Origin of the sequence: Flavobacterium sp. UW10123 (assembly GCF_040538975.1) — a bacterium.
In the GTDB taxonomy this organism is placed as follows: domain Bacteria; phylum Bacteroidota; class Bacteroidia; order Flavobacteriales; family Flavobacteriaceae; genus Flavobacterium.
The window spans coordinates 56,366-171,708 of sequence record NZ_JBEWQE010000010.1 but is presented as its reverse complement, the minus strand read 5'-3'; the positions used below and the strand labels follow the sequence as shown (position 1 = coordinate 171,708).

Here is a 115,343-nt window from a genome sequence, read left to right as displayed (position 1 = left end):
GAACATTTTTGGGGAGGTAAAAAGTTTTTGTTTTTTTATATCTCATGTGGTTTAGGTTCGGCTTTGCTTCATACAGCGGTAAACTATTACTTTTTTGAAGATACCATTAGCACTTTAACAGCAAATGGTTTTCATAAAGCTGATATCTTAAACATTTTGAGTCAGGGAAAAATAGATACCAGATGGCAGAGTTTAGTAAGTGTTGCTCAATTTGATGGTTTTACTAGTGCTTATATAGGAACTGTTGTGGGAGCTTCTGGCGCTATTTACGGTTTGCTTACTGCTTTTGCTTTTATGTTTCCTAATGCAGAATTGGCACTTTTATTTATCCCAGTTCCAATTAAAGCTAAATATTTTGTTCCCGGACTTTTGTTAATGGATTTGTTTTTAGGTGTTAAAGGTACTTCTCTGTTTGGAGGAGGTGGAACAGGAATTGCACATTTTGCCCATGTTGGTGGTGCAATAACTGGGTTTTTGATGATGTGGTATTGGAAAAAAAATCAATTCAATAACAACCGTTGGAATTAATTTTTAACTTTAAAGTACAAATTCTAAAACAAAAGAGTTTTTATGAATATTCTAGACGATTTAAAATTACAGTATAGATTGGGTGGTATTGCAATGCGTGTGATGTATTGGAATATAGGATGTTTTATTGTATCACTTATTTTCTTCTATCAATTTTCAGTTGGTCAGTTTGCTTTTCCTAGCTGGTTGGCTTTATCGTCAGATCCTCAGGTTTTTATGTTTAAACCGTGGACTTTTTTAACGTACGCTTTTTTTCATGATGGATTTTTGCATCTGTTGTTCAATATGATGGTGCTTAATTTTGCGAGTACTTTATTCTTGACTTATTTTACTCAAAAGCAATACTTAGGATTGTATCTTCTAAGCGCTCTTTTTGCAGGAGTGATTTTTGCGCTGAGTTTTTATTTTTCTAATATCAGCGGTTCTATTGTTGGAGCTTCTGCTGCTATTATGGCTATTTTAGTGGCGGCGACGACTTATTCTCCTTTAATGAACGTTCGTTTGTTTCTATTCGGAAACGTGAAGCTTTGGCATATAACAGCGGTTATTATAATTTTAGATTTAATGCAGTTCCGTCTAGGGAATATGGGCGGACATATTTCTCACCTTGCTGGTGCTTTCTTCGGGTTTATTTATATTAAACTGCTTCAGAACGGTACCGATTTAAGTGTTATTGTTTCTAAAACGCTTGATTTCTTCGTAAATCTTTTTAGAAAATCTCCTACGACCCCATTTACAAAAGTTCATAAAAATTACAAAAAACCTACAGAAAAAACGACATCAAGAATTGTTACGAAAGATAAAACGCAACAGCAGATTGATGAAATTTTGGATAAAATAAGCCAGTCAGGATATGATTGCCTGACTAAGGAAGAAAAAGAGTTTTTATTTAAAGCTGGAAAATAAACTTGTAGGAGAAAAATATGAAAAACCTTTCTTGGTTTAATAAAATAATGTTCTTTTTGAACATAGTGCTGACTGTGCTTACATTTAGCATCTATGTTTTACCCTTTTTAGCACCTAAAAGTTTTCCGCTTTTATCGGTGCTTACTTTGTTTATGCCTGCTTTTTTTGTGGCAAACGTATTGTTTTTTGTCTATTGGGGAATTCAGTTCAAAAAACGCCTTATTCTGTCTGGTTTGGTTCTGCTGACTGGAATTACATTCATCAGTAAATTTTATAAGTTTTCTGGCAAAGAGTATGTCAAAGATGAAAAGGATTTCTCTGTAATGAGTTATAATGTGCGTCTTTTTAATGTTTTCAAATGGCTGGATCGTGATGATATTCCGTCCAATATTAAAGCTTTTATAGACGAAAAAGATCCTGATATTCTATGTATTCAAGAATATTCAAATTCGGCACATTTGGATTTAAAAGTTTATCCCCACCGTTATATTTTTATTGATGGAAATAAAATTAAAACGGGACAAGCTATTTTTTCTAAGTTTCCTATTCTTGATCAAGGCAATATTGTTTTCCCTAAGTCAGACAATAATGTAGTCTATGCCGATATTAAAAGAGGAAAAGATATTATTCGTGTTTACAATATGCACTTGCAGTCAATTAAAATATCTCCAGATGTAAGTGAAATCTCTGATGATATTGATAATGTAAATCAGAAGAAATCGCAACGTATTTATGCGAGAATCAGTAAAGGATTCACTCAGCAGCAAGAGCAGGCTGAAATTTTTAAAGAGCATATAAAAAAATGCAATTATCCAATTATTATCTGTGGAGACATGAATAATAGTCCGTTTTCTTATGTGTACAGAAGCATAAAAGGAAAACTAAAGGATGCTTTTGAAGAAGCGGGAGAAGGTTTTGGAGCTACCTATAAATTCAAATACTATCCTGCAAGGATTGATTATATTTTTACGGACAGTAAAATGAAAGTAAAACAATTTGAAAGCTTCTCTGATTTTGAAAATTCAGATCATTACCCAATTATGGCAAGGCTTTCGGTGGAATAATTTATTAGTTCGAAAGTCAAAAGTGGAAAGTCAAAGGTTAAGGTTATATGAGAATTCATAACTCATAATTCCTAACTCACAACTTATATGATTTTCTGTGTTTTTAAATAATCCATTGCAAATTTCCCTTCGTTAAAAAGTAAATCCAAAACACTTAAATTGTTGATAAAACCATGTTTGTCATCAAATACCTGAGTGTATTTTTCAAAAGTATTAACGTCTTTTTTACCGTTTGCTAAATATCTGAAATCGGTAAAATCGGTTACTTCGTGAAAATACTCTGCAGTTTTTCCAAATTCCAATTTCATTCGTAGGCATTTTGTAACAACATCTAAGACTTCGAAGTTTAAATCCATTAAAAATTGGTGTTTTTTCTCGAAAATAGGAGCAATATCATCTTCAAAATACTCAAAGAAAGGAGAACTTCTATAAGCTGCTTCAAGCGATTTAAAGTGCTGTTTCTGCCAATCAAATTCATTTTCGATCAAAATGTCTTTTGTCTTCTGATGTGTAGCTTTAGAATGCTTAACAGGGATATTTAATAATTGAATTCCGTTTGGACTATAGATGTAAGTTCTATTTCTATTAGTCTGTTTCTGAAAATTATCTTCCATTTCAAAAGTAATGCTGTCTGATTGTGCTATTACGGCAAAATGACTGATAGAAGGGAAATAAGTTGGAAGTATTAAGGAATTCATTTTGTTTGGTTTCAAGTTTAAAAGTTTCAGGTTTCAAGTTGACGTAAAAACGTGAAACTTGAAACCTGACACAAAAATAACTTATTTTTTATTATGCTTTATTTTCTCTTCTTTTTTTCCAGATAAAATCTCCTACGAAATAAATAGCAAGAAGTATCAAGAAGTATTTAAAGTAAGAGTGAGGCTGGCCTTCGCCGTCTACAGTTGTAAATACTCTGTTCCAACGAATCTTATTGATGCCTTTTCCGTTAGTATCCCAGCTCATCCAGATGAATACTGGTTTTCCTACTATGTGATTTTCTGGTACGTAACCCCAATAACGGCTATCTTCTGAATTGTGACGGTTGTCTCCCATCATCCAATAATAGTTTTGTTTGAAGGTATATGTTGTTGTTGGTTTTCCGTTAATTAAGAATTTAGAACCTTGCAATTCTAGCTTGTTTCCTTCGTAATTTGTGATAATCTCTTTGTAGAAAGGAAGCGATTCGTTTGTCAACGCAACAGTTTTTCCAGCTTCAGGAATATAAATTGGTCCCATGTTGTCTTGGTTCCATTTATTGATATGAGGGAAAATATCGTTGTTGTCTCCTTTGTCAATTTTTCTAATTACTGCAGTAACTCCAGGAGTGTTTTTGAATCTTTCGGCTCCGGCTTCTGTTAAGGCACCTAGATAAAGTGTGTCTCTTTTTTCTGTTCTAAAGCCAGCAGGATCTGTAATATCTAATTCTTTGAAAATGGTTTCAAAATCGATAGGTGTTTTTCCATCCAATGCTACAGCGTATGAATACTGTGGTTTAGCTCTTTCAGGTAAAACTAATTTTGTTCCGTTGATAAAAACATAGCCATCTTTTATTGATAAACTATCTCCAGGAATACCAACGCATCTTTTTACGTAATTTGATTTTTTGTCAATTGGTTTAATAACACCCGGTCTTCCTTTTGGTTCGAAGAAATAATGAACCGTATCGACAGGCCAGTTAAAGACGACAATATCGCATCGATTTATTTTTTGGATAGCTGGTAATCTTAAATATGGTAATTGTGGCCAGCTTAAATACGATTTGCTTTTTGTCATCGGAATAGAGTCATGAACCATTGGCAATGCAACAGTTGTCATTGGGACTCTAGGTCCATAGTTTAATTTGCTTACAAATAAGAAATCACCAATTAATAAAGATTTTTCTAATGATGATGTCGGAATAGTGTAAGGCTGTACAACATAAGTGTGTACTAATGTCGCTACTATAATAGCAAATAATAAAGAGCTAACAGTATCTGCAGCTTTATTTTCTGGAGTTAATTTACGGTCTTTATGATACTCTAATTTTTGAGTATAATTGACAACATAGATGTAAAAACCTAAAGTAACAAGGCCTAAAATAGTATCTAAAGTTGATTTTTTACCAAATGTTCTTAATGTTTCTACCCATACAACAGGAAACATGATCAGGTTGATGATTGGGATGAAAAGTAATAATGTCCACCATGTTGGGCGTCCGATAATCTTCATTAAAACGATAGAATTGTATACCGGAATTGCAGCTTCCCAGCTTTTTCTTCCTGCCGCCTGATATAATTTCCATGTTCCAAGAAAGTGAATAATTTGAATACCTAGGAAAAATACGAACCAAGAGTAAAATGTCATAATATTGTATTTTAAGTTTCAAATTCAAGTTTTTAATGCCTTGAATTTTGGTCAATTTATTGTAAGTTTAGTACATCTTTCATAGAGAAAATTCCCTGTTTTCCTGCTAGCCATTCTGCTGCAATAACAGCACCAAGAGCAAATCCTTCACGGTTATGCGCAGTGTGTTTAATTTCGATGCTGTCAATTGGCGAATCGTACGTTACAGTATGAGTGCCAGGAACTTCTCCGATTCTTTTTGCTTCAATGCGAATTTCATTCTTTTGCGCTTCATCCATAGTCCAATTTGCGTAATTGCTGTTTTCAATAACGCCTTGTGCTAGAGAAATAGCTGTTCCGCTTGGTGCATCAAGTTTGTGGATATGGTGAATTTCTTCCATCGAAACTTTATAAGAATCAAATTGATTCATGATTTTAGCCAAATACTCGTTTAGTCCGAAGAAAATATTTACTCCCAAACTGAAATTTGAACTAGAAATGAAACCTCCTTTTTTCTCGTTGCAAAGAGCAATCATTTCGTCGTAATGCTCTAACCATCCGGTTGTTCCTGAAACTACAGGAACATTCGCATTGAAAGATGCAGAAATATTGCTAACCGCTGCTGAAGGAACGCTGAAGTCAATGGCAACATCGGCTGTTGAAAGTCCGTCGTAGGTGTTAAATTCGTCTTTCTTTAAAACTATTTCATGACCTCTTTCTAAAGCAATTCTTTCGATTACTTTACCCATTTTTCCGTATCCTAAAAGCGCAATTTTCATTATGTTTTGTTTTTGATTTTTTAAATAGAATGTGCTCTATTAAAACTTATAATTAAAGGTTAGTCCGACGTTTGGTCTAAATGTTACATCGTCGGGATAAATTTCTGGACGCATTGAAAGTCTTTCGTTTACGTTAAACTGTATCAAGGCGGCGTCAACATTGGCATCGATAATGTTTAAAACATAGAATCCGACAACAAACAAGGCAGAGAGATCTCTGTTTCTTTGATAGAATTTTTGTCCATCAACAAGACGGCTGTCATCCAAAAATTGGTATTTGTCATCGTTGTAGCCTTCTAATCTTCGTTTGTAGGCGTCACGATAATCGTGGTATTTTTTATTGTTGTCTATATAGAAATACAAACTGGTTCCGATTGCTCCGTAGACCAATGGAATTTTCCAATATTTTTTGTTGTATGCTTGGCCTAAACCGGGTAGAATAGCAGAATAAAAAGCTGCTTTTGCAGGTGTAAGCGGGTCTATTTCTTGTAATGCAGTAGTGTCTTTTACGACCAAAACCGTGTCTTTTTTTACCTGGGCAAAAAGAGAAACGGTTCCTGTTAGAAAGAACAATAGACCAATGGGGACAATTTTATTCACTATCCGTTTATTAATTTTATAATTCTGTTAAAGTCAGCTTCAGAATTAAATGGAATTGTAATTTTTCCTTTTCCGTTACCAGCGACTTTTATATCAACTTTTGAGCCAAAATAATCGTTGAAAGTGTTTTTCTGAGTTTCTCTAACTACAAACGCAGATTCGGCTTTAGGTTTTCCATCAGCTTTTGGCTGTTGGCCTTCGTGATAATTTTTAACTAAAGCTTCTGTCTCACGAACTGATAAATTTTGACTAACGATTTTTTGATAAATATCAGTTTGAACGTCTAAATCTTCAATGTTGATAATTGCTCTACCGTGTCCCATGCTGATAAAACCATCACGAATACCAGTCTGGATAATCGGATCTAATTTTAGAAGACGTAAGTAATTGGCAATTGTCGAGCGTTTTTTTCCCACTCTTTCACTCATTTGTTCTTGAGTTAATTGAATTTCGTCAATTAAACGCTGGTATGATAAAGCAATCTCGATTGGATCTAAGTCATGACGCTGGATGTTTTCAACCAATGCCATAACCAATGATTCGTTGTCATTTGCAATACGGATGTAAGCAGGGACATGAGTCAGACCTACTAATTTAGATGCGCGAAGACGACGTTCTCCAGAGATTAACTGGTATTTATTAAAATCTAATTTACGAACAGTAATAGGTTGAATTACACCAAGTTCTTTAATAGAAGTGGCTAATTCGCGTAATGATTCTTCATTAAAATTGCTTCTAGGCTGAAACGGATTTATTTCAATTGCACTTATTTCAAGTTCAATGATATTTCCAACAACTTTATCAGCATTTTTATCTTCTACTGATTTAATGTCGTTTTCCGGATCTTTTAATAAGGCAGATAATCCTCTTCCTAAGGCTTGTTTTTTAATTACTTTTGTCATAAAAACTATTTACTGTTTTTCTTTATAATTTCTTGTGCTAAATGAATATAGTTTACGGCACCTTTACTTGTAGCATCATAGTTGATGATACTTTCTCCAAAACTTGGAGCCTCACTTAATTTTACATTTCGCTGAATTACAGTGTCAAAAACCATATCGTTAAAGTGTTTTTGAACTTCTTCTACAACCTGATTAGATAAACGTAATCTTGAATCGTACATAGTTAGCAATAAACCTTCAATGTCAAGATCTGGGTTGTGTATTTTTTGAATACTCTTAATAGTGTTCAATAATTTTCCTAATCCTTCAAGTGCAAAATATTCACACTGAATAGGAATAACTACAGAATCTGCTGCTGTTAAGGCATTCAGGGTTAACAAACCTAAAGAAGGTGCGCAGTCGATAATGATGTAATCATATTCTTCTTTTGCTTCTTCCAATGCTTTTTTAAGCATGTATTCACGGTTTTCTTTGTCAACCAATTCAATTTCGATAGCAACAAGGTCAATGTGAGCAGGGATCACGTCAACGTTTGGAGCTGTACATTTTAAAACGGCTTCTTTTGGTGTTACAGTATGCTCAAGTATTTGGTAAGTTCCGGTTTCAACTGTTTCTACGTCAATTCCAAGACCAGATGTAGCATTGGCCTGTGGATCAGCGTCGATCAATAATACTTTTTTCTCTAAAACACCTAATGAGGCAGCAAGATTTACTGATGTAGTAGTCTTTCCAACGCCTCCTTTTTGATTAGCAATAGCAATGATTTTGCCCATTTATTTTCTGAATTTTGAACCGTAAAAATACAATTATTTATGGTTTCTGAAAATCTATTTTGTTAACATTTGTGAAAGTGTGCTTAATCGGGGTTTTATGGGAGTTTTACAGAAAATAATTTTAGTTATGAATAAAATTATCAGTAGATTTTTTGTGCGATTTAGAGAAGATTCTCATCGTAAAAGACAGAAATCTGATTTTTTTGGTTGAAGGAATAACTTATTTTAAAATTTCGATAGTGACATAAACCAAACCGCTTTTTTTGTTGGTAGCAATATCCATAAAAGCTCTTTTGCTAAGATCAATTTCTCGTCCTTTCACAAAAGGTCCGCGATCTGTAATTTCTACAATAGCAAATTTCTTATTTACTTCATTAGTTACTTTTAATACGGTGCCAAAAGGAAATTTTTTGTGTGCAGCAGTATAATCATTATTGTTAAATCTTCTGCCGCTTGCTGTTTTTCGTCCGTTAAATTTATCATGATAATAAGAAGCGTGGGCATTTTGTTTGTACAACTCGGTTTTTCTTACTGAAGCACACGAGTCAATAAGAGTGGAGTTTTTTTGTTGTGCAATTCCAACGGCAGAAAAAAATAAGGCAATAAATGGTATGATCTTTTTCATTTTGTTTTCTCTTTCTATTTACGGACAAAAAAAGACTATTAAAGAAAAATAGATAAGTTGAATAAGCTTTATTTATGTTAGAAAAAGACAAAATTTTGAGGTTTTGTAGTGTTTTTGATAAGAAAATTGAGCTCAGAAACGGACGTAAAGGTTCGAGATTATTGCTATTTTGGGCTTTCTTAAAATTACAATTATTACAATCTATCAAACCACAAAATGAACATTCTTATGAGTAAAAAAGTAATCTCATTATTGACAGTATTTACGTTTATGATGCTTTTATGCAGTTTTGTTTCACCTTATTCGGCTAACGAAAAAATAGAAGGAAATAAAAATATAGAACGTAAAATTGTTTACAACAAAAAGAAACATAACATCACATTATCATGGTCGGCTTTTGGGACTTCTGGAAATTATACCATTACAAGAGGAGGCAGTCGATTGGCATCTGATTTTGTGCCATTAGGATCAACTTCTGAATTGACATTTATCGATAATAAACCTAGCAGAAATAAATATGAGAACTATTATAAAGTAAGTCGAAATGATATTACGATTATCATTTCGCTCGAAAATCAGATTTTTGGAGACAATATGTATTTCTACGACAGAAAATATGAAAAGGCAGAGACGGCGCGAAATGAAATTAATTCGCAGTTTAGCAGTATTGGTTTAGGAGGTGCAAATGGTGAGTGGACAGCAAAACGTCAAGCGTATTATTTTAAGCCAAATGTTGACGGACAAACATACGATGTCGGCGGATCTGGTTCTGCGTCTTCAGCAGAGGCAAACGCTATAGAGTTGGGATTTTATTCTCATATTGGAGGTTTGGGTAAAGTGCCTTCAGATGTAAAATTAGGTGCAATTTTTACAAGACCTCATCTTTCAGGCGGAGCAAATGCAACTTGTACATTCTGGCGTTCTGTAGAAAATGTAGAGGTAATGCGTGACTTTTCGTGGACTGTTTCTCAGTCAACAAGTGCAAGAAGATTACTGATTGAAAGTACTTCAAAGTATATTTCTGATATAGGAGATACAAACTTTTGGGGCAGCGGAGGTTTTATCGCCGATGCTCATTATACAACTTCAAGACCAAATTGGGGAGGGCAACAGCAGTGGTATACTAGAAATACAGTTTTTCCTTCGGGCTCAGGGGCTATGGGAGGTTCATACAATATGGTTTGGCAGGGATGTGTAAACCCTCCACAAGCAAATGAATCTAATTCTCCAATTTCGACAACACCAATCATTAGAGAAAAACCGTTTCTTTTTATTGATAGTGATGGAGAGTACAAAGTATTTGTTCCAGCATGGCAAAAAGATAGAGTAGGAGTTTCTTGGTCTGCAACAGATATAGGGAAAGGTGAAATTCAAGATTTGGCTGTAAATTGGTATGTTGCAAAAGAAAACGATACAGATGCCGAAATTAATGCAGCATTAAAAGCAGGGAAAAATATATTTTTTACTCCTGGGCATTATTCTTTAAATGCTCCAATTCAAGTAAACCGAAAAGATGCTATACTTCTTGGTGCTGGCATTGCTTCTGTGACACTAGAGCCAACGGAAAAAAATGTGTGGGGATGTGTCTATGCCGATGATAAGGACGGAATTATTATTGCGGGACTTTTAATGGATTCATTAAATAGTACAACATATCAAGTTAGAATTGGTAATGAAGGAGCAAATGCAGATCATTCTAAAGATCCTATTTTATTGAGTGATATTACTTGCAGAGTTGGAGGAGTGCAGTCAAAAAACATTCAAATTCAGGCTTCGATGCAAATAAATAGTAGTAATGTAGTAGGAGATCATTTCTGGCTATGGCGTGCCGATCATGGTTCGCAGAAAGGTGGCGACGCACGCTGGAAAAGAGATAGATGCAAAAACGGACTTATAGTTACTGGTAATGATGTTGCACTTTATGCATTATTTGTTGAGCATTTTCAGGAATATGAAGTATTGTGGTTAGGAGAACGTGGTAGAACGTTTTTCTTTCAAAACGAACCACCATACGATGCCCCAAATCAAGCAAGCTGGAGCAGTCAAGGTGGGAAAGTTGATGGTTATGCAGCATTTAAAGTAGCAAATACTGTAAAAGAACATCATACTATAGGAATGGGATCTTATGCTGTTTTTACAGGAACTGACGGAAATGTAAATAAGAAAAACGGTTTTGAAATTCCGAATAGTCCAAATGTGAAATTGGAAAAAATGTGTATTACTCGTTTTGCAGGTCCAGGAAATATTCAAAATGTTATAAATGGTACAGGTGGAAGCACAGCAACTGGTGCAAAACGTGTTGCAGCATATAATAATGGGGAAGGCACACAGCCTTTTGATGAGGAATTTACTTTGCCTAATAAAGAATCTTATCCTGCTTATATAAGTATGGAGAAATAATAAGAACGGTTTTTTTGCCACGAATTCGCGAATTGTTTTTTCAAATCTTCGTGATTATTTATTCGAATTAATTCGAATAATATTAAGTAAAGTATTTAAAAAGAAAATTCGTGAATTCGTGGCTATTTATTTCGTTTCGGCTTTGTTTGAGGATATAGCCAATGGTTTCAACCATTGGAACACAATGTATGAAAAATAAAAAAGCCGAACATTTCTGTTCGGCTTTTGTCGGGGTGGCAGGATTCGAACCTGCGGCCTCCTGCTCCCAAAGCAGGCGCGATAACCGGGCTACGCTACACCCCGAAGATGTATTTTTTGTTGTAGTGCCCGAAAGCGGATGCAAAGATATAAATAAATTTGATTTGTAAAAGGAAAAAATGAAAATAAATAAAACTTATTTGCACATAGCTATTTCAGATTTATTTTCGTCGATATTTTTTATAATAAAGTTTACATTTGCAACTCAAAAAAACTATTACTATGTCAAATACAATCGAAAAAATTAAATGCCTTATTATAGGTTCTGGTCCTGCAGGTTATACTGCGGCAATTTATGCAGCCAGAGCTAACATGAATCCAGTGTTATATCAAGGAATGCAGCCTGGTGGTCAATTGACTACAACTAATGAGGTTGAAAACTTTCCAGGTTACGTTGATGGAGTTACAGGACCAGAAATGATGATTCAATTACAGGAACAAGCAAAACGTTTTGGGGCAGATATTCGCGATGGATGGGCTACAAAAGTTGATTTTTCTGGAGATATTCATAAAGTTTGGATTAATGATACAATCGAATTGCACTGTGAAACTGTAATTATTTCTACAGGTGCTTCGGCTAAATATTTAGGATTACCATCAGAACAGCACTATTTAAATATGGGTGGTGGAGTTTCTGCGTGTGCAGTTTGCGACGGATTCTTCTATAGAAACCAAGATGTTGTGATTGTTGGAGCAGGAGATTCTGCTTGTGAAGAAGCACATTACTTATCTAAACTTTGCAAAAAAGTAACGATGTTAGTTAGAAGTGATAAATTCAGAGCTTCTAAAATTATGGAAGAGCGTGTTCGTAAAACTGAAAACATTGAGATTCTAATGAATCATGATACTGTTGAAGTTTTAGGAGATAACAATGTAGTTCATGCCATTAAAGCTTTAAACAAAACAACTGGCGAAACAATCGAAATTCCTGCAACTGGTTTCTTCGTGGCAATTGGTCACAAGCCAAACACAGATATTTTTAAAGATTACATTACTCTTGACGAAACAGGATATATCGTAAATACTGCAGGTACATCTAAAACAAATGTTGATGGTGTATTCGTAGCAGGAGATGCTGCAGATCACGTATACCGTCAAGCAATTACTGCTGCAGGTACAGGATGTATGGCGGCATTGGATGCTGAAAGATATTTGGCTTCAAAAGAATAAGTTAAAAAGTTTCAAGTTTCAGGTTTCAAGTTGTTGGAAAGCTGAAATCTTTGTAATAAAAAATCCCAGCCTAAATTTTAGACTGGGATTTTTCTTTTTCGTTATATTGATTTTTAAACTTTAAAAAGCTTACAAAGTCGTTGCTTTTGGTTTTGCTGCGCCTGGTTTTTTTATCAGCTTTGCTTCTTCGCTAAAGCGTGTAAGTTCTATTTTCGGATCACCAAATAATGAAATTTCAGACTTGTCTCCAGCTGCTATTGCGATCGTGTTTTCTGCTAAAATAGTAGCAACAGCAGAACCTTCGGCTGTAACATTTGCATCTTTCAGAGTAAATTTTGTTCCGGTAAAAACAGAATTATTGTCTAATCTAATAGTTGCTTTTTCTGCAATACCTTCGATTGCTGCAGTGGCTTTCTGATAAAGATCGCATTTAAATTTTATTGCAGAAACCAATGTTTTAACTCCAGCATATTTACTCAATTGTAAACTTCCGTCTTCAGCTTTTAAATTTAGTTCTGTTCTAGATTTATCATCAGCGATTAGAGTGAATTTTTTTGAATTCACATTCAAGTACAATTTCGAAAAATCAAGACAATTCATTGTAATGTCATCCAATTGCAATTCTTGAATGGCATAAACTATTGCTTCATTTTTAGTAATTATTTTATTTAGCGATTTAGTATAAGTAACCTTAACAGATAGTTTCTTAAAAATAGTAGATTCCTTATTAGTGTATAAACGAAGTGTTTTTTCTCTTAAATCCATCCCTACAATATCGTGTAGGTTGTCATCGGCCTCAATTTTAATTTCGTTTTTTTCTCCCTGTTCTAGATAAACTTCCAGATTATCATCTACTTCAAGAGCATCAAAACTTCCAACTTCTTTTATTGAGGTAGTTACAACTTTAGAACCTTTAATTTTTTCTCTTTTTTGAGCGAAAGTCAGAGTCGTAACAAATAATAATAGGAGTAGGGCGGTACTTTTTTTCATTAATTCTAGATTTGATTTTGACAAATATAAAAAAATCATCCACTTTTGGTGAATGATTTCATTTATATTTAACAGTTGCTTTTTTAGCTTTTGCTTACACTTCCGCCAGATGTTGCAGATTTTTCAATTGTTTTAGGATTGCCGCTGTAGTTAATATTTCCACCGCTAGAAGCATCTGCTTTTAAACTTAAGATTGGACGTACAGAAACTGTTCCACCGCTAGAAGCATCTGCATGAATTTCATTTGCCATTAATTTTTCGGCATCAATACTTCCTCCACTAGAAACAGAAGTAGTAAGGCTTAAAGCTTTTCCCTCTATATCTATAGAACTTCCGCTTCCAGCATCTATTGCAATTCTGTCCGATTCGATTTTAACATCCATAGATGCTGCGCTCGAAGCTTCTAAAGTAATGTCTTCGCCCTGAACAAGTCCGTTGGTTTCAACAGTTGAGGCGCTAGAAGCTTCTATTTTATGAACAGCAGGCATCTTTACAGTTACTTTTTTTGATGTAATGTTGCGGAAAGAACTGTATTTGCATTCAATAATAAGCGTTCCGTTTTCAACTTTAGTAACAATTTCTTTTTGAAGATTGTCATCGGCTTCAACTGTAATTTCCGTAACATCAGCCTGTTCAATGACCACATCAATAGCGTTACTTACAGAGATATTTTTAAAATCTCCTTGAACCGTTCTTTTTTCTGTGGTTACATTGCCACTTCCTTCAATTGCGTTCATGTTAAAGTTGCATGAAGCAAACAATAAAGCTGTAACAGTTGCAATTATAAATTTCGTAATATGGATGATTATTTTTATCATGGTTTAATTAATTTTGATTATCACTCCGTTTTTATCAGTAGTTAGTTTTCCTTTAGTTTTTTTTCCGTTTAAAACTTCTTTTCCATTAATTTTAACCGAAACTTCTTTTATGGTGTCATTTGTGCTGCCAGTATTATTTTCATAGTCGTTTTCGTAGTCGTTTTCATAATCATTTTCGTAATTGTTCTCATCAGCAGGGCAGTTTAAACATTTTACCTTAGATCCGATAACTTTGTAATTATAATCTCCGTTGTAATTTAATTCGAAGAAATTATCATCTGAATTATAGTAATCTCTTACAGAAGAATCCGGTTTTACTAATTGCCCTTCTGGCAAATAAAGGTAAATGTCAACTTCTTGTCCTCTGAATTTATTTTTTACATCTGTCAGAAAATAGTTATCCAAAAGTAATTGATTTCCGCTAATTTGAAACTTATAGGTAATTTTTTCTGCTCTTTTTTTAGCATTTGTAAATGAGTTTCCTCTTGCACTTTTTTCGATCTGAATGAACGGAGCCGATTCATCTGTGTGTAATACGTGTAAACGGACATCATTAGAATAAATCAATTCGTTGTTTGCAGAATCTTGTACAAATTCAAACTCTCTATAGTGGTTCAAACTTTTTGTATAATAATCATTGTACTTAAACTTGATATATAAAGTATCAGTTGGTTTAATTGCCAGAACTTTTTTCTCTACTACTTTATTATCGTATGAAATTTCAGTTGCCTGTTTGATTCCGATACTAGTAAGAATTGCGATAGAAATAATCCAAAGTGCTAAAAGCGTATATTTTGTAATGTTTCCGATTGATTTTAAGTTTGGAGATAACAATTTAAATCCTAAAAGAGTTAAGAAGAAAAACGGAATCCCAACAGCAAAGAACATTAACAATCCAAATGACCAAAGTGGATATTCTGTAAAGTTTCCAGCTTCAACAAAATTCTGCCAAGGGAAATCGATGAAAATATTTGTTCCTAAAGTAAATACGCCAATCAATAACATGATTAAAGTCGAAATCCCTGATATAATTAGAATTACTCCTAAAAACTTAGCAAAGATTTTAAAAACCGTCATAACAAAGTCTCCAAATGAACTACTTATTCTCCCAGCTCCCGACTTTACTTGGTTTCCCATTTTGTCATAATCTGCATTTTTGAATTTTTCAGAAAGTGAATCAATTTCTTCGCGAACTTTTTTTTCGATGTTCGAAATTGTTACTGGTTCTCCTGTCATTTCCAATTTTTCAGAAGTTGTAACCGCTTCTGGAGTTACAATCCAAAGAACGAAGTAAGCTAAAATTCCAGTTCCAAAACCTGCGAAAACGAAGATTAAGAATAGGATTTTGATCCAAACAGCGTCAATTCCAAAGTAATGCCCTAAACCTGTAGCCACACCTCCAATCATACCTTTTTCTTTGTCGCGGTATAATTTTTTGTGTTTTCTTGCTCCGTAATTATTGAAAGATTGATTTGTGTTCTCTTCATCTTCAATTCTATAGTCTTCAGGTTGTCCCATTACTGTAATCACCTCGTCAACATCTTTCAGTCCAACAACATGTTTTTCGCTTTTTTGTTTTTCTGTCAATAATTCAGAAACACGCATTTCGATATCTTTAATGATTTCATCCTGACCAGATGAGTTGTTAAGTGATCGTTTTATAGCGTCAAAGTAGCGTGTCAATTTTAAGTATGCATCTTCATCGATGTGAAAAAACATCCCGCCTAAGTTAATATTTACTGTTTTGTTCATGACTTATTGATTTTGATTGGTGATTAGATTTACGGCGTCGGATAATTCTGTCCAAGTGCCGCTAAGTTCGTTTAAAAATGTTTGTCCTATTTCGGTTAATCCATAATATTTTCGTGGTGGCCCAGAGGTCGATTCTTCCCAACGATAATTTAGTAAACCGTCATTTTTCAATCTAGTTAACAACGGGTAAACGGTTCCTTCTACAACTAGTAATTTTGCGTTTTTTAAAGTGTCTAATATTTCAGATGTATATGCGTCTTTTTCTTTTAAAACTGATAAGATGCAAAACTCAAGAACACCTTTGCGCATCTGTGCTTTTGTGTTTTCAATGTTCATAATTTCATTTTGTTTTTTTTTGATTGAACAATTCGTTTTTTGATTGATGATGATTTGATTGATGATTGATTTCGAAACTTATTTGATTGATTGATGTTTCGACTATAACTTTTAATTTTTTAGTATTACTTTATAAAAGGAATCGTAATTGGATATTTATATAATTCTCCGTTTGAAGCTTTTATAGAAGCATAGATTACTAAAAAGAATTCAACAAATTTTAATAATCCGAAAAGTATAACAGCTGTTATGCCTACACTTAACATTCCAATGTTTGCCTGAAAGTTAAAGTTTCTGATTACAAAATCGTCGTCATTAAAAACGGCTTCTAATGGAAGATTCTGCAAGAAAACAGTAACGAAAATCGGGATCGCAATAAGCGCTAAGATCAAAGAATAAAGCAAAATGCTTAATTGAAAGTTCAAAGCCTGTTTTCCGTGATGATCTGCAAATTCAGACTTGTCTTTATAATTTGTCCAAATGATTAGCGGAAAAATATAGTTCCCAAACGGAATTATATATTGGCTTAAAGTACTCAAATGAGTAAATGCTGCTGTATTCTTTTCTGATGTTTTTTCCATGATGAGTGGTGTTGTTGTTTCCATGATTAAAAGTATATAGTAATTTCTTATGCAAATATATGTCTAAAAAACAGTATCTTGTTTTGCATAGTACTAATTATTAACAAAAATTTAACAATTTATAAAGTAAGAATATAGTTTTTAATTGTTGAAAATCATTGGGAAGTACTGATTTTATTGAGGTCTTTCTGATAATTTAATAATTTATTGTGCATGCATAGTTTTTTTGTATTTTTACATAAAAAATATTTCCTATGGCACTTTCGGTATCAAAACTTAATAAATTCGTCTTATTCAAATTACCTTCTGCATACTTTTGCGGGGTGCGTGTAAAAGATATAAACGATAGCAGTTGTACAGTTACAGTAAAACACAGATGGATCAATCAGAATCCTTTTAACTCAATGTATTTTGCTGTTCAGGCTATGGCTGCAGAGTTAACAACAGGAGCTTTGGTGATTTCTCAGATACAGCAAAGCGGAAAAAAGATTTCTATGTTAGTAGCCAACAATAAAGGAAACTTCACCAAAAAAGCTACGGGAAGAATTACATTTGTTTGCAAAGACGGACATTTAATTGCTGATGCCATCAAAAAGACAATTGAAACTGGAGAAGGGCAAACGTTCTGGATGAAATCTATAGGAACTAATGAAGAAGGAGTTCAAGTTTCTGAAATGGACTTTGAATGGAGTATTCGAGTGAAATAGTGGTTTATTGCCACAGATTACAGGATTAAAAAGGATTATCTTTTGAGGAACTTTTACAAAATTTAAAACTTTGTCAAAGTTGATTAAGAGCTAGATATAAAAAAAAGACCTCAAATAATTGAGGTCTTTTTTGTTGAAATCAAGTTTCAATTATTTTTTAACGCAACAAGACTTTTTATCTTTTTTATCAGTTGATGTCTTTTTGCAACAAGATTCTTTCTTTGCTTTTTCTTTTGTTGCAGGTTTCGTTTCTTGAGCCATTACGCCAATCGAAAATAAAGCTACTGTTACTACGGTGATTACTTTTGTCATTTTGTTTAAATGTTTTTTGTGTTAGAGATTATAATTGGTAAATCAAATATAATCCGAATTCTTATAGCTGATTCTTACAAATTGTTAATGTTTTTGTAAAATCTGTTAATGAGTTGTAAAGCCTTCCCCCATTGTATTTAATAGTTAAGATTAACCCCAAATCCAATTCCCATATCGCTATCATAATGCGTTGTGATTCCGAAGTTACGGGCAACAATATATTTTAAACCAGCCATATATTCTTTATCCGTATTCCACATTAAATTCATTCTAAGTCTCTGCGAAAGCGGAATATCTTTTCTTTCAAATTGTACTCTTACATTTCCGTCCGTATAAACCTCGACTTGTGCTTTTATGAGCATTGGCAAAGTATATTCAGCTCCCAAACTGAAAACCGAACGGTTGTCTTTGGTGTTTTTTTGTCCCCAGAGATTTTGTTCCTGTTCGTCCATTCCCATTTTTCGGTAACGCCAATCAAAACCGATAAAAGGCATGAACCATTGATTTTTTCCAATGTAACGGCCAATATGTGTTTCAGTTTCGTAACCATGTTTGTCGTTGTAACCCAATCTCCATTCCGTTCCAATACTCCATCTTGTATTGCTAAACATTGCTTCACCATCATTTCCATTCGTAGCAAAATCATTTTCTGCCATAAAATGAAACATACGATCATCCATTTTTAGCATTTTAAAAGCCATTTCAGGATGATGTATTAACGGATTTGGTGCTGAATTTTCGTAAGTAAAAATTCTTCCCATTCCAGCCATCATGTGATATAAAATATGACAGTGAAAAAACCAGTCGCCATCGGCATTTGCCTGAAATTCGATGGTATCGGTTTCCATTGGCATAATATCTATCACATTTTTCAGCGGAGAATAATCGCCGTGTTCATTCAAGATTCTAAAATCATGACCGTGTAAGTGCATTGGGTGGCGCATCATCGAACCGTTGTATAAAACGATACGAACGTTTTCTCCTTTTTTAATTAAAATTTTATCGGTTTCAGAAACTACTTTATTGTCCAAACTCCAAACGTAACGATTCATATTTCCAGAAAGCGTAAAACGCAATTCTTTTACAGGAGCATCTTTTGGAAGATTGGTTTTAAACGGAGATTTCAGCATTCCGTAATTCAAAGTCATAATTTCAGAAGTTTCAGTACTGTCACTTTCCATTTTCATTCCTTCCATATTATGATTGGAATGATCCATTGCAGGTTTTGTATTTTCATCTTCACCCGAAATTTCAGGATACATTACGGCATTCATATCCATTTTGTTGAGAGACATATTCATGCCCATGTCGTTCATGTCGCCGTTGATTTTCATCATGTCGTTCATCATTTTCATGCCTTCAAAATATTCTAATTTCGAAAGATGATGAACAGGCTGTTTTTCGCCATTTCCTAAAAACAAAGATGCAGATCCTGTTCTATCTTCAGCTGTAGCCAAAAAAGCAAAGGCTTTATTATCTTCAGGAATTGTAACCACAACATCATAAGTTTCAGAAACTGCAATAATCAAACGATCAACTTCTACAGGTTCTACGTCATTTCCATCGCTGGCCACAACGGTGATTTTTCCTCCGCCATAAGTCAGCCAGAAATAACTTGAAGCGCCGCCGTTGGCAATTCGCAACCTAACTTTTGAACCTGGTTTAAGATCTGAAAACTGCTGTTCGTTTTTTCCATTAAGCAGAAATTTTTCATAATAAACATCACTTACATCCATCGCGTTCATTCGTTTCCATTCGTTTGTAACTTTGGTCGAAAAATGTCCTTGTTTTATCGCTTCGGCATAACTTTGCGTAGTTCCTTTTTTGATAGCAAACCAGTCATTGGCATTGTGCAGCATTCGCTGAATATTTTCAGGTTTCAAATCTGACCATTCACTTAAAATGACTGGAATTGTCGGCAAATCGTCAATTCCTTTTCTGATAGTAGAATCGTCTTTTTTCTTATTGATGATAAACAGTCCATATAAACCAATTTGTTCCTGCAAGCCAGAATGACTATGATACCAATACGTTCCGTTCTGAATAATTGGAAATGTATATTTATGAGTAGTGCCAGGTTCAATAGGCATTTGTGTTAAATAGGGAACTCCGTCTTCTTTATTGGGTAGAAAAAGTCCGTGCCAGTGCATGGAAGTGGTTTCCTTTTTTAATTCGTTATGCACATAAATTTCTGCAATATCACCTTCGGTAAAAGTCAGCGTCGGCATCGGAATTTGTCCATTTACTGCAATCGCGCGTTTTTCTTTACCCGAAAAATTAACAATCGTATCACGAACATGCAAATCGTAACGTACTACTTTTTGAGCCTTTAGCTGAAAAGCAATTAAAGAAAGGATAAGGATATATTTGATTTTCGTCATAGATTATAATTTTAAATAAATTGAGTACAATTTAATTTTGTTAAGCTCCAGCGGAGCTAAATATTTATAGAAATTCAATTACGTTGATATAAAAGAGCTCCAGCGGAGCGAAATATATGGTCAATGAAAAAAAAAGATGTCGCTCCGCTGGAGCTTTACTATCGATACTAATACTATTATCTATAAATATTTCGCTTCTCCGAAGCGTATTTTTTTGTCTATTTTTTTTCGCACAGCGTCATTTAAATTAGTGAACGCCTTTTTTAATCGTCTACCAAAAATGTTTCTATGTGTTTAAAATAATTTCACTCCAACTTACAATTTTAAATTTCTCAATCGCAAAGCATTTACGATTACGGATACAGAACTCAAACTCATTGCCACCGCAGCTAGCATCGGCGAAAGCAATATTCCTAAAAACGGAAATAAAATTCCAGCTGCAATTGGCACGCCCAAAGTGTTATAGATAAAAGCAAAGAATAAATTCTGTTTGATATTTGACATTACAGCATGGCTGAGGTTTTTGGCTTTTACAATTCCGTTTAAATCGCCTTTTACCAAAGTGATTTTAGCACTTTCAATCGCAACATCAGTTCCGGTTCCCATTGCAATTCCAATATTAGATTGCGCTAAAGCAGGAGCGTCGTTGATTCCATCGCCCGCCATCGCCACAATTTTTCCTTGAGCTTGCAGACGTTCGATTTCTTTCAGTTTATCTTCTGGAAGACAATCTGCTTTAAAAGAACTCAAATGCAAATGTTCGGCAACTGCTTTTGCTGTATTAAGATTGTCACCAGTCATCATGATTACCTCAACACCTTGAGCGATTAATTCTTTAATAGCTTTTGCGCTGTTTTCTTTGATGGCATCAGTAATGGCTACGAAACCTAAAACGCTTTTTTCAATAGCGATGTACGAAATAGTTTTTCCTAAATTCTGTTCAAAAATTACTTTTTGTTCTAAATCGGTAGAAACCCAAGCACCAATTTCAGCCATTAATTTTTTGTTTCCTAAAGCGACACTTATGTTTTCTATAGTCCCTAAAACTCCTTTTCCTGCAATAGTTTCGAAGCCTTGAACTTCTTTTAATGAACTATTTTTTGCTTTAGCGAAATTTACAACAGCCTGCGCAAGTGGATGTTCGCTATGCTGATTTAATGAAGCAATGTTTTGAAGCAGAAAATCTTCGTCATTATTTATTGCATAAATTTTTTCTACAGATGGTTTTCCTTCGGTAATTGTTCCAGTTTTGTCGGTAATTAAAACATCAATTTTATTCATGTTTTCCAACGCTTCGGCATTTTTGATCAAGATTCCGTTTTGAGCGCCTTTTCCAACACCAACCATAACTGACATCGGAGTTGCTAATCCGAGCGCACAAGGACAAGCAATAATAAGAACAGCAATCGCATTGATTAATCCGTAGACATAAGCGGGTTCTGGGCCAAATTTTGCCCAGATAAAAAAGGTTACAATAGAAATGATAACTACAGTTGGAACAAAATATTTAGAAACGCGATCGGCTAATTTCTGAATAGGAGCGCGAGATCTGCTGGCATCATTTACCATTTGGATAATTTGTGAAAGCATAGTTTCTGAACCTACTTTTTCGGCAATCATAACAAATGATTTTGTACCATTTATAGTTCCTGAAATTACTGCATCGCCTGTTTTTTTGTCTACCGGAATTGGCTCTCCTGTAATCATAGATTCATCAATACTACTTTCTCCAGTAGTTATTTTTCCGTCAACCGGAATTTTTTCTCCGGGTTTTACACGAAGTAAATCACCTTTTTTGATATTGTGAATGGAGATTACTTTATCTACACCGTTTTCAACCAAAGTTGCCTCAGTTGGTGCTAATTTTAATAATTCTTTTATTGCCCCATTTGTTTGTCCATGAGCTTTGGCTTCCAGTAATTGTCCTAATAAAACCAAAGTGATAATTACAGTCGCAGCTTCAAAATACAAATGAATCGTTCCGTGATGTGATTTGAATTCCGAAGGAAAAATATCTGGAAAAAACATTCCGACAATACTAAATAGGAATGCAACACTTGTTCCGATTCCTATTAATGTAAACATGTTTAAATTCCAAGTCACAATTGATTTGTATGCGCGAACGAAAAACATCCATCCTGCATAAAACAAAACGGGAATAGAAAATAAAAGCTGAACCCAATTCCATTTTTCAATAGACATTATATTGTAAAGCGGATTATTCGGAATCATTTCTGACATTGAAATAATGAAAATAGGAAGCGTAAACAAAATCGCAACTTTCATTTTCTTCAATAAATCAGTGTAGGTTTTATTTTCTTCACTTTCTGAAGCCTGCATCGGAACTAAATCCATTCCGCAGATTGGACAATCGCCCGGCTCGTTTGAAACGATTTCTGGATGCATCGGGCAAGTAAATTGTGCTGCAGTTATAGCAACTTGCGGAACTAAATCCATTCCGCAAACTGGACAATCTCCGGGTTTATTGTATGTTTTGTCGCCTTCGCAATGCATTGGACAGTAATAAACGCCATTTGCACTGTGCTGGTGTACTTTTTTAGTTGTTGCTTTATGATGATCGTGATGCTCTTTTTTATGACTCGAACAGCAAGATTTGGTTTCTCCATGATTTTTAGGAGAATCCATTTCGATAGTATAATTCCCCGCAGCCGATAAAATTTCCTGAAATTTTTCTGTCGGCACATGCTTATCCATTGTTATGGTTGCTGTTGGCGGATTCAAACTAACTTCTGCATGAACGCCTTCGACTTCATTTAAAGTTTTTTCGACTTTAGTTCGGCATCCATTGCACGACATTCCTGAAATTATATATTGATGAGTCATTGTATTGGTTTTTAAGTATTACAATGCAAATTTCCGAACTATCTGTGAGTTCGGTTTGTAGAATTTTGGGAATGATTTGTAAGATTTACTAAATGCTGTTTTTTTATCGTAAAGAGCGCTAAGATTTACGCAAATAGCACTAAGTTTTGTTTGTTTAAAGATTAGAGAGTTCTCAAAGCTTTGCGCATAAAAAGTTAGCCACAGATTAAAAAGATTAACATAGATTTTAAAATCCTTTTAATCCTTGATAATCTGTGGCTAAAAAACTTTTCGTAAACCTTAGCGCACTTTGCGGTTAAGAAACCACTAAATATTCTCGATCTGAATACGCATTTTATCTTTTGACTGTTTGAAAGAAGTAGGGGTAAAGCCTGTTATTTTTTTGAATTGATTACTTAAATGTGCCACATTGCTGTAGTTAAGAATATCGGCGATTTCGCTTAGTGAAAGCTCGTTGTATATCAACAATTCTTTTACCTTTTCAATTTTCTGGCTAATGAAATACTTTTCGATAGTTGTATTCTCAATTTCCGAAAATAAGTTGCTCAGTGAATTATAATCCTGGTTGAGGTTTTCTGCCAGATATTCTGATAGGTTGATTTTTAAATCATTGTTTTTATGATGAACCAAATCGACGATCAGGTTTTTTATTCTTTCGACGGTCTTTGTTTTTTTATCATCAATTAAATCAAAACCTAAGGCTTGAAGATTTTCTAATAAAACTTCTTTTTGCTCGTCGCTGATTTCTTCTTGTAACTCAACTTCTCCTAATTCTACAGAAATAGGTTGAAGTCCGAGTTTTTCGAACTCAGACTTCACTACCATTTTGCATCGGCTGCACACCATATTTTTGATGTAAAGCTTCATATTTATTTGATTGTTTCTACCACATTTCCGCAAGTTAGCATAGAAGAACCGTAGTACGGATTCTTAACTGCTTTTTCTTTGCTTAACCAATCAGCATCTGCCATTGGGCAATATTGTTTGTAGATCGGTTCACTTGGGGTTGAAACTTTTATTAAATCGTAAGTACTTTTAGATAAAGATTTAAAAGTCTCTCGCTGTTTTTTAAGATCTGTAGTTGACGAGATACTTTTGGCATCGGCGGTTAATTTTTTTACCACTTTCATCCAAACGGTATGTTCGTTGCTTTTTAATTTGTCCATTTTAACCGCGGAAATGGCAGTCAACAAAGTTGCAGCTTTCGCTGAAGTTAGTTTGCTATCACTTTTAATAAGTGCATCTTTTACTGAAAAATAAGCATCGTAAACAGATTGTAATTGAGAATCTGCCATTTCAATTTCTGTTAAAGCAGAATTATTTGTTTTTGCTTGGATAGTATTTGCAGTAAATAATACTGTTACTGCTGTTGCTAAAGCTATAATTGATTTTTTCATTTGTATATAATATTTAAGTAAAGGATTTATTTCCTTTAAAATTAATTAAAAATTTCGTTTTAAAAAAGACCCAATATGGGCTATCGTAAATACAAATATTATATTTTCGGCTTCAGCCAAATAGAAGGAAATCCAGAAGAAATAGTAGAATTACTATAAGATGAAATAGTATTTTTTAGAGAAAAATTGAAAACATCGTTTTGGAAATCAAAATCATTAATAGTTAAAAGAAGGTTTAATACTGAGGTATTACAACCAGTATGACGGCATTTTCCTTCGCAATTGTGTTTTTCTTGTTTTGAAGTTTTCTTTTCACAGCATTTTTTTGAACAGCTGTTTTCTTCTTTGGCAGTAATTTCTTTAGAGTATCCAGTATGGCATGCGTAAGTATAACTTGGATTCAAAAAGAAACTAAGTGTTATAAAAAGCAGTATTATGTGGATTTTCTTGCTCAAGAAATTGTTTTTAATAGCACAAATTTAGTTAAAAATGTTCGAGGAAATTACTTTTTAAGATTTCGCTAACTAGAGTTTCTTGAAATCTGTTGGTTTCATGTTTTTACGTTTCTTGAAATAATTGGTCAAATGACTTTCGTCTGTAAAACCAAATTCGTATGCAATCTGTTTAATCGGCAATTGGTTGTTGTGAAATCTTTTTTCGATTAAAGTCAATCTTAAATTATGAATGTATTCGCGATAACTGATACTGAATGTTCGCTTAAAATAAGCACTAAAATAGGTCTGAGCGATATTAAAATGTTCTGCAATAACTTTTATCTGAACCAATTTAGGCTGATAAATATTCTGGTGTATATAATTTGCAATTTGTTCATTATCCAAATGAGTCGATTTCATCTGTAAATTCATACCTCGGATTGTTTCTTTAATTAAACCAAAAAGGGAAAGAATCTGATAGAAAACAATAGGAGAAGAGGTAACATCTATATAATGTCCATAAGTAACAATGTTTTCAACTGTGTTTTTTAGAATCGTTTTACAAGGTTCGTCAAATTTCAAAACAGTTTCTTTTAGGATTTTATCGCGCATGAAACTCTCTGGAGTATTCACTAAAAAATCGTCGCAAGTTAGATTCTGCTTAGAGTTGAAATAATTGTCAGTGAATTTGATAAAAATGAATCGTGTGCTTTTCTTTATATCAAAATAATGTTCATCATCTGGTGAAATTACAAAGAGATCTCCTGCTTTATAAGGCAAAAGGTTATTATTCAAATGATGAATGCCGGTTCCTTTCTTGATGTAAATGATTTCGTAATACGTATGTGTATGCGGAGGAAGATGGAATTTTTCTTCTTCAAACTCGTCAAGAACAAGTGTTTTAAACTGATTCAATTTAGGCATAACTTAAAATTACAATTTTATGTCACAAATATACAATTTCTGATTGAGCTAACAGTGTTAAATTTGCAACGTAGAAATCTATTCCTTTCTACATTAAATCAAAATGAAAAAAAGTCTTATTGCACTCTCTTTAGGAGGGTTAACTATTGGAATTACAGAATTTGTAATGATGGGATTACTCCCAGATATTGCTTCAGATATGAAGGTTTCAATTCCGGTTGCTGGATATTTAATTTCAGCTTATGCACTTGGAGTTGTTATTGGAGCACCTTTATTAGTAATCGCAGGAAGAAATTATGCGCCAAAAAAAATGCTTTTGATTTTAGCTTTGATGCTGGCGGTTTTTAATGCTTTGTCAATTATTGCTCCCGATTATAATGTTTTATTTGCATCTCGTTTTCTTTCAGGTCTGCCTCATGGAGCATTCTTTGGAGTGGGAGCGGTAGTCGCAAGCCGTTTGGCAGATAAAGGAAAAGAAGCCCAGGCAATCTCAATTATGTTTGCTGGTTTAACTATTGCAAATTTGATAGGTGTGCCAATCGGAACTTATATCGGGCATCACTTTATTTGGCGTTATACTTTTGTATTGATTGCTATTGTAGGATTGCTGACATTTTTGGCTATTTATTTATGGATGCCGAATTTGGAAAAAGGAGAAAGCGTAAATATGAAAACCCAACTTCAATTTTTTAAGAAAACCGAGGCTTGGCTAATTATTGGAATCACGGCAATTGGTTTTGGAGGTCTTTTTGCTTGGATCAGTTATATTGCTCCTTTATTAATTAATGTGTCAAAATTTTCACCAGAAGATGTTTCGTCAATCTTGGTTTTAGCTGGATTAGGAATGGTGGTTGGTAATTTTGTGGGAGGTAAACTGGCAGATCGTTTTTCGCCAGCTCCAACAACTTTGGCTTTATTGCTTGTTATGTCTACCGATTTAGTTTTGGTTTACTTCTTTTCATTCAATCAATATATGTCTTTATTTTTAACTTTCTTAACAGGTGCCATTTCGTTCTCGGTTATTGCACCAATTCAAATGCTGATGATTCGTACCGCAAAAGGAGCAGAGATGATTGCTTCAGCTTCGCTTCAAGGAAGTTTTAATATTGGTAATGCTTTAGGTGCATTTTTGGGAGGCTTGCCCTTGGCAGCAGGATTCAGTTATTCTTCTCCTAATTTAATCGGAGTTGTGATGTCGATTTTAGGAATGATTATAACAGTTATATTGATGAGGTTACACCAAAAACAATTGCAGTTGCAACGCATTTAAATACTTAGAATTTAATTCTGTAAAGCCCTTAACTTTTGTTTAAGGGCTTTTTTTGTGCTTTGAAAAAAGTAAACTTATGGTCAAAATTACTTTTTCTGTCACTTTGGTGATTTTATTTATAGGTAAAATCGTTGTAAATTTTAAAAAACGGACGATTTTTTTCAAATTTTTTTAAGAGTATTTTAACTTTTTAAGTGTAAAAATAACACCTGATGATTTCGTAATTAATATTCTTGTAATCGATTGTTTTTTTTGCAATAATCAAATCAAATGAACGATTAATAATAATATTTTTAATATTTTAAAGTGATGTAAATTATACATGTCACATAAAAAGGCGATAAAAATTTTATTATATAGTTTATTTTGGGATTTTTTTGGGAAATTTTATTTTTCGTTTAAAAAAAATATCTATGTTTGTGTAATCGATTACAACTTTTTTTTGCAATGTTCGAAATCGATTAAGTAATAAGAAGGAAAAATGAAGCTTGACTAAAGTTTTGTTGAAGAGATAAATAAATTACTGTTAAATAAAAACCAAAAATATAGCTAAAAATGAATTGAAAGTAACCACAAAAAACCACTAAAACCACCAAGAAAAAACTTTTAATAACTTAAACAATCAACCATGAACTTTAAAGAACTATTAAACAAAGGAGCAAATTTTTGCTTTAAACTTGTTTTCTTACTGTGCTTATTGATCGGTAGTCAAGTACACGCTCAGGGCACAACGATAGAGGGAACCGTGAAGGATGCCGCGGGACTTTCTCTTCCTGGGGTAAACGTCTTAGAAAAAGGAACTAAGAACGGAACTTCTACCGATTTTGACGGGCATTACAAAATAAAACTGACCAATCCGAAAGCAGTATTAAGCTTTTCTTTTATTGGGTTTAAAAGCATTGATATCTCTACAGATGGGAAAACGAAAGTAAATGCAACAATGTCTGAGGATTCTAATAATTTAAATGAAGTTGTGGTAATTGGATATGGAACTTCTAAGAAATCTGATTTAACTGGAGCTGTTGCAACTTTCTCGGGAAGTGAAGCTCGTAAAATTCCTGTTCCAAACGTAGCGGAGGCTTTAACAGGGCGTATTGCCGGAGTATCAGTAAGCAGTTCTGAAGGTTCGCCAGATTCAAATGTTCAGGTTAGAATTCGTGGAAACGGGTCTTTAAGCCAAGACGCTTCTCCATTGTATATTGTAGATGGATTTCCAGTAAATAATATCAATGATATTTCTTCTTCAGATATTGAAACGATGACCGTTTTAAAAGACGCGTCATCTACAGCAATTTATGGTTCTCGAGGAGCTTATGGTGTTATTATCGTTACAACTAAAAAAGGTAAAGATGGTAAAATAGCAGTAAACTTCAATATGTTTTATGGAATGAAAAAACTGGCTAATACTATCGATGTTACTTCTCCAGAGGATTACGTAAAATGGCAGTATGAATATGCTTTGCTTGATCAAAATGATAAAACTATTTTGAGTAATCCAGTTTCTTACACTAAGTATTTTGGTAATTGGCAAGATTATGATATGTACAAAGGCATGAAAGGAAATAACTGGCAGAAACAAGTTTTTGGACGTACAGGAGAAGTCCAAAGCCGTGACTTATCTATTCGTGGCGGAAGTGAAAAAATGAACTATAACTTCAACTATGCGCATTATGATGAAAAAGCAATTATGTTGGGGTCGGACTTTAAGAGAAATAACTTGTCTCTTGCTTTAAATAGTAAAGCTTCAGATAAAATTGATTTAAGTTTTACAGTACGTTACTCAGATACTGAAATTAATGGTGCAGGTATGAATGAACAGAATGAGGCTTCTTCTGCAGATTCTCGTTTGAAAAATATTGTTGGATATGCACCAATTCCTGTCCCAGGTCTAACTACAGATGATACAGATGAAGCAGTTTCTAATAATTTAACTCATCCTTTTGTAGCTATTACCGATAACAATCGCCAACAGTTTAGAAAGAACTTCAATACATTAGGAAGTTTTTCTTGGAAACTTACTTCTGATTTAATTTTTAAAACGGAATTAGGTTTAGATAATTATAATTTCCAAGATTATCGTTTCTATGGACGTACAACGTATTATGTGAAAAATAATCCAGCGGCAGAAAGACAAGGTATGCCTGCATTGATAATGTCAGATAGAAAAGATACTCGTTTTAGAAATGCAAATACTCTTAACTATGATTTGAAAAAAATAATGGGAGAAAACCATAGCTTAAAATTACTTTTAGGAGAAGAGTCTATTAATTATAATAGAAATGATTTGACAAATACAATTCACGGATTCCCATTATCTTTTGAGTTAGATGAGGCAAAGAAATTAACTACACAAGGAACACCAGTTTCAGTTGATAATTTCTATTTCCCAGATGATAAATTACTCTCTTTCTTCGGACGTGCAAATTATGATTACAAAGATCGTTATCTTTTAACAGCGACTTATCGTGCCGATGGTTCAAGTAAGTTCTTAGGAAGTAACAAATGGGGATTTTTTCCAGCAGCAGCAGCAGCTTGGAAAATTTCAGGAGAAGAATTTATGAAAAATGCTTCATGGGTTAATTTGCTTAAATTAAGAGTAAGTTATGGTGAAGCTGGAAACAATAATATTCCGACAGGACAAATGGTTCAAAGTTTTGCATCTACTACATCTACATGGATTAATGGAGTAGATAGCTATTGGGCAGCTTCAAAAACAATGGCTAATCCAGATTTGAAATGGGAAACTACTGTAACACAAAATATTGGTTTAGATTACGATCTTTTCAAAAATAAAGTAACTGGATCTGTTGAGTTTTATAAAAACAAAACAAAAGACTTGCTAATGAATTTCCCAATTTCTGGAGGTTATGATTATCAGTATAGAAATATGGGTGAAATTCAAAACAGTGGTGTAGAGGCAACTTTAAACCTTAACTTAATTGAAAGACCTAAATATGGAGTAAGCGTATCATTTAATGCCGCATTCAATACTAACAGAATTAACTCTCTTGGTGTAATGAAAGATTTTACATGGTCAAGTGGATGGGCTTCTTCTTCAATCACAGCAGATTATTTAGTAAACGTAGGACAACCTCTAGGAATTATGTATGGGTATAAAAGTGATGGACGTTATGAAGTTTCAGACTTTGATTATAATGCAGGAACTTATACTTTAAAAACAGGAGTTGCAGATGCTAAAACTGTCGTTGGTCCAATGAAGCCAGGTGTTATGAAATTAAAAGATATTAATGGTGACAATGTTGTAGATAGCAAAGATCTTACTGTTATAGGAAATGCGAACCCAAAAAGCACTGGAGGTATGGTGTTAAATGCTAATGCTTATGGATTTGATCTTTCTGCAGCTTTTAACTGGAGTATTGGAAACGATGTATACAACGGAAATAAAACAGAATTTTCTACTTCGGTTCCTAATGGACAATATAGAAATTTAGGCTCTGAAATGGCAGATGGAAAAAGATGGACAAATCTTGATCCTAATACAGGGCAGATAGTAACCGACCCTGCTCAGTTGACTGCTTTAAATGCAAATACTACAATGTGGTCTCCATACATGCCTCGTTATGTTTTTACTGATTGGTCTGTTGAAGACGGGTCTTTCTTAAGACTTAACAATTTAAGTTTAGGTTATACTACACCAGATGCTTTAACTTCTGCTTTAGGAGTTTCTAAGTTGAGATTTTACTTGACAGCTAGCAATGTTTTTGTTTGGACTAAGTACTCAGGTCAAGACCCAGAAGCTTCAACTAGAAGAGCGACACCGTATACTCCAGGGGTTGATTATTCAGCTTATCCAAGAAGTAGACAGATGATATTTGGTTTAAACCTTAATTTCTAATTCAGTTAAATTTTCACAAGATGAAACATAAAATATTAATAGCAGGAATGTTTGTTGCAAGTTTTTTTACTTCTTGCTCAGATGATTACTTAGATGCCCCAGCAAAATCAACATTAGATGAATCAGTTATTTTTTCTAATCCAGGATTGGCTGAAGGCGCAATTGATGGAATAAAAATTCCTTTTGCAGAAACGAATTCATATAGAGGCCGTTATCTTCCTTTTTATGGTATGAATACAGATACAGAATGGTATAACTCTTCTCAAACGGTAAGTGATGCGTCAGATTTGTGTACTTATGATGCGCAAACAGGTAACTCTCAAATGAATACAACTAATAATGCTTGGGCAATGATGTACTCAGGTATTGAACGTGCTAATATTGCTATTAGAGGTTTGCGTAATTACGGAAATCCAACACCTGGATCGGAGCTAGGATATTTATTAGGTGAGGCATTAACTTTAAGAGCTATTTATTATGCCGATTTAGTAAAAGCATGGGGAGATGTGCCGGCAAGATTTGAACCGTTAAATAATCAAACTTTATATGTGGCGAAATCAAGTCGCGATGTGATCTACAAGCAGATTATTGCCGATTTAGGAGAAGCTGCAACATTAGTACCTTGGCCAGGTGGAAGTGCTGCAACAAGTAGTGTAGAAAGAATTAATAAAGCGTTCGTAAAAGGATTTCGCGCCCGTTTGGCATTGGCTGCCAGTGGTTACCAACAATATCCTGACGGTATCAGAAGAAGTACAGATCCTGAATTGTCTGTTGCAAATATGTATGCTCTGGCATTGGCAGAATCTCGTTCTGTTATTACAAGTGGTTCAGCACATTTGGAGCCTTCGTTTGAAACATTCTGGAAAAAATACAATCAGGAATACCTAGTTGCAGGTGGAGAATCTTTATGGGAAATACCTTTTTCAGACGGTAGAGGACGCATGTTGTTTACTTTTGCTGTAAAACATACTACAAACGACCAGTTTCATGCAAATGGAGCGAATCGTGGAGGAACTGCGGGACCACTTCCTACTGTTTTTTATGATTATGACCAAGAAGATACTAGAAGAGATGTAACATGTGTTCCTTATAAATATGGCACAGCAGTAAATAATGTCGCTAAACAAGAATTAGGAGCATTAAATACTTGGTATTTTGGAAAATATCGTTACGAATGGATGACTCGTTTTGTAACATCAACAAATGATGATGGTGTAAATAAAATTTATATGAGATATGCCGAAGTCCTTTTAATAGCAGCAGAAGCCGCAAATGAATTAGAAGGCCCAGCCTCGGCAGCTCCATATCTAAAAGAAATTAGAAGAAGAGCATTTCCTGCAGCATCTCAGGCAGCTAAAGTTGAAAACTATGTAAACTCATTAACTAGCAAAGGAGCAATGTTTAATGCTCTTGTTAATGAAAACAAATATGAATTTACAGGAGAGATGGAACGTAAACAGGCTCTTATACGTTGGAATTTATTAAAAACAAAATTAGATGAGGCTAAAGTGAAAATGAAAAGCTTATCTGATCGTACAGGTGATTATGCTGATGTTCCGTCAACTTTATACTACAAATATAAATCGGATAATGTGACTTTAGATATTTATGGTCTTAATCGTGGAGAAATTGCAAATCCAGGAGCAGATTATTCGCAATTCACATGGACTTGGACAGGCTCTACAGCAGATACTAAAATCAATACTTTATACAAACCAGGAGTTGATCCAAACAACAGACAGTTTTGGCCAATTTGGAAGGTTTTTATTGAGGGTAGTAATGGGATGCTAACAAATGATTATGGATACGAATAACGAATGATTCTAGTTAGTGACTTGAAAATTAATAAAGTATATTATGAAAACAAAATATAAAGTAAAGGGATTTGTTGCTGTAATGTTGCTGGCTCTAGCGGTTTCAAGCTGTGAGAGTTACAATGAAGCGGTTATTGACAGTTTAGATGTAAATAGGACTTTTTCGCCAGTAGGCATCTCTGCTGTAGTTAGAAATAAAACTACAGTCGAATTAAATTGGATGGTTAAAGAAGATGCAGATCATTATATTGTAGAAATTAGTGCAGATGATCCTAATTTTAGTACAATTTATAAAACTTTGAATGTCGCCCCAACAGAACTTCCAGTGCAAATTGCATTAGAAGGAGAAACAGTTTATTCTTTCAGAGTAAAAGCAATTAGCGCTACAGGTTTAGAAGATTCTAAGTGGTCTCTTGCTACAGCTACAACTTTGGCGCCAGAGCTTTTCTTGCCTATTCAAGATGGAGATATAGAAGCTAAGCAAGCTACATTGAGATGGACTCCTAATAATAGTGTTGCACAAATTGTTTTAAATCCAGGAGCATTAACGCATACTCTTACAGCGACAGAAAAGACAGAAGGAATTGCCATTATTACAGGATTATCTCCAGAAACAGCTTATACAGCAGAGTTAGTGAATGGTACTAAAAAGAGTGGAAAAACAATATTTACAACAGGAATTGATATTGGAACAGGAATCTTAGTAAAAGCAGAAGATGATTTAAATGCTAAAATTAATGAAGCACCTTCAGGATCTATTCTAGTATTAATGCCAGGAGATTATACTGTATTTACAGGCGAAATACTTTTGAATAAATCAATTACCTTAAGAGGACTTCGTAGTTATGATAAACCAAAACTACATGTGAAGTTTACACTTAATGCAGGAACATCAAATCTTTCATTAATTGACTTAGATTTAGAAGGAACAGCTGTTGGCGATAGTAACTTTATTACTTTGTCTGGAGCAAGTACAAGTTATGGAGACATCTTAATTAGTGGCTGTAATGTTCATGATTATTTAAGAGCCTTGGTTTATGGAAATGCTTCTGCAGCAAAACTGAATTCGTTTACAGTTGATAATAGTATTGTTAAAAATGTAAATACAAATGCACAAGCTGATTTTATTGATTTCAGAAACACTTATGTTGCAAACGTTGTTGTGAAAAATAGCACATTTGATACTTGTTCTGTTGGACGTGACTTTGTTAGAGCCGATGCTGTTGCTCCTGCAAATGGTTTTTCGGGGACAGGATTAACAACAAATGTATTAATTGAAAGCTGTACACTGTATAAAGTATCAAATACTTCAGCTTCAAAGAGATTATTGTATTTACGTTTTGCATCAAATGCATCAACAGTGAGAAATACATTAATTACATCAACAAGTGCAATTTATACAAACCAGCCTGCAACAACAATGCCTACATTTAATAAAAATTATTATAATGAGGCTATAAGTTTTGTAGATGGTACAATTGTAAATAATAAAATTGATGCGTCTGCTACTAGTGCTAATCCGCAGTTTGTAGATCCTGCAAATGGAGATTTCACAGTTAAAAACCAAACAATAATTGATAATAACATTGGAGATCCTCGTTGGTTAAAATAAAAATCGTGGTTGATTAAATAGAAAAAGCGGGATGCAATTAAGTTTGTAATCCCGCTTTTTTAGTTTTCAGTGATGGGGGTTAACTGAAAATTGTAATTGCATTGAAAACTAAAATCATTCAATAGATAAATCGAATTTTTCTAATAAACCCGCAAGTGCCGTATGAGAAACCTTTGTTCCTTTAATTTTATTTTCTGACGGATCAAAAGCATAATTTCTAGAAGTTCTGAAATCGGTTTTTTCTAGAATGCTTTCCACGAAAGTGGCACCAGAAAGATCACAGTTTTTAAAAACTGCTAATGACAAATCGGTGTTGGAGAAATCTGTTTCTTTTAAAGAACAATCTGTAAAGTTGGTTTTTTTTAATTTTTTATAAATGAAGGTAGAATAGTCTAAAAGACAATCTTCAAAATTCATGGAGAATAAGAAACTATTGCAAGAACTAAAATCAAGTCCCATTAATTTACAGCCGATGAATTTGATGTTCTTTACTCCAGTATTTCGTAATGTTGCCAAAGAAAAATTGCAGTTTTTAAAAGTAGAATCCATAAAATCATTATGACTCAAATCACTTTTAGAAAAGTTGCAGTTAATGAATTCGCAGTTTACAAATTCGGTATTGGCTAAACTTTGATCTGAATAATCGATTGTTTCAAAAGTTCGGTTTTGGTATAATTTTGATTCCATATTAAATTTAAAAAGGCATGTAAAGTTTTATTCTAATTCGATACAATCAAAAACAGGATTGTTTTGAAGTAATGCAGCAACGTTCAATTCGCTATCAACTCTCAAGATATTGTCGCAATCTTCGAGATCAAAATTCCACAGCGAATTAGGCAATAATTCATTTAAGAGGACAGAAGCCGATTCAAATTTAGCTTCACTGTCAACGGAGGTTTTAAAAACATAAATCATAATTTGCATTTTTGAGGAAGCAAATTTCTGAAAAACGTCTACATATTTGTTAGGATTCTTTAATCAATGATTAGGACTTATCAATCAATTTTCGGTATCGAATAGGGGAGATTCCTTCTGTTTTTTTAAAGAAACGGCTAAAGTAAGATTGGTCTTCAAAGCCTACTTGCGTTGCGACTTCGCCCACAGAAAGAGTAGTTTGAAAGAGTAGATATTTTGCCTCAAGCAATATGTTTTCGTCAATCCATTTCACGGCAGATTTTCCTGTAACATTCTTTACACATTTATTCAAGTGGTTTGGAGTGACATTTAGTAAAGAAGAATAGTAATTGACCTGATGCTGGGTTTTTATGTGATCGTGAATCAGTTCTTTAAATTTTGCTGTTAATACTTCTGCCGCCGAAATATTTTTAACGGTTTTTACAGCATTTTTATTCATTTCATAAAATAAAGTAATCAGGTATGACTGAACGATATTCAGATCTGTAATCGTCGTCTCAGAATATTCCTTTTTCAATCTTTCTAAAATGTTTGTAATTGGAGCTATATCTTCAGCAGCTAGTTTGATCTTTGGATTTCCTGAAATTTTCAAAAAATCAAAATCATTCAGCAATTCACGGCTGCCGTATTTTCTAATCAGAATATCAGGATGAAATTGGCAGATATAACCTTTATGAATATTGTTTACATTATCGAGGGAAAAAATCTGACCAGCCGGAACCATTATCATTTCGTTGTCTGTTGTGACATATTCCTGATAGCCTAATTTCATAACATGCTGACCAGACGAAATAAAAATTAGAGTATGGCAAGAATGTTTAGAAGGCGGAACAGGATGCTGCATTTGCATGATCTCTTCAATTTCAAGACAGAAAAAATGATCCGAATTCGATTTGAAAAGCAAATGAATAGGATTGTCTTCTCCTAAAAACTTCTCTCGAAACCCTTTTGGATTATAGGTTTTTATTTTATCTGCCTGCTTCTTTTTCATTTTTAATAATATAATCTAAAATCAAGCAGTTTGCAGAGATTGTAATGTTTGGTATAAAGATCTTCGACCACTTCGATCAAATTGTCGTTTTCCTGATACAGACTAAAAAACGCTTTGTCAATCGTACTGCAGCTGGCAATTTTATTGTATGTAGAACCGTAGCCAGAAATAGCTCTTGCGCCAGTAATATCTAAGAAATATTGTGCTTCTTCTTCGTTTAAGTCTAAAACTTTAAGATTGGCAAAATGAATAATTTTGCCTTTCATTTTTCCTTCAAACAATTCGGCAATTTCTTCAATGCTGTAATAATAGTCGTGAAGACAGATATTGTTTTCCTGACCTGGCATGGCTAAATAGATAATTTCGTAATCTTTGAAATTATGATCTTCGTAAAGCAGAATATTCAAACTTTCTTCTAAACCCTCAATCGTGTCGCAGGTTTTATGAATGCTTGAAATGCCTTGGTCAATAGCCAATTCTTCAAGACATTTTACCACATGTGTCGGGGTATGATCGTCTATATCTTTAACGCCTTCAAGGCAGAAAATAAATTTTTCATTATCCATGCAGTTTTTTCTTTCTTTTTTAAGATTTTTTAGTGGTTCTAGCAAATGTATTTTTTAAATCATAAAATCCAATAGATAAAACAGACTTTAACGTCTTTTTTGGATTTTAAATTTAAGTTAGAGCAACGTAAATTTTTAAACGTATTTTTGTAAACCGAAAATAAGTTACGCATGATACATATTAATCAAACAGCATCCTTTGCTGTTGAAGATATATTATTCTGCTTTGCTCTCGAATCTGAAGCAGCAGAAGTTTTTAAAGGCCACAATGTTTTAATTACCGGAATCGGAAAAGTAAATGCGGCTTACGAGTTGACAAAAGCCATTCTAAAGAAAAAGCCTTCTGTCATTATAAATCTGGGTTCGGCAGGAAGCAGCTGTTTTCAAAAAGGCGAAGTAATTTGCTGTACTAAATTTGTTCAAAGAGATATGGATGTTCGCGGTTTAGGTTTTGCATTGTACGAAACGCCTCTTTCTGGTTTGCCGCCAGTTTTAGAATATGGTTTGTTAATGGATAATCTAAAAGAAGGAATCTGCGGAACAGGCGATAACTTCGAAATGGGACATTGCTCAGACGCCTACAATTTGGTTGATATGGAAGCTTATGCTCTAGCGATGATTGCTATGAAAGAAAATATTCCGTTTTTAAGCTTAAAATATATTTCTGATGGAGCCGATGATAATGCTGCAGAAGACTGGACTGTTCAAGTTCATAAAGCGGCGATTGCTTACGGTAAAATTTTAGGATTGATAAAAGAAACGGAAGCCATTTCTTAGTTGAAATGGCTTTTTTAATTTTTAAATTCAAGATATGTTTGCTTTAATGGAGAGCATTTTTTTTATAAAATGTATAAATTCCATTTTCTTTTCTGTAAACACTAAAAATATTAGTATTTGATTCTTTTGAAATAGAATCTCCTATTTTTAGGTCAAAATTATCCTTAAATGTAGAGTCAATTCTCAATCCATCTTGCAAATAAAACTCAGTCGTTCTTAATTGCCAATTATCTCTCTTTACAATAATGCTGTTCACCTCTAACAGCATAAATTTTTTATTCAATTGATTATTATATATAACAAATACAGTAACTGCAGAAATGATAATAACTAGTGGTAAAACTCTATAAAGATTTATTTTTTTCATATTTGTTTTAACTAAAAAATTGGCTTAACTATTGGCGTATATTGATTATTTGCTTGAATGTTTATTAGTGATTTTTGGTTAAGGTTGGCAAATTTGATTTTCAAATATATTGGTATTTTTTATGAAAAAAGATTTAAAAAATCTGATTTTAAAATTAGAAATCTTATAAATGCTAAACTGATAAGTATTTGATGGGTTATTTTTAACTAATACGGAATGTTTGTTTACTACTGAATTTGAGAAACTTTTTAACTTTATAACCTTCATATTTTACTAACTAAAGACTTTCAAAACCAAAATGATTTTAACTATGAAAAAGATAATAATGCTGTGCTGTACTTTTCTGTTTATTGGAAAAACAATAGCGCAGGAAATTCCGTTGGTGGCTAATATTTCTTCGCGAAACAATATTACTCTGAACGGAAAATGGAGTTATATCGTAGATCCGTTGGAAAACGGATATTTTAATTACCGTTTAGAGCCTTTTAAAGACAACGGATTTTTCGAAAATAAAAAATGGAACACCACAGAACTAAGCGAGTATAATTTTGCAACCTCAGCAGTAATGGATATTCCGTCAGATTGGAATTCGAAAGATCAAAGATTGTTTTTTTATGAAGGAACAGTTTGGTTTCAGAAAGACTTTAGCTATAAGAAAGATTCCAAAAACAAAGGAATTCTTCATTTCGGAGCGGTCAATTATGATGCAAAAGTTTATGTAAACGGAAAATTGGCAGGAACACATATTGGCGGTTACACACCTTTCAATTTTGACGTAACCAATTTATTAGTTGACGGAAATAATTTCGTAGTCGTAAAAGTCGATAACAAACGTCATAAAGACAATGTGCCAACCGTAAATATGGATTGGTGGAACTACGGCGGCATTACAAGAGATGTAACTCTAGCTCAAGTTCCGAACACCTATATCGAAGATTATTTAGTTCAATTGGATAAAAAAGAAAAAGGAAAAATTTCGGGTTGGATAAAACTAAATAGCGAATCGACAAATCAAACAGTTTCGGTTTCCATTCCAGAACTGAAAATTAAAAAAAGCGTTACAACAGATTCTAAAGGAATGGCATATTTTGAAATAAAAGCCAATCCAATCTTATGGACACCTGAAAAACCAAAATTATATGGCGTAACCATTTCTAAAGCTGATGAAAATATCGCGGATCAAATTGGTTTTAGAACAATTGAAACTAAAGGCAAAGAAATTCTCCTAAACGGAAAAAAAGTCTTTTTACGCGGAATTAGTATTCACGAAGAAGCACCTTTTAGATCTGGAAGAGCTTGGTCTCAAGAAGATGCGATTACGTTATTGACTTGGGCCAAAGAACTAGGTTGCAATTATGTTCGTCTGGCGCATTATCCGCACAACGAAAATATGGTTAAAGAAGCCGAAAAAATGGGATTAATGATTTGGTCTGAAGTTCCTGTTTATTGGACAATTTCGTGGACAAATCCAAATACATACGCCAATGCCGAACGCCAATTGCACGATATGATTTACAGAGATAAAAACCGTTGCGGAATCGTAATTTGGTCAATTGCCAATGAAACTCCACATGGTGATGATCGTGATGCTTTCTTGAGCAAATTGGCAAAATATGCGCGCACGCAAGATAATTCTCGTTTGATTAGTATGGCGATGGAAGTTACTTCGAGTTCAAACAACATCAATACGCTTCATGATAATATGAATGAATATGTTGATATTGTAAGTTTCAATCAATATTTGGGTTGGTACAGAGGAACCAACGAATCTTGCAAAGACATGCAATGGGTGGTTCCGTACAACAAACCTGTTATTATTAGCGAATTTGGTGGCGAGGCTCTACAAGGTTTACACGGAGATAAAAAAGAACGCTGGAACGAAGAATATCAGGAAGAATTATACATTCAAAACACACAAATGTTCAATCGCATAGAAGGTTTAGCGGGAGTTTCGCCTTGGATTTTGGTTGACTTTAGATCACCAAGAAGACAGTTGCCAAATATTCAGGATTTCTTTAACCGTAAAGGATTAATTTCAAGCAACGGAATTAAAAAGAAAGCTTTTTATGTAATGAAAGATTGGTACAAACAAAAAGAAGAAGAATATAAATAAAGAGAAGTTTTTAAAATTTATTTTTTGTCTGAAAAGTTGTATTTTTGAAAAATAAAAAATAAGAAGTATAAGTAGTTAGCATAAGAATGTTTGGTATCAAACAAGTCAATTTATGTAATCTAAATATTTCGTATTATTTTAAGTCGTAATTATTATCTTTGAACTATGAGTACAGCAACTAAACCAAAACATATCGGCAGAAATATAAGCCGTATCAGAGAGCTTAAAGATATGAAGCAGGATGCATTGGCACTGGCTTTAGGCATAAGTCAACAGATGGTTTCGAATATTGAAAATAGCGAAACAATTGACGAATCAAGACTAAGTGAGATTGCAAATGCTCTTGGAGTTTCTGTGGAAGCAATTAAAAACTTTTCGGAAGAAGCGGTTTTTAATATTATAGGTAATACTATTCAAGATCACGGTACACTTTCGACTACAACAGGTAATTACAATTGTACTTTTAATCCTTTAGATAAAGTTGTAGAACTTTACGAGCGTTTGGTGCAAGCTGAAAAAGATAAAATTGAATATTTAGAAAAACTATTAAAAGAGAAATAGTTCTTTATATGAATTCATAAACAAAGAAAACCTTCAAAGTCATTTTGATTTTGGAGGTTTTTTTATGTTTTTTCCTTAATTTTAATTTGAAAAAATTAAAGAGTGTAAATGGAAGTAGAAATTGTCATAAGATTGCTTTTGGCAGCATTTTGGGGCGCTTTAATTGGAGCCGAAAGAGAATACAGTGGAAAAGCGGCTGGTCTTCGTACTACAATAATGATTTCTGTAGGAGCTTGTTTCTTTACCTTTATGTCCGAATGGATCGGCGGACCAGGAAATCCAGACCGTATTGCTTCTAATATTGTAACCGGATTAGGTTTTCTTTGCGCGGGAGTAATTTTTAGATCAGATAATCATGTTAGTGGCATTACTACGGCGGCAACAATATGGTCGGTTGCAGCTGTAAGTATGGGAGTGGGAGCAGGCTATTATTTTGCATCGGCTTGTGCGGCCTTGATGATTCTTTCGATTCTTACGGTGCTTACCTTTCTTCAGGACAAAATAGACCTCATCAACGCACATAAAACTCTTAAATTAACTTTTAAACGTTCTGATAGTGGATACGCAAGATGCAACGAACTTTTTTCGACTTATGGCATAAAATCAAAATTGATTGTGCAGCGTCGTAATCTGGATCATATAGTTTTAGAATGGCAAATACATGGTCCCAAAAAATCTATCGAATCTTTGTATGCAGCACTTTTGCAAGATCCTGTTTTTGAGGAATTGATATTATAACAATAAAACTATGAATTTTAATTTACAACCCGTTTTAGAAAATGATTTTTGCATTCTTTCTCCTTTAGAAGAAAAAGATTTTGAAGCTTTGTACCAAGCAGCTTCCGATCCTAAAATTTGGGAGCAGCATCCAAACAAAGATCGATGGAAAAAAGAAGTTTTTGAAAACTTTTTTGAAGGTGCCATGAAAAGTAAAGGCGCTTTTAAAATCATAAACAAAGAAACAGGAGAAGTTATCGGAAGTACCAGATTTTACGATTTTAACGAAGAAGACAATAGTGTTTTTATCGGCTATACTTTTTATGCCGTTTCGTGTTGGGGAAAAGGAATTAATCAAAGCGTAAAAAAAACAATGCTGGATTATCTTTTTCAATATGTTTCGAAAGTGAAGTTTCATATTGGTTCAGAAAATATTCGCTCGCAAATTGCAATTTCAAGAATCGGAGCCAAAAAAGTAGCCGAAGAAGAAGTGGCTTATTTTGGAGAAAAACCAAAATTGAATTTTGTGTATGAAATCGATAAATTAAATTGAATCTGCTGAATTATTTCCGAAGACTTGGTTTTTCTTGAATTACATTAAAATAAGAAGCACTAAAAGCCGAAAGACTTTTGTAACCAACTAAATGGGCAATTTGACTTAAAGTATATTGTTTGGTATCTAAAAGTTCAATGCTTTTTAGAATGCGAATTAACTGCAAATATTTTTGAAGTGTAATATTGGTTTTCTGTTTAAAAATCCTTTGCAAGCTGCGAACCGACATTTGGGCTAGATTAGCCAATTCGTCAATTTCAAAAGCATATTGATAATTTTTGTTGATGTAATCGCAAACAGGAATCAAACGATCATCGGCAGGAACTGGAATTTGTAATGAATTATTTTCTTGACAAAAATTCGGAAGACTCGTTAAAATAGCTTTTAAGAAATTGGCTTGTTCTTCATTTTCAGTTAAAAGTTTATCCCATTTTTGAGCATAAAGAATCATTTCTTTTAAAACATTGGGAGCCGAGAAAACATGCACATTTTGAAAAAAATCTTGTTCAGGAACAGATTTGAATAAAGCAATTATCAAGTTTACGGTTTTAGATTCAGAAGAAATACGATGTTCTTTTTTGGTCGGAATCCAGATAACATGATTTTGCGGAACGAGATAAGTCTTTTCTTCAATATGAAAATATTGATAACCTTCTTCTACATAAGTTAATTGGTAACGTTCGTGCGTATGAAGATATTCGTCATGCTGCCAGTTTTGGTCATACCAAACATAAGCGTTTGTTGGTATATTGTCATGAAATTGACCTTCTTTTGATTCGGATAAACCGCATTTTAAATTGGCGTTCTGCATGTAGTTTTTGGCAAAGTTAATAAAAACGTCATGGCTAATTTTGTAAATGAATATAATTTACAATAAACATGAATAAATTACACGTCTTTTGGGTCGGTATTTTAACGGTATTCTCGATCCATACAAGCGAAGCGCAGAATAAAAAAGCGAACATATTGGTTCTTATACATTCTGATAATGGAGGAACTTACGAGTTAGCAAAAGAAATTGCTAAAGGAATCGAAAGTGATCAGAATGCTACAGCAATTATTAAACAAGTAAAAACGACAGTAAATTCTAAGTTAAAAGATATTCCAGTTGCAACGGTTGAAGAATTGACATCGTATGACGGAATTGCATTTGGTTCGCCTGTTTATTTTGGAAATATTAGCACTGCCATGAGTGAGTTTCTTTCAAAAACAGTCAATTTATGGACGAATCATGCTTTAGAAGGAATGCCAGCAACGGTATTTATGTCGGCAGGAAGCGGAGCTGGAAAAGAATTGGCATTGCAGTCTTTTTGGAATAGTCTAGCTGTGCACGGAATGGTTTTGGTTTCAAACGGAATTAGAGGAAACGAAAAAATAGATAAAAAGATTCCGCAGGGGAATTCGGTTTTAGGAACTACGAGTTTGGCTTCTTTAAAAGATGTTCCAAGACCAACAAAAGACGAACGTTATTTGGCAGAATTACAGGGAAAAAATTTTGCAAAAGTTGCATTGGCACTAAAAGGAACTTTTTCGAAAAAGGAAATAGCAGAAAAACAGCAAACGTCAATCAATGATGTATTAAAAGAAAAAAATATTGTACTTCCGCAAGTGCCAAAACCAGCAGGAAATTATCAGCCTTTTGTGCGTTCAGGAAATTTGATCTTTATTAATCAGGTTGCTTTAAAAGATGGAAAGATTTTAAATCCCGGAAAATTGGGCGTAAATCTAGATGAGCAGCAAGTAAAAGACGCAACTCAAGCAACAATGCTTAATGTGATTTCTGTTTTGAATGAAGCTCTTGATGGAGATTTAAACCGTGTAAAGCGTTGCGTACAGCTTACAGGAATTTTCAATACCAAAGACGATTACACTAAACATGCCGATTTAATGAATGTAGCTTCTAATTTAGCAGTTGAAATCTTCGGAGAAAAAGGAAAACATGCCAGAGCCACTTTTGGAGCTTCATCTATACCAGTAAATTCTTCGGTTGAAATACAGGCAGTTTTTGAAGTGGAATAAAATAAGAACGTTTTAAAAAAGAAAAACCCTTAGACAGAAATGCTTAAGGGTTTTTAGTTTTTATTAAAAAGATTTTTACTTCACCAAATAATCAACCTGATCGGCTTCGCAAAGTCTGAAATAACCAAAGGCAAAATTATTAGCATCAGAAGTATTTACAATATTCCCTCTAATGTTTCCTGGCGGAACAGAAAAAGGATTTGAATTGGATGCTTCCAAAATTAATTTCCAGTAATTGTAGAAGTTTTTAGAAACTCCTCTATGAGTAATTTTTACAGTATTCCCAGATTTCATTTTGTCTTCATGAGAATATCTTGTACTGATTTCGTTTCCGTTATAAAATTCATCATTTGTGATTTCATATTCTGGATAAATTAAAAATGAAGCTTGATAATCGGTTACATAAAAATTGACTTGATCTGCTGGATCGTTGTAATAAAAAGTCAATTCAATGATATCTGTTCCGTCAAAATCAGGAACAATATTTTGCTCGATTTTATTAATTGGCGTTACAGAAGTCAGTTTTTCAACAGCTGTGAAACTTTGTCCTTCGGCAGTAATAAATAATTTATAATCGGCATTAAGAACAGGAACAAAATCAGTGCATTTGTAGACTCCAGCTTCGGTTTCGTTAAACGTAAAAATATCTCCGTTACTGTTTTCTATTCTTACTTGAGCGCCAGAAACTTTTGGCGTAGAACCGCTGTAATAAGGAGCCGTTTTACTGATTTTTATGGTTTGTTCCTTTCCATCAGTTCCCTTTTTCCAGATAATTTCGGCATCAATAACCAATTTGGTTTCTCCTGTTTCCAGATCCAGATTGACCACATCTTCGCACGACGCAAAAGAAAAAACAAAAAGAAGACTCATTAATGCTAGCACTCTGTTCATTATCGTATATTTTTTCAATTTATTCATAGCATTAAAATTTAAAATTATAAGAAACCCCAGGAACAATTCCGAAAATAGAAAGCCTTCTGGTTTCATTTGCTCCCGTATCTTCATTGGTTGTAAAACTCATAGAAGCTGCATTTTTTCTGTTGTAAATATTGTAAAGGCTAAATACCCAATAGCTTTGCCATCCTTTCTTTTTGTCTGGTTTAGGAGTATAAGTTGCCGCAACATCTAAGTGATGGAAAAGCGGTAATCTGTTTTCGTTTCGTAAAGAATAATTCGGAATATGAATGCCTCCCATTTCATAATAGCCATTTGCATAGGTTACTGGCTGTCCAGACTGTAACGTGAAATTTCCATTAAATGACCATTTCGGGTTCAGTTCATAACTTCCTACAATACTCAAATTATGCAGTTTGTCGTAACCAGATAAATACCAATCGCCGTTTGCAATTCCTGGTTCTTCGGGAGTTCTTCCCGGAGTTTTTTGTTCAGCACGAGATAAAGTGTACGAAATCCATCCTGTAAAAACGCCAGTGTTTTTTCTGAACAACAACTCCATTCCGTACGATCTGGCTTTTCCGTTTAAAATAACCTGCTCAATATTGTTGTTAGCCAAAACATCAGCGCCGTCAATATAGTCAATACGATTTTGTACATTTTTATAAAATAATTCGGTTTCTAAAGAGTAATCTCCGTCTTTGAAATTTCTAAAATACCCCATTGCATACTGATCCAAAAGCTGAGGTTTTGTAAAAGGTCCGCTTGGTGTCCAGATGCTCATTGGCAGAGGTGACTGTGTATTTGATAAAATATGAATGTACTGCGCCATTCTGTTGTAACTCGCTTTTATAGAAGTTTCGTCGTTAAAGGCATAAGACAAAGCAGCTCGAGGTTCAAAATTGTTAAACTTGCTGATGGTTTTTCCTTTTCCGTACGAAATGCTTCCGTTAGGCGTTCCTTCTTCATAAATTTTATACAACGGATTGTACACAACCGCTTGACCGTTTTCGTAAGTGCTGATAGTTTCATCTCCTAAACGATAAAACATGCTGTAACGAAGTCCGTAACGGAAATTCAGTTTCTCTGTAATCTGATTTTCAAAATCAACAAAAGCAGAGGCTTCTAATGCATATTTTTTATCCAATTGCATATAATTAAACTGAGAATCTGGAGAAGTCGGTTTTACAACTCCAGGATTAAAGTTGTAATATAAGCCATCAATACCATAATTGATTTTGAATTTCTCTGATTGTTGGAAATTCCAATTGTATTTTAAACCGTAACTCGCAATATTGCTGTCCCACTTAAAACTTTCAATCGGAATTTCTAGATTAAATCTATAATCGCTGTAGAAAGTAGATAAATTGCTGTTTACGCGGTCAGAGAATTTATGTTTCCAACTTAAAATACCCATTGTACTTCCGTAAGTGCTGGCAAAACGATCGTTGATGTCAAATATGTCATTTCCGAAATAACCAGAGAAAGACAGCGAATTCTTGGCATTAAAGCGATAATTTAATTTAGCATTCAAATCATAAAACATGGCAGAGTTGTTATTGTCTGCCAGTTTCATGAACAAATGCGCGTACGAGGCACGTCCGGAAAGGATAAACGAACCTTTTTCTTTTTGTAAAGGACCTTGAACTAAAAGTCGGCTTGAGATAATTCCGATTCCTCCATTTACTTTATATTCTTCAAAATCTCCTGTTTGCTGTGTAACATCCAAAACAGAAGAAACGCGTCCTCCAAATTTTGACGGAATTCCGCCTTTATATAAATCTAAACCGTTAACGATATCAGCATTAAAAATAGAAAAGAACCCAAACATGTGCGAATCTGCATATACAGGAGCGCCATCTAAAAGAATCAAATTCTGATCGGCAGCACCACCGCGGACATTAAAACCCGAAGATGCTTCTCCAGCATTAGTAACTCCTGGTAAAGTCAAAATTGATTTTAACGGATCAGGTTCGCCCATTGCAACAGGAATTTTTTTGATTTCCTGCATAGAAAGCTTGTTAACACTCATTTGTGTTGTTTTGATGTCAACTGCTTTGTTATTCATTACAATAACTTCTCCTAGTTGCTGGCTATCTGGATCTATGTTGAAATTGACTCTGTTGTCATCTGTAACAGCAACTCGTTTTTCCTCATTTTTAAATCCAACATAACTCACTTGAATGGTATAATTTCCGTTTGGAACATCAATGCTGTAATTTCCATTAGCATCTGTTACAACCCCAGTTTCCAATTCTTTAATAAAAACATTGGCGCCAATAACGGGTTGTCTTTCATCATCAAAAATGCGGCCTGTCAGCTTACTTTTTTTTTTGGTTGGCTTCTGAGTTTGAGCTTTCTGTTTTACAAAGATATTATTGCCAGTTATAGAAAATTGTACAATCGAAGTTTGGTTCAATTCCGAAATAAGTTTGCTCATTTCGATATTCTTATACGTGTTTTTTTGCGTAAAATACTTTTTATTGGTATCTATCTGATCTGTAAAAGCAAATTTAAAATCGGTTTGACTTTCAATCTGTTTGAAGAATTCTTTTAAAGTTACGTTTTGATCTACAGTTACTGTGACGCTCTGGGCAGACATACATAAACTGAATAAAAAAAAGCACGCTGAAATTATATGCTTCATGAAATTTTGTATTTTTGAATATTATTAAATGGATAACTTAATGTTATCCTGAACATTAAGGAGGATGTGGAGTTTCGCGGCTTACATCCTTTTTTCTCTTCATTGAAAAGTGATCTGCTTTAAATCTTCATTTATTTCAAAGTTTAGGTTATACATTTCTGATAGTAATTGTAGAATCGTTTTTAAATCTTCTTTTCGATTGATTCGAATAGTGATTTTCTGATTTTGGTTTTCTTTCGGAAGAACCACTTTATAGCCATAATTCTCTTCGATGTAATGACTTACAGCAGAAAGATTTTCATTATCAAAATCTATAAAACGGCTAAATTCTGATACTGAAGCAGTTTGGTTTCCGTATGTAAATTTCTCTCCTGGTTTTAAAATCCATTTTTGGCTTTGGCCTTTTACATTCATTTGAACGCTTCCTTCAAAAAGCTCGACGGTCACTCGTTCGTTTTCAGTTTCTTTAACTATAAAAGAAGTTCCTAAAACAGTAGTTGTCGTTTCATCGCAAAAAACCTGAAAAGGATGCTGTTTGTCTTTTTTTACTTTAAAATAAGCTTCGCCATCAATTTCAATTTTTCTGTTTAAAGCAAAATTGTTTCCGTAAATAATTTTAGAGTTCGGACTCAATTCTACTTTTGAGCTGTCCGGTAAAACGACATATTTTATAGTTGAGGTTTTATTCTCAATTACATTTTCGGCAAGAACTGCATTTTCAACAGAAGCTGATGTTTCGGTAAAATAAATTCCAGTTCCAATAAGTGCAAAAAGTAAAACCGAAGCCGCAGCATAAAGATGCCAAGGCTTATATTTTTTCTTCTTCTCAGAAAATGTTTTAGCATGAAATTGTTCCCACGAAGCTTCTTTATCGCTGTCGGAATGAGATAGGGGAGATTCTTCCCATAACTTTTTAAATTCTTCGTCAAATTTTTCCTGATCCATCATTTCTAGATATTAAATAATTTGACAATGAAATCCTTGTTTGGTAAAAACACCGTAAACCATTTCTTTGATTTCTCGGTTAGTTTCGATTTTGAGGATGTTTTCGCGTCCCTGACGATCAAAATTTATGATACAGTCAGAAATGACAAACTGAAGATAAGCTACAAGTAAGCTTGCATCTTTCTTTGTTTTTACATTAGTTTTATACGCTTCGATATGCATTTTTAGTTCTTGTTTTATAGTATAACAAACGAGAACTAAAAAGTTCCTAATGGTTTTCGATTTTTTTTCGAATAAATTTACTGGCGAGATAAATATGATTGGCAATGGTCTTTTCAGAAAGATCCGTTATTTCTGCAATCTCCTTATAGCTAAGGTTTTCCAGTTTATGTAAAGTAAATATTTTTTGCTGCTGTTCAGGAAGCTGATTAATGAAGTTTTGCAATTTTTCTTGTCTTTCTTCAAAAATTCCTGAGTCAGGTTCTTCGTCTAGCACATCAACTTGAATAGGATCAAGCGGTATTATTTTATTTTCTCTATTGATGTGATTAAGAATAAGGTTCTTGCAGATAACAAAGATCTGTTTATCAAACAGCACCTCTTCGTTAAGCAGTTCTCTCTTATTATAGAGTCTTATGAAAGTTTCCTGAACAAAGTCTTCGGGAGTAAATACAGAAGAATTAAATCGTTTGGCAATATTTATAAGTTTATCGTAATAGTTGAAGTAGACTTCTTTGAAAGCTGCTTCATTACCTTTTTTTAAACTTAAAATAAATTTTTTATTGTCCATAACGAAAATATCGTGACTAGCTTCCTAGTTCTAAACTCACTGGTTTCAATATTATTGTATTCAGAAATTGAGTAATCTAAATCAGAAATGTAATAAGTTACAAAGTACCGTAATTTAATTCAAGATTTGACGCTTTTATAGAATAAATGTTACAATTTGTTTGCTTCTTTTTTTATTTATAAAAGCAGATTGGTGGCTAATAAGGAACGCTAGCATTGGCATTTTTCTTGGTTTTACAGCAATAAACCGATTTTTATCCTTAAATTGTTGTTTACAAAATTCAACTGCTATGACTTTGAAAAGACTTTTAGTTTTAATCCTTATCCCTCTCTTAATTTCCTGTAATAATAAAAAAGAGCAAGAGCTTACAGAAAGAGAAAACGCACTTCTGGAACGCGAAAAGCAATTTGCTGATAAAGAGGCTGAATATGAGCTATTGCTGAAAATGAAAGATAGCCTTCAATCGGTTGTTCAGATAAAAGATACAGTGCCTAAAATGAAAGTTTGGCCAGATAGCCTAAAAATTAAATGGAATAGTAAAATGATTTGCAGAGAATCTAATTGCACCAATTATGTTATTGGCGATCAGCGTACAGAAGTATGGGAATTTGCATCAGATTCTACAGGCATGTATGTCAATGTTTTGAATAATAACGAGATTAAAAGAGTGTTTAGAGGGCAATATTTGATTAATAAAATAGTGCTGGATTCTTCAAAAGAAAGTTCTGCCAAAAGCAATGTAAAGATTAAAGTCATCTTAGACGATATCAAAAAGAATGTTATAAAAGGCACACAGACTATAACAGGACAAGACAACTGTACGGCAAGATTCTCGGTCGAACTCACTCCATCTAAAAAATAATTTATGTTTTTGAGCATACATCATATAACTCTTCCTATAGAAGATCCGCTTTTAAAATATCTTATTGAGATTATTATAATACTTTGTATTCCGCTTTTACTAAATAAAATAAAAGTGCCGCATCTGCTTGGTCTTATCATTGCAGGAGCTCTTATTGGACCAAATGGTTTTGGGGTTCTTTCAAGAGATAGCAGTGTTGTAGTAACGGGTACAACAGGATTGCTATATATTATGTTTCTGGCCGGACTAGAAATTGATATGGCCGATTTCAAAAAAAATAAATGGAAGAGCATCACTTTTTCTCTCTACACTTTTGCCGTTCCTTTTATTTTGGGGCTTCTAGGAGGTTATTATATATTAGATTTTTCGCCATTAACCACTGTTCTTTTTGCTAGTTTATTTTCATCGCATACTTTAATTGTGTATCCAATGGTAAGCAGTTTAGGAATTGCTAAAAATCTGGCTGTAAATGTAACTGTAGGAGGAACCATGATAACAGATGTTCTCTCTCTTTTGGTTTTGGCTGTTGTAGTTGGAATGTCGCAGGGAGATGTCGGAACGGCGTTTTGGCTGAAACTTTCCATTTCGATGGTAATTTTTACTCTGATTGTTTTATTAGCGTTTCCAATAATTGCTCGCTGGTTTTTTAAAACTGTAGAAGATAAAATTTCACAATATCTTTTTGTAGTCGTGATGATTTATTTTGCTGCACTTCTTGCCGAACTTGCAGGTATTGAATCTATTATTGGAGCATTTTTTGCCGGATTAGCATTAAACCGATTGATTCCGCATACCTCATCTTTGATGAATAGGGTAGAATTTGTGGGAAACGCCATTTTTATTCCTTTCTTTTTAATGAGTGTCGGAATGCTGATTGATTTTAGCGCTTTTATACAAAGTTGGGAAACTTTAGGAGTCGCTGCAGTAATGCTGTTTGCTTCAATTGGAGGAAAATATTTTGCAGCCATACTTACCAAGAAAACATTTAAACTTACAAACGATGAAGGTCTTTTGATATTTGGTTTGAGTTCGGCTTCTGCGGCAGCAACATTGGCTTCTGTAATGGTGGGATATAATATTATCATTGGAGAGACAGATGCTGGAGAACCAATCAGGCTTTTAAACGATCATGTTTTAAATGGTAGCATTCTTTTGATTTTAATTTCTTGTACCGTTTCTTCTTTCGTTTCTATGGCAAGCGCGCAACGGATAGCTGACGCTGACAAAGACAATAAAGTATCGGGAAAAAGTGAAGAAAAAGAAAATATTCTTTTAGCGCTTAACCATGAAGAGACCGTAGAAAAGATGGTGAATCTGGGACTTATGGTAAAAACATCGACCAACACAGATCGTATTTTTGCTGTAAATGTTATTAATGAAGAAGAAAATGAATCGTCGGTAAAAAATGCAGAAAAGATTCTAGAATCTGCTGTTAAAGCGGCTGCAGCTGCGGATGTCACACTGAATCCGATTACGCGCCATGATAATGATACAGCCAGCGGAATTAGTAATGTTATTAAAGAAAAAGAAATTACCGATCTTATTGTAGGATTGCAAGGAAGAAAAGGTTTTTCGGCTTCTTTTGTGTACAATTTGTACAATGGCTATCTTAAAAATAAAAATGTAAATCTAATGGTTTATCATGCAGTTCAGCCCGTATCGACAATTAAAAAATACGCTGTATTGATTCCTGAAAATGCAGAAATGGATGCTGGATTTTTTCATTCCATGTTAAGAATTTGGAATATCGGGCGCAATTCTGGAGCAAAAATGAGTTTCTATGGAAAAGACAAAACCATGCTGATTTTGCAGAGAATTGTAAAGAAAGCATCAATTGAAGCTACATTCAATACAATTGGTTCTTGGCAGGAAGCGCAAGAAATTGCTTTTGATTTAGGAGAAGATGTTGGTTTAATTATTATGATGGCCGATAAAGGAATGCATTCTTATGTTCCGCGTATGCAGGATGTGCCAGATCTCCTTAATAACCGAGTAAACAATAATAATTATATGCTTATTTACCCTTTTACTAAAACAGAAATAAATACAACCGAGAAAAGGGCTGTAAGCAGGCACGATGATTTTGCTGAGATTGGTAAAGTGATTCGAAATATTTTTAAGTAATAAAAGAAAATAGAGAAAAGAAAAAAGAAAGCCCTTGAACAGAGATCTGTTTAAGGGTTTTCTTTTTTGATATAGATAAGCTTAACTTTTATAAGAAGATGAAAGTTTGTCGAGAAACTGAAAAAGCTTTTCGTTCATTTCGGTAAAATCAGAAGAAAGAATCTCTTCAGGATTTTGAACAAATAGATGTTTTTCGCTTTTCGTTAATAAATCAGTTTCGCTTTCGATTAAAAGAGAAACTACTTCGGTAGTGAGTTCTATGTGGCATTGAAAACCATAAACAAGATTAGAATAAGAAACAATTTGTATTGGACAGCCTTCGCTAAATGCTAATATTTTACTTTCTTTAGTTAAACCTGGCATATCGTTATGCCAATGTCCAACGTTTAGAGTTGTGCCAAAATGATTTATTTTTTCATCTTTCATTCCGTCTTCGGTTAAAGTTATCGGAAATACTCCAATTTCTTTTTCTGCACTATGATCAAAATTTGCTCCCAAAGCTTCACCAATTAATTGAGAGCCTAAGCAAACGCCAACAACAGCTTTTCCTGCAGAAATGCATTTTTGTATCAAAGCAATTTCTGCTTTAGCGTTAAAATGCGGACATTCTTCAAGAGTTGTGTTTGGACTCTGCGGTCCGCCCATTACGATAAGCATATCTATAGAGTCTGCAGATTCTGGTAATACATCATTTTCATAAACTTTAGAAAATGATATTTTGTGATTTCTGCTTTTAGCCCAATTTTGATAAGCACCCGGAGCTTCGTAAGTTTCGTGTTGTATAAAGTGTATGTTCATTCTATATTTAAAAAATTAAAGTAAATTTATTAGAATAAAGAACCTTTTTGATAGTCCACTTTTTCTTTTAGTGAAGCAGTCCAGTTTAAATTTAAGAATTTAGCGCAAGCAGCATTTGAATGTCAACTCTATCGTAAGACGATGAAATGCCTGTTATTTCTTTAAAACCTAATTTTTCATACAATTTGATAGCTGGTTTCAGTTTGGTATTGCTTTCCAAATAAATTCTAGAAGCACCTTTGTCTACAGCCCATTTTATAGCTGATTCTGCCAATAAATTTCCAATGCCTTTTCCTTGCGCTTTTGGACTTACAGCCATTTTTGCTAATTCGTAATCGTATTCTTTTCCGTCACTTTTTATTAAAGCGCAAACACCTAAAACGTCATCATTCAAAATTGCAGAAAAAATTTCGCCTCCTTTGTTAATGATATATTCTTCGGCATGATCGAGAGCTTTTACATCATTAGGTTCTACTTCAAAATAATTTGAAATCCATTCTATATTTAAATCCTTAAAACTCTTTTGGTATTTCGGACTGTAGGTTGCAATTTCTACTTGCTCTTTATTTTTCATAATTCATTAAATGCTATTTTTTATTATTCTGCCCAATTTCTCTAAATCAGAATTCACGCGTTCATTCCATTCTAAAACATACGTTAATCTCATACAGTTGTTGTATTGATTGTACTGCGAAAAAATTCTTCCCGGTGCAAAAACGATTTTTTGAGCCAAGGCAGTGTTGTATAATTCTGTTGTAGAAATTCTTTCATCTAATTCTACCCATAACATAAAACCGCCTTTTGGCTGCGCTATTTTAGTGTTATCAGGAAAATAAGATTCTACAGCGCGATTAATCTGGATATAATTGGCATAAAGTTTATTTCTAAAGGTTTTAAGATGATGATCATAACGTCCGTGTTCTAAAAAATCTGCAATAACATCAGAATATAAAGAAGAATTGCAAACCGTTTGAACCAGCTTTTGTCGAATGATTTTATCTTTAAACTTTCCCGGAGCAATCCATCCAACGCGATAACCTGGCGCAAGAGTTTTAGATACAGATCCGATCCACAAAACTAAGCCAGCTTCGTCATAAAATTTACAAGGTTTCGGACGCTCTGAACCAAAGTAAAGATTGCCATAAATATCGTCTTCAATTAACGGAATGTTGTATTGTGTAATTAGTTTTACCAGTTCTTGTTTGTTTTCATCTGGCATTTGAAATCCCATTGGATTATTGAAATTGGTGACAAAACAACAGGCTTTTATTTCAGGCAATACTTTTTTTAAAGCGTCAAGATCTATTCCGTACAAAGGGTGAGTCGGAATCTCAACTGCTTTTAAACCTAATGCCTTAATGGCTTGGAGTACTCCAAAATAAGCTGGGCTTTCTACAGCAATGCTGTCTCCTGGAGAGGCTACTGCCATAAGGGCGTTGTAGACAGCATGCATAGCGCCAGAAGTAATTACAAGATCATCTTCGGTAATTTTTCCTTCCATGACAATTGCCCATTTTGCAATGGCACGGCGAAGCTCTTCAGATCCCTGCACAGGTTCATAAGCAGTGCCCGCGTCATTTCTTTTGCGCACTGCATTAATAATTCCTTTATTAAGTTTGGCTACAGGCAAGAAATTCTTTCCAGGCAATCCAAGTGCAAATTGGGTCACGTCTGACTGGTTGATGGTGCCGAAAACTTTATCAATAAGTTCTTCGGGAGTATTTTCCGTTTCGTGATTGTCTATGTGTGCAACTGTTGGAAGTGCTGCCGTACGCTGTGAACTTTTACTCACATAATATCCTGTTTTTGGACGCGATTCTATAAGCGAGCGGCTTTCCAATTCTAAATACGCCTGCTTAATGGTATTTAAACTAACATTATACAGTTTTTGTGCACTTCGCACAGATGGCAATTTATCGCCAAGCACCAAAGTTTCATTGTGAATCTGATCTTCAATGATTTTTGCAATTTTTAGGTATAATGTTTCTCGGTTTTTCATTTCTGCTTTCTTAAGCGTTTAAAAATTCAGGTAGTGAATAAAATGCTCTGTGCTTTGTTTCAGTTGCATGGCATTGTTGAAATTGGCACTTCTTTTTTTCTTTAGAAAATTTTTGATGTATTCATTAAATGCTAATCGATCTTCATTTGTCAAACTTCCGTCGTCATAAATTTTAAATCCGATTTCATTATTTTCATCCAATACTAAGCTCGCAAACGAATTAATTTCATTGTCTTTTTCGCAGAGAAGAAAAGGCATCCCAAAAAGCATTTTATCTTCAGCTTTCTCACGCATATTCTGAATGAAGATGTTTTGCAAAATCTCCATATCAAATACATAAACTTCTCTAAATGTTGTTTTTTCCTGTGTTACTGCTTTAGACTCCATATCTTTTTTTAGCAAAATTATTGCGATTATAGATTTGGGTACAGATACAGAAAATAGTTTTTTTATGGGTACAGATAAAATTACTGTTTTTTGCCGATAAGATGAAGGGATTATAAAAAGAAAATCCTTGAATGTTCTATTCAAGGAATGTTTTAAAATTAGAAAAAAGGAAAAACGATTATTGATTTTCTTTTTCCAAATCTGCAGCAGAAATCTGATCTAATATATTGGTTTGGTTTGGCGAAATGTAGTTTTTATTTTCGCTAACCTGTTCTTTCTTAAAAAGAAGGTCTAGTGCATTGTAAAGTTTTAATAAAACATCTTTGTCTTCTTTGGCAATATCTAAAGCGGTATTGAAATTAAAAACATAATTATTAGAATTGCGTACTTCTACTTTTATAGTCTTAGATGTGATTTTAAATTTTACTATGTCCATATGTTATAAAATTGCATCTGCAAAATAACTATTTTAATGGGAGTTATTGCGGTTATTTTTTGATTTTTTAAATTACAAAGAATTTTTATTCTCTTGTTTTAATTTTAGCAGTACATCCATAGCCTTAAGAGCGTCATTTTCATCAACAAATATATGATCATGTAAATAAGCCGCGACAACATTGCAACTAATATTAGCATTTCCTAATGCTTGAGAAAATGCCGCAGTTAAACCTACAGCAGCCAAAGAAGAATGAACTTCTAAAGTAATCCAAGAAGCAATATAGGAGAAAGTAAGATTGAGTTCTTCTGCAAAGCGTTTTTCTAGTACTACAGTAATCCCTTCTTTTTCTTTAAATAGAAACAAAATTTTAGAAAAAGGAATCTGATCTAGAGAATCTACTTTTGTAAAAACATATTTTCCAGCATTAAGAACAGGATTAAGATTCTGTAAAATAGCGCTTAAATTAATTTCTCCTTCCATAAATTAGGACTGTTTTTTATTTAAAAATAATAAAAAACCCTTAAACATTTCTGTCTAAGGGTTTTACCTTCTAGTAGCGAGGACGGGAGTTGAACCCGTGACCTCAGGGTTATGAATCCTGCGCTCTAACCAACTGAGCTACCTCGCCTGGACTGCTATCATGAATTCCTGATTGCGGGTGCAAAGATATAAATATTATTAAAGCATACAAGCATAAAATGAAGAAAAAAAAATATTTTTAAAAATGCATTGTTTTTGGACATATATTCTTATATTTCGAAAAAATTAAAAGTAGCACATGGATTCAAAAATACGTTACGAAATCGAGTTTCCGATCAATTCTTCGCCACAATTATTGTATCAATATATATCAACTCCGTCAGGTTTACAAGAATGGTTTGCTGACAATGTTAATTCAAGAGGTGAGTTTTTTACCTTTATGTGGAATGATTCACAAGAAAAGGCACGTCTAGCTTCGAAAAAATCTGGAGAAAAAGTAAAATTCAAATGGGTTGATGACAGCAGTAAGGATACTGAGTACTTTTTTGAACTTCATATTTTAGTCGATGAATTGACTAAAGACGTATCGCTTATGGTAGTTGATTTTGCCGATAAAGATGAATTAGGCGAGGCTAAACAATTGTGGGAGAATCAAATCTCAGATCTAAAACATCTTATAGGATCTGTTTAGTAAAAGTCTATTTTATACCTTATATTTGCCCTGAACAAAATTCAGGGTTTTTTTATGATTAATTTTAACGGAAATATAGCGCAGGAAGATAATATACTAACTCTAAACCGCGCTTTTTTGTATGGTGACGGAATATTCGAAACGGTAAAAATTGTCAACGGAAAAATCTTGTTTCTTGAGGATCATTATTTTAGATTGATGGCTTCAATGCGTGTGGTTAGAATGACGATTCCTATGAATTTCACAATGGAATATTTTGAAGAGCAAATTCTTAATCTAGTTAATCAATTAAATATTGCATCTTCAGCAAGAGCTAGAATTACTGTTTTTAGAAACGATGGAGGTTTATATCTTCCTAAAAGCAATGAGATTTCATTTTTGATAAATGCCATTTCTCTTGGAAATAAAGCTTACTCTATAAATACAAACGAATACGAGGTAGATTTGTTTAAAGACTTCTATGTGACAAAACAATTATTGTCGTCTCTTAAAACGACTAATAAGATGGTTAATATAACAGGAAGTATCTTTGCAGACGAAAATGGCCTTGCTAATTGCATTTTACTAAACGATACTAAAAATGTAGTAGAAGCGCTTCAGGGAAATATTTTTATGGTAACGGGCAAAAAGCTTATTACACCTCCAGTTTCAGAAGGTGCATTAAACGGAATTATGCGTAAACAGATTTTAGCTCTAGCCAAAAAAATAGAAGGCATAGAGGTATCAGAAGAAATAATTTCGCCGTTTGATCTTCAAAAAGCAGACGAATTATTTCTAACTAATGTAATCACGGGAATACAACCGATAACTAAATATCGAAAAAAGGAGTTTACAACGAATTTGGCTCATTTATTAGTGCAGCGACTAAACGAATCCATTTCTGAAAATTAATTCAGATATGGATTTTCTGGTGCATTAGACCAAATAAGATAATCGCCTCCAAGCTCAATAATCTGCTCTTTCCAAAAGTGGGTAGTAGATTTTCCGATAATTTTATTTTTGTAATTATTATCAGCAATAATCCAAGAGTTTCCTTGCATCTCATTCTCAAGCTGATTTTCTTCCCAACCAGTGTAACCTAAGAAAAAACGAATATTATTTTTACTGATAGATCCGTTGTTTATTAAGTCTTTGGTTGACTCAAAATCGCCACCCCAATAAATCCCGTTTGAAATCTCAACACTATTTGGGATTAGCTCAGGAATATTGTGAATAAAATAAAGGTTGTCTTGTTCTACAGGGCCTCCGTTATATATCTTAAAGTTAGCATCAATCTCAGGTATTAAGTCATTAATAGTATATTTTAATGGCTTATTAATTATAAAACCAATTGATCCTTCTTTGTTATGGTCTGCTAATAAAATTACCGATCTGTTAAAAGATAAATCTCCAATTATTGAAGGCTCGGCAATAAGCAGGTGTCCTTTTTTTAATTTTTCTGAAATCATACGGTTACAATTTTTATTAAATTTAATCATAAAAAAATTAAAATCACAAAAAAAATCGTTAAACCGCATAAAAAAACCTTCCAGAAGGAAGGTTTTAATTATATTATAAGTTTAGAGAACTTTCTTACTTAGTTCACTGCACCTTCTAATTCAGCACCAGCTTTAAATTTCACAACGTTTTTAGCTGCGATTTTGATAGTTTTTCCTGTTTGAGGGTTTCTACCGTCTCTAGCAGCTCTTGAAGATACTGACCATGATCCGAAACCTACTAATGAAACTCTTCCACCTTTTTTCAAAGTAGTTCCTACATTACCTAAAAAAGACTCTAAAGCTAATTTCGCCGCAGCTTTTGTGATTCCTGCATCAGCAGCGATAGCATCGATTAATTCTGATTTGTTCATAATAATTAGTTATTAATTGTTGGTTAAAAAAAATTGTTAATACACAAATTTAGTAGGAAATCCGTTGCGTGCAAGTGTTTTCTTTATTTTTAGCAAAAATTGTTAATAACTTGCTTTTTTTGTTCATAAAGAGTGTTGTTTATCGATGAAAAACAGGTACAAACCCCTGTTTTACTGACCTTAATACACTTTTGCCGCTTCGGAAAAGCTCACTCCATTTAATAATTCTGAGGCAAGCATTCTCTTTTTTCCTGGAAATTGTAGACTTAATAACTGAATAAAGCCGTCTTTTATTGCAATCTTGATTTCTTTTTTACTACTAATTAACTTTCCAATCTCATAAGAATGTGATTCTGAGACAAGTTTTGCTTCATAAATTTTGATGTTCAATTCTTCATTTTGGTCTTTTAAGTAACACCAAGAAGCAGGATATGGACTTAAACCGCGAATCATATTATTGATTTCTGCGCCTGATTTTGTCCAATCAATTTTGCAGTTTTCTTTATTTAATTTATAAGCCGTTTTAATATCGTCGTTATCTTCCTGAATGGTTGTTGTAACATTTCCGTTCTCAATAACTTTTAGAGTTTCAATAACAGTTGTGCTTCCTAAGTGCATTAAGCGATCGTGCAGTTGTCCTGCTGTTTCTTCGGGCTCAATTGCGATTTCCGAATTTAAAATCATCGCGCCCGTATCAATTTTGTCATCAATAAAGAATGTAGTAACACCAGTTTTAGTTTCGCCATTAATAATTGCCCAGTTAATAGGAGCAGCCCCACGATAATTTGGAAGCAATGAAGCATGAAGATTGAAAGTTCCTAAGCTTGGCATTTCCCAAACTACTTTTGGCAGCATTCTAAAAGCAACTACGATTTGTAAATTGGCATTTAAAGCTTTCAATTCGGCTAAAAAACTCTCATCTTTTAAATTGGTTGGCTGTAATAAAGTAAGATTGTTAGCAAGTGCATATTCTTTTACAGCCGAATATTTTATTTTTTGTCCGCGCCCTGCCGGTTTATCCGCAGCAGTAATTACGCCAACAACGTCATAGTTATTTTTAATAATGGTGTCCAGAATACCAACGGCAAATTCTGGAGTTCCCATAAATATAATTCTCAATTTCTCCATTATGATTTTAAAGTGTATTTATTATTCGCTTGTATAATGATATGGTTGTTTTCGAGCAATTCCTGAAGAACCGAAATGATATCTTTAGCATCCATTTTTATCTGGTTTTCAATTTCTCTCGAAGTCAGTGAAGCTGTTTTGAGCAAAGAAAGGATTTTGTCTGCAATAGAATCTGCTTCAGTAATTTTTCCTTTTTGAGTAATGCAGTACGAACAAATGCCGCAATTTTCGGTTGTTTCTTCTCCAAAATAATCCAGAACCAATCTGTTTTTACAGGTTTTGGTATCCTTTATATAATGAAGAACCGATAAAAGCTGTTCCTTTTTAATCTCGTTTTGTTTTTCTAAATATTTCGAAACTCTATTTATGGTAAGGTCATCTTCGCGGACTTCATTAAACAATATAGTAGCATCGTTGTTCTTAGATTTATATTCTATGATTTCCTTTTCTTTTAGTTTTTCTAAAAGAGCGGTAATCTGTTCTTCCGTGTGATGTGATTTTTTAGCAATTAAACCAAGATTCAGATTAGATTTTACATCATAAATTCCAGGATAAGTTCTCAAAATAGTCAGAATAATTTCTTCATCATTTGGATTCAAACTCATATATCGAATGACTTCCTTAGATTCTATTAAAAATTGTGCGCTAATTTTTTCTGAGAATTCCTGAGACATCGTAATAATTCCCTGCTGATTTAAAAATTGCAAAGAATTGTAGGTTTTGAGAGTAGGGAAGTCATATTTATTGCAAAAATGATTTAGTTTAAACGAAAAAGATTCATCTAAACCTTCGCCATATGCAATCTGAAAATAATTACAGAGTTTGATGTACATCGCTTTTAAAAACTTCTTATCAGGAAGAATGTTTATAAACTGCTGTTCGGTCTGAATCATGTCTGAATTATTGTAAAGCAAAACCGAAAAAGCTTTTTCGCCATTTCGTCCCGCTCTGCCAGACTCTTGATAATAGTTTTCTATGTTTTCTGGAAGCTGTGTATGAATAACGGTTTTGACATTGTCTTTGTCAATTCCCATTCCAAAAGCATTTGTTGCCACAATAACTTGCGCTTGCTGTGACATCCATAATTGCATGTTTTTGTCTTTTTCTTTTGAAGAAAGTCCACCGTGATAATACGTTGATGTAAAACCTAACGATTGCAATTGCGAAGACATGTTCAAGCACGCTTTGCGATTTCGTACATATATAATAGAAGGCTGCGGATTCTTTTTCAGAATCTGCTCGGTGCGGTATAACTTATCTTCAACTTCAAAAACCATATAAGCGATATTTTTTCGCTCAAACGACTGCTGAAAATGATTCGGATTTTTTAATTCTAATTGCGTTCTAATATCTTCAATAACTCTTGGCGTAGCTGTTGCGGTTAGAGCTAAAAACGGAATTTTAGGAAAATGCTTTTTTAATTCCGAAATTTTAAGATAAGCAGGTCTAAAATCGTGACCCCATTGCGAAACGCAATGCGCTTCGTCAACCGCAATTAAATTGACAGGTAGATTTTTAATACGCTCCAGAACCCAGTCCGATTGCAATCTTTCTGGAGATAGGTACAGGAATTTATAATTCCCGTATTGGCAATTGTCTAGAAGATCGATCATTTCTTCAGTATGAATTCCTCCAGTAAGAGCGATAGCTTTAATCTCTCTTTTCTGAAGATTCATTACCTGATCTTTCATTAAAGCAATAAGCGGTGAAATAACTAAGCAGATGCCTTCTTGCATCATTGCAGGAACCTGAAAACAAATTGATTTTCCTCCGCCCGTCGGAAGTACTGCAAAAGTATCCCGTCCTTCAAGAACAGAATCAATAATTTCTTTTTGCAACGGCCTAAAACTGTCGTGTTTCCAGTATTTTAGAAGAATATCCTGCGCTCCGAGCATTGCGTTAGTTTTAAAGTTAAAAATTTAGAAAACAGTTCCTAGTTTTGCAACTTTAAAACCTCTTGCTAAATTTTGTCTAAGATATAAAGAATTCTGTTTTCAACCGTATCTTTTGGAACCTCAATCAGTTCGTAACCATATTTTTTATAGGTTTCTATAAGATGTTCCTGAATTTTAACTGCTTGCTCAAAATTTTCATAGCGTTCTGCATCACTTTGGTAGATTTCTTCCCAAGGTGGCAGAATAAAAGTTTTAGTGTATTTATAGTCTTCACAAGCTTTTGTGAAATTTTCCGGATATTCATCACCAATATAATCCATATAGGCTACAACATCAGGAATTCCGCGATCAATAAAAACAACATTGTCAGGTTCTTCAAGGGCATTTTTGTATTGTTCTATTCTGCCTTCAAGCAACATTTCGCTAAACAAAAGTGGCTGTTCTAAAAACAATTGCTCAATGCCTTCTTGTTGCGCTTTCATGGTAACCTGTCTTGAAATTTCAGGATAGCAGCAAAAGCCACGAGCTACCAATTCGTTAATAAGTGTTGATTTTCCAGTACCAGGTCCGCCAAGCAGGACTATAATTTCTTTTTGCACTATTCTAAAAATAAAGGGCAAATTTACCTAAACTTATTCATAATTAAAAAGAATTTTTACTTGAAGCGAAAGATTTGGTATTTTTAGCTATCATGGGTTCCTGCTGTCCGCTCCAATCTTTTGCTTTTTAAAGAAAAAAGCAAAAGGATTTCTGCTTCCATCAGGGCTATAATAGGAGAAATGGTTTTGTTTTTGGAATTGTTTTAAAGGAAGAAAGTCCCAGCGGGACGATATATTTATAGAAATAATCTGCGCTGTCAATCAAAAGCTCCAGCGGAGCGACACAATTTGGATAATTTATATGTCGCTCCGCTGGAGCTTTTGATATGTGGGAAATTTATTTTGCTATAAATATTTTGCTCCGCTGGAGCAGTTTTTATTTGAATTGCCGTTGGTTTTAACCAACGGGATTTTTGAAATTTGGAATTTCGGCTTTAGCCAAATATTTGCCACCATTTCTTTTTGATTTCCGTTTTAATCTTTCTGGGAATGAATTCTAATTCTTTTCCATTAAAATCAAGAACATATTCGTTTGATTCAAAATCAAATAATCTTATTTTATCACTTTCAATACTGAAAGGGTTTTTGCCTTCAAGATTTACCCAAATATCCCTACCGCTAAAGCGCCACAAAATCTCTCCATTTTTTGTGATTCTAAAAATTTCTATTTCTCCGTATATAATAAAATCTTCTTCAAGCTTATGAAAACTAAAATTTGTAGCGAAATCAAATTCTTTATGCCAAATAAGCCCTAAGGTTGGGATTGAAAAACAATAAATTTTATTGCAGATTCGTATCCATATTTTATCATCTTCAATAATAAAAGAATCATCAGAGATTGTTGTTGCACCTCCGAATTCATGTATTATTAAACTTGAGATTTCAATTCCATTTGCTTTAATAATGATTCCGTGTTTACTATTGGAACGAAATTCATTTTCTTCACAATAAACAGTCTTATATTGATGTAAGTTTTTGGTCGAATTCAGAGTGTGATTTTCATCGTCAATAACTTCAATTTCAAAATTTTTATAAGAAACATTCATTGTCTTTATTTTAAAAATTACTCACAAAATAAATACTTCCCAGAACTTTTGCCATTCGTGGAAGGGACAATCAAATGTGATTGGAATTTTTTACCATTCAAAACATCATCCACAAAATCCAAAACATACTGCTGTCCTTCATGGAAAAGATAACCAGAGAATTCGTGTCCGCCACCGCAAAAAGTAATTAATTCAATGTCTTTGTGTAATTCTTTCATTTGGTTATATACTGCATAAGAACCAAAAAGAATCAGCCAGCCCGATGCATTTGTTGGACAAGAACGGTGCGAACCCGCAGCGTATGGAACAGTGTCGTCATTACTTCCGTGCGCCAATAACATCGGAATCGCTTTTTCTTTCGTAATTAAATTAATATCTTGAATAGCTCCAGAACCGCCTATAAAACCTTTGTATTTAAAGTTTTCAGGCAAATTGCTTTTGTATAAATTCATTAATTTATAATCCCAAAAAGAAGCGTGGAAACCAATTTCGGCTCCCGCACTAATTCCTGAAATAAAGATTTTTGAAGTATCAAGATTGTATTTGTCGGCATTCTCAATCATGAAAGCTGTGGCTTGCCACATATCGCTAACGCCAATTTGAATCGCTTTTATTTTCTCGGTTAAAGTTCCTTTACAGCCAAAATCTTTTCCCTTCATATATAAGCTGTACGAAATGCTTGCAACCGCATAACCGTTTTGTGCCATAAATAATCCGAAGTTTTTCTCGCTTGTTCTTTCTCCGCCCGAAAAACCTCCGCCAAAAGCAAACATAATTAAAGGGATTTTCTCACCAGCTTTTTTCTTTGGCAGATATAAATCTAAATCTAGTTTTAAAGTGTCGTTTTGGAAGTAAGTTAGTGTTTTAACTTCTTGTGCTTGAATCGAATTTAATGTCAGAGCAATAAAAAGTAAAAGGAATTTTTTCATTTTAAATAGTTTTAATCTCGCAAAGTCGCGAAGTCGCAAAGTTTTTTTGCCACGAATTTTCGCTAATTTTTATTTTTTGATTTGCCAAGTTAACTAAAATTGGTGAAATTGAATTTTAGGATTGAATAATTTGTGTTAATTAGTGTAATTTGTGGCAAAAAAACAGCCTCATTTTTAGAGTCAAAAAATCTAAAATCTAAAATCTGAAATCTGAAATCAAAAACGTATATTTGCGTTTATTTTTAATTACGAATGGAGAACGATAAAGAAAAAAATACAGCCGAATTTTACGAAAGATTAAAAGTGGAGCTTGATAACGCAAACACTTGGCCTGCAGAATATTTATACAAATTCATTGTGCCTTCTGTAGCCGATAATGTAGAGCGTGTAGAAAAAGCTTTTGATCGAATGGGAGCGGTTATTAAAACAACAAAATCGAAAACAGGTAAATTTACTAGCGTTTCGGTAGATGTTACGATGCACAGCTCAGACGATGTGATTAGTAAATACAAAGAAGTTTCTACAATTGAAGGTATAGTTTCATTATAAACTTATGATCGAAAAATATAAAAGAGAAGCCGCAAGCGACGTTGTCTATAATTTAGAATACAATTCTGAAAGGCAGCGTTTAATTATTCCAGAATATGGTCGTCATTTACAAAAATTGATTGATCAGGCAACTGCTATTGAAGATGATGAAACGCGCAACAAAGCGGCAAAATATATCATTCAGGTTATGGGAAGCTTAAACCCTCATTTGCGTGACGTGCCGGATTTTCAGCATAAACTTTGGGATCAGCTTTTTATCATGTCTGATTTTAAACTAAATGTAGAATCTCCGTACCCAATTCCGTCACGAGAAGTTTTGGAGCTAAAACCAGATGCTTTGCAGTATCCGCAGAACTTTCCAAAGTATAGATTTTATGGTAACAACATCAAATATATGATTGATGTTGCCAATAAATGGGAAGAAGGCGAAATGAAAAATGCGCTGATCATGGTAATCGCCAACCACATGAAAAAATCTTTCTTAAGCTGGAACAAAGACACCGTAAAAGACGATGTGATTTTTGAGCATTTATATGAATTATCAGGAGGCAAAATCAATTTATTGCACAGTACAGAGGAGCTTTTAAATACAACAGACTTAATGCGTACAAACAAACGCATGTCTAATAAAACAGCTTCTGGAACACAGCCAAAAATTCAGAATAACAAGAACAATAATAAAGGCGGTCAAAAAAAGACATTTCAAAAAAACAATAATCAGAAGTAAAAAAAGGACTAAGAGGCTATCCCGATAGCTATCGGGACTAAGGTGCTAAGGTTTTTTACCGAGATGCTTTAAATAAAAAAACAAAAACAAAAGACACTAAGAGCCTAAGTTGCTAAGTCATTAAGTATTTTCGTAAGAAGAAAATCTTAGAACCTTAGAACTTTAGTAACTCAGAACCTTAAAAGAAATCTATGGGAATTTTTAAAATCGAAGGAGGAACTCCTTTAAAAGGAGAAATCACTCCACAAGGAGCAAAGAATGAGGCGTTACAAATTTTATGTGCCGTGCTTCTAACAGGAGAGAAAGTGAAAATTAATAACATTCCTGATATTATAGACATCAATAAATTAATCACTTTACTGGGTAATTTAGGGGTAAAAATTCAACGTAACGAACCTGGATCAATTACTTTTCAGGCAGATGAAGTTAATGTTGGATATTTAGAAACTGAAGCTTTCAAAAAAGAAGGTGGAGCGCTTCGTGGTTCTATTATGATCGTTGGCCCGCTTTTAGCACGTTTCGGAAAAGGATATATTCCAAAACCTGGTGGAGATAAAATCGGTCGCCGTAGATTAGATACACACTTTGAAGGTTTTATTAACCTTGGAGCAAAATTCAGATATAACAGAGAAGATCACTTTTACGGAGTAGAAACTCCTGAAGAAGGTCTTAAAGGTACAGATATGCTTCTTGACGAAGCTTCTGTAACTGGAACTGCAAATATTGTAATGGCTGCCGTTTTAGCAAAAGGAACGACTACAGTTTACAATGCTGCTTGCGAACCTTACTTACAGCAATTGTGTAAAATGCTAAATTCTATGGGGGCTAAAATCACAGGGGTTGGTTCTAACTTATTGACTATCGAAGGTGTTGAAAGCCTTGGTGGTTGTGAGCACAGAATTCTTCCTGATATGATTGAAATTGGTTCTTGGATTGGTCTTGCGGCTATGACAAAAAGTGAAATCACAATCAAAAATGTAAGCTGGGAAAACTTAGGTTTAATTCCAAATACGTTTAGAAAGCTTGGAATTACAGTTGAAAAACGTAATGATGATATTTACATTCCTGCTCATAAAGATGGGTATGAAGTAAAAACAGATATTGACGGTTCTATCTTAACTATTGCCGATGCACCATGGCCAGGATTTACACCTGACTTATTAAGTATCGTTTTAGTTGTGGCAACGCAAGCAAAAGGAGATGTTTTGATTCACCAAAAAATGTTCGAAAGCCGTTTATTCTTCGTGGATAAATTAATCGATATGGGAGCAAAAATCATGTTATGCGATCCGCACAGAGCTGTGGTTATGGGACATAATTTTGAATCTCAATTGAAAGCAACTACAATGTCTTCTCCTGATATTCGTGCAGGTATCTCATTATTGATTGCGGCGCTTTCTGCAAAAGGAACAAGCACAATCCAGAATATCGAACAAATCGATCGTGGATACGAGCGTATCGATGAGCGTTTAAGAGCAATCGGTGCAAAAATCGTAAGAGCTTAAAAAGTTGATAGCCACGAATTCGCGAATTTTTATTTTCAAAGATTATAAAAAATAATTCGTGAATTCGTGGCCAAAAAAATAAAAGTCGTTAGATGACAAACGAACAAAAAGCTGTAAAAGCTACTATTTTTAGTATAATAGGAAATACCTGCCTGGCTCTTATAAAAGGTCTCGCAGGTTTTTTTGGCAATTCTTATGCCTTAATTGCAGATGCAATTGAATCAACGACGGATATATTTGCGTCATTTTTGGTGTTGTTTGGAATCAAATATTCCAATAAACCTGCTGATGAAAATCACCCGTATGGACACGGCCGTGCAGAACCTCTAATTACGTTTTTGGTTGTTGGATTTTTAATTACCTCTGCGACCATTATTGGTTATGAAAGTATTGCCAATATCGGCACTTCACATGATTTGCCGAAATCTTGGACGCTGTATGTCTTGGGTGCCATTATTATCTGGAAAGAGTACTCTTTCCGTTTGGTAATGAAACGCAGTAAACAGACAAACAGTACTTCTTTGGCTGCCGATGCTTGGCACCATCGTAGCGATGCTATAACTTCTGTAGCGGCTTTTATCGGAATTTCGATTGCCTTAATTATGGGAAAAGGCTACGAATCTGCAGATGATTGGGCAGCACTTTTTGCTGCATTTTTTATTCTGTATAACAGTTACAAAATCTTTAGACCTGCACTTGGAGAAATCATGGATGAAAATCTAAATGATGATTTAGTAGAAGAGATAAGAGTGGTTGCTTTGACAGTTCCGGGAATACTTGGAACAGAGAAATGTTATATTAGAAAAGCAGGAATGCGTTATCATGTAGATCTTCATGCTATAGTTTCGGCTAAAATCTCTGTAAAAGAAGGACATGATTTATCTCATAAACTACAAGATAAATTAAAAGAACAAATTCCGCAGTTAGGAAATGTTCTCATTCATATAGAGCCAGATGATTATCATTCTTAGAGTTTCAAAGAGGCAAAGGGACAAAGGTTTTTTTGTTGAAACTTTGTCTAAGGATAAAAATAAAAAACCGTTTACTCATAGCAGAGTAAACGGTTTTTTATTTTATAGCTTTTCAATTCAAGTAAGTAGAGATTTTTGCAAAGTATTTAAACTTTGAACCTTTGTTCCTCTGAACCTTTGCACCTTAATCTAACGCATTCAAAATCTTTAAGCCAAAAACCACTCCGTTTTGTTGAATACCGCCTTGATACGAATGCACATAATCGATTCTAAATAGTTTGAATTTTCCAAAACCTAAATTGTCTAAACCGACAGTAAACTCAGAATATGGTTTTCGGTCGGGAATTGCTAAAGCGTGAAAACCAACATTCATAGTCGATTTTAAAAGATTTAGCAACGGAATTTTATTCATTATAAAACCAGTGTCATTGTATTCTGTATGCATTTCAAAATAACTGTCGTTTGTGCTATTAGAATAATAAGGCATCATATTAAAAACATTCAAATAACGTTCGCTTGTTCCAATATGAGTTTGGTTTCCGTTAAAATGTCTATAATCGATAAACGAAATATTCTCGGCATTAAAGAATTTCCCTGCTCTGAAATTGGTTCCTAAAAGACCTTTGTTTCCAAGTGATAAATCATATTGTACCGAAGCACCAATTCTTTCGTATTCATATTTTTTTTCGCTTGCCGCGAATGTTTTTTCAAAAGCTAGATAAATCGTCGGATATTTATCGTTTTTGAAATTAAATCTTCCGTCAGGTCTCGAAATGTATTTGTTGCCAAAGTTGATTCTAGTTGTCACAAGGGCTTTAAACAAGTGATGCTGATTAAAAGCAGGTGTTGTAAAATCATCTGGAGCCAAAGGATTATTAGAAGAATAAACATCGTCTTTTTTAAAGAAAGAATAATCAGTTGTATTAAAAAGCGGTTTTCGTTGTTCATAACCCATTTTTCCGGTAAGATTTATTCCATTAGCAATATCTTGTCCGTAATTGATTTCGGCAAATTCTAAGTTATAAAGCTTCATGTAGTTGTCTTTAAAAAACAAAGAGCTTATCGAATTGATAAATTTAGAAATAGGCTCAGCACTATTAAATTGAGCCGTTTTGGTTCCTCCCGATCCCCAAATAGTGGCGTAATTTATATTGTTAAAACGATGGCTGAATTCTCCAATTACACGAAAACGTTCATCTGAAAAACCATAATTAAAAGTTGTGCTTATAGAAGTGTTGGTTCCTTTTTCTTCGTCCCATTTTCTAAAGGAGAAACCCGAATCTAGATTAAAACCTTGAACGGTATTAAAACTTAAGGAAGCAATATTCAGTAAGCCTTTATAATCAAAAGAATATTTTTTAAAAGTGTTTTTATAATCATAACCCATTAAAATATCCCAAACCTTAAATTTGTTGTTTTTGGCATCAATAGAATCGGTATATTTTTTGGATTTTCTAATAGTCTGCAGACTATCTTTCTTGGCATAATCTGAGCTTTCTTCAATAGTTAGGGGAATAGGACGAATTTCATTCCAGAAAGCATCATCTTTTTTGTTAGCATTAAGTTCAAAAGCAACAATTTCATTTCCGAAAGTTTTCTTGTCAAAAGAATCAGGAAATTCATAATTCGAATAGACGTAATTAAAATTTCCAGAAAACTTTATTCCAAAAATGCCTGCATTAAAAGAAAGAGTCTGTGCATTTTTAGACCAGATTTTATTGTTAGTATTGTAGCTAAAACTCTGTTTTAAAGTCATCACTTCTGTAAATTCGTTTTTCATTCGATAGCCTTTAATATCTAAATCAATGGCATAAATCGCAAAACTGTCATCTACAATATAAATATAACCTTCAAAAACAGGTTCTTTATCTCGCTTAGGAATGACTTTGATTTTATTAATCTGCTGATTATTGTCGTCATAAAAAGTGCTTTCCAGCTTGTATTTGTAATAATTGAAAGCATTGTCGGCGATAGGAGAGATGAGTTTTACATCAAAACCTAAAGTATTATCATAAAAATCATAAGTCGATAAGGCTGCTGTGTTGTAGCTATAACCGCGATTGTTTCCTGAGATTTTAGAAGCAATGATTTTCTCTTTCAGTTTACTTGGTTTTTCAAAAGTCACTTTCGAAATCGTCTCAGATAAATATAAAATTCCTGTTCCTGTAGAATCTAAATTTGAAGCCATATCCTCACCTAGGTCTACTTTTTTGCCCAATATTTTTTTAGGTAGATCTTTAACCTTAAACATTCCTTTCGAATAAAAATCGGCGGTATATCTTCCAGTTTTATCTGAGTTTTCTTTTTTATTTGCTATTGCACTTTTTATAATAGCATTTGCAGGATTGTTTTTAGGATCAATGATAACTTCATTTAAAGCGAAACTTTCTTCCTGAAGACTAACATCCATATTAACTATTCTTGTTGCAGCAAGAACAGTTATTTTTTTGGTTTTATAACCTAAATATTGAAAAGTGATGATGTTTCCTCCAATTTCTTTTACATTGAGCTGATATTTTCCCTGTTCATTTGTAGTGGTTCCAGCATAAGTGTTTTCTTCAAATACTGATACAAAAGGAAGCGGATTTCCTTTGTCATCTGTGACAGTTCCTCTGATTTGAGCAAAATTGGAAAGTGAAAAAAATAAAAAGGCAAGTAAAGTATAGTTTCTCATGCAAATGTGGTATATCTTACAAAAATATAATAAGTTAAATCTGAGCTTATTAATAATTTGTTAAATTGAATGAGAGAGTTTGTTTGGCTGAGTGAAGTCGAAGCTCATCTTTTTTCATTGGCCTTCGACTACGCTCAGGATGACACTTATTTAAAAAAATTACAAGAAAGATTGTATAGCCAATTCGTAACTTTTTAGTCCGAAACCTAAAATAACACCTTTTGCATTTCCAGACAAATAAGATTGATGTCTAAAGCTTTCGCGAGCATAAGTATTTGAAATATGGACCTCAATTACTGGAGTAGTAACAGCTTTCATAGCGTCTCCCAAACCAATAGAAGTGTGTGTGTAAGCCCCAGCATTTAGAATAATTCCATCAAATGAAAAACCAACTTCTTGAATTTTACCAATCAGTTCTCCTTCAATATTACTTTGATAATAAGAAAGTTCAATGTTTGGGAATTTTTGTTTCAACGTTTCAAAATAATCTTCAAAAGTCTGACTTCCGTAAACTTCAGGTTCGCGTTTTCCTAAAAGATTCAAGTTTGGGCCGTTGATAATGCAGATTTTCATAAGGTAATTTGGTTTTTAATTAAGCGATGTAAATACATTTTACATTTTCACAAATGACATTTCACATGTAAGTGTAAAAATAAAAAAACCGCACTAATAATTAGAGCGGTTTTTGTAAAAGTATGTGATATTCTTTTAGAACATGTATCCAGCTGAAAGTTGGAATACAGAGTTTTTAAAATCAGCTTCTTCTGAAATTTCTGTCAAACCTATGCCGTAACGAGCTTGAACAAAAAGACCTCCAACAACTTTTAATCCTAAACCTGCGTTAAGAGAAAAATCAAATGTTTTTGGATCTGCAACATCAAATTCTTTTTTATTGCTAACAAGGAATGATGCCTGTGGACCAAGTTCTAAGCTAAGAGATTTAGTCATATAGATTTTTGCCATTACAGGAATAGCAATATATCCCATTTCGTTTTTAAATTCTGAAATGGCATTTTTATAAGTTGCTCCTTGAGTAGAATATAAAAGCTCTGGCTGAATTGAAAATTTTTCTAATAATTTAAGTTCTGCTACAAGACCTGCATGGTAACTTGTAATACCTTCTTTGTCAACAGAAATTCCATTAAAGTCAGAACCTCCAGTTTGGTTAGCAAAGTTAACCCCTGCTTTAACCCCGATTTGTACAAATTGTGCGTTTACTGCCGCTGATGTTGCTATGAACATTACAGCTGCTAAAATTATTTTCTTCATAAAAAGGTTTTTAAAAATTGGAATTTTAAAATGTTATTTAAAGTTCAAAACTACATATTTAGCATTTTATTGCATTATAATTTAGATTAAATAATTACTAAAATTCCCACTCAAATTGCTTTTTCTTACTTATAAAACATCTTTTTTTCTTTTAAATATTTGATTTTCAATTGGTCTCTGTCGGTTTTGTTTTTGTCTTATTTTAATACTTTTTAAACTTATTGCGGAGTTTTTTTTGTAAGTCTAATCTTAGTTTTGATATCCTTATTGAAACATAAAATATGAAAAGGATAATTTTAGCCTTGGCGATAATGACATTTTGTTTTTTAAATGCACAAAATACTAAGTTTGGAGTAAAAGGTGGCATTCAACTATCAAATCTAGTAGGAAATGTTGAGAATGAAACACCAAAATTTGGTTTTCAAATAGGAGGTTTTGTTGAATTTAAGATTGCAAAAAGGTTATTTATTCAACCAGAGATTTTGTATTCAACTCAGGGAGGAAAATATGAACGATCTAGTGATGACTTAGTATTGAAACAGGAATTAAATTCGAGTTATTTAAATTTTCCAGTTATGTTAAAATATTATGTTATAGATAAATTGAGTATTGAGGCAGGTCCGCAAATTGGTTTTTTATTAGATGCCAAAGGAAAATTCGAAGTAAGAGATGGGACAGAACCTTTATCCTATGGAAGTGGGAGTGCAAAAGCGGTGTACAAAACAGAAAATATTGGTTTAAATTTTGGCGCAAGTTATGATTTTACAAAAAATATAGCAGCTGGAATAAGATACCATTCTGGCATGAAGAATGAAATTAGGTACTATCCTTCGGGTAATTTTTTTGATGATCCTGAACAAATAAGATTACGTAATAATGTTCTCTCAATCTCCATTGGGTATAAGTTTTAAAATGTAAAATATTTAAATGTTAAACCTTCCTTGACGGAAGGTTTTTTTTGTTAATGGGAAGAACATGTGCCGATTTTTTCTGTCTTATTTTAATACTTTTTAAACTTATTGCGGATGTTTTTTTGTAGGTCTAATCTTAGTTTTGGCATCGGTAATTAAAAAAAATAAAACATGAAAAAAGTAATTTTAGCTGCTATTGCAGTAATGGGGTTTAGTTTTGCAAATGCGCAAGATATTAAGTTTGGAGTTAAAGGAGGAATAAATCTGTCAACTTTTACAGGTGATATTGAAGATGTATCGTCTAAAGTTGGTTTTCAAGTAGGAGGTTTTGCAGAATTAAAGCTTTCAGAAAAGTTTTCTGTCCAGCCAGAGGTTTTGTACTCTTTACAAGGTGCAAAATTTAAAGAAGATGGAGATTCTTATTCTTATAAAGAAAAGATTCATGCTAGCTATCTAAATATACCTGTTATTGCGAAATATTATGTTATTGATAAATTGAGTGTTGAAGCGGGGCCTCAAATTGGTTTCTTGTTATCTGCTAAAGATAAGTGGGAAAGTGTGGAAGATGGTGAAAAATATAGTGGTAAAGAAAATGTAAAAGATGGATTCAAATCTGTTGATTTTAGTTTAAATATTGGGGCTGGGTATGATTTTACGGAAAATATATCGGCTGGAATAAGATATAATTTTGGTTTGTCTAATATTTCAGACTACAGTGACAATACAAAAATTCATAATGATGTAATTTCATTATCTTTAGGATATAAATTCTAATAAAAAATATTTAGTTAATTTTTTAAAGGCCTTTCCTTATTTTCAAGGAAGGTCTTTTTTTTTTATTCAAAATTCTAGTTTTTAAAATTGGCTTTAATTTAGAATTAACAATTAGCGTAATAGTTACTATTTTATTTGTTAAATTCCTAATATAGATTTATGAAGAATATTTTTATATTTGACCTCATTAATTTAACCCAAAACAAATTAGAATGAAAAAAATTATTTTATCTGCCATTGCAATTATGGCTTTTGCATTCTCAAATGCTCAGGAAACAAGATTTGGAATAAAAGGAGGCCTTAATATTTCAAGTATCGTTGGTGGCGATGTGAGAGATGCTAATGCATTAGTAGGATTTCACATTGGTGGTTTAGCTGAAATCCACTTAGTAGAAAAGTTTTATATTCAACCAGAGCTTTTGTTTTCTACACAAGGAGCGAAATTTGATAATGGTTTTGGAGATGATTTAGATATAAAATTAAACTATTTAAATATTCCTGTTCTGGCAAAATATTATATCGTTGATAAAAAATTTAGCGTAGAAGCTGGTCCGCAACTTGGTTTTTTGTTGTCAGAAAAATGGGATAATACTGATTTTGACGGTGATGCGAAATCAGTAGATTTTGGTTTTAACTTTGGAGCAGGTTATAGTTTTACTGATAATTTTTCAGTTGGTCTTCGTTATACTGTGGGATTATCTCCTATTTGGGATGATAATATTGATGACTCAGGAGATTTGTATGACAGTGCAAAAAATGGTAATTTCCAAATTTCTGCAGCCTATAAATTTAATTAAGAAATTAAAAATATTTGAAGAACCTTCCTTTTTTAAGGAAGGTTTTTTTATGCCAAAAAATTACTTACTTTGTAAATATGAATTGGAGCAGGTATATAAAAGATTATCAGTCGTATTTGAGGATAGAGAGAGGTTTGTCTAAAAATACAATTGAAAATTATGGTTTTGATATTGAACGTTTATGTCTTTTTTTAGAAAACAATAAGATTGATGTTTCGCCAATAAAAATTTCAGACGAAACTTTGCAGCAGTTTATTTATACAGTGGCTAAAGAAGTAAATCCGAGATCACAGGCAAGGATTATTTCTGGACTTAAAAGTTTCTTTAATTATCTGGTTTTTGAAGATTACAGAAACGATAATCCTTTAGAATTGATTGAAGCGCCAAAAACAGGCCGTAAATTACCGGATACTTTATCTCTCCAGGAAATTGATGTATTGATAGAAACAATCGATTTGAGCACCAATGAAGGTGAACGTAATCGTGCAATGCTTGAAACTTTGTACGGTTGCGGATTACGTGTTTCTGAATTGATTTCGCTTAAAATTTCAGATCTTTTTTTTGATGAAGATTTTATTAAAATTACTGGTAAAGGAAACAAGGAAAGATTTGTTCCAATTGGGCCATTAACTCAAAAATATATTGACATTTACAGAAATGCTGTTCGCTGTAATCTCAATATTAAAAAAGGAGCAGAAGATACTTTGTTTTTAAATAGAAGAGGGAATCAGTTAACGCGAGCGATGGTGTTTACTATCATTAAAAATCTTGCCCAAAAGATGGGATTAAAAAAAAGTATAAGTCCTCATACACTGCGCCACTCTTTTGCAACACATTTACTAGAAAATGGTGCAGACCTAAGGTCAATTCAGTTAATGCTTGGACATGAGTCTATTACGACCACAGAAATTTATGTGCATTTAGATAGAAGTTTTCTAAAAGAAGTGATGCATAGTTTTCATCCGAGAAAATAAATTTTTGTGGAATTATGTTTTTTTTGTTTTGGAAATTTATATATTGTGTTAAAATTTTGTTTTAATAAAAACAAAACAATATAAATATATGGTTTTTCTTTCTTTTTTTTAAGAAAATCTGGAGATTTATTTACATTAAAAAGTAGTATATGGTTTTTGATTTGTATGGAAATGAAGATTGCTTAGAGGTAAATAATTTTTATAAAAAATTGTTGGCCGAAATGCCCGACCTGCTTTTTCAGTTTATTATTGATGCTGATAATAATTACGCGTTTCCTCTTGTAAGTAAATCGGCAGATGAAATATTTGAACTTTCCGCAGCAGATTTTAATGATGATATAAAGTTTATAGTTTACGATCGAATTTTACCTCAGGATCGTGAATTTTTTTTTCAGTCTTTGATCAAAGCAAGAAAAGAAATAAAGCCTTGGGAAATTGAGTTTAGAGCGACTCTTCCTAAAAAAGGAATTCGATGGTTTAGGATTTCTTCAAAAACAGAATCTTCGGTAAATGGAAGTGTGATTTTTTACGGACATGTTTCAGATATTACGGAATTAAAAGATAAAGAAGAAAAGCTTCGAATTTCTGAAGAGCGTTTTCAATTTGCTCTCGATGCTTCTACTGCAGGAATATGGGATTGGGACATGGTTACCAATAGTGTTTTTTATTCTTCTTTGTCTCTTAAAATTTTGGAGCTGGAATCTACTGATATTTTCGACGATCCTGAGCGATGGGATAAAATTGTGCATCCAGATGATCTCCCAAAATATTATTCAGATATTCATGAGCATTTTGATAATAAAATTCCGTTTTACGAAAATTACCATCGTGTAATGACTTCCAGCGGTAATTATAAATGGATTCTGGATCGTGGAAAAGTCATTAAACGAGATGAAAACGGAAAGCCTTTGCGTGTAATTGGGACGCATACAGATGTTTCGGCTCAAAAAGAAAAAGAGTTGGAGCTTATGAAAACCATGAAACTGTATAGTGATCAAAATAGCCGCTTATTGAACTTTTCTCATATTGTTTCTCATAATTTAAATACTCAGGCAGGAAATATAAAATCGATTTTAGATCTTATTGATGCCGATGTTAGTAAACAGACTGTAGCGGAAATGCTGGAATATTTGCGAGCCGTTTCTAATGATCTGAATGAGACTATTTCAAACCTTACTCAAATTGTAAAAACACAGAGTAACATCAATATTGCGGTAGTGCCACTAAAGCTTTGTGAATATATTGAGAAAACGATCTCAACAATCAAAGGTTATGATAAAAATCGAAAAGTCACCATTATAAACAACGTTCCCAAGTATTTAACGATTAATTTTAATCCAGCTTATATGGAAAGCGTTTTGTTGAATTTTACCACCAATGCAATTAAATATGCGCATCCAGATCGTGATCCAATCATTACTTTTGATTTTGCAATCGAACCAGAAGGTTTTAAGTCGCTTAAGATTACAGATAACGGCCTAGGAATCGATTTGAAGGTTTATGGTGAATTATTATTTGGAATGTACAAAACCTTTCACAAGCATGAAGAAGCTCGAGGTATTGGATTGTATATTACTAGAAATCAAATTGAAGCGATGAAAGGAACTGTTGAAGTAGAAAGTGAAGTAGGAGTAGGAACAAGTTTTAAAATTGTTTTTAATGATATGTAAAACGTAAATAGATTATAAAAATAAAGGCTGTCAATTTTGACAGCCTTTATTTTTTATTGATGTTTCCTGAGATTATTTAGCAATGTTTACAGCTCTTGTTTCTCTAATAACTGTAACTTTTACTTGTCCAGGATAAGTCATTTCTGTTTGGATTTTTTGTGAAATTTCGAAAGATAAGTTCGCAGCATTATCATCAGAAACTTTCTCGCTTTCTACAATTACACGAAGTTCTCTACCAGCTTGGATTGCATAAGCATTTTTAACACCGCTAAATCCGTAAGCTACATCTTCAAGATCTTTTAGACGCTGGATGTAAGAATCAAGAACTTGACGTCTTGCACCCGGTCTAGCTCCAGAAATAGCATCACAAACTTGGATGATTGGAGATAATAAAGATTTCATTTCAATCTCATCGTGGTGTGCTCCAATTGCGTTACAAACCTCTTCTTTCTCGCCGTATTTCTCAGCCCACTGCATTCCTAAAAGTGCGTGTGGTAAATCACTTTCTGTATCTGGCACTTTTCCGATATCGTGAAGTAAACCAGCTCTTTTTGCCAATTTCACGTTCAGTCCTAATTCTGCAGCCATAATTCCGCAAAGTTTAGAAACTTCTCTAGAGTGCTGTAATAAGTTTTGTCCGTAAGAAGAACGGTATTTCATTCTACCTACGACTTTAATTAATTCTGGATGTAAACCGTGAATTCCTAAGTCGATAACGGTACGTTTTCCAACTTCAATAATTTCATCATCGATCTGTTTAGCCGTTTTAGCAACAACTTCCTCAATACGTGCTGGGTGAATACGGCCGTCAGTTACAAGTTTGTGTAGAGATAAACGAGCGATTTCTCTACGAACAGGATCGAAACAAGAAAGGATAATCGCTTCTGGTGTGTCGTCAACAATAATTTCAACTCCAGTTGCAGCTTCAAGCGCTCTAATATTACGACCTTCACGTCCAATAATTCTACCTTTTACATCATCAGATTCAATGTTGAAAACAGATACACAGTTTTCTACTGCCTCTTCTGTTCCAACTCTTTGAATAGTGTTGATGATGATTTTTTTAGCTTCTTGCTGTGCAGTCAATTTTGCCTCTTCAATAGTTTCTTGAATATGAGACATTGCTTTTGTTTTAGCTTCAGCTTTTAAACCTTCTACCAATTGCTCTTTTGCTTCTTCTGCAGAAAGACCAGAGATTACTTCTAATTGCTGTAATTGGCTTTTATGAAGCTTTTCAACTTCAGCTTGTTTTTTGTCTAAAACTTCAATTTTGTTTTCGTACTCAGCTGTTCTTGCTTCAAAGTCGTCGTTTACTTTTTTAGCTTTAGAAAGTTCGTTAGAAACTTGAGATTCTTTATCGCGAACTCGTTTTTCTACTTCAGCAACTTTTTTATCGCGTGCTAAAATAACTTGTTCGTGTTCTGATTTAAGTTCGATAAAACGCTCTTTTGCTTGAAGAATTTTATCTTTTTTGATATTTTCTGCTTCTAAATTTGCGTCTTTTAAGATAGAAGCCGCTTCTTTTTTAGCGTTTTTAATTAGGTTTGAAATATTACTTTTCTCGATAATTTTAGCTATTGCAAATCCTGCCGCAATACCTACAATACCAATAATGATCGTTATGATGTCCATGTTTGTTAGGGTTTATATATAAAAAAAGCCTACATTAATTGCTTGTATAAACTCGTAAAGACAAGTTTTGAGCTAACTCACTGTTCAAGTTTCCCAGCCAAATGGAGGGCATACTATAGTAGCGACGATTTGCTCATTCTAAATTGTTAGTGTTGAGTTTACCAATTGTGAACTAATGTAGGCAGTATCTTAGTTTCTGTAAAGAACGTTTAATTTTCGAGATATTGATCTAAAAGCGTATTTAATCTTTTAATCCTTTCGATAGTTTCTTCTCCATCGATTGCATTATCAATCTGTTTTTGTTCTACTTGCGATGCAAATTGTAGTGCACACATGGCTAGAACATCTTGTTTGTCACGAACCGCGTAATTTTCTTCGAATTGCTTGATCATAGCATCAATTTTTTTAGAAGCACTTCTAAGTCCTTCTTCTTGAGCCGGTTCAACCGTAAGTGGGTAAACGCGGTCGGCAATTGATATTTTAATTCTAAGCTTTCCGTCCATGTTATTAATCTGATAGTTGCGCTATGCAGTAATCGATTTCGCGAATTAATGAATTTATTTTAAGCTTTGTCTCTCTCTTGTTATTGTCGCTGCCAAGCAACGAATTGGCTATCTTAAGTGTTTCATTTTGCTTCTTCAAAGCTTCCATTTCCTCAGATTGTTTCTGGATAATTTGCGCAGCTTTGGCTAGTTCTAATCGTAATACTTGATTGTTTTGTTCAAAGGCTTTTGATTTTTCAAAAAGCTTTTCAACTTTATATTCAAGAGTATCAATTATTTCTGCAATTACACTCATTATACATCCTATTCATTACTTAATCCTACAAAGTTAATATTCCTTTTTATTAATGCAATTTTTTATTGATTTTTTTGCATTATTTTAGATAAATATATTGTAATTCAATTAATTGGGTTTTTGAAGCTTTTTTCTTGCTTTTATTGGCTTATTTTTGCTTATCTTAGCAAAAATGTTGTTTATGAGATTATATGTACTTGCCCTTTTAATTTGTAATTCTGTGTTTGCTCAAACACAATATCCCAAAGATTATTTCCGTCCGCCATTAGATATTCCAATGCAACTTTCCGGTAATTTTGGAGAGTTGAGACCTAATCACTTTCATGCTGGTTTTGATTTAAAAACGAATCAAAGAGAAGGTTTGACGGTACATGCAATTGCGGATGGATATGTTTCGCGAATTAAAATTTCGACTTTTGGAAACGGAAAATGTATTTATATAACACATCCAAATGGATATACTTCGGTTTACGGGCATTTGCAAACGCCAACCGGGGCAATTTTAGATTATGTAAAAAAAACACATTACAAAGAAAAGGCCTATGAAATTGAAATGTTTCCAAAGCCAGACGAGCTTCCTGTGAAAAAAGGGGATATAATTGGGCTTTCAGGAAATACAGGTTCATCTGAAGGGCCGCATCTTCATTTTGAAATTCGAGATACAAAAACAGAGTTTGTGATCAACCCGATTTTCTTTGGCTTTGACCAAAATTTAAAGGACACCAAAAAGCCTACTTTGTCTAGTTTGTATGTTTATCCGTTAGATAATGCAACAGTAAATCAGTCAAAACAGCCTTTGCTGGTAAGTATGGCACTTCAAAAAGACGGAACTTATTTAGCTTCTAAAATTAAGGCAAAGGGAAAAATTGGTTTCGGAATTAATGCTGTTGATACCGATGATGTATCGCATAATAAAAATGGAGTTTTTAATGTTTCGACTTTTTTAAACGGAAATCAGAATTATAATTATCAGTTTAATACATATTCTTTTGATGAAATGCGTTATATCAATGCTTTGATCGATTATTCTCGATATAAAAAATCGGGGCAACGCGTGCAGAAGCTTTTCATGAAAACGCCTTTTGCTTTAAGTATTATCAAAACAGATTCTCTTCGCGGGATTGTAAAAGCAGAACCTAATTTAACTTCAAATTACAAAATTGAGGTTTCTGATTATTTTGGAAATTTAAATTCGGTTACGGTTCCAATTGAGTTTGATGCTGCGACACCACTTGTAGAAGCAGAACCAACAAACGGACAATATTTTATCAAATATAATAGAGATGCCAATTTTGAGAAAGACAATATGTCGGTTTTCTTTCCTGCAGGAACTTTTTACGATGACTTTAATATGAATTTTGATGTGAGAAATAATAAAATTTATATTCACGACGATACCGTTCCGGCACATTCTAATTTTACGATAACCATAAAAGACGATACTTATCCAGAATCTTTGCGAGATAAACTTTATATCGGAAAGGGGACAAGTTATAATGGAACAATCAGAAAAGGTGATGTTTTTACTGCGAAAGCAAAAATATTGGGCACTTATGGTTTGGTTCTCGATACGATTCCGCCAGTTGTTAAAATTGCAAAACCAATTGAAGGAAAATGGATTAGCGATCAAAAGAAAATTGATTTAACGATAAGCGATTCTTTGTCTGGAATAAAATCTTATAATGGATATTTGAACGGAAGTTGGGTTTTGTTTGAATACGAGAATAAAGCCAGAAGAATTACGCATACTTTTGATGATCAATATTTGGCAGAAGGTGAAAACGTATTAAAAGTTGAAGTTGTTGATAATGTAGGAAATACTACTATCTTTGAAACTCGTTTTTTTAGAAGTCAACAAAAATAAAAACCCAAAATCTTTGAGTTACAACAGGTTTACATTCGCTTTTCTTTTTTTATTTTTCAGCTGTATTGCTTTAGCTCAGAATGCTCGCGTGAAAGGGCTGATTTTAGATGCCGAAAAACATCCTGTTGCGAGCGTAAATATTTCTTCGCAGGAAATTGCTGTGCAATCTGATGCAAATGGATTTTACGAAATAGTAATTCCTTCAAACAAAAAGGTTTCTCTTATTTTTACTCACGTTTCATTAAAAATGATGAGTTTGACGGTTAGTTTAAAAACAAATGAAGTTTTTGTTTTTAATCCGATTATGAGTAATTCTGAAGAACAGATGGGAGAAGTTTTTGTTTCTTCTGGAAATAGAAAACGTGTTCAAGGAATAACTTCTGTTGATACTGAAACCATAAAAAAGATTCCCGGTGCCAATGCAGGAATCGAAAATATTCTAAAAACACTTCCTGGAGTTAATTCCAATAATGAATTAAGCACACAATACATGGTTCGTGGTGGAAATTATGACGAAAATCTAGTTTATGTAAATGAAGTAGAAGTATATCGTCCGTTTTTAATTCGTTCAGGACAGCAGGAAGGTTTGAGTTTTACCAATACAGATTTAGTTCAAAATGTTGAATTTTCTGCCGGTGGATTTCAAGCGAAGTTTGGAGATAAATTATCTTCTGTTTTAGATATTACGTATCGCAAACCAACTCAATTTGGAGCTGCTTTTGAAGCCAGTTTTTTAGGCGGAAGCGCTGCAGTCGACTTAGTTTCTAAAAATAAAAAGTGGTCTGCTGTAACTGGAGTCCGTTACAGAAATAATAGTCTTTTGGTAAACAGTCAAGATACAGAGACAAATTATAAGCCAACTTTTGCCGATATTCAAACCAATGTAAATTATGATATTTCTGAAAAATGGCAAATGAGCTTTTTAGGAAATATTTCTCAGAACAAATATTCGTATGAGCCTTTAGTGCGCCAAACTAATTTTGGGACAGCAGATCAGCCAATGGCGCTTGCGGTTTATTATGAAGGGCAAGAAAAAGATCAGTATAACACATATTTCGGAGCTTTAAAAACGACTTATAAAGCTTCACCTACGCTTACGCTAAAATTAATTGGTTCGTTATTTCATACCACAGAACAAGAGCATTTTGATATTTTGGCGCAATACCGTTTCGGCAATATAAATGCTGAAGATCCAGAAAATGCATCTGCAGTTGATTTTACTAGAGGAATTGGTTCTCAGCTAAACCACGCCCGAAATGATCTGGATGCTTTAATTGCAAATATTGAACTTAAAGGGACTAAAGATTGGAAAGAAAGCCAATTAGAGTTTGGTTTAAAATATACTAGAGAATCTATTAGAGATCGAGTAGTGGAGTGGGAAGTTATTGATTCGGCTGGATTTTCTATAAATCCGCCTTTGGTAGTTCTTCCAAAAAACAATCAGCCATATACGCCTTATACAGGACCGCTTTTACCATATCAAAATATTCGGGCGACAAATTTTAATGCCATAAATCGATTTTCGGGTTATGCACAATGGAATAAACAATCAGAAATTGGCTCAAGTCAAATCTGGTATCATTTGGGAGCGCGTTTTCAAGGTTGGAATGTTGGTGGAGCTTTAGAAGAAGGAAAAACGCAGTTTGTGGTAAGTCCGCGTGCGCAATTTGCCATAAAACCAGATTGGGATCGAGATATGGTTTTCAGGATTTCGGGCGGATTGTATCATCAGCCACCATTTTATCGAGAATTGCGTGATCTGGATGGAGTGGTGAATCCGAATGTGAAAGCTCAGGAAGCCATTCATGTGGTTTTAGGAAATGATTATAATTTTAAAATGTGGAATCGTCCTTTTAAATGGGTGACAGAACTGTATTATAAATCACTTTCAGATGTAAATGTATATTCGATTGATAATGTTCGAATCCGTTACGTTGCCAATAATAATGCAAAAGCGTATGCGCAAGGTCTTGATTTTAGATTAAACGGAGAATTTGTTCCAGGAACAGAATCTTGGGTAAGTTTTGGGTATATGAAAACCGAAGAAAATTACGAAAACAAAGGTTATATTGCTCGTCCGACAGATCAGCGTTTGAAATTTGCGATGCTGTTTCAAGATTATATGCCAAATATTCCAAGCGTGAAAGTGTATTTGAATTTGGTTTATAATACAGGTTTGCCTGGAGGTGCGCCAGCATATACTGATCCGTATTTATATCAAAACAGATTGAATGATTATAGAAGAGCGGATATTGGTTTTGCAAAAGTTTTTGTAGACGCAAGTACGCAAAACACAAAAAAAGGCTGGCTGAAAAACTTTAAAGAGTTAGCTGTTGGATTGGAAATTTTCAATCTTTTCAATAATCAAAACGCCATTACAAATACTTGGGTTCGAGATGTGTATTCAAAAAATCAATATGCGATTCCAAATTATATGACTTCGAGGGTTTTTAACGTTAAGATAAATGCGAGGTTGTAATGTGCTTCGTAATTCTTTAGTAAAATTCAATAAAAACAAAAATTACAATCAAAAATAGTATATTTGATAATCGTATATAATCATTGTAGATGAAAAAGTATTTTAAATATATCGCCCTAATACTTATCGGAACAGTAATCAGCTGTCGAGAGGAAGTTCAGAAACCAAAAGTAAGTTATGGTGCTTCAAACAAAGTAAGTGTTACTAAAGCCGATACAACTCAAATTGAAATTGCAGATTTGCCAATTCAAATGGAAGGAACTAGTTATTTAATTCATCCAGTTGGAGATTTAAGGGTTTTTGAAAGAGGATCTAAAGCACGTTATGGTTCTTCGAGTGTAAATGATGTAAGCTTTACGATTTCTAATTTAGGCGAATATGAAATTACAGGATACCTTCAGAATTTAAAATTCCAAAAAGTAGATTCAGATTCTATTCGGCCATTATCAGACAAACCAGTTTTGATCTTAACAGCAACTTATTTGAAAACGGTTGCAGACAGAACGCATAATAATGTGATGGTTTACACGCTGACAGATTCAGATACCAATAAAGATGGAAAAATAGATACGAGCGATATCAAAACTTTATACTTAAGTGACATCAGCGGAGAAAATTTTACCAAAGTATCAGCAGATCTTCAAGAATTGGTAGATTGGAGTTTAATTGAATCTAAAAACCGTTTGTATTTTAGAACTATTGAGGACACTAACCAAAACGGACAGTTTGATAAAAACGATGTTTTGCATTACAATTATATAGATTTGGCTTCTAAAAAATGGGAAGTGAAAAGTTATAAACCTATTTAAAAGATTCTGAGGTTCTGAGAGGCTAAGGTTCTAAGTTTTTTTTCTTTCCACAGATTAAAAGGATTAGAAGGATTTTTTAAATTGTTTTCATTAATGAAAACAGCATTTTTTCATTTTTATACATCAAGTTGTCATTCCGTAGGAATGTCTGGTCGGTAGAAAAAAAAATGATCACCAATCAATTTACGTTCCGTAGGAACGTTTGATGTGTTGCATTGTTTTTTAAAAAAAAATATACCAAAAATCAAACGTTCCTATGGAACGTAAATATCCCTAACAATATAATTTTTCTACCAATGAAATGTTCCTACGGAACATAAAATCAAATCAGAAACGGGAAAAAATCTTTTTAATCCTTTTAATCTGTGGCAAGAAAAAAAACTTAGAATCTTAGCGTCTTAGTATCTTAGCAACTTCAAATTAATATATCACTTTCCAGGTCAGATTTTTCGATTTCAAAACCAAAACCAAGACGCTCCACCAATTCGATAACCAGTTTTTTGTACCAGTTTTCGGATTTTGGATGAATGTATATTTTTTCGATTAATTGGTTAATGTCGACGTTGATTTTTAATCCGTCGTTTAATTTGATGTCGCTTTTAGAAGTGTCACTCAGAATTCGGACTTCTCGTTCGTATTGAAAACTTTTTCTTTTAAATAGAAATGGAAAGAACAAATCATCAAACGGAATGTATTCTTTTTTATAATCAATGTAATTTACTTCACCAATAAACTGATCATAATTGTTTTCTGGTCTTACTGCTTTCTGTAGTCTTCTAATGGTGGACTGAATGGCTAAGCCTTCATTGTTTTTGGTAAAAATTTGCCACATGGCAAACGATTCATATTCGTTGATATGCCAGCTGCTGATAGCTACTTTTTCGCGATGCGTTTTGTAGTAATTTAAAAACTCAGGATTATCCGCAGCAAGTTTTTTAATCTCTTCGTAAGTTGGTTCGCTGAAAGTCCCCTCATATTGATCTTCAAACTTGTCTGAACGCGACATAAAAAGTTTTTTCGAAAGTAATAAGTCAAGAAATTTAGAGAGGTCTAGATATTTCCAAACAATAGTATCGGGATCGTCTGGAAGTTTTATGTTGGGGTTGTTAAGATACATTTTCTGAAAGAATTAAATTTCAATCTTTAACTATCCTAAAGTTATAAAAATAAACACAGATTAAAGAAAATTAAACTGAGTTTTAATATTTCCTTAATCTGTGTCAGATTATTTGTTATGTTAAATTCTTATGATTCGAAAGACTGCATCGTTACCAATTTATTATAAGTTCCGTTGTGCGCAATCAGTTCTTCATGAGTTCCTTGTTCAACGATTTTTCCTTTCTGCATTACCACAATCACATCTGCTTTTTGAATTGTTGAAAGACGGTGTGCAATTACGATTGATGTTCTGTTCTGCATCATGTTTTCTAGCGCAACCTGAACAAATTTTTCACTTTCGGTATCCAATGCAGATGTTGCTTCATCCAAAATCATAATCGGTGGATTTTTCAATACGGCGCGGGCGATAGATAAACGTTGTTTTTGCCCGCCAGAAAGCTTGTTTCCGCTATCTCCAATATTGGTGTAAATGCCTTTTGGAAGATCTTTAACGAACTCATAAGCATTAGCGATTTTTAAAGCTTCGATAATTTCATCATCAGTAGCATCTAATTTTCCTAAAGAAATATTAGCTTTTATCGTATCATTAAACAAAATGCTGTCTTGCGTTACCAATCCCATCAAACTTCTTAGTGAGTGAAGATTCATGTCTTTAATGTTGATTCCGTCAATAGAAATTGAACCTTCGTTTACATCATAAAAACGAGTTAGCAGGTTTGCAATAGTACTTTTTCCACTTCCAGATTGTCCAACAAGTGCAACGGTTTGTCCTTTTTTAATTTCAAGAGAAAAGTCTTTTAGAACATTTTCATCTTCATATTTAAAGTTGATATTCTGAACGCTGATGTTGTTGTCAAACGTTGTTTTTTCGATTGCGTTTTCTTTAGAAACAATTGTATTTTCTTGATCTAAAACTTCAAGAACACGTTCTGCTGCTGCGTTTCCTCTTTTTACTCCGTATGAAGCTTTAGAAATTGCTTTTGCGGGAGTAAGAATGTTATAGGCAAGTCCCATGTAAGCAATAAATGAAGGGCCACTTAGAGTTTTGTCAATTAAAACCATTTGACCTCCATACCATAATAAAATGGCAATAACGGTGATTCCCATAAATTCACTTGCAGGAGAAGCTAAGTTCTGACGGTTTCCTATTTTATTTGATAAATTAAAAAAGCGTTGAGTTGAATTTTGAAAAACAGTATTGAAATAGTTTTCAGCATTATATCCTTTTACAACTTTTAATCCGCCAATAGTTTCCTCAATTGTAGATAAGAAAGTGCCTTGCTCTTCTTGTGCTTTTGTAGATTGCTTTTTCAATTGTTTTCCGATTAAAGAAATGATATAGCCAGAAATCGGAATGAAAATGAATACAAATAAGGTTAACTTGGTGCTGATGATCAGCATTGTTGTGATGGTGAAAATGATCGTTAAGGGTTCTTTTACTATAAGTTCTAATATAGCTAGAAAAGAGTTTTGTACCTCATTTACGTCAGCTGAAATTCTTGAAATGACATCTCCTTTTCTTTTTTCTGAATAAAATGCCAAAGGAAGTTCCAATGTTTTTTTGTACATCGCATTTCGCATGTCTTGTAAAACTCCATTTCGTAAGAAAGTGATGAAAAACATAGCTAAATAATCGGCAAGGTTTTTCAATAAAAATATCGAAATTATAATGGTCACCATTATGGCTAAAATATAACCTGGATCATGATTGCCTTTTGTTGTAGTGATGTAGTAGCTTAAATAGTCTTCACCATATTGTTGCAATTTTAAAATTCCTTCATAAACTGGTTTTTCGTGTCTGGCTTTTGTCTGGTCAAACAATACCTGAAGCATTGGAATTAAAGCAACAAAAGAAAGTGTGCTGAAAAGTGCATACAAAATATTGAAAAAGATATTTAAGAACGCATACTTCTTATAAGGGTATATAAAAGGAACTATTTTTTTGAAATTACTCATTTATTTTTGAATGTTATTTTTTCTGCTTGGTTATGTTCGCTCTGGTTTTAGTGCTATTTGTTTTGTTGTAATAAATTCGTTCTGACGAATTTTTACTGCACAAAATTAATCCAATTGGATTGTTTTCAATTTCTTTTTGGTTTTTTTTATAAAAAAAACTCTGATTTTGCATCTTTAAGAAATGCAAATCAGAGTTTTAAATATTGGGCTCCTTGTTTTTAAAGACTATTTGCAAATGGCAGTACTTTCAAAAAAAGGATTTATTTAATTCAACTGCATATCTGCAATAATGTTCTGGATTTTCTGATCTAAGAAACTTTCTGCCTCATCAAAATCAGAAACCGATTCGATTTCGGCATTAACACTAATGTAGAATTTAATTTTAGGCTCAGTTCCGCTTGGTCTTGCGCAAATTTTAGATCCATCTTCTGTATAATAAATTAATACATTCGATTTAGGAATATCCATTGTAGATTCTGATCCATCCAATAAATTTAAAGCAATAGACGATTGATAATCTTCAACCATCACAACTCTTTGTCCGTTGATTTCTTTCAAAGGATTTTCGCGTAAATCGATCATCATTTGGTTGATTTCCTGTAAACCTTCCATTCCTTTTTTAGTTAAAGAAACTAAGAATTCTTTGTAGAAACCATTTTCAACATAAAGCTGTAAAAGTTCTTTATAAACAGAGCTTTCTGCTGCTTTTGCTTGAGCAGCAACTTCGCATATTAATAAGGTTGCAGCAACAGCATCTTTATCTCTAACAGCATCACCAACCATAAATCCGAAACTTTCTTCACCACCACCGATAAATTCCAGTTCAGGAAAATCTTTGATCATTTTTGCGATCCACTTAAATCCTGTTAATCCAACTTTGCATTCAACGCCATAACTTGTTGCCAATTCCATCATCATCGGAGTTGAAACGATTGTTGAGCCAACGAATTGTTTTCCGTTAAGTTTACCTGCTTTTTTCCATTGTTTCAAAAGGAAAGAAGTCATTAAAACCATCGTTTGGTTTCCGTTCAATAAAATCATTTTGCCGTCATTGTTACGAACAGCAACTCCTAAACGGTCGCAGTCAGGATCTGTACCAACTACAATGTCAGAATTTGTTTTATCGGCCAAGGCTAAAGCCATTGTTAAAGCTTCTGGCTCTTCTGGGTTTGGAGATTTTACAGTTGGGAAATCTCCGTCTGGTACAGCTTGTTCAGGAACAATGTGAACATTTTTGTATCCAGCCTGAGATAAAACATCTGGAATAGATTTTATAGAAGTTCCGTGCAATGAAGTAAAAACAATATGAAGATTGTCTTTGGCTTCAGCCGGAGTATTAAAACTTGCGTTTTCGATAGAAGATTTTATAAATGCTTTATCAAGTTCTGTGTCAATGTACTGAATCAAACTTTCGTTTGCGTTAAATTTGATTTTGTCATAACCTAAGCTTTCAATCACATTTACAATTTCTTTGTCTTGTGGAGGAACAATTTGCCCTCCATCTTGCCAGTAAACTTTGTATCCGTTATATTCTGGTGGATTGTGGGAAGCTGTTAAAACAATTCCGCATTGGCATTTTAAATATTTAAGAGCAAAAGATAATTCTGGAGTTGGTCTCAAATCAGAAAACAAATAAACTTGAATTCCGTTTGCAGAGAAAACATCTGCTACCACTTTTGCCAACGTATTACTATTATGGCGACAATCGTAAGCAATAACCACTTTTAAAGGTTCGTTTGGAAAAACTTTATGTAGGTAATCAGACAATCCTTGAGTATTTTTTCCAAGCGTATATTTATTGATTCTGTTATCACCAACACCCATAACACCGCGCATTCCTCCAGTTCCGAATTCTAAGTTTTTGTAAAAACTCTCTTCAAGTTCTTTTGGAGAAGTGGTCATTAATTCTTTAACTGCAGCTTGCGTTTCCTGATCAAATGTTGGTGTCAGCCATTCGTTTACAGCATTTAATATATTTGGTGCTATATTCATTTTAGATTTCGTTTTATGTTTGTTTAAAAATAGTTTGTTATTGAGGGGTAAACGTGCTTTATGCAATATTTTTATGCCTTAATCAAAATATCGCTAAAAAAGCTTTTTTAAAAATTAACCTCTCGTGCTACTTTATATCTTGCTTCATTATTTTTTGTTCTTAAAATAATTTCGCCCAAGAATCCTGCTAAAAATAACTGAGTTCCCAAAATCATGGTCGTTAAAGCAATATAAAACCATGGGTTGTTGGTAACCAAGCTATATTTCATTCCAGTATACATATGGTATAGTTTAGAAACGCCAATGTATCCCGTTGCTAAAAATCCGATGATAAACATTAAAGAGCCCATTGCGCCAAACAAGTGCATTGGTCTTTTTCCGAATCTTGATAAAAACCATATGGTAATTAAATCCAAGAAACCGTTTATAAAACGTTCCATTCCGAATTTAGTTTCACCATATTTTCTAGCTTGGTGAATAACCACTTTTTCTCCAATTTTTCCAAATCCGGCGTTTTTAGCCAAAACAGGAATATATCGGTGCATTTCACCAGAAACTTCAATGTTTTTTACCACTACATTTTTGTAAGCTTTCAATCCGCAGTTAAAATCATTCAGCTCAACACCAGAAGTTTTTCTAGCGGCCCAGTTAAATAATTTTGACGGAAGATTTTTTGCCACAACAGAATCGTAACGTTTCTTTTTCCAACCAGAAACCAAATCGTATTTCTGAGCTGTAATCATTTCGTACAATTCAGGAATTTCGTCTGGACTGTCTTGCAAGTCGGCATCCATGGTAATAATAACATCCCCTTTTGCTTTTGCAAAACCAGCATGTAAAGCCTGAGATTTTCCGAAGTTTTTCATGAAACGAATTCCTTTTACATTTGGGTTTTCGTTAGAGAAACCTTCAATAATCTGCCAAGAATTATCTGTACTACCATCATCTACAAAAATGATTTCATAAGAGTAATTGTTAGATTGCATCACTTTAATGATCCAAGTGTAGAGTTCTTTAAGTGATTCCTCCTCGTTTAGAAGCGGTATAAGTATAGATAAATTCATTTATATTTTTATTCTTGTGTAGATTTGCTCTTAAAAAATGCTGCGAAAATTAATCCGAAAATTGCGCTGATAACCATTGCAAAAATAGATCCTTTTAATAATTCAAAAGTTGAATACGGATTGGTCTCTTTCATTTTGGCAACAGCTTCGTTAATAGAGGCAGCTGGCGCTCCAAATTTTTGCATCATACCAACAGTATATTTAATCATAATTTCGCTCAAAGTATCTTTTGCGCCTGGATCAATTACATTAAATAATACAATGTTAAAGGCTGTAGATATTAAAATACCGATTACTGCAGCTATAAAATAAGTAGTAAAAGCATCTTTAAAAGGAAAGACACCGTTTAAATCTTTCTTTGTTTTTGAAAGTAAAATGATACTAATTGTAAGGCTTATTACGATTCCTAGAATTCCCATCCACCATGCTGTAAATAAGTTTAAATCAATAGCATAGATTGTAGCGGTAACCAAAGCCGATGCAATTCCGATCATTACACCATACGTAACTCCATTCTTTTTTATAACTTCATTAATCATATTTTGGTATGTTTAAAATTAATCCACAAATATAGTAATTCCCACTATAATCGGATATAAAAAAAGCTTTTCGAAATAAACTAAAAAAAAGTAGGCTAACTGTTTGTTTATTAAAAAAGAATTGTAAATTTGCACACTCAAAAATAATTAAATTTTTAAACAAAAAAGAGTATTATTTGTTTACACCTTTTTCTAACCATGCAAAAGCTTCAAAATAAAAGTACTCCAAACAATAAATAAAAGAAAAGATGAAAAAAGGAATTCACCCAGAAAATTACAGATTAGTTGCATTTAAAGACATGTCTAATGATGACGTTTTTATCACTAAATCTACTGCAGATACAAAAGAAACAATTGAAGTTGACGGAGTTGAGTATCCAGTTGTAAAAATGGAGATTTCTAGAACATCTCACCCTTTTTATACTGGTAAATCTAAACTTATCGATACTGCAGGACGTATTGATAAATTCAAAACTAAATATGCTAAACACGCTAAAAAATAATAGCTGTTTTAAATTATACAAAAGCCTTCCGACTCTGGAAGGTTTTTTTTATGCGTTAAATATTACTTTTCGTTAAAATGGTTTTTAATTAAACCCGTAAAATATTTGTAACTTTGACCCAAGGTAACCAAATCAAATTTTAACGAAAACTCAATTATTTTATGAACTACATTCTTTTCGACGGTCCCGTTCGGAATGCTTTATTACCCTTTACTTTTACACGGCCAGTGGCTGATATTTTGGTTGGAATTATGACAATTCGCCAGAAATGGGAAAAATATCTAGGTTCGACAATCACAACTATAACCGAAGAATATTTGTCTGAAAAATTTCCAATGGTTGAAATGGAAGAAAACATCATGATCAACGCAGCGTATTTGCCAAATGATACTCTTGTAGAGATGGTTTCTAATTTAACAGAAAATCAGGCGATTTTTAAAGGGGAAGATGTAATAGCATTTTTTACTAATGAAAATCAGGAAGAGGTCGATTTTGATTCTTACGAAATTATTCAATACAACAAAGATTGTATAACGATTGAACATACTTGGGATATTTTCTCTAAAAATGATGCCGCGATCCGCCAAGATTTTAAATATCTGACTGAAGATCGTACGTCGCAGCCAATTCCTAAAAGCGTTAATGTAATTTCGCCAGAAAATATTTTTATCGAAGAAGGAGCAAAATTAGAGTTTGTAACTTTAAATGCATCAACTGGTCCTATATATATAGGTAAGAATACCGAAATTATGGAAGGGACTGTAATTCGCGGACCATTCGCTTTATGCGAAAATGCAATGGTAAAAATGTCTGCTAAAGTTTATGGAGCAACAACTGTTGGACCTGGATCTAGAATAGGGGGCGAGGTTAAGAATTCAGTTCTTTTTGCAAACTCGAATAAAGGGCACGAAGGATTTTTAGGAGATTCTGTTTTGGGAGAATGGTGCAATATCGGGGCAGATTCTAATAATTCGAACCTGAAAAACAATTATGAAGAAGTGAAATTATGGAGCTACGAAACAGAAGGTTTTGCTAAAACAGGACTTCAGTTTTGCGGTTTAATGATGGGCGATCACAGTAAATGCGGAATTAATACAATGTTTAATACAGGAACTGTTGTTGGTGTAAGCGCAAATATTTTTGGTTCTGGATTTCCTCGTAATTTTGTTCCAAGTTTTTCTTGGGGCGGTGCGGCTGGATTTACAACTTATGTAACTAAAAAAGCTTTTGAAACAGCGAGATTAGTTATGAGCCGAAGAAATATTGAGTTCGATGCAACAGAAGCGGCAATTATGGAACATATTTTTGAAGAAACTAAAAAATGGAGAAAGGACTAATTAGATAATTAGTCAATTTGAAAATTAGATAATTTTTTGCTAACCCGACAGGTTTTTAAAACCTGTCGGGTTTTGTTATTTTAAGGTTTTAGTGAATTTTTTAATTTTCTAATTGACACATTTTCTAATTCAACTTATTTGTCAATCTTAATAAAATCTCCTTTCATATTGAATTTTAATTCTAAACCATTGGTTAATTTTGTTTCATAGCCAGAAGATTCGATTTCTATTTTGGTTACGTCTTCTTTAGGGAAATTTGATTTTATATAAGAAGCAACTTTTTTAGGGATAATAGATTTTGGAACTTTACTGTTTTTTGCCTCCACTTCTTTCCAGTTTCCTTTTTTGTCAAACTCAATTTCAATCTGATTGTCGTATTGCACTTTGTATTCTGTAGAAAGAATTTCTTTGTCTTCCAATATGTAGTTTGGCTTTTTTGAACCAAAATGCGTTTTTAAGAATGTTTGAGCATTCGCAGGCAAAGCTTCTTTTTTGATTACAGTTTTTTGAGCATTTGCAGTAAGTCCCAATAGTAATCCTGCAATTAAATAGACGGTCAGTTTTAATTTCGTTCTCATATTTTGCTGATTTTTAAAATTATAAGGCAAGTTAAGATTAAAATTTTGAAATTGGAAAGTCTGAGTAGCTTTAAAAATCAATCGAGCTTCTTTTTTGCCACAGATTAAAAGATTAAAAAAGATTTTTTTAGAATATGCATTCTCTGAAAAAAATGTAATCAGTAAAAATCCTTTAATCTATGGCAAAAAAAAAATACATCTAATTGACACATTTTCAAAATTATCTAATTATCAAATTGGCACATTATCTAATTAAATCTATCTTTGCAGCACGAAAAAAATGGGTAGTCGGATAAACGATTAACCGATTAAACAAAATTCACAAACACAAATGATTACAGTTAACGATATTTCGGTTCAGTTTGGCGGAACTACACTTTTTAGCGATGTTTCTTTTGCTATTAATGAAAATGATAAAATTGCCCTTATGGGTAAAAATGGTGCGGGAAAATCGACACTTTTAAAGATAATTGCTGGTGTAAACAAGCCTTCAACAGGAAATATTTCGGCTCCAAAAGAAGCTGTAATTGCCTATTTGCCTCAGCATTTGCTTACTGAAGATGGTGCGACAGTAATGGAAGAAGCATCAAAAGCTTTTAGTGAAATTTTTAAAATGAAATCTGAAATTGATGATATCAATGAGCAGCTGACAGTTCGTACTGATTATGAAAGTGACGAATACATGAAATTGATCGAAAGAGTTTCTGACTTAAGCGAGAAATTTTATGCTATTGAAGAAGTGAATTACGAAGCTGAAGTTGAGAAAATATTAGTTGGTTTAGGTTTTGAAAGAGAAGATTTTGCACGTCAAACTTCAGAATTTTCAGGAGGATGGAGAATGCGTATTGAGTTGGCTAAAATTTTATTGAGAAAACCAGATTTAATTTTACTGGATGAGCCTACTAACCACATGGATATTGAAAGTATTCAATGGTTAGAAGATTTCTTATTGACTCAGGCAAAAGCTGTTGTGGTAATTTCGCACGATAGAGCGTTTGTAGATAATATTACAAACAGAACTATCGAGGTGACAATGGGAAGAATTTACGATTACAAAGCAAAATATTCTCATTATTTAGAATTAAGAAAAGATCGTAGAATTCATCAGCAAAAAGCATACGACGAGCAACAAAAAATGATTGCTGAAAATCGTGCTTTTATTGAGCGTTTTAGAGGAACGTTCTCTAAGACAGATGCTGTTCAATCTCGAGTTAAAATGCTTGAGAAACTTGAAATAGTAGAGGTTGATGAAGTTGATACATCTGCATTGCGTTTAAAATTCCCGCCGGCGGCACGTTCTGGTCAATATCCGGTTATTGTAAAAGAAATGTCTAAAGCATACGGAGATCATGTTGTTTTTAAAGATGCAAATATTGTAATCGAACGTGGCCAAAAAGTGGCGTTTGTTGGAAAAAATGGTGAAGGAAAATCAACAATGATTAAAGCAATCATGAAAGAAATTGGTGTTGATTCAGGAAGTGTAGAAATCGGACATAATGCTCAAATTGGGTATTTTGCTCAAAATCAAGCGGCGCTATTAGATGAAAATGCTACTATTTTTGAAACTATCGATAGTATTGCGGTTGGCGATATCAGAACACAAATCAAAAATATTTTAGGCGCTTTCATGTTTCAAGGAGATGATATTACTAAAAAGGTAAAAGTGCTTTCTGGAGGGGAAAAAACACGTTTGGCAATGATTAAATTATTGTTAGAACCAGTTAACTTGCTAATTCTGGATGAGCCTTCAAACCACTTGGATATGAAAACTAAAGATATTATTAAAGACGCTCTAAGGGATTTTGATGGAACTTTAATTTTAGTTTCTCACGACCGTGATTTCCTTGACGGATTAGCAACTAAGGTTTTTGAATTCGGAAATAAACGAGTGAAAGAACATTTTGAAGATGTGGCAGGTTTCTTAGCGCACAAGAAAATGGATTCTATGAGAGAAATCGAGAAATAATATTCTTTAAATATATTTCTAAAGGGCATAAGTTTATTCTTATGCCCTTTTTTATTATCGTATATTTTGGTAACAGTATTTTAATGCAATTTTTTTTACATAAAATATCTTTTTTTGTTATTTTAGTACTTCCATTCCATGTTGACTATAAGCAGTTAACTTTTGATCTCAAGAATAAAGGGCTGATTCATTTAAATCGGCTGTATAAGCATTCATGTTTCAATTTATTTTAAGCCTATGAGTAAAAGTCTACTAATGCCAATTTTTTTTCTTTTTTTTATAACGCCAACTTTTTTACACGCCCAAGGCGATTTGAATCAAGGAGCTGATAAGACCGATAAAACGGAGAATGGAGAAGTTAAATATCCGCAGTTTCAGTTAAAAGGACTGCTTCAGGCGAGATATTTAGAAAGTTTTGGAGATAATGTAGATGTTTTAGGAACTCATCATTCAACAGGAGATGCAGTTCAAAGTTCTTTTGACATAAAAAGAATGCGTGTGGGGCTAAATACAAAATTAAGCGAAACTACAGAAATTGTAATTCTGGTTAATTTGGCAGATTTTAAATCGGATACAAAAGGAAAAGTTCTTGAAAATGCCTACGGAAAATATACTTTCAATAAATATATTGCCTTAACAGGAGGGCAGTTTCGACCTGCTTTTGGTCTTGAGGAGCTTGTGCCGGTAGACATTATTAAATCTTTCGATTTTTCCAATCAGTATTATGAATTCGGGAAAAACGGATGGACGAGTTTTCAAATTGGAGCATCGGCAACTGGAGCTTTTGATATTGGGAAAATTCCGGTGAATTATGCTGTTTCGGTTTTAAACGGAAATGGGAAAAATGTAGAAATGGATAAAGACAACGGAAAACAATATTCTTCGAGATGGGTTTTCGGTTTATCAAAAGAATATGATATTAATTTAGGTTTAAACGGCGGTTTCGGAAAAGTTTTTAAAGAAGATGTTTTTGCAATTGGAGCCGATATTACTAGCGAGTTTCAAATGACTGACAAGCTTAGTTTTGATTTGCAGATAGAATACAAGCAGGGAACAAACCATAATTTATACTATTCATTGCCAGTTGATGGAAGAACGGATAATGTTGCCGATTATCAAATGCGAGGTATTTATTTCTTGCCGAACTTTAGGTATACCGTAAATTATCAAAAACTCACAGCGCTTGAATTGTCGTGTCGTTACGAAACTTTCGATCCAAGTTATAAAATTAATTCGAACCTTCGAACGACTTACACGCCGATGGTTAGTTTAGAATTTGGGAAATCGTATACAGGCCGCATCGAGATGGGATTTGAGATTGATAGATTCGATAAGAATATTCCAGATACATCAAACTACAATGATAATTTATTTTTAATTCAGTTACAGCTAAGAATTTAATTCACTTAATTTTTGTTTTATGAAAGAAGTAAAAATTCCTCAGACTTTAATTACGCTGGCAGTTTTAGTTGCCATTTGGTTTATTCCAGCGCCAGAAGGTGTTGTGACAGAAGCTTGGCATTTATTTGCCATTTTCGTGGCTACTATTTTAGGAATTATCTTAAAAGCGGCTCCGATGGGAACTATGTGTATGATTGCAATCGCCTTGACAGCAATGTCTCAGGTATTGGCTCCGGGAGATCCTGGAAAATCAATCACATTGGCATTAAAAGGATTTGGCGATAAAGTAATCTGGCTGATTGGAATTTCATTCTTTATAGCGAGAGGATTTATAAAAACAGGTCTTGGAAATAGAATTGCTTTTTTATTTATAAAAATATTCGGAAAAAGTTCTCTGGGATTAGCATATGGCTTAGGATTGGCAGATTTGGTTTTAGCGCCAGCCGTTCCGAGTAATACCGCGAGAGGAGGAGGAATTGTTTATCCGATTATGAAATCAATGTCGATGAGTTTTGGTTCGATGCCAGACAAGCCTGAAACACATAGGAAATTAGGAGCCTATTTGACTTTGAATAGTTATAACATGAACTTAATTGCCTCATCAATGTTTTTGACAGGAACAGCCAGTAATCCGATGTGTCAGAAATTTGCGCTCAATTTAGGCATAAAAATTAGCTGGATGTCATGGGCGGCGGCGGCTATTGTTCCTGGTTTGTGTGCTTTTTTAGTAATTCCATTTGTCTTATGTAAAATCTATCCACCAGAATTAAAGAAAACGGGAGATGCACCACAGCTTGCTATGCAAAAATTGAAAGAGATGGGAGCGATAACAAGAGATGAATGGATGATGTTGCTTACATTTTTTATTCTGCTTTTTCTTTGGATGACGGGAGATTTGTTTTCTATAGATGCTACAACAACTGCTTTTATCGGGTTGGTAATTTTGCTTTTAACTTCAGTTTTAACTTGGGAAGATGTAAAAGCTGAAAAAGGAGCTTGGGATACCATTGTCTGGTTTTCTGTTTTGGTTATGATGGCGAGTTCGCTAAACGAATTAGGTTTTATAGCATGGTTCAGTGATTTGGTAAAAGCACAAATTGGCGGACTAAGCTGGCAAATGGCTTTTCCGATAATTATATTGGTTTATTTCTTTAGTCATTATCTTTTTGCAAGTGCCACTGCGCACGTTGCAGCAATGTACGCAGCTTTACTTGGTGTTGGTGTTTCGCTCGGAATTCCGGGATTATTGCTAGCATTTATGCTTGGTTTTGTCGGATCTCTTTACGGAACATTAACTCATTATGGTCACGGTCCGGCACCCGTATTTTTCGGGAGCGGTTACGTTGACCTAAAGAGCTGGTGGGTCAAAGGGCTTATAACCGGTTTGGTTATGCTCTTAATCTATATGGTAATAGGAGGATTGTGGCTCCGAATTATAGGATATTTTTAAATTCTAATTCCTGGAGGAAGCAATTCTTTGTATTTAGGGTTCTTTTTGAAAAACGAAACGATCTTTGGGTGAATAGGAACTACTCTGTAATTTTTTTCAGAACTTAAATCTAATATGTTTTTAAGTAAAGTGTTGATTGTTTCTTCGTTCTCGAATGAATCAGGCTTGTTGATTTTGGTTAAGAAGATTTTCTTTTCTTGAAATTGATACTCAACTGCCAACATTCCTTCAGGGATGACAGTTTCGAATTGGCGTGCAAATGTGTTGTCTTTGATTTCCATAGTTACAGATGTTTCCATAGTAATTTCTTGTTAGGTTATTGGTAAATAGTGAATTTGGGACTCGAAATAGGTATTGAAAGAAAATTCTTTATAAGATTTAAAATCAAAAAATATTTCGAAATGCAAAGGTAATCATTTGATTTTCAATATTAAATTATTTTTTGCAGCTATAAACTTTAAGTTATTGTTTTGAAGTTTGATTTTTTGGGTCAGATGTAATAAATAGGTCTGAAATTTGATTATCATGATATTAAAAAAAGGTAACTTTATTTTTTAGAATAAATATCCTAATGGTAATTTCATTTTAATGTTATGAGTAAAATTCCAGTTTATTTTATGCCAGGTTTGGCTGCGAGTTCATCTATTTTTGAAAGAATAAAATTGGATGAAGATATTTTTGAAACGTATCTTCTCGAATGGGAAATACCAAACCCAAAAGAATCTTTATCCGATTATGCACTCCGAATTAGCAAAAATATAAAACACGAAAATCCTGTTTTAATTGGGGTTTCCTTTGGTGGAATCTTGGTGCAGGAAATTTCGAAGCATATAAAAGCGCGAAAAGTCATCATTATATCAAGCGTAAGAAGCAATCATGAATTTCCTAGAAGAATGAAAATAGGAAAGTCTACAAAAGCTTATAAGCTAATCCCGATGCAGTTGATTCTTAATATTGAAAAGCTTGCCAAGTTTTCATTCGGAGAAAAAGTCAATAAAAGAATCAAATTATACGAGAAGTTTCTGTCTGTTCGTGATTTAGGTTATCTGCAATGGGCAGTAGAAAGCGTAATTCTATGGGATCGCGATCAAATTGACGAAAATGTGATTCATATTCATGGAGATCAAGACGAAGTTTTTCCGATTAAATATATAAATAAATGCATTTTAGTCAAAGGAGGAACTCATATTATGATTCTCAATAAGTACAAATGGCTGAATGAGAATTTGCCTTCGATTATACTTGATTAAATTCCAATTTTCAAATTCCAAATTCCAAAATGTAGAGTTGTAATCTTTACCAAAGTAACTATAAGATTTGTCCTCCTGAGCGAAGTCGAAGGATGCGCAAAGTAGCTCCGTAAATGAATTCAAAAAAAATATGAGAATCAGTATAGTTGTTTTGGTGTTAATTTTAGCAGGATGTAAATCTCCAAAGAAAGATTATGATTTTACTTTTTTTAAGTGGAATATTCACGAATCATATTATTTAAAATTTAATTCATCTGATACGCTTTATTATATTGATGTTTATGGATATAATAAAGAAGAAAGTTTTTTTACAATTTTAAATAAAGAAGAAAAGGAGAAAATGCAAAATATATTGGATACTATAACTTTTCCTAAGGAAGAAAGTTTTGAAAATAGTAAAGTTGAGGATGGAGAGACGAATGCCTTTGTATTAAAGAGCGAACAAAAGTTTAAAAAACTGAAAATTCACGAATCTGGGCCTAAACAATTTTTGTTATTTGGAAAATCATTAGATAAATTGAAAATTAATCATCAATTTATTAAAACGAATAAAAAAGTAGATTTAAAAGAAATAAAAAAAATGGTTATTATGCCCATGCCGTCTGGATTTGTTATTGATACTTTAGGGTTGAAAAAATAAATGGTTTTTATTGTTTTTTGCCAAAGTTTTTAGGTAAAGTAACCACAAAGTTTTGTCCTCCTGAGCGAAGTCGAAGGATCGCATGCTAAATCCATCCAGTGTGCCTTTACTTTGCGTGTCCTTCGACTTCGCTCAGGAAGACATAAAATGAGAGAAAATCTAAAATCTACAATAAAAAAAATCCCAAACTCTTTTTGGAATTTGGGATTTCAATATTGGAATTTAAAAAATCGTTAGATCTTCTTCATTTGCTCTTTCATCATAGAGATTTGCTCTTTCAGCATTCCTTGTTTGTCTAATTTCTTAGCTTCGTTAAGTAAATTAGTCGCTTCAAGTTTTCTTCTACGAGACATTGCCACTCCTGCAAGGTTTAATTTAGCTACAGCCAAATCCATATCCATTGATAGTCCAAGTTCGATTGCTTTTTTGAAATGCTTTTCTGCTTGGTTGATATTAGTCTGAGATAACATGATGCCTTGTAAATAATTTAAGTATCCTTGTTGTTTTCTTACTAATGCACCTTCTGGATTTTTGATATATGATAACCATTTATTAGCTCCTGCGAAGTCTTGTTTTCTTAATTTAAGGAAAGCTAAAAGGATAAATTCGTTTTTGAAATAAAGAAAAATCGGAATTGCAGTCAATAATATAAGAAAGATTCCATTTCCGATATTACTTTCTGTAAATTGCCAAATGCCCGCCACTACAAGAAGTCCGGCCAAAATAAGTTTAATATTCTTGTGAAACATAATAGATGTATATTTGTGATTGCAAATATAGTAAAAGGAATTAAAAATATTTTTATAAAAGTGCTTGCCAGAGAAAAAAGTCTTTGTATATTTGCACTCGGTTTTTGAACAACGATATCCAAAACCAAAATAAAGAGTTAATAGATACCATTTTTAAAGATACAAAGCAATGAGCAAAAGAACATTTCAACCATCGAAAAGAAAAAGAAGAAATAAGCACGGATTTATGGACAGAATGGCTTCTGCGAATGGAAGAAAAGTTCTAGCGCGTAGAAGAGCAAAAGGAAGACATAAATTAACTGTTTCTAGCGAGCCTAGACACAAAAAATAATGTTTGTATAAACATACATAAGGCGATTACTTTTTTAGTATCGCCTTTTTTTATACCTTTTCGGTAAAATTTTATTCAACTTTCTAGTTTATAATGTACTAGAGAGGTTTTTAAATCGTAAATAACTACACAATACATACAAAATGCCTAAAGACACATCAATAAAATCAGTTTTAATAATAGGTTCAGGACCTATTGTTATTGGCCAAGCTTGCGAATTCGATTATGCGGGATCTCAATCTGCACGTTCGATTCGTGAAGAAGGAATTGAGGTTATCTTGATTAACTCGAATCCAGCGACGATTATGACCGACCCATCTATGGCCGATCATATTTATTTGAAACCTTTAACTACAAAATCGATTATTGAAATTCTTAAGGAACATCCGCAAATTGATGCAGTTTTACCAACAATGGGAGGACAAACAGCATTGAACTTGTGTTTGGAAGCTGAGGAAAAAGGAATCTGGCAGGATTTCGGAGTAAAATTAATCGGTGTTGACGTAAATGCAATTAATATTACTGAGGATAGAGAGCAGTTTAAACAGCTTTTAGAAAGAATTAATGTACCAACTGCACCTGCAAAAACAGCTACTTCTTACTTAGAAGGAAAAGAAATTGCTCAGGAATTTGGTTTCCCACTTGTAATTCGTCCATCGTTTACACTTGGAGGGACTGGAGCAGCTGTGGTTTACAAAAAAGAAGATTTTGATGAGCTTTTAACTCGCGGACTTGAAGCTTCTCCAATTCACGAAGTTTTGATCGACAAAGCTTTGATGGGATGGAAAGAATATGAGTTAGAGCTTTTAAGAGATAAAAATGACAACGTTGTAATTATCTGTTCTATCGAAAACATGGATCCAATGGGAATCCACACTGGAGATTCGATTACAGTAGCGCCAGCGATGACATTATCTGATACAACTTTCCAAAAACTACGTGACTACGCAATCTTAATGATGAGAAGTATCGGGAACTTTGCTGGAGGATGTAACGTACAATTTGCAGTTTCGCCAGACGAAAAAGAAGATATCGTAGCAATCGAGATTAATCCTCGTGTATCTCGTTCTTCTGCTTTAGCATCAAAAGCAACTGGATACCCAATTGCTAAAATTGCTTCAAAATTAGCTTTAGGTTATAACTTAGATGAGTTACAAAATCAAATTACAAAATCGACTTCGGCTCTTTTCGAACCAACTTTAGATTATGTAATCGTAAAAATACCACGTTGGAACTTCGATAAATTTGAAGGTTCAGACAGAACTTTAGGTCTTCAGATGAAATCTGTAGGTGAGGTTATGGGAATCGGACGTTCTTTCCAAGAAGCGCTTCACAAAGCAACTCAATCTTTAGAGATTAAGAGAAATGGTTTAGGAGCAGACGGAAAAGGATACAAAAATTACGAACAAATTATCGAGAAACTAACTTATGCAAGCTGGGATCGTGTATTCGTGATTTACGATGCAATCGCAATGGGAATTCCGTTGAGCACAATTCACGAAATTACAAGAATCGATATGTGGTTCTTGAAACAATACGAAGAGCTTTATACTTTAGAAAAAGAAATTTCAAACTACAAAGTTTCAAATCTTCCTAAAGAATTATTGCTTGAAGCAAAACAAAAAGGTTTCGCAGACAGACAAATCGCTCACATGATGAGTTGTTTGGAAAGTGAAGTACACACTTTGCGTACAGACATGAACATCAACCGTGTTTTCAAACTAGTTGATACTTGTGCAGCTGAGTTTAAAGCAAAAACACCTTATTACTACTCAACATTTGAAGCTGAAATCGAAAAAGCAAACGGAGAACGTTTTGTAGATAACGAAAGTATTGTAACAGATAGAAAGAAAGTAATTGTTTTAGGTTCTGGACCAAACAGAATTGGACAAGGAATCGAGTTTGATTACTCTTGTGTACACGGAGTTTTAGCAGCTAAAGAATGCGGTTACGAAACCATCATGATTAACTGTAATCCTGAAACGGTTTCTACAGACTTTGATACTGCTGATAAATTATACTTCGAGCCAGTTTTCTGGGAGCATATTTACGACATCATCCAACACGAGAAACCAGAAGGTGTAATCGTTCAGTTAGGTGGACAAACAGCGCTTAAATTAGCAGACAAATTATCTAAATACGGTGTAAAAATCATCGGAACTAGTTTTGATGCACTTGACTTAGCAGAAGACAGAGGACGTTTCTCAGACTTATTGACTGAATTACACATTCCGTTCCCAAGATTCGGAATCGCTGAAACTGCTGACGAAGCATCAAAATTAGCTGATACTTTAGATTTTCCACTTTTAATTCGTCCTTCTTATGTATTAGGAGGTCAGGGAATGAAAATTGTAATCAACAAAAAAGAGCTTGAAGAGCACGTTATCGACTTGTTGAAAGCAATTCCAGGAAATAAATTATTGCTAGATCACTATTTAGCGGGAGCAATCGAAGCTGAAGCTGATGCAATCTGTGATGCTGATGGAAATGTTTACATCATCGGAATTATGGAACACATTGAGCCTTGTGGAGTTCACTCTGGAGATAGTAATGCAACATTGCCTCCTTTCAACTTAGGAGAATTTGTAATGCAACAAATTAAAGATCACACGCATAAAATTGCTAGAGCTTTAAAAACAGTTGGATTAATCAATATTCAGTTTGCAATTAAAGATGATACGGTTTACATTATCGAGGCAAATCCAAGAGCTTCAAGAACGGTTCCGTTCATTGCAAAAGCTTACGGAGAGCCTTATGTAAACTACGCTACAAAAGTAATGTTAGGTCATAATAAAGTAACTGATTTTGATTTCAATCCGAAATTGAACGGTTATGCAATCAAACAACCAGTTTTCTCTTTCAGTAAATTCCCGAACGTAAACAAAGCGCTAGGACCAGAAATGAAATCAACAGGAGAAAGCATCTTGTTTATTGATGACTTAAAAGACGATCAATTCTACGAACTGTATTCTAGAAGAAAAATGTATTTGAGTAAATAATCTCAGATTCTATTATAAAAGAAAAGCTCCAATGAAAATTGGAGCTTTTCTTGTTTTATACGCTTTGCTGTTCCATAGGAACATTTTGTTGGTAGTAGAAATATTGTGTTGTTGTCGTTGTTACGTTCCGTAGGAACGTTTGGTATTGACATCATTTTTTAAACAACCCGATAATCAAACGTTCCTACGGAACGTAAATATAGCTGTTAGCTGTTTTTTTTCTACCGATGAGACATTCCTACGGAATGAAAGCTAGATATAAAAATACAAAGCTAAAGTTGTGTTTCAGTAAAGGGATAAAATACTAAAGGCGCTGTTTCAGTATTTGAAGCAGCCCCTTTAGTATTTTAATTAATTATAAATCCTTTTCGTTTTGACCAAAGTTCATATTGTCTCTAGTATTTTTTTGAACTGAAATTGCACCGAACAATGCTAATAGAAAAGCAAAGGCATAAAATCCTTTTTCGCTTGGTAAAATTGTCGCATTCCATAATCCGACAACTAAAAGAACAATTGAAAGTAAAGTTCCAAACCAGCAGATTCCGTAGTAAATATCGGTTACGGGAAGTTTTTCAAGACGGTCTCTTACACTTTTTTGTAATGAAACAACAGCAAAAAGTCCGAACATTAAAACAGTGAAATAATACCCTTTTTCGTTTAATAGCATTTCTGCTCTAGCAAGTCCAACAATAAAGCCAACTGTCCCTGCTCCAAGAGCAACCCAAGATGCCGCGATAAAGGCATTTGATGTTTTTTGTATCATAATTTATTATTTTGGTAAGTGGCAAATATAATTAAATTAGATTCAGGACGAAATAAATAGGAGTTGTTTTGTTCAGTAAAATCGCTCAAATAAATAAAAAGAAAAAGCTCCGTAATCGGAACTTTTCTCATGTAAAAAGTAAGATGTATTTTATTTTTTAAGCAATTGTTCTAAAGGTTTTAACTGCTCCATGTCTATTTTAGAATTTTGTAAAACAGACATTAATGTCATAATATTATTTGGGTTCATATCTTCGCCTAACACACGAACTACTGCAAAACCATTTTCTTTTCTGTTGGCAAAAATGACAAACTCTTTAATATTATCGTCACTTCCAACGTAGCTTACAGAAGCGCCTTCTTTTCCAGATCCGATCTTCATTAATTCTTGATATTTCGGATCTTTTAATATGGTTTTCACTTTGTTTCTTTCAGTTTCAAACTGCGCCTGATTGTTTTGATCAGCTTTAAAAGCTAATATGTTCATTTTGTCAAACGAATTTAAAGCTTCGTTTTGTTCTGCTGATAATTTTGCTTTATCAACATTTAAAACATTTGGCGAAATATCTAAAGAAATAAAGTCTTTTTTCTCTGAATTCTCGACAAAATATTTTTGCAGTGAAGGTTCAGAATTACAGCTCCCCAAAGATAGAAGAGCTGTAAGTGCTAGTATGAAGATACCTTTTCTCATTTTATTTTTTGCCTTTAGAAGCTTTCTTTAAGTCTGAACCGCCAGGAAGCTGCATTTTATCTGTTAGTACTGAGATTTCGTTTATGTCAAAATTACCAGTTAAAGATAATAAAACAGTTTCGTCATTTTTTGCACCGTCAACATACATTAAAAGTTCTCTTATCTGTGTGTCAGTAGCGCCAGATTTTACCATTATTCTAACGTTTTTTCCGCCATCATTTACTCGCATTAATTCTTCTAAACCAGCAGTTTTTACATATTTATCGGCCGTAGCTTTCATGTCGGCTTCTATTTTTGGATTTTTAGTGGTAAATACTTTCAAGTAATCCAGTTTTTTGATAAGAGCAATATATTGCTGAGTCTCTTTATCAGAAGCGTCAGTTTTTACTTTGCTCATTAAATCAAACATTTTTTTGTTTACAATTACTGAGGTTACGTCATCCTGACCATCAAATTTATCAAAAGCACTTTGTGCATAAAAAGTGGTCGAAACGAATGCGAAAACTAAAGTTATAATGAAATTTCTCATGATTTTTTTATTTAATTTACTGTTTAAAAATTTTGTTTTTTGATTGTTCATATTCTTTAATGTATTGTACACTTTCAATACCTACATTAACATTGCTTGATAGTAACGCCAAAGCTTTTTGAGTTGCTTTTAGCGCTTCTTCGGGATTATCGTAAGTTCCTAATTCGGTTTGCGAAGCTACTGCAGTAGTATCATTTTTTTCGCTAATAAAGAAGTAAGTTCCGATTCCTAGCAAAACAACAGCAGAAGCTGCAATCGATAGCCACGCCACATTTCGTTTCTTGGTTTGTAGTGGAATCTCATACGTCGATTTCTGTTCTTTTGCTTGAGAGAAATAGCCAAACATAGGTTTGTACTGCTCCAAATGCTGCGCAACATTTGATGAAGAAAAGTATTCTTTTAATTGATTTTCTTCGGCAATAGAAGTTTCTCCCTGAAAGTATTTTTCTAATATCTCTTCTATTTTATTTAGTTCCATAAAGGTGTGTATTTGTCATTGATTCTCTAATTTTTTTTCTCGCTCTTGAAAGTGCCACTCGTATTGCGGTTTCGTTCATATTTACGATTTTGGCTATTTCTTCAAATTCATATTGTTCAACATCCCGAAGCTGAATTAATAATTGCATTTGTTCGGGCATTTCGTTTATAATTTTTTCAACCCATTCTAAACTGTCTTGATCTTCCAGTTTTTTGTCCAATTGCGGCTGCCGATCGGTAAAATTATTATGGACTATCTGCAGATTACTGGCTCTTTTAGATTTTAGCTGATCGAGACAATAGTTTTTAGTCATTGTCATGGCCAGTGCTTCGACACTATTATAACTTTCAAGATTATCTTTTTTGTTCCATAATTTTACCATTATTTCCTGAGTTGCATCTTCTGCTTCTTCAGTACTAGTAAGCAATCTTTTTGCCAGACGAAAAACTTTGTCTTTAAAAGGATTTATTAATTCTATAAATACAACTTGGTTCATTAATCTGATGGTTAATCGTTAGCTTATATATTCAAGACGAGACACAATTATATTTGTTACAGCAAAAAAGAAAATATTTTTTATGTAAAAAAAATACTGCTTTAGAGACAAAGCTAAAACTAAAGATACTACTTTTACGTTTATTCAAAATATAGATAACCTACACGATATGAAAACAACTTTAAAGAGTGTTCTTTTTCTCTTTTTATTCGCATTTTCTTTGCAATCTTGTGAAGATCAGGATGATGTTGCAGCTCCAGCAGACTTGCAGGTCAATAATTTTATTTGGAGAGGATTGAACGAAGTTTACTTGTGGCAGCAAGATGTGCCAAATCTAGCCGATGGCCGTAATCTCCAGCCCGATTTTAATCAGTTTTTAAGAAGATATTCTAAGCCTGAGGATTTATTTGAAGATTTATTGAATAAGCCAGTGAGCAAATATCCAAACGGTGATGCAATTGATCGTTTCAGCTGGATTGTTGACGATTATACTGTTTTAGAACAAGAGTTAAGCGGTGTTACAAAAAATAACGGAGTCGATTTTAGGCTGAGTCGCGTAGCTTCAGGGTCAAATGATGTGGTTGGTTTTGTACGATATATTATTCCAAATTCAGATGCTTCGACTAAAGCAATTAAACGTGGTGATTTATTTACAAGTGTGAATGGAGTAAAACTTACTGTTTCAAATTATCAAGATTTATTGTTCAATAAGGATAGCTATACGCTAAACTTGGCCGATTATAATGGTAGCGGTTATGTTTTAAATGGAAAATCGGTTGATTTGACTAAAACTGTTTTAGAAGAAAACCCTATTTTCATTAATAAAGTGATTCCTTCTGGAGGGCGTAAAATTGGTTATTTAATGTATAACGGTTTTTATTCAGGTTATGACGATAAATTAAATCAGGCTTTTGGCGAATTAAAATCTCAAGGAATTACAGATTTGATTTTAGATCTTCGATACAACGGAGGAGGAGCAGTGACTTCAGCTATAAGACTTTCTAGTATGATTACAGGACAGTTTGATAATCAAATTTTTGCCAAAACGCAGTATAATACAAAGTGGATGAAAGATATGACTGCTGAAAATTTGGAAAGTTTGAATTACAGATTTGTAAACAATATTGACGATAAACCATTAAACAGTTTAAATTTAACTACAGTTTATATTATTACTACTGCAAGCACGGCATCTGCCAGCGAATTGGTTATTAACGGATTAAAACCTTATATAAATGTAGTTCAGGTTGGAGAAACTACAACAGGTAAAAATGTTGGTTCGTATACAATTTATGATTCTGAAACTTTGTTTACTAAAAAAGGAATAAACCCAAATCACAAATATGCAATGCAACCTCTGGTTTTTAAAATCTCAAATTCTGCAGGTTTTGGTGATTACCAGCAAGGTTTACAGCCTACTTATCAGCAGTACGAAAGAGTAAGTACTTATGGCGTTCTAGGAGATGCTTCAGAACCTTTGCTTAATTTGGCTATTTCAAAAATTACGGGAACCACTGCCAAAAGAACTTTTGATGATTCTGCACCAAATACACCTTATTTGACAGATTCAAAAATCATAAATGGATTAAGACACGGAATGTATTTTCAAAATGATCCAAAAAACTAAAATACAATAAATAGAAAAGGCTTTCAGAAATGAAAGCCTTTTCCATAAAAAAAAAACAAAAACTAATTCTAAGAATAAATTAATCGTTAAAGTAGAATCCGTTTGGACCTAAACCAACAGTTAATTCTTTTAATAAACTTCCGCTTAAATTATAAATGTATGCTTTGCTGCTAGAAGCAAAATCCCCACCGTCTGCAATAAAGATTTTATCATCTTTTACCGCAAAACCGTACATTTTTCCATATTCTGAAGTTGAGCTGTACTGGAAAATTGGTGTTGTAGAAGCTGATGTTGCTGTGTAATCTATTGAGTAAACCGCAGTTTCTAGGGTATAGTATATTTTATTATTATAAATGTCTAAGTTTCTAACTCCATCAAGAGATTCAGGGAAAGTAATTTTGCTGATAGAATTGTCAGATAATTTTACTTTTACAATTTCACTTCTTTCCCCGCTTGCGCTTCTAATAGTGTATAAAATACCATCTTTAATTTCCATTGTATCTGCTCCTCGACCAATAGCTACAGAAGTTTCAAGCTTGTTTGTCGTTGGATTTACTACAAGTAATTTATCGTTATTAAATGGTTCAGTTACATAAAGTTTACTGTTGTAAATTTCAATATGGTTAGCAGTTGTGTTTAAAGCAATTGTAGATTCTACTTTATTTGTTGCTAAGTTGATTACAGCGATAAAATCATCGGTATTACCAGCTGGGTTTGTTTTAGACCAATACGTATTAGCATTGGTTACATAAGCTTTTCCGTCTTTTACAACACCATATCTTGGAGTAATTAAGCCAGTTTCAATTTTTGCTTCAAGTTTAAATGTGTAACGGTTTACTACATTTATAACATTAGAACCGCCAGCAATGATATATGCTTTATCTCCATCAAAAAATATATTTTGAAGATATTTTCCAACAAAATCAGAACCATTTACAGTATTGTATACATCTTTTGTGAAAGTGTTTAAATCGTCGCTAATGAAAGAAACAGAACCTCCATCAGTAAAATTTCCCTCATTTAAGATAAAAATTCCATTATCATAAACTCCTTTTGGATCATTAGAGTGATCTTCATTCGGGGCGTCGTCATTAGAACAAGAAACAAAAAGCGAAACGCTAAGTGCTACTAAAAATAATCTAGTTAATTTCATTATATTAAAATTTAAGGTTTAAGTACAAATTAAAATTTCTTCCTGGCATTGGTCTATATTCTAGACTTTGATAAAATGTATTCCAAAGATTTAAAACCTGAAATCCTACTTTGAAAGAAGACAAAAGTTTAAAATCGTAATCAATTCCAACGTTTGATACATTGTAGGCGTTAACAATTTTCTCAGGATCGTTGTCAGATTGTGTATAAACAAAACCATTATAAAGAAATTGATAGTAGGCAGAAATGTTTTTTCTTGAATAGGCAACAGAAGCTGTAACTTTATTAAAAGGGACAAAAAACAACTGTTTTTTAGTTTCAACATTCTCTGAAACTGTATAAGCATAAGTTGCATTTGCTGTCAGGTTGTTTTTGCCAAAACTTTTTTTCCAACCCAACAATGTTTCTGCTCCATAGCTATTTACCTTGTCAGTATTTTGCGGCATCCAAATACCATTTGTTCCAGGAACCCATCTCAGCAAATCTTTTATTTTCATGTAATAAAAGGTCTGAGTAATATTGAAATTTTGAAAAGTAAAAACATTGCCTATTTCTGCCTGATAAGAACTTTCAGGTTTTAGGTCTGGATTTCCGCCTTCTTCCCAATACAGATCATTAAAAGTTGGAATCCTGAAATTTCGTGATGCATTCAGCTTCAAATTATATAGTTTTCCAAACTGATAAGAAGAACCAACAGAAAACAGAACAGGAGATTTATAATTGTCTGTAAATTCTTTTCGAATGCCGAATTCATTTTTCCAATTAGCTGATGCATCCTGTTTAACAAGCAAAGCAGCAGAACTTATTTCTCTTGTATTATCTCCAAAACCAGAACCATATCCTTTCGTTCGATTATAATCTAAGATTCCATTGACTTGCAATGATTTGAATAATTCATATCCTAAATCTGCTTTTGTAATAAAGCTTTCAGTTTTTCCGTAAGTATAAATATTGCTAGAATTATCCGCATAATACTGATAGTTCTCAAAAATATAAGCAGTTTTTAAATTGGTCGTAAACTTTCCGAAGTTACCGTCATATTCTAGTAAGTTTCGGTTAAAACCATTAACATATTTGCTTTTCATTTCCGATTCGGAAACTAAAGAAGTGTTTCTATCTGTATTTGAGCTTTGGGTATATAATTTTAGAATGTTTTTGGCATTAATTTTATAGCCAGCATTGGCACTTAGTGTAATAACATCATATTGACCATTTTGGTTCCAGCGCTGTTCGCCTTTCCAGTTGTACTGATTTAAATATTTATAATCGTTTGTCGAACTGTTTTTTGAAAGTCCGATTTGAGCACTCCATTTTTTGTTAGAAATAGAAGTTTTGTAATTCACTCCAATCGTATTAAAGCTGCCGTAATCTAGTCTTAAATTATTCTCAAAACGATTAGAAAATAACAAATCGTTATTTAAATGCACAGTTCCTCCAACAGCACCGCTACCGTAAATAACACTTCCGCCGCCCGCTTTTACACTTATCGAATTATAATCAGAACCCGAAATAGTATTAAAATCGGTACTTCCGTTCATTTGAGAGTTAATATTTATTCCGTTCCAGATTACTGCTGTTTGAGAAGAAGTAGTACCTCTAAAAGCGACAGTTGATAACATTCCACGTCCATATTCTTTAAAATAAATCGTAGAATTGAAGTTTAATAAATCGGTTAAAAGAGCTTCGTTTTTGCCAATAACAGAATCATTTAGTTTTAAAACAGATTGTGAAACCGAATAATTTTTTAAGTTTTTGTCTGAAACCAACACTTCTTTCAAACTGGTAATAGAATCGCTCTGCGCCGAAATAATCTGGCACATTAGAAATGAACAAAAAGCAAGAAGTCGTTTTAAAGTCATAATTCCTTCACTCTTTTTCCCGAGAGTTCGATAAATTGTTATAAAGGCAGGTCTCCTGGCTTGCGTCTTGCTGTTTACCTTCCCATCGCGCGGGGCGTGACAGTGGTTTGTAGTTAACAGCAAGCATTCGTTATGAACTTAGCTTACAGTTGCGGGTACAGCTCAAGAATTATACTTGATTCCCTTTTAATGCATTTTTTAAATCAAAAACACAACCTTAATTTGCTGCAAAGATAAAGTTAAAAATATTGATTATTCAAATTTGTTTTACGTTTCATGAAAAATTATAAATTATTTGCACTAAAAATCGATTTTTATAACTTCTCCGAAATCAATTTTATTATTGAAAGCTTCCTTTAAAGGTAGAGAACTCTGATGGCATAAAATACTCCTGATGATTCCAGCGTGAGCAACAATTACAATTGGCTGATTTGTTTTTGAAATGCTATCAGATAAAAAATCACCAACTCTTTCATGCAGTTCGAGAAAAGATTCTCCGTTTGAAACTTTTATGTTTGCAAAATCTTCCATCCACGGATTAAGTTCTTCTGATGGAATTTCGTTCCAGCTTTTTAATTCCCAATCTCCAAAATTCATCTCTTTCAAACGTTCGTCTTCCTGATAAGAAATGGTTTTAATATTTTCTTGAATGTGTTTTGCTAAAATAACACAGCGCTTTAACGGACTAGAAAATATAATTGCCTCTGAAGGAAGTTCTGAAATAATTCTACCGAAAATTTCATCAAATGGAACTGCAATATCAACGTCTGATTGTCCGTAACAGATTCCTTTTTCGCAGACAGTTTCGGTATGGCGAACTAAATAAATTTCCATAAAAATAAAATACTTAAATAAAATACCACTTCGCAAACCTGTTGTGTCGCTCCAAGACAATCTCCTGTATAACCGTCAATCCATTTCTGAAAATAACGTGCTAAAAAATATCGAGTTATAAAAACAGGAATTATAGCAAGAATAAATTTCAAATTGAAATAAGAAAATACAAGTAACGGAATCAAACCAAAAAAGAAAGAGCCAAAAACTTCTTTCCAAGTATATTGTTTTGCAATCGGTTTGCTTTTGCTCGAGGCATCTTCACGAGAATATTCATGTGTGAAAATAATACTGATTGCTGCTAGACGACTTAGTGAATGAGAAGAAATGAACAAAAGGTAAATTTTAAAAACGGCTATAGGCTCAAAATCGTTGAATAATGAAATAGATTCTGATAGCAGTTTGAATTTTAATAGAAAAAGTAAAACCAACCCGATTGCTCCGTAAGCACCAATGGCGCTGTCTTTCATAATCATTAAGATTTTTTCTTTAGTCCAGCCTCCGCCAAAACCATCACAGACGTCAGCAAATCCATCTTCGTGAAAGGCTCCTGTTGTTAAAATAGAAGCAATAATCGCTAGTATAACAGCAATTTCTGATGAAAGAAATAAGGCAAATAGACAATAAGCAATAAAAGAAATACTTCCAACAATCCATCCAATAAAAGGAAAATATCTTGTGGCTTTATTTAAATAATCTGGATGATGCGTAATGTTTTTTGGACATGGAATTCTGGTGTAAAACATTAAGCAGGTGAAGAAAATGTGTAGTTCTTTTTTCATTTGATTGTGATTATTTGGCTAAAGCCCTCTTTAGTAGCAAATTTATAACCTCCAGATAAATCTGGAGGCAATTCAGAATAAAATTTTAAAATATGATTTTTATGAATTGCCAACATCTTCAGATGTTGGTTTATTTATGGACATTTAGAAAGGCTTTAGCCAAATTTTATTGAGATTTCTTATATCCAAAATTGACAATAAATTCTTCACATTTCATTTGATTACCATTATTTGGCTAAAGCCTTCTTTATGAGAAAATTTATAACCTCCAGATAAATCTGGAGGCAATTCAAGAGTAAAATTTTAAAATGTGATTTCGATGAATTGCCAACATCTTTAGATGTTGGTGTATTTATAGACATTTTAAAAAGGGCTTTAGCCAATTTTTTTTAAGGTTTTTTAAATCCAAATTTGATGATAAATTCATCATATTCTTCTTGAAATGTTTTCTTTTTATGATGCTTTTCCTGATTTTTAATATAATCCCGAACCTTATCTACAATTGATTCTGAAACTGAAACTGCAAAATACTCATCCTGCCATTCAAACTTATCTTTTGTTAATTGATTTTTATTAATCCAATACGAAGATTCTCCTTTCAAGAGCTGTATCACTTTCTGAATGGTTTGATTATTTCCTAATGAAATTAAACAGTGGCAATGATCAGAATACCCACTAACAAAATCAAGATAGATTTCTTTCTTTGAAGCATTTTCTTGTATGTGATGCCATACTTTTTTACGAATATCAATAGAATTTAAAAATGGGAATCTATTTTTTGTACTCCAAACGCAGTGAATGTAAACTTTTGTAAAAGGCATATATGATATTTAAAAATTCAAAGTTATAAACTTTAAATTTAAAAAGAAAGTTATTTCCTGCTTACTCCCGCGCTTTCAAAACTAGCCATTTCATTTAAAAAAGCCTCAGCCGATTTTAAAATAGGAAAAGCTACAGCACAGCCCGTTCCTTCTCCCAAACGCAAATCTAAATTTAAAATAGGTTTTGCTCCTAAATGATTTAATAATTCTGAATGCGCTTTTTCTGCAGAGCAATGGCAAAAAACAGCATTTTGTTTGATGTTCGGATTTATTTTAAAAGCGATTAAATAGGCAACAGTACAAATAAAACCGTCAACAAGAATCAGCATTTTATTTTCAAAAGCAGTTAGCATTCCTCCAGCCATTTGAAGGATTTCAAAACCTCCAAAATAGGAGAGTTGCGCCATTAATTCGGCTTGACCGGAATAATTTTCAATTGCTTTCTGGAGTAAATTTTGTTTTAAAAGCAATTTTTCGTTTTCAACTCCAGTACCTTTTCCGATGCATTCTTTGATAGGAAAGTCGGTTAAAAGACTCATCAAAACCGAAGCGGTTGAGGTATTTCCAATTCCCATTTCGCCAAAACCGATACAATTTGA

At 33.4% G+C, this 115,343-nt stretch carries 110 protein-coding genes, 2 tRNA genes, 1 pseudogene and 1 riboswitch (2 of these 114 running past the window's edge); of the genes and pseudogenes, 42 read left to right on the top strand and 71 right to left on the bottom strand.

Annotated elements, in window-relative coordinates:
- The 3 genes in view from ABXT06_RS13430 to ABXT06_RS13420 are tightly spaced (at most 42 nt apart) and all read left to right on the top strand, a layout consistent with a single transcriptional unit that may run on beyond the window.
- Positions 1 to 528, top strand: the 3' portion of a protein-coding gene (locus tag ABXT06_RS13430) for a rhomboid family intramembrane serine protease (RefSeq protein WP_354591198.1). It extends 222 nt beyond the left edge of the window; the window shows 528 of its 750 coding nt (coding positions 223-750); the start codon falls outside the window, past its left edge; the stop codon is at positions 526 to 528.
- A gap of 42 nt (positions 529 to 570) precedes the next feature.
- The gene (locus tag ABXT06_RS13425) at positions 571 to 1,434 is read left to right on the top strand and encodes a rhomboid family intramembrane serine protease (protein WP_354591197.1); all 864 of its coding nucleotides are present in this window, start codon (positions 571 to 573) and stop codon (positions 1,432 to 1,434) included.
- Positions 1,435 to 1,451: 17 nt separating this feature from the next.
- Positions 1,452 to 2,498: an endonuclease/exonuclease/phosphatase family protein gene (locus ABXT06_RS13420; protein ID WP_354591196.1), complete on the top strand. Its 1,047-nt coding sequence runs from the start codon at positions 1,452 to 1,454 to the stop codon at positions 2,496 to 2,498.
- Between the two features lie 83 nt (positions 2,499 to 2,581).
- On the opposite strand, the gene ABXT06_RS13415 is transcribed toward ABXT06_RS13420, so the two are convergent.
- The 7 genes from ABXT06_RS13415 to ABXT06_RS13385 form a co-directional block, all read right to left on the bottom strand.
- Positions 2,582 to 3,196, bottom strand: a complete 615-nt coding sequence (locus ABXT06_RS13415) for a WbqC family protein (RefSeq protein ID WP_354591195.1) — start codon at positions 3,194 to 3,196, stop codon at positions 2,582 to 2,584.
- 91 nt (positions 3,197 to 3,287) lie between these two features.
- Complete coding sequence (gene lepB, locus ABXT06_RS13410; protein ID WP_354591194.1) at positions 3,288 to 4,841, bottom strand: signal peptidase I; 1,554 nt, start codon at positions 4,839 to 4,841, stop codon at positions 3,288 to 3,290.
- 56 nt (positions 4,842 to 4,897) lie between these two features.
- Positions 4,898 to 5,599: a 4-hydroxy-tetrahydrodipicolinate reductase gene (gene dapB, locus ABXT06_RS13405; RefSeq protein WP_354591193.1), complete on the bottom strand. Its 702-nt coding sequence runs from the start codon at positions 5,597 to 5,599 to the stop codon at positions 4,898 to 4,900.
- A gap of 39 nt (positions 5,600 to 5,638) precedes the next feature.
- Complete coding sequence (locus ABXT06_RS13400) at positions 5,639 to 6,199, bottom strand: DUF5683 domain-containing protein (protein WP_160782821.1); 561 nt, start codon at positions 6,197 to 6,199, stop codon at positions 5,639 to 5,641.
- Entirely contained in the window at positions 6,199 to 7,101 is a 903-nt protein-coding gene (locus tag ABXT06_RS13395; protein WP_111380049.1) for a ParB/RepB/Spo0J family partition protein, read from the bottom strand. Before ABXT06_RS13395 ends, ABXT06_RS13400 begins: the two co-directional genes overlap by 1 nt.
- Positions 7,102 to 7,106: 5 nt before the next feature.
- Positions 7,107 to 7,874 (bottom strand): ParA family protein, encoded by a 768-nt coding sequence (locus tag ABXT06_RS13390; protein WP_008464569.1) that lies wholly within the window; start codon positions 7,872 to 7,874, stop codon positions 7,107 to 7,109.
- A 220-nt stretch (positions 7,875 to 8,094) separates the two neighbouring features.
- Entirely contained in the window at positions 8,095 to 8,499 is a 405-nt protein-coding gene (locus ABXT06_RS13385) for a septal ring lytic transglycosylase RlpA family protein (RefSeq protein ID WP_354591192.1), read from the bottom strand.
- Between the two features lie 228 nt (positions 8,500 to 8,727).
- Between ABXT06_RS13385 and ABXT06_RS13380 the strand changes: the two genes are divergently transcribed.
- Positions 8,728 to 10,899: a pectate lyase-like domain-containing protein gene (locus tag ABXT06_RS13380; protein ID WP_354591191.1), complete on the top strand. Its 2,172-nt coding sequence runs from the start codon at positions 8,728 to 8,730 to the stop codon at positions 10,897 to 10,899.
- Positions 10,900 to 11,127: 228 nt separating this feature from the next.
- Here ABXT06_RS13380 and ABXT06_RS13375 read toward each other — a convergent pair.
- Positions 11,128 to 11,202 (bottom strand) — tRNA-Pro (locus ABXT06_RS13375).
- Positions 11,203 to 11,379: 177 nt separating this feature from the next.
- Here ABXT06_RS13375 and trxB point away from each other — a divergent pair.
- A complete protein-coding gene (gene trxB, locus ABXT06_RS13370) occupies positions 11,380 to 12,327 on the top strand; it encodes a thioredoxin-disulfide reductase (RefSeq protein ID WP_354591190.1) in 948 nt (315 codons plus the stop codon).
- A gap of 129 nt (positions 12,328 to 12,456) precedes the next feature.
- Here trxB and ABXT06_RS13365 read toward each other — a convergent pair whose 3' ends face one another.
- The 5 genes from ABXT06_RS13365 to ABXT06_RS13345 form a co-directional block, all read right to left on the bottom strand.
- Entirely contained in the window at positions 12,457 to 13,317 is an 861-nt protein-coding gene (locus ABXT06_RS13365; protein ID WP_354591189.1) for a GIN domain-containing protein, read from the bottom strand.
- A gap of 83 nt (positions 13,318 to 13,400) precedes the next feature.
- Positions 13,401 to 14,135 (bottom strand): head GIN domain-containing protein, encoded by a 735-nt coding sequence (locus ABXT06_RS13360; protein ID WP_354591188.1) that lies wholly within the window; start codon positions 14,133 to 14,135, stop codon positions 13,401 to 13,403.
- Between the two features lie 3 nt (positions 14,136 to 14,138).
- Positions 14,139 to 15,887, bottom strand: coding sequence for a PspC domain-containing protein (locus ABXT06_RS13355; RefSeq protein WP_354591187.1), 1,749 nt, complete (start codon positions 15,885 to 15,887; stop codon positions 14,139 to 14,141).
- A gap of 3 nt (positions 15,888 to 15,890) precedes the next feature.
- Complete coding sequence (locus tag ABXT06_RS13350) at positions 15,891 to 16,223, bottom strand: PadR family transcriptional regulator (protein WP_008464689.1); 333 nt, start codon at positions 16,221 to 16,223, stop codon at positions 15,891 to 15,893.
- A 125-nt stretch (positions 16,224 to 16,348) separates the two neighbouring features.
- Positions 16,349 to 16,828, bottom strand: coding sequence for a DUF4870 domain-containing protein (locus ABXT06_RS13345; protein ID WP_236673100.1), 480 nt, complete (start codon positions 16,826 to 16,828; stop codon positions 16,349 to 16,351).
- 230 nt (positions 16,829 to 17,058) lie between these two features.
- On the opposite strand from ABXT06_RS13345, the gene ABXT06_RS13340 reads away from it, so the two are divergent.
- A complete protein-coding gene (locus ABXT06_RS13340; protein WP_111285737.1) occupies positions 17,059 to 17,511 on the top strand; it encodes a DUF4442 domain-containing protein in 453 nt (150 codons plus the stop codon).
- Between the two features lie 150 nt (positions 17,512 to 17,661).
- Here the strand turns inward: ABXT06_RS13340 and ABXT06_RS13335 are convergent, their stop codons facing one another.
- The 7 genes from ABXT06_RS13335 to ABXT06_RS13305 form a co-directional block, all read right to left on the bottom strand.
- Positions 17,662 to 17,823, bottom strand: a complete 162-nt coding sequence (locus ABXT06_RS13335; RefSeq protein ID WP_354591186.1) for a hypothetical protein — start codon at positions 17,821 to 17,823, stop codon at positions 17,662 to 17,664.
- 137 nt (positions 17,824 to 17,960) lie between these two features.
- The gene (locus ABXT06_RS13330; RefSeq protein ID WP_354591185.1) at positions 17,961 to 20,204 is read right to left on the bottom strand and encodes a multicopper oxidase family protein; all 2,244 of its coding nucleotides are present in this window, start codon (positions 20,202 to 20,204) and stop codon (positions 17,961 to 17,963) included.
- Between the two features lie 315 nt (positions 20,205 to 20,519).
- Positions 20,520 to 23,048, bottom strand: a complete 2,529-nt coding sequence (locus ABXT06_RS13325; RefSeq protein WP_354591184.1) for a heavy metal translocating P-type ATPase — start codon at positions 23,046 to 23,048, stop codon at positions 20,520 to 20,522.
- Between the two features lie 306 nt (positions 23,049 to 23,354).
- Positions 23,355 to 23,915 carry an AraC family transcriptional regulator gene (locus ABXT06_RS13320; protein WP_354591183.1) on the bottom strand — a complete coding sequence of 187 codons (561 nt, stop codon included), beginning with the start codon at positions 23,913 to 23,915 and terminating at the stop codon, positions 23,355 to 23,357.
- 2 nt (positions 23,916 to 23,917) lie between these two features.
- Positions 23,918 to 24,445, bottom strand: coding sequence for a DUF3347 domain-containing protein (locus tag ABXT06_RS13315; protein ID WP_354591182.1), 528 nt, complete (start codon positions 24,443 to 24,445; stop codon positions 23,918 to 23,920).
- Positions 24,446 to 24,543: 98 nt separating this feature from the next.
- Positions 24,544 to 24,900 carry a hypothetical protein gene (locus ABXT06_RS13310; RefSeq protein ID WP_354591181.1) on the bottom strand — a complete coding sequence of 119 codons (357 nt, stop codon included), beginning with the start codon at positions 24,898 to 24,900 and terminating at the stop codon, positions 24,544 to 24,546.
- Between the two features lie 69 nt (positions 24,901 to 24,969).
- Positions 24,970 to 25,803: an AraC family transcriptional regulator gene (locus tag ABXT06_RS13305; RefSeq protein ID WP_354591180.1), complete on the bottom strand. Its 834-nt coding sequence runs from the start codon at positions 25,801 to 25,803 to the stop codon at positions 24,970 to 24,972.
- Positions 25,804 to 25,906: 103 nt separating this feature from the next.
- Between ABXT06_RS13305 and ABXT06_RS13300 the strand changes: the two genes are divergently transcribed.
- From ABXT06_RS13300 to ABXT06_RS13285, 4 genes are all read left to right on the top strand, one after another.
- The gene (locus ABXT06_RS13300; RefSeq protein WP_354591179.1) at positions 25,907 to 27,073 is read left to right on the top strand and encodes an MFS transporter; all 1,167 of its coding nucleotides are present in this window, start codon (positions 25,907 to 25,909) and stop codon (positions 27,071 to 27,073) included.
- 628 nt (positions 27,074 to 27,701) lie between these two features.
- Positions 27,702 to 30,929 carry a SusC/RagA family TonB-linked outer membrane protein gene (locus ABXT06_RS13295; RefSeq protein ID WP_354591178.1) on the top strand — a complete coding sequence of 1,076 codons (3,228 nt, stop codon included), beginning with the start codon at positions 27,702 to 27,704 and terminating at the stop codon, positions 30,927 to 30,929.
- 20 nt (positions 30,930 to 30,949) lie between these two features.
- The gene (locus ABXT06_RS13290) at positions 30,950 to 32,743 is read left to right on the top strand and encodes a RagB/SusD family nutrient uptake outer membrane protein (protein WP_354591177.1); all 1,794 of its coding nucleotides are present in this window, start codon (positions 30,950 to 30,952) and stop codon (positions 32,741 to 32,743) included.
- Between the two features lie 43 nt (positions 32,744 to 32,786).
- Positions 32,787 to 34,355, top strand: a complete 1,569-nt coding sequence (locus ABXT06_RS13285; protein WP_354591176.1) for a DUF5123 domain-containing protein — start codon at positions 32,787 to 32,789, stop codon at positions 34,353 to 34,355.
- 114 nt (positions 34,356 to 34,469) lie between these two features.
- On the opposite strand, the gene ABXT06_RS22765 is transcribed toward ABXT06_RS13285, so the two are convergent.
- The 5 genes and pseudogenes from ABXT06_RS22765 to ABXT06_RS13265 form a co-directional block, all read right to left on the bottom strand.
- Complete coding sequence (locus tag ABXT06_RS22765) at positions 34,470 to 34,772, bottom strand: pentapeptide repeat-containing protein (protein ID WP_502909040.1); 303 nt, start codon at positions 34,770 to 34,772, stop codon at positions 34,470 to 34,472.
- A 45-nt stretch (positions 34,773 to 34,817) separates the two neighbouring features.
- A pseudogene (locus ABXT06_RS22760) lies at positions 34,818 to 35,045 on the bottom strand (pentapeptide repeat-containing protein); the annotation flags it as partial.
- A 24-nt stretch (positions 35,046 to 35,069) separates the two neighbouring features.
- Positions 35,070 to 35,270: a hypothetical protein gene (locus ABXT06_RS13275; protein WP_354591174.1), complete on the bottom strand. Its 201-nt coding sequence runs from the start codon at positions 35,268 to 35,270 to the stop codon at positions 35,070 to 35,072.
- 70 nt (positions 35,271 to 35,340) lie between these two features.
- Positions 35,341 to 36,261 (bottom strand): helix-turn-helix domain-containing protein, encoded by a 921-nt coding sequence (locus ABXT06_RS13270; protein ID WP_354591173.1) that lies wholly within the window; start codon positions 36,259 to 36,261, stop codon positions 35,341 to 35,343.
- Positions 36,262 to 36,263: 2 nt separating this feature from the next.
- On the bottom strand, positions 36,264 to 36,827 hold the full coding sequence (locus ABXT06_RS13265) for a DUF6642 family protein (protein WP_274254229.1): 564 nt from the start codon (positions 36,825 to 36,827) through the stop codon (positions 36,264 to 36,266).
- Between the two features lie 171 nt (positions 36,828 to 36,998).
- Between ABXT06_RS13265 and ABXT06_RS13260 the strand changes: the two genes are divergently transcribed.
- Positions 36,999 to 37,604 carry a 5'-methylthioadenosine/S-adenosylhomocysteine nucleosidase family protein gene (locus ABXT06_RS13260; protein WP_354591172.1) on the top strand — a complete coding sequence of 202 codons (606 nt, stop codon included), beginning with the start codon at positions 36,999 to 37,001 and terminating at the stop codon, positions 37,602 to 37,604.
- Positions 37,605 to 37,647: 43 nt separating this feature from the next.
- On the opposite strand, the gene ABXT06_RS13255 is transcribed toward ABXT06_RS13260, so the two are convergent.
- A complete protein-coding gene (locus ABXT06_RS13255) occupies positions 37,648 to 37,971 on the bottom strand; it encodes a hypothetical protein (RefSeq protein ID WP_354591171.1) in 324 nt (107 codons plus the stop codon).
- 310 nt (positions 37,972 to 38,281) lie between these two features.
- On the opposite strand from ABXT06_RS13255, the gene ABXT06_RS13250 reads away from it, so the two are divergent.
- From ABXT06_RS13250 to ABXT06_RS13235, 4 genes are all read left to right on the top strand, one after another.
- Positions 38,282 to 40,084 carry a glycoside hydrolase family 2 protein gene (locus ABXT06_RS13250; protein ID WP_354591170.1) on the top strand — a complete coding sequence of 601 codons (1,803 nt, stop codon included), beginning with the start codon at positions 38,282 to 38,284 and terminating at the stop codon, positions 40,082 to 40,084.
- A 165-nt stretch (positions 40,085 to 40,249) separates the two neighbouring features.
- Positions 40,250 to 40,645: a helix-turn-helix domain-containing protein gene (locus ABXT06_RS13245; RefSeq protein WP_354591169.1), complete on the top strand. Its 396-nt coding sequence runs from the start codon at positions 40,250 to 40,252 to the stop codon at positions 40,643 to 40,645.
- Positions 40,646 to 40,753: 108 nt separating this feature from the next.
- Entirely contained in the window at positions 40,754 to 41,383 is a 630-nt protein-coding gene (locus ABXT06_RS13240; protein ID WP_354591168.1) for an MgtC/SapB family protein, read from the top strand.
- 10 nt (positions 41,384 to 41,393) lie between these two features.
- The gene (locus ABXT06_RS13235) at positions 41,394 to 41,915 is read left to right on the top strand and encodes a GNAT family N-acetyltransferase (protein ID WP_354591167.1); all 522 of its coding nucleotides are present in this window, start codon (positions 41,394 to 41,396) and stop codon (positions 41,913 to 41,915) included.
- 10 nt (positions 41,916 to 41,925) lie between these two features.
- Here the strand turns inward: ABXT06_RS13235 and ABXT06_RS13230 are convergent, their stop codons facing one another.
- A complete protein-coding gene (locus ABXT06_RS13230; protein WP_354591166.1) occupies positions 41,926 to 42,726 on the bottom strand; it encodes an AraC family transcriptional regulator in 801 nt (266 codons plus the stop codon).
- 68 nt (positions 42,727 to 42,794) lie between these two features.
- Between ABXT06_RS13230 and ABXT06_RS13225 the strand changes: the two genes are divergently transcribed.
- Positions 42,795 to 43,934: an Atu1372/SO_1960 family protein gene (locus tag ABXT06_RS13225; RefSeq protein WP_354591165.1), complete on the top strand. Its 1,140-nt coding sequence runs from the start codon at positions 42,795 to 42,797 to the stop codon at positions 43,932 to 43,934.
- Between the two features lie 75 nt (positions 43,935 to 44,009).
- Here the strand turns inward: ABXT06_RS13225 and ABXT06_RS13220 are convergent, their stop codons facing one another.
- From ABXT06_RS13220 to ABXT06_RS13200, 5 genes are all read right to left on the bottom strand, one after another.
- Positions 44,010 to 44,852, bottom strand: a complete 843-nt coding sequence (locus ABXT06_RS13220; RefSeq protein WP_354591164.1) for a DUF4249 domain-containing protein — start codon at positions 44,850 to 44,852, stop codon at positions 44,010 to 44,012.
- A gap of 4 nt (positions 44,853 to 44,856) precedes the next feature.
- Positions 44,857 to 47,475, bottom strand: coding sequence for a TonB-dependent receptor (locus tag ABXT06_RS13215; RefSeq protein ID WP_354591163.1), 2,619 nt, complete (start codon positions 47,473 to 47,475; stop codon positions 44,857 to 44,859).
- 99 nt (positions 47,476 to 47,574) lie between these two features.
- A complete protein-coding gene (locus ABXT06_RS13210; RefSeq protein WP_354591162.1) occupies positions 47,575 to 48,423 on the bottom strand; it encodes a FecR family protein in 849 nt (282 codons plus the stop codon).
- A gap of 9 nt (positions 48,424 to 48,432) precedes the next feature.
- Positions 48,433 to 48,642 carry a hypothetical protein gene (locus tag ABXT06_RS13205; RefSeq protein ID WP_354591161.1) on the bottom strand — a complete coding sequence of 70 codons (210 nt, stop codon included), beginning with the start codon at positions 48,640 to 48,642 and terminating at the stop codon, positions 48,433 to 48,435.
- A gap of 46 nt (positions 48,643 to 48,688) precedes the next feature.
- Positions 48,689 to 49,210, bottom strand: a complete 522-nt coding sequence (locus ABXT06_RS13200) for an RNA polymerase sigma factor (protein ID WP_354591160.1) — start codon at positions 49,208 to 49,210, stop codon at positions 48,689 to 48,691.
- Positions 49,211 to 49,499: 289 nt separating this feature from the next.
- Between ABXT06_RS13200 and ABXT06_RS13195 the strand changes: the two genes are divergently transcribed.
- Positions 49,500 to 50,072, top strand: coding sequence for a hypothetical protein (locus ABXT06_RS13195; protein WP_354591159.1), 573 nt, complete (start codon positions 49,500 to 49,502; stop codon positions 50,070 to 50,072).
- 3 nt (positions 50,073 to 50,075) lie between these two features.
- Positions 50,076 to 52,196, top strand: a complete 2,121-nt coding sequence (locus ABXT06_RS13190; RefSeq protein WP_354591158.1) for a cation:proton antiporter domain-containing protein — start codon at positions 50,076 to 50,078, stop codon at positions 52,194 to 52,196.
- 81 nt (positions 52,197 to 52,277) lie between these two features.
- Here ABXT06_RS13190 and ABXT06_RS13185 read toward each other — a convergent pair whose 3' ends face one another.
- The 7 genes from ABXT06_RS13185 to ABXT06_RS13155 all read right to left on the bottom strand — a co-directional run bounded on the left by ABXT06_RS13185 (position 52,278) and on the right by ABXT06_RS13155 (position 56,447).
- Complete coding sequence (locus ABXT06_RS13185; protein ID WP_354591157.1) at positions 52,278 to 52,994, bottom strand: type 1 glutamine amidotransferase; 717 nt, start codon at positions 52,992 to 52,994, stop codon at positions 52,278 to 52,280.
- A 91-nt stretch (positions 52,995 to 53,085) separates the two neighbouring features.
- On the bottom strand, positions 53,086 to 53,568 hold the full coding sequence (locus ABXT06_RS13180) for a GNAT family N-acetyltransferase (protein ID WP_354591156.1): 483 nt from the start codon (positions 53,566 to 53,568) through the stop codon (positions 53,086 to 53,088).
- Positions 53,569 to 53,574: 6 nt separating this feature from the next.
- Positions 53,575 to 54,993: an aminotransferase-like domain-containing protein gene (locus ABXT06_RS13175; RefSeq protein ID WP_354591155.1), complete on the bottom strand. Its 1,419-nt coding sequence runs from the start codon at positions 54,991 to 54,993 to the stop codon at positions 53,575 to 53,577.
- Positions 54,994 to 55,011: 18 nt separating this feature from the next.
- Positions 55,012 to 55,380 (bottom strand): hypothetical protein, encoded by a 369-nt coding sequence (locus ABXT06_RS13170; protein ID WP_354591154.1) that lies wholly within the window; start codon positions 55,378 to 55,380, stop codon positions 55,012 to 55,014.
- A 178-nt stretch (positions 55,381 to 55,558) separates the two neighbouring features.
- Positions 55,559 to 55,816, bottom strand: coding sequence for a hypothetical protein (locus ABXT06_RS13165; protein ID WP_354591153.1), 258 nt, complete (start codon positions 55,814 to 55,816; stop codon positions 55,559 to 55,561).
- A gap of 72 nt (positions 55,817 to 55,888) precedes the next feature.
- On the bottom strand, positions 55,889 to 56,299 hold the full coding sequence (locus ABXT06_RS13160; RefSeq protein WP_354591152.1) for an ACT domain-containing protein: 411 nt from the start codon (positions 56,297 to 56,299) through the stop codon (positions 55,889 to 55,891).
- Positions 56,300 to 56,373: 74 nt separating this feature from the next.
- Positions 56,374 to 56,447, bottom strand: a tRNA-Met gene (locus ABXT06_RS13155).
- 150 nt (positions 56,448 to 56,597) lie between these two features.
- Between ABXT06_RS13155 and ABXT06_RS13150 the strand changes: the two genes are divergently transcribed.
- Positions 56,598 to 56,990 carry an START-like domain-containing protein gene (locus ABXT06_RS13150; protein WP_095929482.1) on the top strand — a complete coding sequence of 131 codons (393 nt, stop codon included), beginning with the start codon at positions 56,598 to 56,600 and terminating at the stop codon, positions 56,988 to 56,990.
- A gap of 54 nt (positions 56,991 to 57,044) precedes the next feature.
- A complete protein-coding gene (locus ABXT06_RS13145) occupies positions 57,045 to 57,881 on the top strand; it encodes an aminotransferase class IV (protein WP_354591151.1) in 837 nt (278 codons plus the stop codon).
- On the opposite strand, the gene ABXT06_RS13140 is transcribed toward ABXT06_RS13145, so the two are convergent.
- The 7 genes from ABXT06_RS13140 to ABXT06_RS13110 form a co-directional block, all read right to left on the bottom strand.
- Complete coding sequence (locus tag ABXT06_RS13140) at positions 57,878 to 58,438, bottom strand: YqgE/AlgH family protein (protein WP_008464759.1); 561 nt, start codon at positions 58,436 to 58,438, stop codon at positions 57,878 to 57,880. The genes ABXT06_RS13145 and ABXT06_RS13140 overlap by 4 nt on opposite strands.
- A gap of 128 nt (positions 58,439 to 58,566) precedes the next feature.
- Complete coding sequence (locus tag ABXT06_RS13135; protein ID WP_008464760.1) at positions 58,567 to 58,839, bottom strand: HU family DNA-binding protein; 273 nt, start codon at positions 58,837 to 58,839, stop codon at positions 58,567 to 58,569.
- A 180-nt stretch (positions 58,840 to 59,019) separates the two neighbouring features.
- Complete coding sequence (fmt, locus tag ABXT06_RS13130; RefSeq protein WP_354591150.1) at positions 59,020 to 59,967, bottom strand: methionyl-tRNA formyltransferase; 948 nt, start codon at positions 59,965 to 59,967, stop codon at positions 59,020 to 59,022.
- Positions 59,967 to 61,862, bottom strand: coding sequence for a RecQ family ATP-dependent DNA helicase (locus ABXT06_RS13125; protein ID WP_354591149.1), 1,896 nt, complete (start codon positions 61,860 to 61,862; stop codon positions 59,967 to 59,969). The genes fmt and ABXT06_RS13125 overlap by 1 nt, the downstream gene beginning before the upstream one ends.
- 65 nt (positions 61,863 to 61,927) lie before the next feature.
- Complete coding sequence (locus ABXT06_RS13120; RefSeq protein ID WP_308853493.1) at positions 61,928 to 62,461, bottom strand: AAA family ATPase; 534 nt, start codon at positions 62,459 to 62,461, stop codon at positions 61,928 to 61,930.
- Between the two features lie 434 nt (positions 62,462 to 62,895).
- A complete protein-coding gene (locus ABXT06_RS13115) occupies positions 62,896 to 63,507 on the bottom strand; it encodes a hypothetical protein (RefSeq protein ID WP_354591148.1) in 612 nt (203 codons plus the stop codon).
- A gap of 17 nt (positions 63,508 to 63,524) precedes the next feature.
- Positions 63,525 to 64,436, bottom strand: coding sequence for an alpha/beta hydrolase family protein (locus ABXT06_RS13110; protein WP_354591147.1), 912 nt, complete (start codon positions 64,434 to 64,436; stop codon positions 63,525 to 63,527).
- Between the two features lie 252 nt (positions 64,437 to 64,688).
- On the opposite strand from ABXT06_RS13110, the gene ABXT06_RS13105 reads away from it, so the two are divergent.
- The 4 genes from ABXT06_RS13105 (at position 64,689) to ABXT06_RS13090 (ending at position 68,188) form a co-directional block, all read left to right on the top strand.
- Positions 64,689 to 64,985, top strand: a complete 297-nt coding sequence (locus ABXT06_RS13105; RefSeq protein ID WP_066033683.1) for a DUF493 family protein — start codon at positions 64,689 to 64,691, stop codon at positions 64,983 to 64,985.
- 4 nt (positions 64,986 to 64,989) lie between these two features.
- Positions 64,990 to 65,712: a DUF4290 domain-containing protein gene (locus ABXT06_RS13100; protein ID WP_354591146.1), complete on the top strand. Its 723-nt coding sequence runs from the start codon at positions 64,990 to 64,992 to the stop codon at positions 65,710 to 65,712.
- A gap of 191 nt (positions 65,713 to 65,903) precedes the next feature.
- The gene (gene murA, locus ABXT06_RS13095) at positions 65,904 to 67,217 is read left to right on the top strand and encodes a UDP-N-acetylglucosamine 1-carboxyvinyltransferase (RefSeq protein ID WP_026727609.1); all 1,314 of its coding nucleotides are present in this window, start codon (positions 65,904 to 65,906) and stop codon (positions 67,215 to 67,217) included.
- Between the two features lie 92 nt (positions 67,218 to 67,309).
- Complete coding sequence (locus ABXT06_RS13090; RefSeq protein ID WP_354591145.1) at positions 67,310 to 68,188, top strand: cation diffusion facilitator family transporter; 879 nt, start codon at positions 67,310 to 67,312, stop codon at positions 68,186 to 68,188.
- A gap of 184 nt (positions 68,189 to 68,372) precedes the next feature.
- On the opposite strand, the gene ABXT06_RS13085 is transcribed toward ABXT06_RS13090, so the two are convergent.
- The 3 genes from ABXT06_RS13085 to ABXT06_RS13075 form a co-directional block, all read right to left on the bottom strand.
- Positions 68,373 to 70,862 carry a DUF5686 and carboxypeptidase regulatory-like domain-containing protein gene (locus ABXT06_RS13085; RefSeq protein WP_354591144.1) on the bottom strand — a complete coding sequence of 830 codons (2,490 nt, stop codon included), beginning with the start codon at positions 70,860 to 70,862 and terminating at the stop codon, positions 68,373 to 68,375.
- Positions 70,863 to 71,021: 159 nt separating this feature from the next.
- Positions 71,022 to 71,435 carry a type II 3-dehydroquinate dehydratase gene (gene aroQ, locus ABXT06_RS13080; protein ID WP_066035150.1) on the bottom strand — a complete coding sequence of 138 codons (414 nt, stop codon included), beginning with the start codon at positions 71,433 to 71,435 and terminating at the stop codon, positions 71,022 to 71,024.
- Positions 71,436 to 71,570: 135 nt separating this feature from the next.
- Entirely contained in the window at positions 71,571 to 72,131 is a 561-nt protein-coding gene (locus ABXT06_RS13075; protein ID WP_354591143.1) for a porin family protein, read from the bottom strand.
- Positions 72,132 to 72,412: 281 nt separating this feature from the next.
- Between ABXT06_RS13075 and ABXT06_RS13070 the strand changes: the two genes are divergently transcribed.
- The 5 genes from ABXT06_RS13070 (at position 72,413) to ABXT06_RS13050 (ending at position 77,257) form a co-directional block, all read left to right on the top strand.
- The gene (locus ABXT06_RS13070) at positions 72,413 to 73,042 is read left to right on the top strand and encodes a porin family protein (RefSeq protein ID WP_354591142.1); all 630 of its coding nucleotides are present in this window, start codon (positions 72,413 to 72,415) and stop codon (positions 73,040 to 73,042) included.
- 171 nt (positions 73,043 to 73,213) lie between these two features.
- Positions 73,214 to 73,816, top strand: coding sequence for a porin family protein (locus tag ABXT06_RS13065; RefSeq protein ID WP_354591141.1), 603 nt, complete (start codon positions 73,214 to 73,216; stop codon positions 73,814 to 73,816).
- 212 nt (positions 73,817 to 74,028) lie between these two features.
- Positions 74,029 to 74,613: a porin family protein gene (locus ABXT06_RS13060; protein ID WP_354591140.1), complete on the top strand. Its 585-nt coding sequence runs from the start codon at positions 74,029 to 74,031 to the stop codon at positions 74,611 to 74,613.
- A 77-nt stretch (positions 74,614 to 74,690) separates the two neighbouring features.
- The gene (gene xerD / locus ABXT06_RS13055) at positions 74,691 to 75,587 is read left to right on the top strand and encodes a site-specific tyrosine recombinase XerD (RefSeq protein WP_354591139.1); all 897 of its coding nucleotides are present in this window, start codon (positions 74,691 to 74,693) and stop codon (positions 75,585 to 75,587) included.
- A 149-nt stretch (positions 75,588 to 75,736) separates the two neighbouring features.
- A complete protein-coding gene (locus ABXT06_RS13050; RefSeq protein WP_354591138.1) occupies positions 75,737 to 77,257 on the top strand; it encodes a sensor histidine kinase in 1,521 nt (506 codons plus the stop codon).
- Positions 77,258 to 77,329: 72 nt separating this feature from the next.
- Here the strand turns inward: ABXT06_RS13050 and rny are convergent, their stop codons facing one another.
- From rny to ABXT06_RS13035, 3 genes are all read right to left on the bottom strand, one after another.
- Entirely contained in the window at positions 77,330 to 78,889 is a 1,560-nt protein-coding gene (rny, locus tag ABXT06_RS13045; RefSeq protein ID WP_177212248.1) for a ribonuclease Y, read from the bottom strand.
- A 209-nt stretch (positions 78,890 to 79,098) separates the two neighbouring features.
- A complete protein-coding gene (locus tag ABXT06_RS13040) occupies positions 79,099 to 79,392 on the bottom strand; it encodes a cell division protein ZapA (protein ID WP_008464801.1) in 294 nt (97 codons plus the stop codon).
- A 4-nt stretch (positions 79,393 to 79,396) separates the two neighbouring features.
- Complete coding sequence (locus ABXT06_RS13035) at positions 79,397 to 79,687, bottom strand: hypothetical protein (protein ID WP_008464802.1); 291 nt, start codon at positions 79,685 to 79,687, stop codon at positions 79,397 to 79,399.
- 181 nt (positions 79,688 to 79,868) lie between these two features.
- Between ABXT06_RS13035 and ABXT06_RS13030 the strand changes: the two genes are divergently transcribed.
- From ABXT06_RS13030 to ABXT06_RS13020, 3 genes are all read left to right on the top strand, one after another.
- Positions 79,869 to 81,551, top strand: coding sequence for a M23 family metallopeptidase (locus ABXT06_RS13030; RefSeq protein WP_354591137.1), 1,683 nt, complete (start codon positions 79,869 to 79,871; stop codon positions 81,549 to 81,551).
- Positions 81,552 to 81,564: 13 nt separating this feature from the next.
- Positions 81,565 to 84,030: a TonB-dependent receptor gene (locus tag ABXT06_RS13025; RefSeq protein WP_354591136.1), complete on the top strand. Its 2,466-nt coding sequence runs from the start codon at positions 81,565 to 81,567 to the stop codon at positions 84,028 to 84,030.
- 89 nt (positions 84,031 to 84,119) lie between these two features.
- Positions 84,120 to 84,839, top strand: a complete 720-nt coding sequence (locus ABXT06_RS13020) for a CREC-EF hand family protein (RefSeq protein ID WP_354591135.1) — start codon at positions 84,120 to 84,122, stop codon at positions 84,837 to 84,839.
- Between the two features lie 415 nt (positions 84,840 to 85,254).
- On the opposite strand, the gene ABXT06_RS13015 is transcribed toward ABXT06_RS13020, so the two are convergent.
- From ABXT06_RS13015 to ABXT06_RS12995, 5 genes are all read right to left on the bottom strand, one after another.
- On the bottom strand, positions 85,255 to 85,956 hold the full coding sequence (locus ABXT06_RS13015) for a hypothetical protein (RefSeq protein WP_091134790.1): 702 nt from the start codon (positions 85,954 to 85,956) through the stop codon (positions 85,255 to 85,257).
- Positions 85,957 to 86,084: 128 nt separating this feature from the next.
- Positions 86,085 to 87,914: an ABC transporter ATP-binding protein gene (locus ABXT06_RS13010; RefSeq protein WP_354591134.1), complete on the bottom strand. Its 1,830-nt coding sequence runs from the start codon at positions 87,912 to 87,914 to the stop codon at positions 86,085 to 86,087.
- 264 nt (positions 87,915 to 88,178) lie between these two features.
- Positions 88,179 to 89,906: a phospho-sugar mutase gene (locus tag ABXT06_RS13005; protein ID WP_354591133.1), complete on the bottom strand. Its 1,728-nt coding sequence runs from the start codon at positions 89,904 to 89,906 to the stop codon at positions 88,179 to 88,181.
- Between the two features lie 107 nt (positions 89,907 to 90,013).
- Positions 90,014 to 90,970, bottom strand: a complete 957-nt coding sequence (locus tag ABXT06_RS13000; RefSeq protein ID WP_354591132.1) for a glycosyltransferase family 2 protein — start codon at positions 90,968 to 90,970, stop codon at positions 90,014 to 90,016.
- An 8-nt stretch (positions 90,971 to 90,978) separates the two neighbouring features.
- The gene (locus ABXT06_RS12995) at positions 90,979 to 91,509 is read right to left on the bottom strand and encodes a DUF4199 domain-containing protein (protein WP_354591131.1); all 531 of its coding nucleotides are present in this window, start codon (positions 91,507 to 91,509) and stop codon (positions 90,979 to 90,981) included.
- Between the two features lie 248 nt (positions 91,510 to 91,757).
- On the opposite strand from ABXT06_RS12995, the gene ABXT06_RS12990 reads away from it, so the two are divergent.
- Both ABXT06_RS12990 and ABXT06_RS12985 read left to right on the top strand, forming a co-directional pair.
- On the top strand, positions 91,758 to 92,012 hold the full coding sequence (locus ABXT06_RS12990) for a type B 50S ribosomal protein L31 (RefSeq protein ID WP_011921626.1): 255 nt from the start codon (positions 91,758 to 91,760) through the stop codon (positions 92,010 to 92,012).
- A gap of 161 nt (positions 92,013 to 92,173) precedes the next feature.
- Positions 92,174 to 93,349 (top strand): GlmU family protein, encoded by a 1,176-nt coding sequence (locus tag ABXT06_RS12985; protein ID WP_354591130.1) that lies wholly within the window; start codon positions 92,174 to 92,176, stop codon positions 93,347 to 93,349.
- A gap of 134 nt (positions 93,350 to 93,483) precedes the next feature.
- On the opposite strand, the gene ABXT06_RS12980 is transcribed toward ABXT06_RS12985, so the two are convergent.
- On the bottom strand, positions 93,484 to 93,927 hold the full coding sequence (locus tag ABXT06_RS12980; RefSeq protein ID WP_354591129.1) for a PepSY-like domain-containing protein: 444 nt from the start codon (positions 93,925 to 93,927) through the stop codon (positions 93,484 to 93,486).
- 331 nt (positions 93,928 to 94,258) lie between these two features.
- Here ABXT06_RS12980 and ABXT06_RS12975 point away from each other — a divergent pair, with 331 nt between their 5' ends.
- The 3 genes from ABXT06_RS12975 to ABXT06_RS12965 all read left to right on the top strand — a co-directional run bounded on the left by ABXT06_RS12975 (position 94,259) and on the right by ABXT06_RS12965 (position 98,744).
- On the top strand, positions 94,259 to 95,893 hold the full coding sequence (locus tag ABXT06_RS12975; RefSeq protein ID WP_354591128.1) for an ABC-F family ATP-binding cassette domain-containing protein: 1,635 nt from the start codon (positions 94,259 to 94,261) through the stop codon (positions 95,891 to 95,893).
- Between the two features lie 255 nt (positions 95,894 to 96,148).
- On the top strand, positions 96,149 to 97,294 hold the full coding sequence (locus ABXT06_RS12970; RefSeq protein WP_354591127.1) for a porin: 1,146 nt from the start codon (positions 96,149 to 96,151) through the stop codon (positions 97,292 to 97,294).
- Between the two features lie 19 nt (positions 97,295 to 97,313).
- On the top strand, positions 97,314 to 98,744 hold the full coding sequence (locus ABXT06_RS12965) for an anion permease (protein WP_354591126.1): 1,431 nt from the start codon (positions 97,314 to 97,316) through the stop codon (positions 98,742 to 98,744).
- Here the strand turns inward: ABXT06_RS12965 and ABXT06_RS12960 are convergent.
- Complete coding sequence (locus ABXT06_RS12960; RefSeq protein ID WP_236673106.1) at positions 98,741 to 99,043, bottom strand: GNAT family N-acetyltransferase; 303 nt, start codon at positions 99,041 to 99,043, stop codon at positions 98,741 to 98,743. The two genes, ABXT06_RS12965 and ABXT06_RS12960, sit on opposite strands and share 4 nt — an antisense overlap.
- A gap of 294 nt (positions 99,044 to 99,337) precedes the next feature.
- Between ABXT06_RS12960 and ABXT06_RS12955 the strand changes: the two genes are divergently transcribed.
- Both ABXT06_RS12955 and ABXT06_RS12950 read left to right on the top strand, forming a co-directional pair.
- Positions 99,338 to 99,994, top strand: a complete 657-nt coding sequence (locus ABXT06_RS12955; RefSeq protein WP_354591125.1) for an alpha/beta hydrolase family protein — start codon at positions 99,338 to 99,340, stop codon at positions 99,992 to 99,994.
- Between the two features lie 130 nt (positions 99,995 to 100,124).
- Positions 100,125 to 100,634, top strand: a complete 510-nt coding sequence (locus ABXT06_RS12950; RefSeq protein ID WP_354591124.1) for a hypothetical protein — start codon at positions 100,125 to 100,127, stop codon at positions 100,632 to 100,634.
- A 233-nt stretch (positions 100,635 to 100,867) separates the two neighbouring features.
- Here ABXT06_RS12950 and ABXT06_RS12945 read toward each other — a convergent pair whose 3' ends face one another.
- Complete coding sequence (locus ABXT06_RS12945) at positions 100,868 to 101,383, bottom strand: hypothetical protein (protein ID WP_008464839.1); 516 nt, start codon at positions 101,381 to 101,383, stop codon at positions 100,868 to 100,870.
- A gap of 169 nt (positions 101,384 to 101,552) precedes the next feature.
- Between ABXT06_RS12945 and rpmH the strand changes: the two genes are divergently transcribed.
- Together rpmH and carB are read left to right on the top strand one after the other, a co-directional pair.
- Positions 101,553 to 101,714, top strand: coding sequence for a 50S ribosomal protein L34 (rpmH, locus tag ABXT06_RS12940; protein WP_008464848.1), 162 nt, complete (start codon positions 101,553 to 101,555; stop codon positions 101,712 to 101,714).
- A gap of 143 nt (positions 101,715 to 101,857) precedes the next feature.
- Positions 101,858 to 104,713 (top strand): carbamoyl-phosphate synthase large subunit, encoded by a 2,856-nt coding sequence (gene carB, locus ABXT06_RS12935; RefSeq protein WP_354591123.1) that lies wholly within the window; start codon positions 101,858 to 101,860, stop codon positions 104,711 to 104,713.
- 355 nt (positions 104,714 to 105,068) lie between these two features.
- On the opposite strand, the gene yiaA is transcribed toward carB, so the two are convergent.
- The 5 genes from yiaA to ABXT06_RS12910 form a co-directional block, all read right to left on the bottom strand.
- Positions 105,069 to 105,476 (bottom strand): inner membrane protein YiaA, encoded by a 408-nt coding sequence (gene yiaA / locus ABXT06_RS12930; protein ID WP_354591122.1) that lies wholly within the window; start codon positions 105,474 to 105,476, stop codon positions 105,069 to 105,071.
- A 150-nt stretch (positions 105,477 to 105,626) separates the two neighbouring features.
- Positions 105,627 to 106,166, bottom strand: a complete 540-nt coding sequence (locus ABXT06_RS12925) for a GFO_1091 family lipoprotein (protein ID WP_354591121.1) — start codon at positions 106,164 to 106,166, stop codon at positions 105,627 to 105,629.
- Position 106,167: 1 nt separating this feature from the next.
- Positions 106,168 to 106,695: a GFO_1090 family protein gene (locus tag ABXT06_RS12920; protein WP_111424584.1), complete on the bottom strand. Its 528-nt coding sequence runs from the start codon at positions 106,693 to 106,695 to the stop codon at positions 106,168 to 106,170.
- 16 nt (positions 106,696 to 106,711) lie between these two features.
- A complete protein-coding gene (locus tag ABXT06_RS12915) occupies positions 106,712 to 107,173 on the bottom strand; it encodes a PG0215 family putative anti-sigma factor (protein ID WP_354591120.1) in 462 nt (153 codons plus the stop codon).
- Positions 107,160 to 107,669: a GFO_1088 family ECF-type sigma factor gene (locus tag ABXT06_RS12910; protein WP_354591119.1), complete on the bottom strand. Its 510-nt coding sequence runs from the start codon at positions 107,667 to 107,669 to the stop codon at positions 107,160 to 107,162. The genes ABXT06_RS12915 and ABXT06_RS12910 overlap by 14 nt, the downstream gene beginning before the upstream one ends.
- 169 nt (positions 107,670 to 107,838) lie before the next feature.
- On the opposite strand from ABXT06_RS12910, the gene ABXT06_RS12905 reads away from it, so the two are divergent.
- Entirely contained in the window at positions 107,839 to 109,296 is a 1,458-nt protein-coding gene (locus ABXT06_RS12905; RefSeq protein ID WP_354591118.1) for a GFO_1087 family putative carboxy terminal peptidase, read from the top strand.
- A 79-nt stretch (positions 109,297 to 109,375) separates the two neighbouring features.
- Here ABXT06_RS12905 and ABXT06_RS12900 read toward each other — a convergent pair whose 3' ends face one another.
- The 6 genes from ABXT06_RS12900 to cobT form a co-directional block, all read right to left on the bottom strand.
- Complete coding sequence (locus tag ABXT06_RS12900) at positions 109,376 to 110,449, bottom strand: YncE family protein (RefSeq protein ID WP_354591117.1); 1,074 nt, start codon at positions 110,447 to 110,449, stop codon at positions 109,376 to 109,378.
- A gap of 4 nt (positions 110,450 to 110,453) precedes the next feature.
- Positions 110,454 to 112,307 (bottom strand): TonB-dependent receptor plug domain-containing protein, encoded by a 1,854-nt coding sequence (locus tag ABXT06_RS12895; RefSeq protein WP_354591116.1) that lies wholly within the window; start codon positions 112,305 to 112,307, stop codon positions 110,454 to 110,456.
- Positions 112,308 to 112,335: 28 nt separating this feature from the next.
- Positions 112,336 to 112,542: riboswitch (cobalamin riboswitch) on the bottom strand.
- 65 nt (positions 112,543 to 112,607) lie between these two features.
- The gene (gene cobC / locus ABXT06_RS12890; RefSeq protein ID WP_354591115.1) at positions 112,608 to 113,141 is read right to left on the bottom strand and encodes an alpha-ribazole phosphatase; all 534 of its coding nucleotides are present in this window, start codon (positions 113,139 to 113,141) and stop codon (positions 112,608 to 112,610) included.
- Complete coding sequence (locus ABXT06_RS12885) at positions 113,126 to 113,923, bottom strand: adenosylcobinamide-GDP ribazoletransferase (RefSeq protein WP_354591114.1); 798 nt, start codon at positions 113,921 to 113,923, stop codon at positions 113,126 to 113,128. The genes cobC and ABXT06_RS12885 overlap by 16 nt, the downstream gene beginning before the upstream one ends.
- 389 nt (positions 113,924 to 114,312) lie before the next feature.
- Positions 114,313 to 114,744 (bottom strand): IS200/IS605 family transposase, encoded by a 432-nt coding sequence (tnpA, locus tag ABXT06_RS12880; protein ID WP_354591113.1) that lies wholly within the window; start codon positions 114,742 to 114,744, stop codon positions 114,313 to 114,315.
- Between the two features lie 50 nt (positions 114,745 to 114,794).
- Positions 114,795 to 115,343, bottom strand: the 3' end of a protein-coding gene (gene cobT / locus ABXT06_RS12875) for a nicotinate-nucleotide--dimethylbenzimidazole phosphoribosyltransferase (RefSeq protein WP_354591112.1). It continues 1,146 nt past the right edge of the window; the window shows 549 of its 1,695 coding nt (coding positions 1,147-1,695); its start codon lies beyond the right edge, outside the window — the gene reads right to left on this strand; the stop codon is at positions 114,795 to 114,797.

Bases quoted from the DNA above. Each gene is read 5' to 3' on its own strand.
- ABXT06_RS13425 (WP_354591197.1), top strand. From the start codon at position 571: ATGAATATTCTAGACGATTTAAAATTACAGTATAGATTGGGTGGTATT.
- ABXT06_RS13420 (WP_354591196.1), top strand. From the start codon at position 1,452: ATGAAAAACCTTTCTTGGTTTAATAAAATAATGTTCTTTTTGAACATA.
- ABXT06_RS13415 (WP_354591195.1), bottom strand. From the start codon at position 3,196: ATGAATTCCTTAATACTTCCAACTTATTTCCCTTCTATCAGTCATTTT.
- lepB (WP_354591194.1), bottom strand. From the start codon at position 4,841: ATGACATTTTACTCTTGGTTCGTATTTTTCCTAGGTATTCAAATTATT.
- dapB (WP_354591193.1), bottom strand. From the start codon at position 5,599: ATGAAAATTGCGCTTTTAGGATACGGAAAAATGGGTAAAGTAATCGAA.
- ABXT06_RS13395 (WP_111380049.1), bottom strand. From the start codon at position 7,101: ATGACAAAAGTAATTAAAAAACAAGCCTTAGGAAGAGGATTATCTGCC.
- ABXT06_RS13390 (WP_008464569.1), bottom strand. From the start codon at position 7,874: ATGGGCAAAATCATTGCTATTGCTAATCAAAAAGGAGGCGTTGGAAAG.
- ABXT06_RS13385 (WP_354591192.1), bottom strand. From the start codon at position 8,499: ATGAAAAAGATCATACCATTTATTGCCTTATTTTTTTCTGCCGTTGGA.
- ABXT06_RS13380 (WP_354591191.1), top strand. From the start codon at position 8,728: ATGAGTAAAAAAGTAATCTCATTATTGACAGTATTTACGTTTATGATG.
- trxB (WP_354591190.1), top strand. From the start codon at position 11,380: ATGTCAAATACAATCGAAAAAATTAAATGCCTTATTATAGGTTCTGGT.
- ABXT06_RS13365 (WP_354591189.1), bottom strand. From the start codon at position 13,317: ATGAAAAAAAGTACCGCCCTACTCCTATTATTATTTGTTACGACTCTG.
- ABXT06_RS13360 (WP_354591188.1), bottom strand. From the start codon at position 14,135: ATGATAAAAATAATCATCCATATTACGAAATTTATAATTGCAACTGTT.
- ABXT06_RS13355 (WP_354591187.1), bottom strand. From the start codon at position 15,887: ATGAACAAAACAGTAAATATTAACTTAGGCGGGATGTTTTTTCACATC.
- ABXT06_RS13350 (WP_008464689.1), bottom strand. From the start codon at position 16,223: ATGAACATTGAAAACACAAAAGCACAGATGCGCAAAGGTGTTCTTGAG.
- ABXT06_RS13345 (WP_236673100.1), bottom strand. From the start codon at position 16,828: ATGGAAACAACAACACCACTCATCATGGAAAAAACATCAGAAAAGAAT.
- ABXT06_RS13340 (WP_111285737.1), top strand. From the start codon at position 17,059: ATGGCACTTTCGGTATCAAAACTTAATAAATTCGTCTTATTCAAATTA.
- ABXT06_RS13335 (WP_354591186.1), bottom strand. From the start codon at position 17,823: ATGACAAAAGTAATCACCGTAGTAACAGTAGCTTTATTTTCGATTGGC.
- ABXT06_RS13330 (WP_354591185.1), bottom strand. From the start codon at position 20,204: ATGACGAAAATCAAATATATCCTTATCCTTTCTTTAATTGCTTTTCAG.
- ABXT06_RS13325 (WP_354591184.1), bottom strand. From the start codon at position 23,048: ATGACTCATCAATATATAATTTCAGGAATGTCGTGCAATGGATGCCGA.
- ABXT06_RS13320 (WP_354591183.1), bottom strand. From the start codon at position 23,915: ATGAAGCTTTACATCAAAAATATGGTGTGCAGCCGATGCAAAATGGTA.
- ABXT06_RS13315 (WP_354591182.1), bottom strand. From the start codon at position 24,445: ATGAAAAAATCAATTATAGCTTTAGCAACAGCAGTAACAGTATTATTT.
- ABXT06_RS13305 (WP_354591180.1), bottom strand. From the start codon at position 25,803: ATGCCTAAATTGAATCAGTTTAAAACACTTGTTCTTGACGAGTTTGAA.
- ABXT06_RS13300 (WP_354591179.1), top strand. From the start codon at position 25,907: ATGAAAAAAAGTCTTATTGCACTCTCTTTAGGAGGGTTAACTATTGGA.
- ABXT06_RS13295 (WP_354591178.1), top strand. From the start codon at position 27,702: ATGAACTTTAAAGAACTATTAAACAAAGGAGCAAATTTTTGCTTTAAA.
- ABXT06_RS13290 (WP_354591177.1), top strand. From the start codon at position 30,950: ATGAAACATAAAATATTAATAGCAGGAATGTTTGTTGCAAGTTTTTTT.
- ABXT06_RS13285 (WP_354591176.1), top strand. From the start codon at position 32,787: ATGAAAACAAAATATAAAGTAAAGGGATTTGTTGCTGTAATGTTGCTG.
- ABXT06_RS22765 (WP_502909040.1), bottom strand. From the start codon at position 34,772: ATGAATTTTGAAGATTGTCTTTTAGACTATTCTACCTTCATTTATAAA.
- ABXT06_RS13275 (WP_354591174.1), bottom strand. From the start codon at position 35,270: ATGATTTATGTTTTTAAAACCTCCGTTGACAGTGAAGCTAAATTTGAA.
- ABXT06_RS13270 (WP_354591173.1), bottom strand. From the start codon at position 36,261: ATGAAAAAGAAGCAGGCAGATAAAATAAAAACCTATAATCCAAAAGGG.
- ABXT06_RS13265 (WP_274254229.1), bottom strand. From the start codon at position 36,827: ATGGATAATGAAAAATTTATTTTCTGCCTTGAAGGCGTTAAAGATATA.
- ABXT06_RS13260 (WP_354591172.1), top strand. From the start codon at position 36,999: ATGATACATATTAATCAAACAGCATCCTTTGCTGTTGAAGATATATTA.
- ABXT06_RS13255 (WP_354591171.1), bottom strand. From the start codon at position 37,971: ATGAAAAAAATAAATCTTTATAGAGTTTTACCACTAGTTATTATCATT.
- ABXT06_RS13250 (WP_354591170.1), top strand. From the start codon at position 38,282: ATGAAAAAGATAATAATGCTGTGCTGTACTTTTCTGTTTATTGGAAAA.
- ABXT06_RS13245 (WP_354591169.1), top strand. From the start codon at position 40,250: ATGAGTACAGCAACTAAACCAAAACATATCGGCAGAAATATAAGCCGT.
- ABXT06_RS13240 (WP_354591168.1), top strand. From the start codon at position 40,754: ATGGAAGTAGAAATTGTCATAAGATTGCTTTTGGCAGCATTTTGGGGC.
- ABXT06_RS13235 (WP_354591167.1), top strand. From the start codon at position 41,394: ATGAATTTTAATTTACAACCCGTTTTAGAAAATGATTTTTGCATTCTT.
- ABXT06_RS13230 (WP_354591166.1), bottom strand. From the start codon at position 42,726: ATGCAGAACGCCAATTTAAAATGCGGTTTATCCGAATCAAAAGAAGGT.
- ABXT06_RS13225 (WP_354591165.1), top strand. From the start codon at position 42,795: ATGAATAAATTACACGTCTTTTGGGTCGGTATTTTAACGGTATTCTCG.
- ABXT06_RS13220 (WP_354591164.1), bottom strand. From the start codon at position 44,852: ATGAATAAATTGAAAAAATATACGATAATGAACAGAGTGCTAGCATTA.
- ABXT06_RS13215 (WP_354591163.1), bottom strand. From the start codon at position 47,475: ATGAAGCATATAATTTCAGCGTGCTTTTTTTTATTCAGTTTATGTATG.
- ABXT06_RS13210 (WP_354591162.1), bottom strand. From the start codon at position 48,423: ATGATGGATCAGGAAAAATTTGACGAAGAATTTAAAAAGTTATGGGAA.
- ABXT06_RS13205 (WP_354591161.1), bottom strand. From the start codon at position 48,642: ATGCATATCGAAGCGTATAAAACTAATGTAAAAACAAAGAAAGATGCA.
- ABXT06_RS13200 (WP_354591160.1), bottom strand. From the start codon at position 49,210: ATGGACAATAAAAAATTTATTTTAAGTTTAAAAAAAGGTAATGAAGCA.
- ABXT06_RS13195 (WP_354591159.1), top strand. From the start codon at position 49,500: ATGACTTTGAAAAGACTTTTAGTTTTAATCCTTATCCCTCTCTTAATT.
- ABXT06_RS13190 (WP_354591158.1), top strand. From the start codon at position 50,076: ATGTTTTTGAGCATACATCATATAACTCTTCCTATAGAAGATCCGCTT.
- ABXT06_RS13185 (WP_354591157.1), bottom strand. From the start codon at position 52,994: ATGAACATACACTTTATACAACACGAAACTTACGAAGCTCCGGGTGCT.
- ABXT06_RS13180 (WP_354591156.1), bottom strand. From the start codon at position 53,568: ATGAAAAATAAAGAGCAAGTAGAAATTGCAACCTACAGTCCGAAATAC.
- ABXT06_RS13175 (WP_354591155.1), bottom strand. From the start codon at position 54,993: ATGAAAAACCGAGAAACATTATACCTAAAAATTGCAAAAATCATTGAA.
- ABXT06_RS13170 (WP_354591154.1), bottom strand. From the start codon at position 55,380: ATGGAGTCTAAAGCAGTAACACAGGAAAAAACAACATTTAGAGAAGTT.
- ABXT06_RS13165 (WP_354591153.1), bottom strand. From the start codon at position 55,816: ATGGACATAGTAAAATTTAAAATCACATCTAAGACTATAAAAGTAGAA.
- ABXT06_RS13160 (WP_354591152.1), bottom strand. From the start codon at position 56,299: ATGGAAGGAGAAATTAATTTAAGCGCTATTTTACAGAATCTTAATCCT.
- ABXT06_RS13150 (WP_095929482.1), top strand. From the start codon at position 56,598: ATGGATTCAAAAATACGTTACGAAATCGAGTTTCCGATCAATTCTTCG.
- ABXT06_RS13145 (WP_354591151.1), top strand. From the start codon at position 57,045: ATGATTAATTTTAACGGAAATATAGCGCAGGAAGATAATATACTAACT.
- ABXT06_RS13140 (WP_008464759.1), bottom strand. From the start codon at position 58,438: ATGATTTCAGAAAAATTAAAAAAAGGACACCTGCTTATTGCCGAGCCT.
- ABXT06_RS13135 (WP_008464760.1), bottom strand. From the start codon at position 58,839: ATGAACAAATCAGAATTAATCGATGCTATCGCTGCTGATGCAGGAATC.
- fmt (WP_354591150.1), bottom strand. From the start codon at position 59,967: ATGGAGAAATTGAGAATTATATTTATGGGAACTCCAGAATTTGCCGTT.
- ABXT06_RS13125 (WP_354591149.1), bottom strand. From the start codon at position 61,862: ATGCTCGGAGCGCAGGATATTCTTCTAAAATACTGGAAACACGACAGT.
- ABXT06_RS13115 (WP_354591148.1), bottom strand. From the start codon at position 63,507: ATGAATGTTTCTTATAAAAATTTTGAAATTGAAGTTATTGACGATGAA.
- ABXT06_RS13110 (WP_354591147.1), bottom strand. From the start codon at position 64,436: ATGAAAAAATTCCTTTTACTTTTTATTGCTCTGACATTAAATTCGATT.
- ABXT06_RS13105 (WP_066033683.1), top strand. From the start codon at position 64,689: ATGGAGAACGATAAAGAAAAAAATACAGCCGAATTTTACGAAAGATTA.
- ABXT06_RS13100 (WP_354591146.1), top strand. From the start codon at position 64,990: ATGATCGAAAAATATAAAAGAGAAGCCGCAAGCGACGTTGTCTATAAT.
- murA (WP_026727609.1), top strand. From the start codon at position 65,904: ATGGGAATTTTTAAAATCGAAGGAGGAACTCCTTTAAAAGGAGAAATC.
- ABXT06_RS13090 (WP_354591145.1), top strand. From the start codon at position 67,310: ATGACAAACGAACAAAAAGCTGTAAAAGCTACTATTTTTAGTATAATA.
- ABXT06_RS13085 (WP_354591144.1), bottom strand. From the start codon at position 70,862: ATGAGAAACTATACTTTACTTGCCTTTTTATTTTTTTCACTTTCCAAT.
- aroQ (WP_066035150.1), bottom strand. From the start codon at position 71,435: ATGAAAATCTGCATTATCAACGGCCCAAACTTGAATCTTTTAGGAAAA.
- ABXT06_RS13075 (WP_354591143.1), bottom strand. From the start codon at position 72,131: ATGAAGAAAATAATTTTAGCAGCTGTAATGTTCATAGCAACATCAGCG.
- ABXT06_RS13070 (WP_354591142.1), top strand. From the start codon at position 72,413: ATGAAAAGGATAATTTTAGCCTTGGCGATAATGACATTTTGTTTTTTA.
- ABXT06_RS13065 (WP_354591141.1), top strand. From the start codon at position 73,214: ATGAAAAAAGTAATTTTAGCTGCTATTGCAGTAATGGGGTTTAGTTTT.
- ABXT06_RS13060 (WP_354591140.1), top strand. From the start codon at position 74,029: ATGAAAAAAATTATTTTATCTGCCATTGCAATTATGGCTTTTGCATTC.
- xerD (WP_354591139.1), top strand. From the start codon at position 74,691: ATGAATTGGAGCAGGTATATAAAAGATTATCAGTCGTATTTGAGGATA.
- ABXT06_RS13050 (WP_354591138.1), top strand. From the start codon at position 75,737: ATGGTTTTTGATTTGTATGGAAATGAAGATTGCTTAGAGGTAAATAAT.
- rny (WP_177212248.1), bottom strand. From the start codon at position 78,889: ATGGACATCATAACGATCATTATTGGTATTGTAGGTATTGCGGCAGGA.
- ABXT06_RS13040 (WP_008464801.1), bottom strand. From the start codon at position 79,392: ATGGACGGAAAGCTTAGAATTAAAATATCAATTGCCGACCGCGTTTAC.
- ABXT06_RS13035 (WP_008464802.1), bottom strand. From the start codon at position 79,687: ATGAGTGTAATTGCAGAAATAATTGATACTCTTGAATATAAAGTTGAA.
- ABXT06_RS13030 (WP_354591137.1), top strand. From the start codon at position 79,869: ATGAGATTATATGTACTTGCCCTTTTAATTTGTAATTCTGTGTTTGCT.
- ABXT06_RS13020 (WP_354591135.1), top strand. From the start codon at position 84,120: ATGAAAAAGTATTTTAAATATATCGCCCTAATACTTATCGGAACAGTA.
- ABXT06_RS13015 (WP_091134790.1), bottom strand. From the start codon at position 85,956: ATGTATCTTAACAACCCCAACATAAAACTTCCAGACGATCCCGATACT.
- ABXT06_RS13010 (WP_354591134.1), bottom strand. From the start codon at position 87,914: ATGAGTAATTTCAAAAAAATAGTTCCTTTTATATACCCTTATAAGAAG.
- ABXT06_RS13005 (WP_354591133.1), bottom strand. From the start codon at position 89,906: ATGAATATAGCACCAAATATATTAAATGCTGTAAACGAATGGCTGACA.
- ABXT06_RS13000 (WP_354591132.1), bottom strand. From the start codon at position 90,970: ATGAATTTATCTATACTTATACCGCTTCTAAACGAGGAGGAATCACTT.
- ABXT06_RS12995 (WP_354591131.1), bottom strand. From the start codon at position 91,509: ATGATTAATGAAGTTATAAAAAAGAATGGAGTTACGTATGGTGTAATG.
- ABXT06_RS12990 (WP_011921626.1), top strand. From the start codon at position 91,758: ATGAAAAAAGGAATTCACCCAGAAAATTACAGATTAGTTGCATTTAAA.
- ABXT06_RS12985 (WP_354591130.1), top strand. From the start codon at position 92,174: ATGAACTACATTCTTTTCGACGGTCCCGTTCGGAATGCTTTATTACCC.
- ABXT06_RS12980 (WP_354591129.1), bottom strand. From the start codon at position 93,927: ATGAGAACGAAATTAAAACTGACCGTCTATTTAATTGCAGGATTACTA.
- ABXT06_RS12975 (WP_354591128.1), top strand. From the start codon at position 94,259: ATGATTACAGTTAACGATATTTCGGTTCAGTTTGGCGGAACTACACTT.
- ABXT06_RS12970 (WP_354591127.1), top strand. From the start codon at position 96,149: ATGCCAATTTTTTTTCTTTTTTTTATAACGCCAACTTTTTTACACGCC.
- ABXT06_RS12965 (WP_354591126.1), top strand. From the start codon at position 97,314: ATGAAAGAAGTAAAAATTCCTCAGACTTTAATTACGCTGGCAGTTTTA.
- ABXT06_RS12960 (WP_236673106.1), bottom strand. From the start codon at position 99,043: ATGGAAACATCTGTAACTATGGAAATCAAAGACAACACATTTGCACGC.
- ABXT06_RS12955 (WP_354591125.1), top strand. From the start codon at position 99,338: ATGAGTAAAATTCCAGTTTATTTTATGCCAGGTTTGGCTGCGAGTTCA.
- ABXT06_RS12950 (WP_354591124.1), top strand. From the start codon at position 100,125: ATGAGAATCAGTATAGTTGTTTTGGTGTTAATTTTAGCAGGATGTAAA.
- ABXT06_RS12945 (WP_008464839.1), bottom strand. From the start codon at position 101,383: ATGTTTCACAAGAATATTAAACTTATTTTGGCCGGACTTCTTGTAGTG.
- rpmH (WP_008464848.1), top strand. From the start codon at position 101,553: ATGAGCAAAAGAACATTTCAACCATCGAAAAGAAAAAGAAGAAATAAG.
- carB (WP_354591123.1), top strand. From the start codon at position 101,858: ATGCCTAAAGACACATCAATAAAATCAGTTTTAATAATAGGTTCAGGA.
- yiaA (WP_354591122.1), bottom strand. From the start codon at position 105,476: ATGATACAAAAAACATCAAATGCCTTTATCGCGGCATCTTGGGTTGCT.
- ABXT06_RS12925 (WP_354591121.1), bottom strand. From the start codon at position 106,166: ATGAGAAAAGGTATCTTCATACTAGCACTTACAGCTCTTCTATCTTTG.
- ABXT06_RS12920 (WP_111424584.1), bottom strand. From the start codon at position 106,695: ATGAGAAATTTCATTATAACTTTAGTTTTCGCATTCGTTTCGACCACT.
- ABXT06_RS12915 (WP_354591120.1), bottom strand. From the start codon at position 107,173: ATGGAACTAAATAAAATAGAAGAGATATTAGAAAAATACTTTCAGGGA.
- ABXT06_RS12910 (WP_354591119.1), bottom strand. From the start codon at position 107,669: ATGAACCAAGTTGTATTTATAGAATTAATAAATCCTTTTAAAGACAAA.
- ABXT06_RS12905 (WP_354591118.1), top strand. From the start codon at position 107,839: ATGAAAACAACTTTAAAGAGTGTTCTTTTTCTCTTTTTATTCGCATTT.
- ABXT06_RS12900 (WP_354591117.1), bottom strand. From the start codon at position 110,449: ATGAAATTAACTAGATTATTTTTAGTAGCACTTAGCGTTTCGCTTTTT.
- ABXT06_RS12895 (WP_354591116.1), bottom strand. From the start codon at position 112,307: ATGACTTTAAAACGACTTCTTGCTTTTTGTTCATTTCTAATGTGCCAG.
- cobC (WP_354591115.1), bottom strand. From the start codon at position 113,141: ATGGAAATTTATTTAGTTCGCCATACCGAAACTGTCTGCGAAAAAGGA.
- ABXT06_RS12885 (WP_354591114.1), bottom strand. From the start codon at position 113,923: ATGAAAAAAGAACTACACATTTTCTTCACCTGCTTAATGTTTTACACC.
- tnpA (WP_354591113.1), bottom strand. From the start codon at position 114,744: ATGCCTTTTACAAAAGTTTACATTCACTGCGTTTGGAGTACAAAAAAT.